The organism is Streptomyces sp. NPDC004658 (genome assembly GCF_040609555.1).
Classification (GTDB): Bacteria; Actinomycetota; Actinomycetes; order Streptomycetales; family Streptomycetaceae; genus Streptomyces.
Genome location: NZ_JBEXKG010000002.1, coordinates 115,343 through 204,251, shown reverse-complemented (window position 1 = coordinate 204,251; position 88,909 = coordinate 115,343). Strand labels below are relative to the sequence as shown.

The window sequence follows — 88,909 nt, the reverse complement described above, 5'->3', positions numbered from 1 at the left end:
CGCTTCCGGCAGACCGGTCAGGTCGGACTCCTGCCAGGGCAGCGGCACCTCGCGGAGCGCGCGGTCTGCTCCGCAGACACGACGCGCCGCCGCTACGGCGGCGGAACAGGAATTGCTCCGCAATTCCAAATTCCGGCTCCGCCGGAATTAACGGGCCAACTCCGTTGCCCCGGGCCCGAATTCGCTCCGCGATTCGGGCCAGAACGGGATTCGCTCCGCGAATCCCTCGGGCTGGCTGCACAGAGAGCAGGGAGGCTCTCTGGCCCATTCTTGCCATTCCTGATGAGACGTCAGTAATGGAACTCTCCGGCCTGTTATAGCTCCCCTGACTCCGGGCTCGCCGTTCTGAATAGGGTCTCACTTTGCGGATCGTGAAGGCTGTAGTTCAAGGGCTAAGGAAGCAAAAATCTAGGGAACTTCCGAGAGATCGTCTTCCTCCGCTGTGAGCGCGAGGCGTCTCGGGGTGAGAGAGGCCGGCTCGCCGCATCCGGCCAGACCAGCCCAGTTCAGACTCCAGGACCGTGGAGAGGGAGCGCCGCCCAGGCGAACCCTGCTGGCCCGTGGGTGCTGGGGCTCCCCGATCAATGCCAGGTGGTCTGACTTTTGTCCTGTCGAACGGTGCGTCAAATTCGACTTGATTCCTTTGACGCTGCCTCAATAGCCTTGTCTTTATGCCACAATAACGTACATGTCGAAGAAGGACGTGTGGGTTCGGATCGGTGGCAAGACCTTCACTGCCGACACTATCAAGCAGATAGATGAGAGTGAACCCCGCTACCTCCAAGTCAAGGTGACTGGCGAGCGGGAGCCTTTGAAAATTCGTGGTCGTGTTTCATGGCGGACTGAGGGATTGACCGACGAGGAGCGGCGGCGTTACTCCGATTCCATGCTGCCTGCGGTTGTCGCGCAGGGGCTCCTCGACGCCATCGCGTCCTGTGCGGCGGACGGCGGGCACTGGCTGCTCAGCTTCGAGGACAACCCCGCTCAGACGGAGGCGAGTTGGGTACGTTGCGAGTTGGGTAAAGATGGGCTGCCGTCACAGCGGCGTGCGTACGAGGGAACTTCGGTCACTGCGAGCACGACGGAGCCGGCCTCTGCGTCCAGGGGCACGGGCGGATCGGATGCGATGCCGGCGGGCGAGCGTGCGCTGCTTGCTCTCGGGTACCGGCGGGACAGTCATCGTCGGGAGCGTCTGGATGAGCGGGAGCGGCAGCGGATGCTTGCCCGGGTCCCTGCGCACTGGCGCGTGCCCGGTAGGCCGTCCGCGGAGCCTGGTGCGGCGGCCGGTGGCGGCGAGGGGGACGTCGCGGTGAGCGATGAGCAGCGTTGTGGGGCCAAGCATGGAGGCCTCGGGCGGATCTGTGTTCTTCGGGAGGGCCATGTGGGACTGCATCGTGGTCACAGTCCTGCTGGCGTTTTCGCGTGTTGGGAGGGTGACGCTGACATCTAAAGACGGTTGAGTACTGACGGGGTGCTCACGTGCAGTTGGGCGTGGGCTGGTCAGTGCGGTGAGGCCAGCTTGCTGAAGACCCAGCGGAGGACTTCTTGGTCGACGCGGGTGCGGCCGGTGCGCTTCAGGGCGGTGCGGGTGAGGGCGGTCAGGCGGGCCCAGTTGCGGAAACTGCCGTGCGCGGCGCGGCTGTCGGCGTAGGTGATGTCGTCGGGGTCGGCGTCGGCCCAGATGGGGTGGTAGAGCGGGATCGTCTGGAGGACCTCGTCTCGGGTGAGGCGGGTGAAGCGCTGCCAGATGAAGATCCGGGAGGAGAGCATCGGTTCTTTGGTCAGCGCCTGGTGGCAGCCTTCGCCGCCGACGAAGATGACGGCGAGCTGGGTGTAGGGGTCGTCCCAGAGGTATCGGACGTATTCCAGCTGGTCGCTTTGGAGCCACTGGGCTTCGTCCAGGACGAGTGTGCGTGGGTGTGTGGCGAGTGCGTTTTTGAGGAGGTGGTCGAACTGGCTGGCGTAGCGCGGGGGTTGGCCTGGTAGTTCGAGCGCGGTGTGGAGTTCGTGGCGCACGGCGCGGGTGGTGGCGCGGGCGTGGAAGGTGATACGGCGGATGTCCTCGTCGGGTTCGAGTTGGCGCAGACAGCTGGTGACGGCCATGGTCTTGCCGAAGCCGGCGCCGCCGTGGACGCACATCATGGCGCGGGCGTCGATGGTGTCGGTGAGGTTCTCGCGGGCGGTGAGCAGCGCCTGGGTGGTCACCAGGCGGGCATCGGGCAGGGCGACGTACTGGTCGGTGGATGGTGGGGGCAGGTGGCCGCCGGTCATGGGGAGTCCTCGCTGGGGGTGGGGGGTGCGGCGGGGCGGGTGCGGGCTTTGAGGGCTGCGGGGATGGCCCAGTCGGCTGGTGGCGGGGCGGGCGGGATGAGGTCGGGTAGCGCGAGGGCGGCCAGGTCGGTGTGCTGCTCCTGGTCGAGTTCCCGGGCGGCTTCGGTGGCGGTCGTGGCGTCCAGACGGTGCGCGTGGCCAGGTGTGGTGGCGGGGGCGAAGCGGGTGTGACGCAGTTGCTCGGCGGCTTTCGCCTCGTCGCGCAGGCGCCGGGCGCGCCGGGCACGGGTGCGGCGCAGCGCGGCGAGCTGCTCGTCGCTGGCCTGGTCGGCGAGGTGAGCGGTGCCGAGGTGGCGGCCGTGGGGTGTGCAGAGTTCGATCTCGTGGGTGTGGTGGGGCATGAAACGCACGGTGACTTTGAGGCCGGCTTGTCCGGTCATCCAGTCGGCGATGTAGTCGCGGCCCTGGAAACGGACGCCGTGGCTGGTGACGGTGCGGGTGCGGGCGTCGTCCTAAAGAGTGAAGGTCCACACGTCGGCGGCGGGGACGTCGTTGAGCGGGGTCGGATCGGCCTGCCACGCTTCGAGCGGGGTTGCGCCGTGCAGTTCGGCAGGTTGGTGCTCGGTGTTCCACCACTGCGCCCAGGCCAGCACATGTTCGGTGAACGCCTCGAACGACATCGGTGGGGCCGTCTCGGGGCGGCGGTCGGGGCGGCGGAGCGGCTTCTTGGGGGTGTAGCCGGGCAGGGCCGTGAACAGCATGCGGGAGACACAGTGGTTGAGGTTCTCGATGCTGCCCTTGAGGTGGGGGCTGTAGGGCGGCAGGACGGTGATGTCCGCGTCCAGCGCGGTCAGGGCGGCGGTGACGGTGCGGGAGAGGAAGTCGCGGCCGCGGTCGAAGCGGACGTGCTCAGGCAGGCCGCCGACGGGGCCGTAGGGGTCGGTGCGCAGGACGGCGGAACGCAGCGCGGCCAGGACCGAGGCGCGGGTGGGTGTGCCGGGGGTGACAGCGAGGCCGGTGATGGCCTTGGTCGCGCAGTCGATGAACCACGTGACGTACGGGGGTACGAGATCGCCGTCGGCTTCGACGCGGAGCGGGGCCTGGACGTGGTCGGCCTCCCAGACGTGGTTGCGCCAGGCCCGGGGGCGTTTGGCGAACACGTCCAGGGCGCGGGCAGCCTCGGGACCGTGGCGGTAGCCGGCCCGCTCCCCCGCCGTCACATCCCGGCGCAGAGCCCTGAGGAACGTCGGCAGCGACGGCACGGGGTCCAGCAGCGGCACGGCCGCGGGCGGAGCGCCGCCCGGAAGGCAGGCGGCGGGTTGCGACAGGCCGGGGTCGATGCTCGTGGAGGTGCCGGTCTGCGTGCCGGTGTCCTTGGGCGGCTCGGTGTCGGCGGCGGCACGGGCGCGGGCGACGAGTTCACGGTGGACCGCGGAGGCGTTGCCGTGCCAGTACGCCAGCAGCACCCGGATCTCGGCAGTGATCTCGAACCGGACGGTGCGGCGCGCTCCCGGACGGGCGGCCGTCTCGGGTATGGCGGTCGCTTCCGCCAGCCACCGCCATACCGTGCGCTCCGAGACGTTCAGGCACTGGGCGGTGGTCCGGACGTGGGCGCGGGTGAGCCGGCGCTCGGCGCGCAGCGCGAGCAGACGGCGTACGGCCGGGGCTCGCAGGGCGGTGAGTGAGGCGGGGTCCAGGTCGGGGTCGGACGGGGGTGGTGACGGTGCTGGGGCGGGGTTGTGGTCGGGGGTGGTCGCGGTCATGGGTGTCCTTCGGCCCCCGTGAGGTGAGATCGGTCAGGGGGTGGGGCCGAGGCGGGAGCAGGCGCGGCTCAGCAGGGCGCGGTCCACCGGGGTTTCAGGGTGACGGAGCAGGGTCGCGTAGGCGTGGGAGGTGATCTTCGCCCAGGTGCGGAAGTTCCCCTTCGCGTGTGTGGTGTTGGCGTGCAGCAGGTCGGCGTCCGTCACGGCGTCCCACAGCGGGTGGAACAAGCGCAGCGCGGTGGGGACCTGGCTGGTGTCCAGGCGGGGCACCTGCTGCCAGGTCAGCACCCGGGAGGCCAGCGCCGGGGCCCGCGTGAGGGTGCGCTCGGCGCCCGCGCCGCACAGCACGAGCGAGGTCTGCGTGGTAGGCGCGTCGACGAGCAGGCGCAGGTAATCCAGTTCCGGGGCGGCGATGCGCTGCACGTCATCGATGACCAGCACACCAGGGGCCTGGAAAGCCTCCAGCAGCGCGCGGTCGGCCGCGTCCGTGCGGTTCGTCAGCGCGGTGGCGGGCAGACCGAACGCGGTCAGCAGCGCTGCTCTCAGTTGCGGCAGCGCCGGTTTCACCGCCACCAGCGCACGGTGCACCGGCGTGCGGCGCGGCAGCAGGCGCAACGCCTGCTGCACTGCGACCGTCTTGCCGTGCCCGGGGTCCCCGTACACGCACACGATCCCGCGGGCCGTGATGGTGTGCGCGAGCGCCTCGGTCACCTGGCCGAGCTGCCGGGTGGAGACGACGTGCGCACCGGGTACGTACAAACGCACACCGCTGTCGGTGAACGGCGTGGCGTGGGCTGTTTCAGCGTTTTCCGCGCCGTCCCTCGCTGCGGGATCGGTGGTCGCCTGGCCGGCCTCGTCGACCGTGCCCGGTAGGGCCAGCTCGGCCAGCGCACGGTCATAAGCGGCCGGATCGCCCCGGGCGTATCCAGGACGAGGAAGGTCAAGGACACGGCCCGCACGCCGTTCCCGGTTCACTGCGTGGTGCAGCGTCGTCAACGACGGCAGGCGGTCCCGGCCCACCATGGGAAGCACGTCAGCGGCGTGCTCGGCCATCCAGCGGTGTAAGGCCTTCACGTTCCCGCCCAGCTCCCCCAGCCGGGCCCACAACGCATCCGTCAACGTGAACGCCTCACGCCGCCGGGTGGGTTCGAACGATCCCGACTCCTTCGCCACGGCCAGCCAACGCCACACCGTGCGCAGACAGACCCCCGCCGACTGCGCGGCGATCCGCACATGCACCGTCTGCAGCGTCCCGGCCTCATCCAGCACGAGAAGACGCCGCACCACCACCTGCCGGGCCAGCACACGATCTTGTGCCCCGGAGCCGCCAGCCGATCTCTCGGCTCCCACCGCAAGCATCGGCAGCAGAGACGGCGAAGCCGGCGAAGAAGCTGTCATACCGGCCAGCCCACACCCCGGGCCTGACCAGAACACAGGAAACCTCATCCCCATGACAGCCGGCAACCGGGTGTGCTAGCCCGAACCCTCACACCACAGCAGCCGATTGGTCATCCCATGACAGCCATGATCCAGCACGCCTCGCCGAGCAAGGTGCTGGTAGGCAGGCCATCCACCACATCAAAACCCGCTGCCAACCAACCCACCGCCACAACACCGACCATTCACAGGCGGCGGGATGTCGTCGGGATGGGCTGCGGCGATGTGCCGGGCGACGGCGAGTTGCTCGTAGAAGCAGCCCTCGTCCCTGCGGATTGCCTCGGCGAGGCTGGCCAGCAGCGCTGCGCACTCGCCGCACGCGAACATGAACGGCGGCGGTAACGGCAGGATGGCGTCTTCCGGGAGCTCCATCTCTCTCTCCTTCGAGGAGGCCCGCCCCGCCTACTCTTCCGGAGACAGGCGGGACGGGGGCATGTGGGTGCGGCCCTGACCCGAAACGGCCGCCATGGGAGTGCGTCAGTGCAGGGTCCTCGCCAGCACCAGGGCGAGGACGGGGCCGGTGACGGCCGCCACGTAAAGGAACAGGCCGACGGCCGCCTTCACGACGCGGGCGCGACGGCTGGCACGGTCAGCGCCTCGTAGTGGTCGCACAGCGCCAGAAGTGAGCGGGCCAGTTTCCGCGCGTAGGGCAGCTGATCGTGCGGGCCGGGGCCGGGCCGGGCGCTGAGCTTGCGCCGAGCCTCGCCGATACATGGACGCGCGCAGTACCGGGGGATGTCGTCCTCGGGAAGCCGTGCGGCCAGCTGCTCGACCGTCAAGATGGCCAGCTCGATGTGACCGCGCAGAGTGGCGGTCAGCGTGGCCAGCTCCTCGCCGGTGGGCGGCTCCGCAGTTTCGTGGGGCAGCAGCAGGGCGATGGTCTGGCGCATCGTCGCGATGTCCACCGGTGCCCCGTCGCGGCTGGTCTTCGCCATGGCGTTCACGGGCGCACCGCCTGTCCCGACCGATGTTGAAGGCACGCGCACGGCGGGTATGCGGTGCTCATCACCGGCAGGGGCTGGTCCCCGGGCGTTACGGTGACCGTGCCACGCTCTTGGATGATCCTGCCGTAGCGGTCCACTGAGTAGACGCGCATCGTCATCCCGCTGCCCCGTGCGCTCGGCTGGGGTCGGGCGGTACCGTTCATCATGTCGACGCTCCCTCGCTGGTTTGAGCGTTGGCCACTCCCGGGGTCGTTCGCGCGGCCGCCGGGTCTTTCATGGCGTTTGCCGGGCGAGGGTGCGTCTGCGTCATCTCGCGTCGGCAGCCGCACGAGCGGATCTGCCAGACACGGGTGGCCCCAAGGACGACCGCTTCGCCCGCCAGGCGCAGGGGACGGTTCACGGCTCCGCAGTCGAAGCACGCCTCGCCGTGATGACGGACGATGCTCACCCGGCGGTCAACGACCGTGGGAGTGAGCGAGCGTACTTCCTGCATGCCCCGTGCCGATCTGTGTGCCTGCGCGTGCACACATGGTGAGGGTGAGGGGGCGTCAGAAGTACCCCAGTCAGGGGTACCTGGCGGGGAGCGCTCAGGTTGCAGAGCACCACTCGGCGAACGCGGTCAGCGTCTCGGAGTCGGCTCGCCTCAGACGCCGCAATTTCGATGCGTCCTCTCGTACCCACGGGTGGCCTCGGGTGTGCTGTGGCGCGATCTTCCTGGCAACCTTGAGAGACTCGAACGCCCCATCGGGCATGCCGGCCCACAGCTGCGCCCGCGCCAGCTCGATGTAGAAGCCGGACCGGCGTTCCGCGGGCAGGTCGGTGGGGGGCTTCCATTCGTGTGAGACGTCCAGGGCGTCGCCGACGTGGTCACCGCCGAGGCTGACCGCCACGGACACCCGGTGAACGCGGACCGAGTCAGGGCCGAAGGCGGTGCCGTGGTAGACGTCCTCCTGGACGGCCTCGGCGAGTTGCTTGGCCTCGCCGATGTGCTCGGTGGCCGCGGCCGCGTCCTTGGCTCGTCCGGCGATGACCGCGGCCCTCATATGCAGCGATCCTCGGGCCGCGCGTTCGGCGGCGGTCAGCGGCGCCGGGGCCGCGTCGATGGCCTGTTGCAGGGCTCGCAGGCCTGCGGCGTGTGCGCGTGCGGCGAAGAACGTCTCCGTACGGACGTAGGCGACGGACGCGGACAGCAGCGGGTCGCCGGCCTCCGCCGCGGCCCAGCGCATGAGTTCGACCAGGCGGGCCGACAAGTCGTGAGCCCCGAGCTTGTAGGCGGCCGCGTCAGCGGAGCGATAGGCGCTGACCAGGAGCCGGGCCAGCTCAGCGCGGTCAGCGCCCCTCGCCCCCTCGTGGGCACGGGCCAGCTCGGCGAGCAGATCCGGAAGGTCGCGGACGATGCGCGTGTACTGGGCGCTCAGGCGCCAGCGTTCCGCCGCATCCACAGCGGACCGAAGGTCAGCCATCGGGCGCACCGGGCCGTCCTCGGGGCAGTCATACGCTGCAATGGCCGCCGACAGCGCCGGAAGACCTTCCCGCGCCTGCGAGTGCGCTGGACCGCGGTCGGCGCGCAGGTGGGACGGATCGACGCCGAGCGCATCGGCGATCGCCTGGAGGGTGTCGTCAGTGACACCCCGCTCGCCGCGCTCGATCTTGCGGATCGTACCCAGTGCGACGCAGGCCGCAGTGGCCAGCTCAGCCTGAGTCATCTTGGGACGGACAACGCTCCGGTAGTAGGCGATCCGCCGGCCTACTCCCCCATCGGGTTGTGCGGGCATACTGTCTCCGTTCGGGCATCCACTCCGAACGCTACCCGTGCAGGACACAGCGCGCCCCCAAAGCGGCCCCGCCAACTCGACGGGCCGCTTGACCGTTGTCAGCGGACGATGCCGATCAGCTCCATCAGCCCACTGATCCGCCAGTCGGCCGCGGCAACCGTCTCGGGCGCGTCAGCCCACAGATTCCCCCAGGGGCCGCGCCGCAGATGCGCCGTGCGCAGCCCGGCCGACTTCGCCGGGTACACGTCGTTGGCGGGATGGTCGCCCACGTAGAGGACGCGGCCGGCCGGCGCCTCCGCGACCTCAACGACCCGCTGAAAGAATTCCGGCTGGGGCTTGGCCACGCCCCACTCCCCCGATGTGACGATAAAGTCCGCGGGCAGATCAAGACCCCGCAGAAGCTGGCCTGCGCGAGCGGTCTGATTCCCCGCGACGACGACCCGGACACCTGCCCGACGCAGAGCACTGAACGCCGGGCGGACGTCGTCGTACAGGTCATCCTCGTCCAGATGCTCGCCGCAGCCAGCCGCCTCCCGGGCACGGTACTCAGCCGCGACGTCGATGCCCGGGCGTACGAGCCTCAGCGCCTCGGCGTTGTCCCGGCCCTGGGCAACGACGGCACCGACCAGGGCAGACAGGGTATGTCGGGGTACTCCCAGCCAGTCGGCCCAGGCACCCCAGTAGCGGTCGTCACGGGTGATCGTCTCGCCGACGTCGAACACGATGGTCTCAATCACCCGGGAAGCCTACGAGTCCCACCACGCGCGATATATGGCCCACGTCATGTACGCGCTCTCCCCGCCGACGAGCCCGCCGCTACGCTGGCCAACCTGACGTTCTGTCGGACGCGGTCGAACCCATGGTCGCCCGTCCTCTCGCATCACACCACGAGGTTCCCTAGCTTCCCTTGAACTCCCTCTTCGAAGTGACTCTCACAGACGACCAACGCGCGCTCCTCAACACCATCGCCGGGCCGTGGCTTCAGACGGGCGACTGGCCGCTGTGGGCCAACGTCCAGCACCGGTTCGATCGTCGCGGCCAGGACGCCGACGCGATCTTCCACACGCTGCCGCGTGGGCAGCGAAGTTCTCTATGCCTCCGGCTACGGCTTCACCCTCCCCATGCAGGCCCCCATCGACGCGCGCAGCCGCCCACGGCTGACCGTCGCTGCGTGTCTGGTGCTGCCCGAGGTGCGCATGATCCTTGCGGGTCCGTTCATACGCACGATCCGCTACATGATCGACCTGTACCTGAGCAGGCCGATCGTCGACGACGAGGCACCCAACGTCATCCTGCGGTCCACGCAACTGACGCAGGATGTGCCGGGGTTGAGCCCGTGGTTCGTGAAGGTGCTGCCGGACCTGCTGTCCAACGAGCCGGCTATCAGCACCGGCGGCGCGCACATCGGCGGCGGGGCCTGGGAGCGAGAGGTAACTCGGCCCATCATCAAGTTCGCCGGCGTGGCGACCGTGGAGGACTTCGTTGCGAAGACCACCGACATGGTGATGGTGGTCAACAACGAGTTCGTGCAGACCCCTGTCGAGGACCCCGAGCCGACCGTCGTCGAGCCGGAGCGGGCTCCATACGTCGACCCGGTCCTGCTCGACGACATCACTGCGGCCGCGCAGGGCACCAAGTGGCGGGTGCACAAGCTGGTCGCCCTATGCGAGGAGCTGAACGACAACTACGTGTGGGGCAGGCCGTACTCGAGCGCTGCCCTGGTGCGCGCCATCCTCGACCACATCCCGCCCGTGTTCGGGAAGCTGCGGGGCTTCCAGCAGGTCGCGGCCGAGTACGCGTTCCGCGTGGCGCAGACGGACAAGGCGCACGCCCAGCGCCTGGCGGCGTTCAAGGAGGTGGCGCACGACGTGATGCACCGCCCGATCAGCGCGACCGTCCCGACCCTCAGCATGGGAGACCTGCCGGAACCCGTTCGCCTGAACGCGATGTTCCAGGAGCTGCTGGCCATCCTCCACGAGGAGTCCACGGCGGGTCCGTGACCTCGCGTACCGTGCGCGGCGCTGCCGCCCTCGCCAAAGGGTCCGCGGCCTGGGGGCCGCGGTGGCGGTGCCGCACAACGCGGTTGGAGTCGGACGATCACAGCGGTACCTCCAAACGGCGGAACTTACCCGCCTCACCCCCTGGTGGGGCTCGGCGCCAGAAGGACAGCGTCCGGGGCGCCGGCAACTTCCGTCCCGGCTCCGCCGCCGGGGTGACGGCGGCGAGGCGCGGCGGCCCCGGCCGACGCGCAACCGGGCTGAGCGCGCCCCGATCCCCGGCCGTAGCCGCGCCGCCCATCCCGCCCATCCCTTCCTCCTTCATTCCAGCCAAGGGACATGGGCAGAGCAGCCGCAACGGGGATGTCAGCGCTCCGACCACGGCAAAACCGCGTGGTGGCCTGCCGGCGAGCTCACTCGTGTTCCCTCTGCCAGCGGTGTGTGCAGGCCCGGGCGCATATGCGCCTGGGGAGACAGCGCAGTGCACCGACAGCGTCCTCGCCTATCGGGGGGTCTTGTGGGCTGATCCCTCCGTGGACCCTGGCCTGCATCGTTTCTACTTGAGCGCTTTCAGTTTTCGGCTGTCGCCTTGAGGTTGTGGAGCCAGGCGTCGAGGGACGCGTCGAGTGCCGCCTGCAGGTTTGCGGTGTCGGACTCGACGGGAGCGCCGGACCAGGACTCCTCGGTGTGGACGTGTACTCCGTCGCGTTCCTGGCGGAAGGTCCATACGTGTACGGCGGTGATGCCCTGGGCGGGGCCGCCCCAGACGATGCGGTGCCCGGGACGGGCCTGCTTCACGGTTGAGGTGATGTTCTGCAGGCCGTTGACCGACCACACGAACACGGAGCCCTTCCGCAGTGGACCGGGGGTCTGCTTGGCGGCCTCTGTGACGTCGGGCTGCCAGGTGGGCCAGGCGTCCACGTCGGTCTGGATGTTCCAGACGCGTATCAGCGGTGCCTGGATCACGATGTCGTCGCGGGTGATCACGGGGGCGTCCGGGTCGATGCCCGGCGGCTGATGGGGAGCCGCGGCCTGTCCTGACAGAGCGATCAGGAGGGCGGTGGGCACGGCTGCAGCCTTTGTGAGCAGGGTGGCGAGCATGGCGTTCTCCGTCTGTGCGCGGTGGTGGGTCCGGGGCGTTAGGTGCGGGGGCGGCGTGATTACGGGACGAGGACGACCTTGCCGCTGACCGTGCCGGACTCGGCCAGGCGCAGGGCTTCGGCGACGCGGTCGAGGCGCAGTTGGGCGGCGATGGCCGGGGTGATGTCACCTCGGTGCAGGGCGGTGAAGACTTCAGTGAGGTCGTTGCGCAGCCGGGCCCGGAAGCGGCTCCGGCTGAGGGCGCGGCCGGCCCAGACGTTGAAGAAGTACGCGTGGCGGCCGTTGGGAAGGGCGTTCCACAGCCATACCCGGCCGAGCAGCTTGAGCACGGGCCACTGCTTGGAGCCCTCGTCGTCGCGGGTTGAGGCGCTGCCGTAGGAGACGAGCGTGCCTCCGGGCGCGAGGAGTTGCCAGGAGTCGATGATGCTGCGGCCTCCGACGTGATCGAAGACGGCGTCCACTCCGCCCGGGGCGAGTTCGCGGACGCGGGCGGGAATGTTCTCGGTGCGGTAGTCGATCGGGGTCACTCCTCGCTCCCGCAGGGCGGCGTGGTGGCGTGCGGAGGCGGTGCCGATCACCTTCGCGCCCGCCGCCTGGGCGAGTTGGACCAGGACCGAGCCGACTCCGCCGTTGGCGCCGTGCACCAGGACCGTCTGCCCGGCGCGCACCCGGGCCTTGCGGTGCAGCATCTGCCAGGCCGTGATGCCGTTGATCACGACGGTCTCCGCCTGCGCCGCGCCGATCCCGTCGGGGACCGGTACCACGTCGGCGGCGTCGACGACCACGTGGCTGGCCCATCCGCCGACCTTGAGCAGCGCGGCCACCCGGGTGCCGACGAGGCCGGGAGCGACGCCGTCCCCGGTCTCCATGACGGTGCCGACCAGGTCGTAGCCGGGAACGAACGGGAAGGGCGGCTGGTCGTAGTAGCGGCCGCGGCGCATCTGCTGCTCGGCGAACGAGACCCCGGTCGCCTCCATACGGACGACGACCTGACCCGGACCGGCGGCCGGAACGGCCCCCTGCCGCACCACGAGCCCCTCCGGCTCCACCTTGCCCGGCAGCACGACCTCGACCATCTCTGCAGCGTTCATCACGGTCTCCGTCTCTTTGCTTGTTACTAGCTAGCGCGTTCGTTAGAAGTTATAACGGCACCAGTGGGTGATGGTCAAGTGCTTTCGTAATAGGGTCTAACCAAGAGCGTGTGCCGAGCAGCTCACCCGGCTCCCGTGCGGCCGGTGATCCACGAGGGAAAGGGACGACCACATGACAGTCGGCGGCAAGGAGACCCCGCGCGAGCGCTACCGCGCACAGGTCAGGGCCGAGATCAAGGAGCGCGCCTGGGAACAGATCGCCGCCGCCGGGGCACCGGGGCTGTCCCTGAACGCCATCGCCAAGCAGATGGGCATGAGCGGCCCGGCGCTCTACCGGTACTTCGCCGGCCGGGACGAACTGATCACCGAGCTGATCCGGGACGCCTACCGCAGCCTCGCGGACACCATCCGCACCGCCGCCGCGTCAAGCGCCGATCTGGCCGGCCTCGGGCACGCGCTGCGGACCTGGGCACTGGAGGACCCCCAGCGCTACTTCCTCATCTACGGCACACCGGTCCCCGGCTACCACGCACCCGACGACGTCACCGTGACCGCCTCCGAGATCATGCGAACCCTCCTCGACACCGCCCAGCCCGGCGGCAACGCCGTGGTCACCGTGGACGACGGCCACCCCGACGCCCGCCTGGAGGCCCACCTCGCCCAGCACCGGCAATGGGCGGCCGACCACCCCGCGCAGCCGGCCGCCCTGCGCCGCGCCCTGCGCTTCTGGACCCGTCTGCACGGCATCCTCTCCCTGGAACTGGCAGGCCACTTCACCGGCATGGGCCTCGACCCGGCCGAGCTGTACGACAACGAACTGCGCCACCTGAGCGAGTAGGCGCTCCCTCTAGGCGCTCCCTCTAGATGCAAGGTGTTTGTTCGGTCGCCAGTGGCCGAGCTGTCGACGGTCGCCGATGCCCAGGGGTTAGCGGGCAGCAGAACCTGCGGACGGTGCGGACGTCGGTCGGGCCCATGGGTGTACCGGACCGTGAGGGGAGGGTTGAGCCCCCAGACCCTGGTGCAGGGGCTCAGGAGCGCACATTCCCTTCTTCCCTCAGGTCACGAGCGCTCGCCCAGACGCCCGGACCCTCACACATTATTCCCGTACGAGAGCGCCATCGGATGCGCGGTGCGGGCGGACGAACAACGAGGCATAGTATCCGCGCCTGACATGCGGCCTCACTGTCGGTCGGCGTGAGCCCCAACATCTGTGATTGTTCGCGCGTCACGGCCCCGGTCCGGACGCGGCGCACCGAAGGATGCCGGCACGCCTCGAAGGTCGCCCCTCAGCACATCGCTCGTACCAACCGAGCACATTTCGCGTACCGACCGCGTACGGAAGGCGCACCCGGACACGGGGCGTCCCGCGAGGCGGCCTTCCGGGCGTGGGCGGGGCAAGCCTGCTGGCGGCCGAGCACGGCACGACCATCCGGGCCCTGGTCGAGGACCTCGCGCAGGGCACCCCGACCCGGGCCGAGTAGGCCGAGCGTGCCGAACTGGCCCGCGCCGAGCTCGCCTCCGCCCTGGGCAGCGCGCCGAGCCCGGAGACCGCACGTCCCGAACCTGGACCGCCTCGTCTGTGAGCTGACCGCCTGCTTTGTTCGGCGGCCGTGCCGTACGACGCCTTACTGCCTACCTGGTTTCGAGTTCTCCAGGTTGGGGTGGCCGAGGGCTCGGTGGCCGGGAGAACATCACCGAGGCGCGGGCGACTTCCGTCCCGGCTCCGCTGCCGGGCTGACGGCGGCGTGGCGCGGCGGCCCCGGCTGACGCGCAACCGGCTGAGCGCACCCCGATCCCCGGCCGCGGCCGCGCCGCCCATCCCGCCCGTCCCTTCCTCCTTCACTCCAGCCAAGGGACATGGGCAGAGCAGCCGCAACGGGGATCGGGGTGCGCTCCGACCACGGCAAAACCGCGTGGTGACCTGTACGGACACGGGGACGGTCCTGCGGGCCGCGTAACACCTAGCGCAACCCTTGGCGCAACATCCAGCGCAACAAATAGGCGCAACCCTTGCCGCAACCTCGTGCTCCTGGTCGACCGGGGCGATCGGTCACGCGGCCCGGACGGCTCCGTGGGCGCGAGCGAGGTGGCGCAGCTCGGACCGTGCCGCCGGCACCGAGGGGACGGTCTCCCAGTAGGGGTGCCACCACAGCCGTACGGACAGGAGTAGCAGGCGGCGGCGCAGGGCGGTGGTGTCGCGGGGGCCGGGTGCGGCGAGTACTTGGTAGGTGGCGTTCCAGGCGGCTTGTGTCTGCACCAGGTCGTCGGGGAAGTCGGTCACATCCATACCGGCATTAGATCGCTTGTTCGAATTGTGTGTCACATCGGACACGTCCGACATGGACGGTGCCGCCGAAGTCGTCGTCCTCGAACCCGGACAGCAACGCCGACCAAGGTGCAATGACAATTTCTGACCCAGCCGCCCCGCCCCCGAACCACTCCGTGGCCGCCTTCACGGCTGCGAGCAGCCCTCACCCTCCTCGGAGCGGGGCTGCTCGCAGCCATGATGGCGGCGCAGACGACGTCGCATGGGCGGGGCAACGCACGGTGAGTGGTGCCAGAGACCCCAAGTCGGGTCTGCGCCGGTGGACCGTCCGGCTCAGCCCGTCAGCGACAGAACCAGTGCGGCGCTGGGAGCGCAGCGGAGCCGGCCCTCGCGTACGGCGGCGACGGCTTCGGGCAGAGAGACGCGGAGGATCCCGAGGTCCGCCTCGGACGGCTCCGCAGCGGTAGGACCGGGTGTCGGCTGGTCGACGCGCCACAGGTGGACTCGGCAGTCGGTGAGGCCCGGCAGGGGGTGGAGGAAGCCGTGCCCGATCCAGCTGCCGCCGTGGTATCCCGTCTCCTCGGCCAGCTCACGCCGCGCCGCGGTCAACGCGCCGTCGTCGTCTGGGTCGACGGACCCGCCGGGCAGCTGCCACAGGGTACCGGCGAGGTAGTGGTACTGCTCGACCAGGAGGAGCTGCCCGTCGACGAGAGCCGCCACCCGCACCTGGTCGGGTGCCTGGACCCAGTCGTAGCTGCCGCGCCGTCCGTCGGGACCGGTGATCTCGTCACGGTGTACCTGAAAACGGGGCGTGCGGTACGGCGTCGTGCCGCCGTACCGGGTCCACGGTCCTCGCTGCTCCACAAGAAGCACCGTACCGGCCCGAGCAGCGGGCCCGGTAAGGAACGGGCCCCCGTTTGTCAGCTGCCCACGGGTCCACGGGGCAGCGTCCCGGTACGGGGGCGGTGACCCAGGGGTGCGTCGATCATCGCTTCAGCGTCCCGGACGCCGGCGAGTCGCGCGAACGCCAGCAGGTAGTCGCGGGCGTTGTCCTGGAGCAGCCGCAGTTCGGCGCGGCAGTCCGCGGCGAGGGGCCACTCCCTCTCGGGGCGCCCCGGTGACGCCTCTTCGAAGGCCCGCAAGCGCGGGTGCCACCGGGACAGAAACGGACGCAATTCGAGGTTGAGGAAGTTCACGGCCAGGCACTCCACGGTCATCCCGACGCTCACGTGAGTGGAGGGACGACTGACCTTCAGTGTTTCCCGGGTGGTCGCGAAGAGACCGTACAGGGACGTCAGGGCCTCCCGCAGCAGGCCGTCCTCGTCGTCGAGTCGCTGCACCGACACGCGCGTCACCGCCTCGACGAACAACTGCCAGGCGACCTGTCGGGAGTCGTTGTTCACCACGAAGGTGAGTTCACTGAGCTGCGGCACGGTCACCTTTACCTCCGCGAGGCGGGCGGAGCGCCGGTAGGCGTCGAGGCCGACGGCGACCAGGGCGCCTGCCAGAGCGCCGGTGATCGCGAAGAGGAGAACGCCACTGGTGTGACCGACGGCGTGGACGCCGAGCCCGACCACCGCCCCCGCGACCACGGACACGCCGATGCGTGCCATACGTCCGGCTTGCCTGCCGAGTCGACTCATGTGCGTCCCCCCGCGTTCCTGCGCTCCCGTCCCACCGGCCACGGCCCGGACCTGACCCTGTGTCGGACTGACCCGTGACGGACCTTACCCACAGCCGGGCGGGGCCAACTGCCCTTGTCCGTGGGTTCGTCTGCGGCGAGGGAACCGACGGCGGTCACTGCTGTCGCCGCGTACGGCCAGCTCCGCCTGGGGTGCGCGCCCTTGCACCGGTCGCCTCCGCGCACAGCCGCGTGGCGACGGCTGGCAGGTGGGCGGGCTTCGTCCAAGTCCCCCCTGGCAGCATGTCCGCTCGGTAGAGTCGCAGGTGTTCAATCCGGATGGTCGGTCCTATTCGGACACGGGGGAATGCCATGCCTTCCAGCACATCCTTGGGTTTACGTCGACGCTGCTTGCGGCGCCCGCTCCGCTCAACTGTGATTCGGACCGCGCTGCTGGTCTCGGTGCTAGCGGGGATGTTCTCCGGCGGATGCACCAAAACGAGCGGGCCGCCCCGGGCGACGCACCCCTCGGCCCCGTCTTCGGCCCGGGCGACAACTCCGGCCTCCTCTTCGGCCCGGGTGACGCCGTCGGCCTCGTTTCCGCCCGCCCCTCCGGCTGCCGCACGGTGTGACGGTGCGGTGCTCGATCACCGGGACATCCGTCATCCCGAGTTGGGGGCGGTCCGCGTATTCCTGGTCAGGCGGTCCGTCTCCCACGACCCCACGGGGTGCGTCGCGGCCGTCACTGGGAGCGGGCGCGCACTGGCCTCCATCGACGTGGACATCTACGAGAACGACCTGCACTTCGCTGACCCCGCGACCGATGCCACTGGGAACACCTTCATTACCTACAACCCTGGCCGCTATGACGGGGTGCTGGTGCTCGTGCCCGACACGGACGGGTTCGAGGACATTGGCTGGAGCGACACGGAGGAGCACTACTCGGGCGGCCGGTTCGCCTACTACCACGCACGGCTCGCCGGCCCCGGCGAGGACGGTCGCTACACGATCATCCGGTCCGCGAACTGGTGCGTGCCCAGCTGCGCCCAGGGGACCACCACGCAGGTGACGCTGAGCTGGAACGGCCGCGAGTACCTGTCGGTCGGATAGTGCTGAGGGGTTTGTCGGTGTGGGTGGTCGGGCTCGGTACAGCGTTCGCGCGGCTGCGGTCCTGCCTGGCCCGCCGTGGGCGGGTCAGAGCCGAGATCGGTTACGGCGTCTTCCTCTCCTACAGTGGTGACCGCGACCGGCAGTGGCTGCCGCGCCTGCAACGCGTGATCGAGAAGCAGTCCCGCCCCTGGTATAAGCCGCCGCGCATTAGGGTCTTCCTCGACTACAGCGGTGTGTCGATCGGGCCGCAGCTGTGGGGCAAGATCGAGGCCGGTCTTTCCCGCTCGGACTGGCTCGTGGTCCTTGCGTCACCGGAGGCCAGAGCCTCGGTGTGGGTGGACCGGGAAATCGAGTGGTGGCTGGAGCATAGGTCGGTCGATACCATCCTGCTCGTCGTCACCGCGGGGCAGTTGGTGTGGGACGAACGGCGGGGTGACTGGGACCCGGGGCTGTCGACTGCGCTGCCCGCCCGCTTGGCGGGACGATTCGAGCAGCAACCGGTCTGGAAGTCCGTGGGTCGCCGCCAGCTCGGCAATGACGCCGGTTCCCTGCCCGACATCGACGGTGTCGCGTTCGGCATCGCGTCAGTTGTTCGCGGCCTGTCCGAGGATGAGCTCAGGTCGGAAGGTCTCCGCGACACCAGACGCAACCTGCGGACGGCCAGGATCGTCGCGGCTGTGCTGGGCTTGCTGCTCCTGGTCGCGAGCACGGTGTCGGTGATCGCGGTTGTCGAACGTGCCGAGGCCAGGCGCCAGCGTGACCATGCCGTCGCGCAACAACTGATCACCCAGAGTTCACTACTCGCTACCCGGGACCCGTTCGCCGCCCGGCTGAAGGCGTTGGCGGCGTGGCGTATCGACCCCTCCCCGGAAACCCGTCTCGCGGTCCTTGAGGCCACCGTCAACCCGGACTCCGGCCTCCTCCCCCACGCCTGGCCGGTGGGCTCGCTGGCGTTCAGTCCCGACGGCAGAATGGTTGCCTCCGGCGGGGGCGACGGCGTGGTGCGGTTCTGGGACACGGCGACGCAGCAGAGGGCGGGGAATGCGCTCGTCGGGCACCACCAGGGCGTCACGTCCATGGCGTTCGGGCCGGCTGGCAGGACACTGGCCAGTTCGAGCTCCGACGGCACCGTGCGGCTCTGGGACGTCGCCAGCCGCAGGCAGATCGGCGCCCCGTTCAACGCCCATGCCGGGATGGTCAACGCGGTGGCCTACAGCCCAGACGGCAAAACCCTCGTTACCGCCGACGACAGCGTGCGGGTGTGGAACGTGGCAACCCACCGCCAGATCGGCGGGCCGCTCGGCGGTCACGCCTCCCGTGCTGCCACGGTCGCCTTCAGCCCCGACGGCAGGACCTTCGCCACGGCCGGCAGCGGCGTGCAGCTCTGGGACACCGGTACCCGCACACCGATCGGCAGAACCCTTGGGGGAGACGACGCTTACGTCACGTCGGTCGCCTTCAGCCCCGACGGCAGGACCCTCGCCTCCGCCGGCACCCACGGCGGCGTGCGCCTCTGGGACACCCGCACCCGCAGCCCGATCAGGAAGCCGCTGGGCTCCCTCGCCACGTGGACCGAGTCGGTGGCCTTCAGCCCCGACGGCACAGTACTCGCCGCCGGGTACCAAGACGGCAGCGTACGGCTCTGGGACGTCGTACGGCACACCCAGACGGGGGCGCCGTTCACCAGCCACACCGGTGGCGTCCGGACTGTTGCCTTCAGCCCGGACGGGGCCGTCCTGGCCAGTTCGAGTGACGACACCACCGTCCGTCTCCGGAACGTCCGCACGCAGCGGCAGATCGGCGCACCGCTCGGAATCGGGGCCCAGCAGGCGACAGCACTCAGCCGGAACGGCCGAACCCTGGCCGTCGTGGGCCTCCATTCCGTGCGCTTCTGGAACGTCGCCACGCGTCTTCCAACCGGCGCTCCCCTGCTCCACGGTGAAGAGGGGTTGGGCTACGCCCTGTCGTTCAGTCCCGACAACGCCGTGCTCGCCATCGCCTCCCACGGCCTGCGGCTGTGGAACGTGGCGGCCCGCCTCCCGGTCGGCAAGCCACTGCTCGCCACGCACGACATCACGAACGACGTCACCGCGGTCGCGTTCAGCCCGGACGGCAGGACCCTCGCCAGTGCCCGCCCTAGCGCCGTGCAGCTGTGGGACCTGGCGACACATCGTCAAACTGGCAAAGCACTCGACGTCAGCGCCACGAGCGTCGCGTTCAGCCCCGACGGCCGCACCCTGGCTACCAACACGGAGAACGACACCGTGGCGCTCTGGGACGTCGCCACGCACCACCGTGTCGGCGAGAGCCCGGCCCGTCACACCGCGCAGATCACCGCCGTAGCGTTCAGCCCCGACGGCCGGACGTTCGCGACCGCGAGCCGCGACAACACTGCCCGACTGTGGGACGCGGCCACACGCGAGCAGATCGGGGATGCTCTGACCGGCCACCGCAGCGGCGTCACGTCCGTGGCCTTCAGCCCCGACGGGACAACCCTGGCCACCGGCAGCATGGACCACACGGTCAGGCTCTGGGACGTTGCCACCGGGCGCGAGATCGGCGAGCCCCTCGACGGACACAGCGCCGATGTCACCGGTGTGGCCTTCGGTTCCGGTGGCAGGACGGTGGTCAGCTGGGGCATGGACGGTACGGCACGGGTATGGAACGTCGAGGCGACGGTGGACCCTGTGCGGTCATTGTGCAGATGGGCCAGGGGCGCCTTCACCGCCGACCGGTGGCGTGACTACGTACCGCCGGGCCCCGCCCCGCGCGAACTCTGCCCTGCGCCCTGACTGGGCGTGCGCGGGGAAGGTCCGATGCCCCCTACTGCCTCGGCCCACCACCGCCGTAGGCGCACCATGCGATCAACAACGGCACCGCTCCCACATCCTGTTTCGGGCAGCGGTGCCGTTGTCTGTGGGCGGGTGCGCCCTCGATTCAGTTGTTCACCGTTGTGCGGGTTCCTGGATGTGCTGAGGTACGGCAGACCTGGCTGGGGCGTTCTGGTCGGGGTCGGGAGGAAGGTCTTGGTCTGCGCTGCGCGCGGGGAGGGTGTCGGACGCTGCGCGAACCCGACTCCGACATCCCCCTGCCCGGACCGGACTTCGCCGACCGGATCACCGAGCTGCTCGAAGCAGCCGCGCCGGGATCGAGTGCTCAGCTCATGCGGGTCAGCTGGTCGTCAGGCCGGTGTCGTCCACCACGAAGCTGGTCCGCAAAGAGGAGTCCGCCATGCCGTTGAACTTCACGGTGACCGTCTGGCCCGCCAGCGCGGACAGGTCGAAATGAGGCGCACCAAGATCATTACTGGGGTACGCAAGGCGTGCCAGGGACGGCCTGTCACGCGCCGTACCAGATCCCGGAGACGGCCCGGCACTGTTCGTCCCTGACGACGTCCTGGCCGTCGCGAGCAAGGGCGACCTCGCGGGTGTCGCAGGTGCCGTACTGAGTGACCCAGTGCGGGAACTTCGAGCGCGAGTACCCGCTCATCGGGTGCGGAGCTGCGACGGTGAGGTCGTCCAGTTCCTCGTGGACGACCTCGGCCGGCGGCGGCTCGGGCAGGTCCCGCCGCACCGCGGACGCGGTGGCCGGATGGTGAGCGGCCGTCGGCGGCGCGGCGGTGGCAGGGGACGCCGCCACCGGCGTGGCCAGGGACAGGGACAGCACGGCGGTGGCGGTCAGACACCACCATGAGCGAGAAGTGATCACAAGCCGAACGCCTGCCAGCATCACCTGCCGACCGTGCGGGACCGCCGACGGAGCCAGCCGCAGCCACGGCCCGGCTGCTGGTCGACCTCCGGCTCCGGCGGCGCGGCGGCCTGAAGGCGGGCGGCTTCGGTGGCGGCTTCCTCGCGGCGATGTCATTGGGCGTGGCAGGTGCCGCTCACGGACCCGTCGCCGGCCTTCCAGGCCGTCCTCTGCGCGGTGGTCTCCTCCGAGCGCTGATCAGCGAACTTCTGCCCGCACCACTTGCACACCGGCCGCCGTGCCTCGGGGGCCGGAGCGCAGTGTGCCCGGCCGGGCGACATGCGCGGTCAACGGCACTTTGCAACCGGCCGCCGACAGGTCAGGCCAGGGCGGCCTTGAGCACGCCGATGGCCGTCTTCGGGTTGGCGAGGGCGTGATAGATGCCGGGGATCTCGTGGTCGAGGCCGAGCAGCCCGTAGACGGCGTGCATGGCGCCGCGGACGGAGTACTCGACGGTGAAGACGACGTCCTCCGGGATCTCCGTGAACTGGCCGAGGAAGGCGAAGTTCGCGGCGCCGCGCGGGATGACCAGCGGACGGTCGTGGACCGTGCGTGGGGCGAACTGGCTGGTGATGTACGGCATCATCACCGGAATCACAATAGTCGTCGCCGCGACCTGCTCCTCGATGTCCCACAGGCCGAGGTGGTTGAGCAGTTCGGTGAGGATCTCCCGGCCGGTGGCCTCGGCCATCGTCTTGCAGATGAAGTCGCCCTCGTTGTCAACGAAGAGGCCGTAGCCCCACAGGGTGTAGACGTCCTCGGGCTGTCCCTCGAAGTGCGGCGCGTGCGGTACGACGATGGACATCAGCCAGTTGGAGTCCTTGAAGGTCATCAGCGCGCCGGTGCCGGGGAGATTGCCGGACAGTTCCTCGATGCGGTGCAGGAGCAGGGGGCTTCGCATGGTGAGGGTGAAGGACTCCCACTTGGCCTCGTCCACGTTGCCGTAGAAGGCGGCCGGGCGGCCGAAGTCGTCAGCCTTGGCGGCGATGGTCTCCCACAGCTGCCAGCCGCCGTCACGCCTGTGGCGGATCAGCTCGGGAGCGGTGTCGTCACTGCCGCATGCGGCGTCGGCGGTCATCGAGCCGAGAGTGAGGAACGCGTAGTCGGTGTCGCCGAGGTCGTACGCATCCGGCTGTCCGGCTCGGTCGAGGTGGAGGCGTCGCACCCGTCGAGTGCCGTCCTCCTCCGTGGTGAGGTCAACGTCGGTGACCCGGACGCCGTGCTCGAAGCGCACGCCGCGCTCCTCCAGCCAGGTCTGCAGCGGGCGGATGATCGAGTCGTACTGGTTGAGCCGGGTGCGGCGCACGCCCGCCAGGGTGTGCATGCGTGGGAACTCCTGCATGAAGCGCAGGAAGTAGCGTCTGAGCTCGATGGCGCTGTGCCAGTTCTGGAAGGCGAACGTGGTGCGCCACATCGCCCAGAAGTTGGTCTCGAAGAAGTGCGGGGAGAAGAAGTCCTCGATTCGGCGGGCTCCGATCACCGCCTCCGGGAGTACGAGCAGGCGGGTCAGCTCCAGGCGGTCGCGGGTGTCGAGGCCGTAGTCGGAGGCGTCAAGGATCTCGGCGCCCTTGCCGATCAGGCGGGCCTTGGCGTCGGTGAGCCACTTGGCGCTGAACTCGCGGGTCTCCTCGCGCACCGACACAGTCTCGTCGGTGAGGGTCGGGATGGTCTCCAGGAGGTTCCACAGGCACGTGTAGGCCTCGTCCTCCAGCATGCGGCCGCCACGGGTGACGTATCCGCTGGGCCCGCCGCGGCCGTCCATGGAGCCGCCGGCGACCGGAAGTTCCTCGAGGATGTGGATGTTCGCGCCGGGGAATCCGCCGTCGCGGATCAGGAAGGCGGCCGCCGCCAGCGAGGCGATGCCGCCGCCGACGAGGTAGGCCTGGGACTGCTGCGGAGCGTCGGTCACGACGTCCCTCCGTTCTGCCGCCCGCTGTCACGGACGGCCGACTCTGGTCGAGAGCCGTGCCGCGACCCCGACTCTGAGCGGCAGCGGTGTTCGCACGGCGCAGCGCCGACGGAGTGCGGCCGGCGCCTGTAACCGTCAGTGAACTCGTGAGGAAACGGTGCAGGCAGGGGCCGGACGTCCCTCTTCACACGCCGACCGACCCGGGGGCTCGGCCGGGACCCCGCGCTTTGCAGCGGTATCTGCGGTGAAGGCCACATGCCGAGGTCGCCCTCGGCCAGGCCACCGTGGTGGGCTTGTGCTACCGCCTGGCCGACGGCAGCGCGCAGCTCGTCGACCTCTCGCGGCCTCGATGCGACGGCCCCCGCCGCGTCGTGAACGCCCGGCCGTGGTTGTTCGGCGTGATCTGTGCAGGAAGGCCCCATCGGGCTCACATCTTGATCATCCGCAGAGGGACGTCTCTCGATGGTTCACGGAGCCGATCGCCCCTCCAGCGCCCTCGCCCGCTGACCTGGCACGAGCCGCAGTCTGCCAATCGTGCCGGGGCTGGGAGGCTTTCCGGCCCAGCCAAGGACAAGCCCGCCCACACTGGCTAAGATCACCCGTCCGAAGGGGACTGCCGGACCGGACGGGCACCGCGCTCCGGAGACGTCCGGTCCGGCAGGCCCTGCGCCGCCCTTTGCACCGCGCCATGGCCGGCTCAGCACTGCGGCCATCGCCCACCACGCCGAGTCTTCCGGAGCGCGAAGGGCGCACGGCAGGCTCATCGGACGGCATCAACGCTGGTGGGAACAGCAGCTCGGCTCCCTCGAAGGAGGCTGCTCTGTGCAGGGCGGCCCGTACGTTCTCCGGGATGTCCTTCGCGTCGAAGGGGTGCCGACTGGTGTGCCGCTCGCGGATCACGGGGTGCAGGCGCGCAAGGTCGTCCTCGTCCGTCGTGGGGTGACGTGCCTCGCACAGCTGGCGGCCGGAGGCAGCAATGTCGCATTCGTCCGAGGAGCGATACGACCCCCTGAGCGGAGACAATCCTCAGACCGCGGATCAGGCGAGGGATGTTGCACGCGGCCTTCTGTGCGTTCTTGCGCCCTCTGGGGGATGAAGCGGACGCGGTGCTGCCGGTGGTGACCGAGCTGATCAGCAACGCGGTCGGCCATGCCGGTGGCGTGACCGGTTTCGGGCTCAGGGCCGGCCCGGGGACAGTGACGGTCACAGTGCACGACGCCAGCCGTCAGCCCCCACGGTTACAGCTCGCAGGTCCGAGAGAGCCGGGCGGATTCGGCTGGCTTCTGGTTCAGGGGCCTCGCGGTCGATGTCCAGGTGAGCGTCGGTCCCACCGGCAAAGTGGTTTCGGCGGTCTTGCCGTTGTCGTACTGAGCCCGGACTCGGGCTCGGCGCCCCGGCCAGGCTCTCTCCAGCGGCTGGCCGACACGCGTGGTGACCTCGCACTACTGTGCTCGTCATCGACCGAGACCCCTTGTGTCCAAGCGGTGGTGTCGGGGCGCTCGGCCGTAGACGACCGCGAGGGCGAGAAACAGCCCGACGACTGCGGAGGGCGCGGCGGCAACCGCCCACCAGTCCACGCCCCGGCCGCGCTGTGCGACCGCCCCGAGGACAGCCGCGGCCACCGCAACGGCCAGCCCGACACCGATGAGCGCAGCGACGATGTTCCGGGCACCCCCCGTGCCCAGTGGTTGCCGAAAATGGCCAAGCGCCGCCCACTCGCGTGCGGTCTCGCGCATCTCGCGGCGGCGCTGTACGGCCGCGCGTGCCCGAAGACACACGGTGAGGGTGGTACCGGCCACCGCCACCCCGGAAGGTGTCCACCACTCTTCGCAGACGAGCAGCAGTATCGCCATGACCCCGGTCGTGGCCCAGCCGCTGAGGCAGGCCGCCGCGGCTCTGCGCCGGGCTGGCGGCCGGTCGGCTCACGCGCGCAGATCGGCGATGGCCGGCAGGTACCAGACGCTTCCCGCCACTGTCACAGTGGCGGCTCCCAGGGTGAAGACGGTGTGGGGCATGGTCTACCTCGCCGATTCTTCGAGGGCGGCGATCTCCGGGTGGTGCAGGTCGAACGCCGGGGACTCGCTGCGGATCCGGGGCAGGGCGAGGAAGTTGTGCCGGGGCGGCGGGCAGGAGGTCGCCCACTCCAGCGAGCGGCCGTAGCCCCACGGGTCGTCGACGCCGACCGGCTTGCCGTACCTGGCCGTCTTCCAGACGTTGTAGAGGAAGGGCAGGACCGACAGGCCGAGCAGGAACGACCCGATCGTGGAGACGGTGTTGAGGGCGGTGAAGCCGTCGGCGGCCAGGTAGTCGGCGTAGCGGCGGGGCATGCCCTCGGCGCCCAGCCAGTGCTGGACCAGGAACGTGGTGTGGAAGCCGGCCGTGAGCGTCCAGAAGGTGATCTTCCCCAGGCGTTCGTCGAGCATCTTGCCGGTGAACTTGGGCCACCAGAAGTGGAATCCGGCGAACATCGCGTACACGACCGTACCGAAGACCGTGTAGTGGAAGTGCGCGACGACGAAGTACGAGTCGGAGAGGTGGAAGTCCATCGGCGGGGAGGCCAGGATCACACCGGTCAGACCGCCGAAGAGGAAAGTGACCAGGAAGCCGACGGTCCACAGCATCGGTGTCTCGAAGGACAGCGAGCCCTTCCACATGGTGCCGATCCAGTTGAAGAACTTCACCCCTGTCGGCACCGCGATCAGGAACGTCATGAACGAGAAGAACGGCAGCAGCACGCCACCGGTGACGTACATGTGGTGGGCCCACACCGTCACCGACAGGCCCGCGATTGAGATCGTCGCCCCGATCAGCCCCATGTAGCCGAACATGGGCTTGCGGGCGAAGACCGGGATGACCTCGGAGACTATGCCGAAGAACGGCAGGGCCAGGATGTAGACCTCCGGATGGCCGAAGAACCAGAACAGGTGCTGCCAGAGCAGGGCTCCGCCGTTGGCCGCGTCGAAGACGTGGGCACCGAACTTGCGGTCCATCTCCAGCGCGAACAGCGCCGCGGCCAGCACGGGGAACACGATCAGGACCAGCAGAGCGGTCAGCAGCACGTTCCAGGTGAAGATCGGCATCCGGAACATGGTCATGCCCGGCGCCCTCATGCAGATGATCGTGGTGATGAAGTTGACCGCGCCGAGGATCGAGCCGAAGCCGGACAGTGCCACGCCCATGATCCACAGATCGGCGCCCAGACCCGGTGAGTGGACGGCGTCCGACAGCGGGGCGTACAGGAACCAGCCGAAGTCGGCGGCGCCCCCCGGAGTGAGGAAGCCGAAGGCCGCGATCGACGAGCCGAACAGGAACAGCCAGTAGGCGAGCATGTTCAGCCGCGGGAACGCGACGTCGGGCGCGCCGATCTGCAACGGCATGATCCAGTTGGCGAACCCGGTGAATAGCGGCATCGCGAACATCAGCAGCATGATCGAGCCGTGCATGGTGAACGCCTGGTTGAACTGCTCCTGCGAGAGGATCTGCAGGCCGGGCCTGGCCAGTTCCGCGCGCATCAGCAGGGCCATCACACCGCCGACGATGAAGAAGGCGAACGCGGTGACCAGGTACATCGTCCCGATCTTCTTGTGGTCGGTGGTCGTCAGCCACTCCGTCCACGGCGGCCGTACCCGTCTGGTTGTCCCTGCGGGGACGGTGACCCCGGCACCCGGCCGCGCGGTCCCCACCTTGTGTATCTGTGCCTGGTCCACCGGACGGTGTCCTCCCCTTCTGCCATGTCGACGACGAGCCGGGAAGTGCCGTGGTGCGGGTATGGACCTGGGCCCTTCCCGGCCGCCGCCTCATGATCGTCGGAGGGGTACCGGGGCCGGACAGGGCCGAACAGCCCCGGGCCGGCTGTCGCATGGGGTCCAACGGCCCTTCTTCTGGCTGCGCGCCAGGAGCAGACGTGGATCAGGATGTCTCGGGGCGGACGAGTACGTTGCTGCCGGAACGGCCGGTGAAGTAGTCCTCGATGTTGGCCACGGTGGTCTGGGCGATCTGCCCGACGGCGTCCCGGGTGAAGTAGGCCTGGTGCGAAGTGATCAGGACGTTGCTGAAGGTCATCAGCCGTGCGAGGCGTTCATCGGCCATAACCTCCAGCGACTTGTCCAGGAAGAACACGCCTGCCTCCTCCTCGTATACGTCGAGGCCGACCCCGCTCAGCCGCCCAACGCGCAGCGTCTCCAACAGGGCGTCGGTGTCCACCAGGCCGCCGCGACTGGAGTTCACCAGGATCGCGTCGTCCTTCATCAGGCCCAGGGCCTCCGCATCGACGAGGTAATGAGTCTCGGGCAGCAGCGGCATGTGCAGGCTGACCAGGTCCGCCTCGGCGAACAACCTCTCGCGCGGCACGTACTCCATGCCGAGGGCGAGGCAGTCGGAGTTCTCGGCGACGTCCCAGCCCAGCAAGCGCATCCCGAACCCGTGAGCGATACGGGCGAACGCGGCGCCAATCTTTCCAGTGCCCACCACGCCGACCGTGCGGCCGCGAAGGTCGCGACCCATCAGCCCATCGAGCCGGAAGTCGAAATCCCGGGTGCGGTGCGCAGCACGGACAATCCGGCGGTTCACGGCCAGGGCCAGGGTCCAGGCGAACTCGGCGACCGAATAGGGGGAGTAGTACGAGACCCGGGCAACCGTGAGCGCCAGTTCCCTGGCTGCGGTCAGGTCGATGTTGTTGTGGCCGGTGGAACGCTGGGCGATCAGTCGGGTGCCGCCCCTGGCCAGCGAGCGCAGAACGTCGGCGTCCAGGGTGTCGTTAACACTGCTGAGCACGACCTCATGGCCGGCGGCGGTCGGGACGGTGTCCCGGTCCAGGAACAGTCCCAGACACCGCAGCTCATGCCGGCCGGCGAACACCCCGTCAAATGCTTCCCTCAGCAGCGGCTCCTCGTCCGCGAGGACGCCATACGCGACGATCTCCACCAGCTCTCCTTCCATCGCAGCAAGCGATCACCTCCCCACCATAGGCAGCGGGCGCCGAGGTGAAGAGAGCCGATGGACTCGGGAGACTGGCCCCATCGTCCCCCCAGGTGCCAGGCCAGAGGAGGGCCTGACGGCCGAGGGGCCGCTCCCCGGCGTAAAGTTGACAAGTTCGTCAATTCACTAGTTGCCGTGTCATTCACTTCACTGGTCGCCGTGTCACGCAGCCATCGGGAGGGAGGCCCGAATGGGCGAGTCCGCGTTCACTGAGGCGCTGCTGGAGCAGGTGCGCCAGGCTCGAGCGGATCCTGCAGAAGCTTTGCAAGGGGAGGGCGGCGCCTTCGCTGTCGCCGTAGCCCAGGACAAGCTGGACGACGCGGTGCGTGTGGCACAGCAGCACGGGGTCGCCGTCACTGCCATCGAGGCGGAAGGAGAGTGATCCAGGTGCGGGTTCCCTTGTACGAGGCGAAGGCGGAGTTCTTCCGCATGCTCGGGCACCCTGTGCGCATCCGGGTATTGAGCTGCTGCAGGACGGACCCAAGCCAGTGCGCGATCTCTTGGCGGAGATCGAGGTCGAGCCGTCGAGCCTGTCGCAGCAGCCGGCCGTGCCGCGCCGTGCGGGGATCGTGACCGCGACGCGTACCGGATCGACGGTCGTCTACGAGCTGGCGGGCGGCGACGTGGCGGAGCTCCTCGCTGCCGCGCGGCAGATCCTGGCCGTTCTCCTGGCCGGGCGGCAGGACCTGCTGGACGAACTGCGCGAGGCGGAGACAGCGCAGTGAGCAGCGGGAATGGATTCCGACTGCCGTGGCGAATGGGCGGACCCACGCAGCCATAGAGCATGTTCCGACACCGGTACGGCGTCACCTCGCCTCGGTGACGACGGGGCCGGAGGCCGTACGACGAGCCCGGGAAGCAGTGGCCCGACACCTGCCCGCGGTCGGCGTAGCGGCGAACTCGGCGTTCGCCGGCGCCGTGCTGCTGGTGGTCAGCGAGCTGGTCACGAACGTGCTGAGGCACGCCCCTCGCTCGACGGCCATCGACGCGGGGATAGCGATCGTGGCCGGACAGCGGGTGGTCAGCGTCGCGGACGCCGAGCCGGCACTGCCGGATCTCAGCGACGAAGGCATGGCGCGGGGCTGCGCATGGTGGCCGAACTCGCCGCCGACTACGACGGCGACATGGAGACCGAACCCGCAGTCGACCATGACGGCAAGGCCGTCCTCGTACGGTTCGGCCTGCCGTCGTAGCGACGTGGACATCACAGGAAGCGGGGAGACGACACCGTGACCGAACAGGCGCCGAACCAGTCTGCGGGCGCGCAGCCGAAGCGGAAGCGCAGACTCAAGGACCGGGACGGGCGGATCGAGCGCGGTGTCGCGATCCGCGCGGGCTTCTACATCTTCGGCACGCACATCATCGCCGCATGGATGATGCTCCTCTTCTACCTGGGCGACCACGCGCACAAGTGAACCAGCGACAGCACGCGCACCTGAGACAAGGGCCGACCGGCCCGGATTGCGGCCCCGCAGCCCTATGGCCCGCTTCCTTCCAGCCAGCGAGGATCAGCTGTCCCCGTGAAGACTTCTTCAACTCGGCGCGGGAGAAAGGACTGTCTGAAGTGATCGCTGTTGTGGGACACCCTGACCTCACCGCGTCCACGCTGGACGTACTGGAGGAGGAACTGCGTCGACGCCTGGCAGAGTTCGCACGAGCGGGCAAGTCGGGGCTGGTGCGTGCCGGGAAGGGTCTGCCAGTCGTCTTCGGGCGGGCCGCCCGCGCCGCGGGACTGGCGCTGGTGACCGTCCTGCCCTCCAGGAACGGCGTGCCCGAGGTGCTGGAGTCGCGTGACCGCAAGGCGGCCGGGGAACTGTTGCTGCTGTCGGAGCAGGTGCGACTACTGGAGTACGACCCGTCCGACCGCGGTTCCTGTGTGGGGGCGGACGAGAACCTGCTGCGCTCGTGCGCCCGGCTGCTGGCGGTGTGGGACGGCTCCCCGTCCAACGGCCGGGACGCAACTGCCCATCTCGTGGCCTTCGCCCGCAGCAGCGGCATCGGCGTCGAGGTTCTGTGGCCAGAGGGAGCCGACCGCGTGGCACCGGTCCAGCAGAAGTCATGACGCGAAACTCTTCGAGCCCGGAGCCGGGCGGCTGAGCGGGACGAGCATCCCCGCTACCGCCAAGCGGACCGGAGCGCGGCGCAATGACTCTGTTCCGCGTCACGGGGCCGGTCACAGCGCCAGGTCCGCGTGCCGGGGTAACGCCACCAGCCGTGCCCCGTATCGCTCCGCGTCGCACACCAGATTGAACGGCGTGGCGATCTCGACCTCGCAGCGCGTTTCAGGACCCCGCATCACGCAGCGCACCTGCACCCGAGCCACCCAACTCCCAACTGCGGAGCGGCGCAGACACTTCGCGCAGAACGCGCCGCCCACATCCCGGAGGTGATCGCCGTCCGCCGGCCGTCGCTACGAAGGCGGCTTTTCTTCCAGCTGGGCCGCCTGCAAGTCGGCAAGCAGTTCAGCTTGCCCGGCCAGCACGCCGGAGAGGATGGTACGGGCGACTTGGAGGAGTTCGGCGACGTGGGGACTGGTCAGGGAGTAGTACACGGTCGACCCCTCCTTACGCGTCTTGACCAGGTTCGCCCGGCGCAGCACCGCCAGCTGCTGGGACAGGTGTGCGGGCTCGACGCCCACCTCGGGCAGCATCTCAGCGACGGCGTGCTCGCGCTCGCTCAGCAGCTCCAGGACGCGGATCCGGACCGGGTGACCGAGCGTCTTGAAGAACTCGGCCTTCAGTTGGTACAGCGGCCTACTCATCGTGCCGTCTCCTTCTCGACACGACAGCACGGGCCCACCGGCCGGGCCTCGGCGCATCGCATCCACCCACTCGTCAAGAACATGCGACCCATCCTCGCGTGTGATACCGGCCAGGCCCAATCCGCTCCGAGGAGCAGCCGAATCCAGCAGTAAAGACGCGGACCCCTTGGGAATCGCCCCACTGTGCGGCGCAGGCATCACCAGGCTCACATCCCCTCTTGCCGTCTGAAGTGCCGCCCTGCTGCCCTCGGCCAGGACGGCAACTGCCCCTTGCCGCGGCCACCACATGTCCAAGCTGCCCCCCGGGAGCCGTCCCGCTCGGGAGGCGCCGGAAAGCGACTGCAGCAGACCGCACGCTTGATCACCCGGGATCACTCGCCTGCCCGGTCCGCCGCCGGCCAGCCCGTCGTATGCCACTCGTGGCATCCCTCCGCCTACTCCCCCAGCTCCGCGCTGTGCGCGGCGAGCGCGGTGGCCAGGTCGGCGTGCACCGGGATGTGCGGGCAGTCCCTGTCCGGGACGAGGGACCCGTCGGCGGGGATGGCCGCCGGCTCCAGGCGCCGGCCCGCCTCCGCGAGGCGGCGGGCGGCATCGGTGATCGCTAGTTGACCCTCGGCGGACCAGCTGCGCAGTTGGCTCAGGTCGACGATGACCGGACCGCTAGTGGGTGACGACCCAGCCGATAGCGCCGTTGAAGCGCCGGACAGCATCCGGGCCCAGGTGTCCGGCGACCGACAGGACTCCGATGTTCTCCTTGACGGTGTAACGCCGGTCGATGGTCATCGTCGTGGACTTCCTTGCGGCTGTGGCTGGTCGGGGATCAGGGTGTCAGAGGGGCAGAGTGATCCATACGCTCTTGCCCCCGCCGTCGGCGTCCGGTCGGACGACCGCGGTGCCGCTCAGGCCGTGAACGAGCTCCATGACGGTGCCGAGACCGCCCGTACTGCCTCCGGTCACTGATCCGTACAGCGGCGGTTGGTAGGGATGGCGGTCGTGAACGGCGAAGGCGAGGCAGTCCCTGCCCGCCGCGTAGGTGACCGTGAGCTGCGGGGAGAGGACGGCGGCGTGCCGGACGCTGTTGGTGATCAGTTCGCTGAGGATCAGAAGGGCCGGCCCCACGGTGGGGTGACGCAGTCCGATCCTCCACTCCACCAGCGCCAGCTCCGCGGTCTCGCGGGCGATCCGGACCGCGGACGGCTCGCTGGGCAGCGTGAGCACATGCCGGTACGGCAGGGTCTCCAGCTGCGTCGACATCACACCTCCGGGTGAGCGAGGCGGAAGCCGGTGATGGTTTCGGGGTGGATCCGCAGGACCGCGTCGTGCGGACCGTGGACCCAGTCAGCCAGGGTGCGCCGATAGTGGGCGACCTCGTCGCGATCCCTGATCACTTCGGCGGGACCGGCCACGGTCAGGGTCCAGCCGATACCCGTCGCTTTCGAGATCTCGTCGACGCAGTACGTCGCGGTCTCGGGCAGCGCCAGGCTCGGGGCGGGAGTCCGCACGACCAGCCGGCCGTACTCGAAGACGTGCCGGGGGGCGGATGACAGGCTCCCCTCGCAGGGGATACAGCAGGCGCCCCGGACTGCCGCCTTCCAGCAGCCACAGCGCCTCGGCGCCGGACAGATCGAGCATGCGCAGGGGGGTGGGGGACGCGCTCATCGGATGGCTTCCTCCGGCGAGGGACTGGTCGCGGGGGCGGGGACGGCGGGCAGGACTCCGGCACGCTCCAGGTGAGCGCGGGCGCCTTGGATCGCCTCAGGTGTGGTGCCGTATTCCCTGCCCTCGTGGCGCAGCAGTTCCAGCGCGCCGACGGAGTCGAGGACCTGGCGCTGGCTGGTACGTATGCCGGAGGCGAGGACGAGGATGCCGCGTCGGTTGAGTTTCTCGACCGCGTCCTTGAGGACCAGAGCGCCGGTCGCGTCCATGGTCGAGACCCGGGACATGCGCAGGATCACCACGCGGACGTCCGCCACTTCGGTCAGCTCCAGCAGGAAGCGATGGGCGGCGGCAAAGAACAGCGGTCCATCGATGCGGTAGGCGACGATGTGCTGGGTGAGCAGGGCGTGTTCCTCGGTGCTGTGGTCGCCCCGGTCGAGCGGCACCTGATCGAGGCTGGCCTGCTTGGCCACCGCGCGCAGGGCGAGCGCGCCCGCGACGGCCAGGCCGATGATCACGGCGTAGACGAGGTCCAGGGCGAGCGTCGCGACGGCGGTCAGGACGAGGATCACCGCGTCCGAGCGGGTCGCCTTGGCCATCGCCCGCAGCGAGCCGACCTCCACCATACGGATAGCCGTGGCGAGCAGGACACCGGCGAGGGCGGCGAGCGGAATCTTGGACACCAGCGGTGCCGCGGCGATGACGATGACGGCGAGGACGGCGGCGTGGGTGAGCGCGGCGAGCCGGGAGCTCGCGCCGGTGCGGACGTTGACTGCGGTGCGGGCGATCGCACCGGTCGCCGGAACGCCGCCGAACAGCGGGGCGGCGATGTTGGCCAGTCCCTGGCCGAACAGCTCTCGGTCCGGGTCGTGCTTCTGTCCCACGGTCATGCCGTCGGCGACCGAGGCCGACAGCAGCGACTCCAGCGCGGCCAGGGCCGCGACCGCGACGGCCGGGGCCAGCAAAGTGCCCAACGAGCCCATGTCCAAGAAGGACAGCGAAGGAACCGGCAGCCCCGCCGGCAGGGCGCCGATCGGTTTCGCCGCATCCAGTCCGGCAACCTGGGCCACGATCGTCGAGGCGGTCACCGCGACGATGGAGAAGGGGATCGTCGGCCGCCACCGGGCGCCGACCAGCATGACCACGGCCACGCTGACCGCGAAGGCGAGCGCGGTCCAATTCGGGTCCTTCGCGAACGCCTCGATCGCTCGCCGGGCGACGGCCACGGCCCGGTCGCCCTCGGGCTTGGGAACGCCCAAGGCGTTCGGGATCTGCTGGAGCCCGATCACGCAGGCGATGCCGAGGGTGAAGCCCTCGACCACGGGGGCGGGCACGTACTGCATGTACTTCCCGGCGCGCAGCGCGGCCAGTGCGAGGAGCATCAGGCCCGCCATCAGGCCGACGGTGAGGACGCCGTTCGGGCCGTACTTGCCGACGATGGGCACGAGTACGACTGTCATGGCGCCGGTCGGTCCCGACACCTGAAGGTTCGAACCGCCGAAGACGGCAGCGAGCGCACCGGCGACCACGGCGGTCGCCAGGCCCGCCTCCGCGCCCAATCCGGAGGAGACCCCGAAACCGAGCGCGAGCGGCAGCGCGACGATCGCCACGGTCAATCCGGCCAGCAGATCCCGGCGCGGGTCGCGGCGGACCTGGTCCAGATCGGCGCGGGCGGGCAGCAGTGCCGAGACCCGGGCCCAGACCCGGCTGATGCCCGAGGTCATCGCGCGGCGACCTCGGCTTCCCTCAGTTCGGCCAGCAGCTCGTTCCGCCCAGCCAGCATCTCGGTCAGGATCCGCCGGGCCGCCTTCATCAGGTCAGCGACATCGCCGCCGGCCAGCTCGTAGACGACCGTGGAACCCTCTCGCGTGGAGGTGACGATCCCGGAGCGGCGCAGCACAGCCAGCTGCTGGGAGAGGCTGGACGGCTCCACCTCCATCTCCGCGAGCAGGTCCCGCACCGGCTTCGGTCCGTCCTGCAGGAGCTCCAGCACCCGTATCCGCAGGGGATGACCGAGCATCCGGAAGAACTCGGCCTTGGCCTGGTACAGCGGAACGGACACGGCCCCTCGGCTTCCCTCAAGACCCCAGGGGGGCGCGGACGAAAGGTTGTGCCCACGGCTGCCTGCAGACACAACAAACACAGCATCTAACCAATTGCGAAATTTTGCAATTCGTCATTAGTGCGCAACCGGAAGCGCTGCACCGGCGGTGCAGGGGCGGTCAGACGTTCTCGATCACGCTGGATTCAGGCTGCATCGCCCCGGAGCCCTCGATCTTGCAGTCGATGTCGTGCCCGGCAGGGAGGAGGGTTCTCGACGATTCCGTCCGGTATCTGGTTCGGCATCCAGCGTCCCACGGCCCGTTCCAGGCCGGCCAGAGCACGGGCCTCCTCGGTGCCGGGTTCCGGCGGCTCCTGCCCCGTCGCGAGGTAGACGTCGCAGGCTTCGGTGGTGACGGTGAAGCCCGGCGGTACGGGCAGCCCCAGCCGCGTCATCTCGGCCAGGCCGGCTCCCTTGCCGCCGAGCAGGCCGGCCATCTCCCGGCGCGCCCTCGGCGAAGACGTACACGTACGTCGTCGGTGTGCTCATCGCGCTCTCCGGTCCCTCACTCGTGGGGCACGACGGCCAGCGGACAGCCGACGTGATGGACGGCGGCATGGGTGACGGGGCCGATGCGCGCAAGCGCCGGTCGCTCGGACAGGCGACGGCCGACGACGAGGAGGCTCGCCGCGGAGGCGGCCCGGACCAGCGCGGTGGAGGCCCTGCCCGCCACGACGGTCTCCAGGACCTCGGTATCGGGGTACTTCTCCCGCCACACCGCCAGCACCGCGTGCAGAAACCCCTGCCATTCCTCGGCCCGCTGCGGATCGTCGACCAGAGCGATGTCGCCGGGGCCGAGACTGATCGCGGAAGGCGGCTGCCAGGCGTGCACGACACGCAGCCGAGCTCGCCTCAACTGGGCTTCCGCGAAGGCGAACTCGATCACCTCGTCGCAGGCATCGGCGAGGTCGATGCCGAGCACCACATCGAGGCAGCCGGTGCGGGTGGACGGGCTGCCGTCGTCCGCCGGGAAGTGCTCGTCCTCGGCCTCCTCCCCCGCCCGTACCAGGACCACGGGACGGGCCGCCTTCGCGACAACACCTTGGGCGACGGAGCCGGCAAGAAGCCCGGTGAAGCCGCTCAGGCCGCGCGAGCCCAGCACCAGCAGGTCGGCCTGTTCGGCAGCCTTCAGCAAGGCCGCGGTCGCCGGGCCTTCGACCTGCTCGTCGGTGAGGAGCACGTCGGGTACGACACTGCGGATGCGCTCCTCCGCCTGCCGTAGGCCGCGGCGCGCCAGTTGCCGCTGCGCGGCGTTCGCGGGCTCGCCGTCGTGTCCGCGCGGGTGCCAGTCCCAGACGTGCACCAGTCGCAGCGGTCGGTCACGACGCAGCGCCTCGCGGGCGGCCCACTCTGCGGCGGCGAGGCTCTCGGCCGATCCGTCCACTCCGGCGATGACGGGCGACAGCATGGTGCGCACCTCCTGCGCTTGGTCTGCTCCTTACTGCCAGCGTCGTCCTGGGGTGACCTGTCGGGTATGGGCCGCAAGGGCTCACGCAGGTCCATTCGGCCCCTGCGCCGGTCCCGGGGTGGTCGGCACGGTAGGAGGCGTGAGAGTGGGTCACCCGTGTGCTGTGGAGGCGATCGCCGTGAGCCAAGTAGTCATTGCCTGCGTCAACAGGTCAGGCGGTAGCCGTACGGCCGTGGAGTGGGCGGCACACGAGGCGTCGCTGCGCGAGCTGCCGCTGGAGGTGCGGTACGGCTCACCGCCGGACGATCTGAGTACTGCGGCGATGCTTGTGCTCGACCTGCCCACGACGGAGGACGACACCACCGACCTGGCAACAAGCTCGGCCGCACTCACGTCTACGACCGCCTTCGCCTGCCCAGTGGTACTGCTACCCGTCGCAACTCCGGCGCGCCGCGCCAAACAGATCACCCTCGGGATCGACGCCCGTCACCCGGCGGAGCAGGCCATCGACTTCGCCTTCGGCGCCGCTCAGGTCCGGGGCGTACGGCTGCACGCCGTCCACGCTTGGGAACTCCCGTCTTGCGCCGCCGGGTTGCGCTTCGGCATTCCCGAGGAGGACCGCGCCACTTGGGAGGACCACGAAGTGCAACTGCTGGCCGACGCGCTGCGGCCTTGGCGGGTGAAGTACCCGCGGGTTCCGGTGCTCGAGGATGTCGTTCTACTCACCCCCGCCGATGCGTTGCTCCACCATGCCGAGGGCGCCGCACTCCTGGTCGTGGGCCGCGGCTCCGGCGAGGCCCCGGGCTTCGTGCAAGCCCTGCTGCGCGAAGCCCGGAGTCCGGTCGCCCTCGTGCCGTAGAGCGCAGGCAGGCCACGGCGTGTGATGACCTAAGCGGTCGTCAGTTCCTCGGCGATCCGCTGCGCCCAGGCATCGATCGCGGGGAAGTCGCGGAAGTCGCCGCCCTTACCGTTGCGGAGGATCATCCGTGCGACTCCGCCCCGCGCACCAGCCTCCAGACAGCCGCCGAAGGTGACGTGCTCCCTGACGCCGAGCCGGTCCATGGCGCGCCGCACGCCGGACACCGGCGGGACGTTCCGCTCCGAGGCCGAAGCGTCCAGCGGCCCGCTGCTGAAGAACCACAGGGGGCGTTCGGCCAGGGCACGGCGGTGGCGGCGGACGAAGCGGCGCGCGTCCCTGTGCCAACGACCGGCATACAGCGCGCCTCCGACGACCACAGCGTCGTACGTCTCGATGTCCGTCACCGATGGTGCGGGCCGTACCTCGGCCGTCAGCCCCTCCTTGCAGAGGACCTGGGTGACGGCCTCGGCGATCTGCGCGGTCGATCCGTTCGTCGTCCCGTAGGCGACCAGAACCCTGCGGGTCATGGCGGTCCCCCTCAGCGGCGGCGCAGCCAGTCGTCGGCCACACCGTGCAGAGCAGCCTCGGCAGGCTGGACGTGGCTGTCGTCCAGGCGGTAGGTCAGGTCGTCGACCACCGCGACCACGCCGTCGATCTGCTTGGTCATGGAGACGGCGATCTCGGTCTCACTTTTGCGCTCCATCTGGCCGGCGAGCGTGACCACACCCTCCACCACGGAGACGTCGGCACTCCGCGCGGGCAGCCACAACGCGCGGACAAGGACTTCCTCGACCACCTCGTCGCGGATCTCCCTGTCCGGCCGGAGGAAGACCTGGAGCAGGTCCCGGCGGGTGACGATGCCGACGAGCCGGTCCTCCTCGTCCAGGACCGGTAGCCGCTCGACGCGCCGCTGGGCCATGGTCCGCGCGGCCTCGACGACAGTGTCCTCGGCGCGCACGGTGACGGGCGGTCCGGTCATCAGCCGGCCGGCGGTGCGGGCCGCCGCCTGCGCGGCCCGCTGCCTTCCGATGCGTGTCAACGCCAGATCCCGGAGGCGGTGCTTCGGCTCATGGGGGTCGGCCGTTTCGGCCTGGCGGACCAGCAAGTCCGTCTCGGAGATGACGCCGATGACCTTCTCGTCCTCGTCCACGACCGGCAGTCCGCTGATCCTGTGGTGAGTGAGCAGCCGTGCCACTTCCTTGAAGGGGGTGCCGTACGAGGCGCGGACGACGTTCGTGGTCATCACGGAGCCGACTTTGTTGTGCTTCATCTCTGGTTCCTCCTCAGCGGAGTCGGCGCAGATAGGGGTCCTGGGGCGTGCGCGGCACCAGCCGCACCCGAGCGTCGAGCACGCAGACGTCGGCCGTGGTCGCGAGCACGGGGTTGAAGTCGGCCTCAGCGAGCTCGGGCAGGTCGGCCGCCATGCGGGACAGGCGCGACAGCAGCTGCTCCAGGCCTTCGAGGTCGGCTGGCCCGCTACCGCGGGCTCCGAACAGCAGCGGGGCGCAGCGCGGTGCGGTGATCAGGTCGTGCACGTCGTGGTCGGTGAGCGGGGCAAGTCGTGCGGCGTCGTCGCCGAGGACCTCGGTGGCGGTGCCGCCGAGGCCGAACAGCACGAGCGGGCCGAAGACCTCGTCCTGGACGACGCCTGCGAACAGTTCGGTGCCGCGCGCCGCGAGCGGCTGTACGACCACACCGGTGAGCAGCCCCGCGAACCGGGTTTCGAAGTCCCGGAACGCGGCTCGCACCTGCGCATCGCCCTGGAGGTCGAGGTGCACGGCACGCTGCTCGCTCTTGTGAACCACCCCCGGCCAGTGTGCCTTCATCACCACCCGGTCGTCCGGACCGCGCAGCCGCTGGGCCGCGAGAACGGCCTCGTCCTCGGTCTCCGCCCACGCCCACGAGATCTGCGGGATGCCGTAGCAGGTGAGCAGGTCGGCGCAGGTGCGCGGGTCGAGCCAGCCGCCGTCCGGATGCGCGGCCAGGAAGGTGTCAGTGATCTCCTGGGCACGCGTGGTGTCGATGCCGTCGAGTTCCGGGACCGTGCCTACGGGCCGGGCGAGCCAGGCCGCTCGGCGTGCGGCGTGGGCCAGCGCCCGTGCCGCCGCTTGAGGTTCGGCATAGGAGGGAACCGTGCCACCGTCGGCGGCGGGCAGCAGCTTGACTGGCAGGTCCTGTTCGAGGCGTACCGCGGCGATCGGCTTGGCCCGGTGCGCAGGGGCACCGGTGAGGGCCCGGATGAGGTCGTCGCCTGTGGCGACGGCGACCGCCGTGGGCACGAGAGCCACCAGGACCGCGTCGACGCCCGGGTGATTCATCAGCCGGTCCAGGCAGTCGGCGAGCTCGTCCTCGGTGACGGCGGCGGTGGCGTCGACGGGATTGCCGACCGCGGCGCCCCGGGGGAGCACGGCGAGCAGATCTTCGATCACCTCAGAAGGGAGCGGCGGCAAGGAGAGTCCCGCCTCTGTGCAGCCGTCCGCGGCGAGGACTCCGACACCGCCCGCGTTGGTGACGATCGCGACCCGGCTGCCCGTGGGCAGCGGCTGGGAGTGCAACAGGGCTGCGGTTTCCAGCAGTTCGCCGACCGAGCGGGTCGCGGTGATGCCGGCCTGGGTGAACAGCGCCTGCCGGGTCATGGTGCGGGTGGCGGCCGCCGCGGTGTGCGAGGCCGCGGCACGGCGGCCCGCCTCGGTACGGCCTGCGTCCACGGTCAGGACAGGCATGCGGCGGGTGACGCGGCGGGCGGTGCGGGAGAAGGCCCGCGGGCTACCGAAGGACTCCAGGTGCAGCAGGGCGAGTTCGGTGCGGCCGTCGCTCTCCCACCACTGGAGCATGTCGTTGCCGCTGACGTCGTACTTGTCGCCGAGGGAGGCGAAGGAGGAGACGCCGATGCCGAGCCGGGACAGCCCGTCGAGCAGAGCGATGCCGACGCCGCCGGACTGCACGGCGACGCCCGCAGTGCCGGGGAGCGGGTGGTCGGCGGCGAACGTGGCGTCCAGACGCAGGTCGGGGTCGGTGTGGGAGATACCGAGGCAGTTGGGGCCGACCAGGCGCATGCCGTGGGTGCGGCACGCGGCCAGCAGCGCCTGCGCCTGGTCGGCGTCGAGGCCGGCGGTGACGACGAGCACCGCCCGGACACCGGCCTTGCCGCACTCCTCGGCGGTGGCCGGGACCGCCGCGGCGGGGACGGCCACGACTGCAAGGTCGGGTGTCTTGGGTAGTGCGCTCACGGACGGGTACGACGGCACGCCGAGGATGTGGTTCACGCTCGGGTTCACGGCGAACAGGCGACGGGTGTAGCCGCCCGCCTTCAGGTGGTGCAGGACCGCCCGGCCGACCGAGCCGGGTTTGCGTCCGGCGCCGACGACCGCGACCACGTTCGGGCGCAGCAGCGGCTCGAGGCTGGCCACGTCGGCCGACCGGCCCCGGGCCTCCACGGCCGACAAGTAGGCGTCGTCCGCGTCCAGCCGTATGGTGCAGCGCACCTCGGGACCCTCGAACCGGCGGGCGGTGCGCAGGCCGAGGTCGGCGAAGAGCTGGAGGATCTCGCGGTTCTCGCTGAGCGCGTCGGCGGTGAAGGTGGTGATGCCGTCGGCGCGGGCGGCGGAGACCAGGTGCTCGACGAGCAAGGTGCCCACTCCGCGGTGGTGCAATCCGTCGCAGACGGCGATGGCGATCTCTGCCTCGTCCTTCTTCTCCCCCGCCGTGTCGTACTCGGCGAGTCCGATCACCTGACCATGCGTCTCGGCCAGCAGGGCCCGGGAGCCGGGGTGCGCGGGGGTGCAGGCCCGGTCGGCAGCCAGGGCGGCGGACCGCGGGCTCAGCGAGAAGAACCGGAGACGAAGATTCTCCGGGGACATCTCCTCGTAGAGCCCTTGCACCTGGTCGTGGTCGGCCGGCGTTACGGGGCGGATGCACACGGTGGCGCCATCAGCAAGCAGGGCGTGAACCGGGGGGCGGTTGAGTACGGCGTCCGACATCAGGTATCTCCTCCAAGCCTCTCGACGATTCGAGCATCAGGCGGATCACGAGGCGATCCCATGGGCTGTGCGGAGGTCCTTGAGGGCCGGTCGGCCCTTATTCCCAGGTGCGTGTCCGTACATCGCCCCTCTGGCAGTGACCGGACGGCCGCCGCCACGGAACGGTCACCGCGGTCGTCGTGTGCGCACAAGTTCGGGCACTGAGGGCCACTACACGACTTGTTATGGCAGAACCACGTGGTTTGCGTTGGGATGACCTGTCTCAACGTAAGCCTGGGGGCGAGGACGAGAATGAGCGGCTTGACCGGAACAGCACCACCTGATCCCGCCCGCACGGTGGAACCTGGCACGTGCCGGTGCGGCGCCGCGGTCCCCGTGGGCGTTCCCGGCGCCGCCGAGGAGAGGTTCAGGGGGCTGTTGGAGGCGGCACCGGACGCCATGGTCATCGTCGACGACACCGGCACCATCCGCCTCGTCAACGCCCAGACCGAAGCCCTCTTCGGCTACCAGCGCGAAGAACTCCTCGGCCACCCCGTCGAACTCCTCGTCCCCGGCCGCTTTCGCACCCACCACACCGCACACCGCGACGGCTACGCCCACAACCAGCAGATCCGCCCCATGGGCGCCGGACTCGACCTCTACGGACTACGCAAAGACGGCACCGAGTTCCCCGTCGAAATCAGCCTCAGCCCCCTGGAAACCACTGACGGCCTCCTCGTCTCCGCCGCCGTACGAGACGTCAGCGAACGCAAAGCCGCCGAAGAGAGGTTCAGGGGGCTGTTGGAGGCGGCGCCGGACGCCATGGTCATCGTCGACGACACCGGCACCATCCGCCTCGTCAACGCCCAGACCGAAGCCCTCTTCGGCTACCAGCGCGAAGAACTCCTCGGCCACCCCGTCGAACTCCTCGTCCCCGGCCGCTTTCGCACCCACCACACCGCACACCGCGACGGCTACGCCCACAACCAGCAGATCCGCCCCATGGGCGCCGGACTCGACCTCTACGGACTACGCAAAGACGGCACCGAGTTCCCCGTCGAAATCAGCCTCAGCCCCCTGGAAACCACTGACGGCCTCCTCGTCTCCGCCGCCGTACGAGACGTCAGCGAACGCAAAGCCGCCGAAGAGCGCATCACCGAGCTGGCCGCGCTGGTTGAGTCCTCGCAGGACGCCATCCTCGCGAACACCCTCGATGGCCGCATCACGTACTGGAACGCTGCGGCCCAGCGGCTGTACGGGTTCACGGCGCACGAGGTCCTGGGCCGGCACATGTCCGTGCTGGCACCGTCGGCGAGGGAGCACGAGATCACCGCGCTCCTGGAGCGGCTGCGCCGAGGGGAGAAGGTCGAGCACTTCGAGACACTGCGGCTCACCCGCTCCGGAGCGTTGCTGGACGTGGATGTCACCCTGTGGCCGACGCGGGCGGCGGACGGCGCGGTCGTCGGCGCGTGTGCGATCGTGCGGGACATCAGCGACCGCAAGCGCGCCGAGGCAGAGCTGACGGAGCTGTACGAGCAGCAGCGGCACATCGCCCTGACCCTGCAGCGCAGTCTGATGGGTACGCCGCCGGCCATCCCCGGTCTCGCGACCGCCAGCCGGTACCGGCCTGCGACCCAGGGAGCTGGTGTCGGCGGTGACTGGTTCGACCTGATACCGCTGGGCGCCGGGCGGGTAGGTGTGCTGATCGGTGATGTGATGGGCCGGGGTCTTGAGGCCGCGGCGGTCATGGGTCAGCTCCGGTCGGCTGCACATGCGTTGGCCAAGACCGGGCTGCAGCCGCGGCAACTGATGCAGGCGATGGACACCGTCGTCGCCGATCTCGATGTCCCCGACCAGCTGGTCACCTGCTGTTACCTGGTCATCGCCGCCGACGCCGGCGAGGTGACCGTGTGTTCCGCCGGCCACCTGCCGGCTCTCGTCGCCGTCCCTGGTGCACCCACCCGGACGCTTCCGGCACCCGTGAACGCCCCTCTCGGTGTCGGTGGCGTGATCTACGAGCAGTGCTGCAGCACCATCGAGCCCGGGGCCATTCTCGTGCTCTACACCGACGGCCTGATAGAAACCCCCGGCACCGACATCGAGGACAAGCTCGGCCAGCTGGTCGCCACCCTGGACGGGCTCCCGACCGCGATGCCCGACCTCGAGGGTGCCGCCGACCATGTCCTGTCGACGCTGCTCCCCGACGCGGACGGCCACGACGACGTCACGTTGCTGCTGACGCAGCTGCCCGCGGCTCCGCTGGCCACGGCCACCACGGAGCTGCCTTCCGCGCCGGAGTCCGTGCCGGCGGGCCGCGAATTCCTCTCCAAGGCACTGAGCACGTGGGACTGCGCGGGCACGACGGACGACGCGCTGCTGCTGCTCTCCGAGCTCCTCACCAATGCCGTGCAGCACGCCCAGGGCCCCATCGGGGTGCACGTGTGCCGCACGGAAACCGATCTCACCGTGGAGATCAGCGACCGCAACCCCCACCTGCCCCATCCGCGCCTCGCGGCGGAGGACGAGGAGTCCGGGCGTGGCCTGCTGCTCGTTCGTGCCCTCGCCGACGACTGGGGCGTGCGGCCCATGGACCAGGGGAAAACGACCTGGTTCAGTCTCAGGCTGTGAGAAGACTCCAGGAGCCGACGCCTTGGGGCTCCCCCTGCCTTCAGCTGTCGGAGACCAACTCCGTCAGGTCCAGCAGCCGATTCGTATAGCCCCACTCGTTGTCGTACCAGCCGAAGACCTTGACCAGGGTGCCGTTGGCCTGGGTGAGCGCGGCGTCGAAGACGCAGGAGGCCGGGTCGCCGATGACGTCGCGGGAGACGATGGGCGCCGTAGAGACACGCAGGATGCCGTTCAGCGGGCCCTCGGCCGCCGCGGCGAAGGCGGCGTTGATCTCGTCCACCGTGGCCTCGCGGTTCAGTACCACAGTGAGGTCGGTGAGCGAGCCGTCCTCCACGGGCACCCGGACGGCGATCCCGTCCAGTGCGCCGGCCAGCTCCGGCAGTACAAGGCCCACCGCGCGGGCGGCGCCCGTGCTGGTCGGGATGATGCTCAGCGCCGCCGAACGGGCGCGGCGCAGATCCTTGTGCGGGCCGTCGAGCAGGGACTGGTCGTTGGTGTAGCCATGGACGGTGGTCAGCAGGCCGCGGTCGATGCCGAAGTTCTCGTCGAGCACCTTGACCATCGGGGCGAGGCAGTTGGTGGTGCAGGAGGCGGCCGAGATGATCCGGTCGCGGTGCCGGTCGTACGTGTTGTCGTTGACGCCCATCACGATGGTGGCGTCGACGCCCTTGCCGGGCGCCGACAGGAGCACTGTGTGGGCGCCGGCCTTCAGGTGCAGGGCAGCGGAGTCGCGGTCGCGGAAGCGGCCGGTGGACTCGATGACGATGTCGGCTCCGTAGTCGGACCAGCGCAGAGCGGCCGGGTCGCGCTCGGCGGTGACGGCGATACGCCGGCCGTCGACGACGAGGGAGCTGTCGTCGTGCACGACCTCGCGTCCGATGTGCCCGAACGTCGAGTCGTACTCCAGGAGGTGGGCGAGGGTGGCGGGCGGGGCGATGTCGTTGATCGCGACCACGTGGACGTCCTGGGTGCCCGCCTCCGCGCGGTCGAGGGCCGCGCGGAGATAGGTGCGGCCGATGCGGCCGAAGCCGTTGATGCCGACGCGTACGGTCATGGTGAGGAGCTCCTTTACAGTTGGGGCCTACCGTGGTGGGGAGTGGCTCAGTGAGTCATCGATAGTGGAGGCGGCATGGCCGGTAAGAAGGCGGCGAAGCTGCCGCGCGAGGTGTACGAGAAGGAACTGCTGCGCCTGCAGACCGAGTTGGTGAAGCTGCAGGAGTGGGTGCGGGCGGAGGGTTCCCGGCTGGTCGTGATCTTCGAGGGGCGGGATGCGGCGGGCAAGGGGGGCACCATCAAGCGGGTCGCCGAGCATCTGAACCCGCGGGTGGCGCGGATCGCGGCGCTGCCCAAGCCGACCGAGCGCGAGCGCACGCAGTGGTACTTCCAGCGGTATGTGGAGCATCTGCCGGCCGCGGGGGAGATCGTGCTGTTCGACCGGTCCTGGTACAACCGGGCCGGGGTCGAGCACGTGATGGGCTTCTGTACAAAGGAGGAGTACCAGCTGTTCCTGCGGCAGTGCCCGATCTTCGAGCGGATGCTGGTGGAGGACGGGATCCTGCTGCGCAAGTACTGGTTCTCGGTGAGCGACACCGAGCAGCAGGAGCGGTTCCGGCGCCGCCTTGAGGACCCGCTGCGCCGCTGGAAGCTGTCGCCGATGGACCTGGAGTCGATCACCCGCTGGGAGGCCTACTCGCGGGCCAAGGACGAGATGCTGATCCACACGGACATCTCCGAGGCGCCCTGGTACGTCGTGGAGAGCGACGACAAGCGCCGTGCCCGGCTGAACATGATCGCCCACCTGCTCGGCTCGGTTCCCTATCACGACGTGCCGCCACCGGTTCTGGAGCTTCCGCATCGGCCGCCGTCTACCGGCTACGAGCGGCCGCCGCGCGATCTGCAGACGTACGTCCCGGACCACGCGGCGAGCCTGTAAGCCGGTCATCCCCACTCACGCCCGCTGCGGTACCACGGCGACGGGGCAGGCGGCGTGGTGCAGTACCGCGTGCGCGACACGGCTGAGCTGGAGGCCGTAGTGGCCCTCGCGGCGCCGGGCCCCGACCACGAGCGGGTCGGCGTCAGCAGAGGCGCCGAGCAGGACCTGGCGGGCGTGGCCCTCGACGGTACGCCGATGCACCTCCACATCAGCCGGGACGTCCCGCAGGGCGCCTTCCAGCACCTCAGCGGCCTTCTGCTCGTGCAGTCGGGCCGGTTCGCCGGCCAGCAGGGGGTGGTCGGTCGTCTCGTGCGCGGGGCAGCGCCAGGCACGTACCGCTTCCAGCGGAACGCCTCGGCGTCGGGCCTCCTCGACGGCGAAGCGCACCGTAGCCGCATCCGTCGGCTCCTCGCCGACGCCCACGACGATGCGGCCGTGCCTGCCAGATGCGGCCCGGTTGTCGTGGCCTCCGCGCAGCACGATCACGGGGCAGTGCGCGTGGCCGGCCACCGCCACGCTGACCGAGCCGAGCAGCGCCTCTGCCAGGCTGCTTCGGCCGCGTGAGCCCAGGACCACGGCAGCGGCGGTGCGGCTCTCGCGGACCAGCGCGTACTCCGGTTCCTCGGGCAGCACGTCGACAGTGACCTTCACGTCGGGTTGCCGGGTGCGGACCCGGCGTGCGGCGGTCTCGACGATGTCCTCGGCCATCACCTGGTCCGAAGGCTTGCCGAGATCGTCCGCGAGCGAGGTGCCTTCGTACCGTTCCCACAGCGATGCGTACACCAGCCGCAGCGGCAGATCGCGCAGGGCGGCCTCGTCGGCCGCCCAGTCGGCGGCGCGCAGGCTCGGCTCGGAACCGTCGACGCCGACGACCAGCGGCATTTCCATCGTGCTCACCTTTCCGCACCCAGGTCGAAGACGATCCTGGCCTTGATGTCGCCGCGCAGCACGGCGTCGATGGACTCGTTCACGGCGGCGAGAGGACGGGTCTCGTAGATGACCTTGGTCCGGCCGGCGGCGTGGAGCTGGAAGACCTCGGTGAGGTCCTGCCGGGTGCCCACGATGGATCCGATGACGGACGTACCGTTGAGGACGGTGTCGAAGATCGGCACCTGGATCGTGCCGTGCGCGGGCAGGGCCACCATGACGAGCTTTCCGCCGCGCCGCAGGCCGGAGCCCGCGGCCTCGAACGCGGCCGGGTTCACCGCGAGGGCGATCGCGGCGTGGGCTCCGCCGTGCTTCTTGAGCTCCTTGCCGACGTCCTGCTTGCGGGCGTCGATGACGAGGTCGGCGCCGAGCTCGCGGGCGAGTTCGAGCTTGTCGTCGGTGACGTCGATGGCCGCGACGGTGGCGCCGGCGATTTTGGCGTACTGCAGCGCGAGGTGGCCGAGGCCGCCGACGCCGGAGACCGCGACGAGCTGGCTGGGCCGGACGTCGGCGACCTTGAGGGCCTTGTACGTGGTGACGCCGGCGCAGGTCAGGGGGGCCGCGTCGAACGGTGTGACGCCCTCCGGGACGGGCTGGGCGAAGTCGGCCCAGGCCAGCATCTTCTCGGCATGGCCGCCGTCGCATCCGTAACCGGTGTTGATCTGCTGCTCGCACAGCGTCTCCCAGCCTGAAAGGCAGTGCTCGCACCGTCCGCACGCCTTGCCCAGCCAGGGCACCGCGACCCGCTGACCCACGGACAGGTGGGTGACGCCCTCGCCGAGTTTCTCGACTAGGCCCACACCCTCGTGGCCGGGTACGAAGGGCGGGGTCGGCTTGACCGGCCAGTCGCCGTGCGCGGCGTGGATGTCGGTGTGGCACAGCCCCGAGGCCTCCACGCGGATGCGGACCTGGCCGGGGCCGGGTTCGGGGTCGGGGCGTTCCTCGATGACCAGGGGCTCGCCGAAGGCCCGTACGACCGCTGCCTTCATGATCTGTTCTCTCCTCTGGAGGGGTGCGTCAGTCGTGGGCGACGACGGCGACGGGGGCGGTGGAGTGGTGCAGGACGGCGTGGGTGACGGTGCCGATGTGGGCGCCGACGGAGGAGCTGCGGATACGGCGGCCGACGACGACCAGGGAGGCTTCGTGGGAGGCGTCGATCAGGAGGAGCGAGGGACTGCCGTAGCCCGACTGCTCCACGACGTCGACGTCCGGGTACTTCTGCCTCCAGGGGCGCAGCACCTCGCTCAGGACCACGGCGTCGCCCTTGGCCATCTCCCGCTCGATCACGGGCTCCAGGGCCATGCCGTAGGCGTAGTAGGGCGGCGGGTTCCAGGCGTGCACGACCCGCAGGGAGGTACCGCGCCGGGCGGCCGCGTCGAAGGCGAACCCGATCAGCGCCTCGTCGGCGCCGGAGATGTCGAGCCCGAGGACGACGGGACGGAACGCCGTGGCCGCGGAGGGAATGCCTGCCGGGTCCATCTCGTGCTCATCCGCGGCCTGCTCGCCGGCGCGGACCAGGACGACGGGCTTCTTCGTGTGCGCCACGACCGCGAGGCCGGCCGAGCCGACCAGGAAGCCGCCGATCCCGCCCAGTCCGCGTGAGCCGAGGACGAGCATGTCGGCGTCCTCGGCCGCGTTGACCAGGGCTTCGGCGGGACGTCCGGTGAGCTGCTCGGTGGTCACCTCGACGCCGGGGTGGCGCAGTCGCAGGCCGTCGGCGGACTCGCGGGGGATTCTCTCGGTCCAGTACTGGTGCGTCTCGGCGCCGAGGAGCGGGGCCTGGGCCATGGGCTCCGGGACGGGCTCCCATACCTGGACGAGTTTCACCGGCAGTCCGCGCAGTTCCGCCTCGCGGGCCGCCCATTCCGCGGCGGCGCGGCTCTCGGGTGAGCCGTCGAGGCCGACGGTGATGGTGCGGGACATGTTCTCCACCTCCTGAACCGGGGGCCCGAGGGGACCCGGTTCCAGCGTCGTGTTCGGGGGTTCTTCAGGGCAGGGGCCGCTGGTCCTTCGGCGCGGACAATGGGCCCCGGGCACGGGGTGGCGGGACGGGCCCGGAGCGGGGCCCGTCCCGCCGCGTGCGGGGTCAGTGCAGCCAGGTGTGGTCACGGACGATCGGCAGCCGCGCCCATTGCCGACCCAGGCCCCAGGTGGCGCCCGCGCCCGCTGCCGCCACGGCGATCAGCGCGAGAGCGTAGATCACGTGGTAGTCGGTGAACGGGTTCGTCGACATGCTCGGCGCGCCGTTCGACAGGTGCCTGGCCGGCGGCCACTCGGCGATCCACATCAGCGCCATCATCGCCGTGCCCGCCACCGCGGCCGGCCACAGCGCCACACCGGCCGTGACGGCCAGGCCGAGGCCGAGCAGGCCCAGCATGAACAGCCAGTCCGCCCACGTGTCGCCGGCCCAGGAGTGGAACGTCGACTCCATCGGCCCGGCGGCGACGGAACCGAGGAAACCCTTCGTCGGCGACCCGCCGTCGATCCACCCCTTGCCGGAGGCGGTCGCGTAGCCCAGGCCGAAGGCCTTGTCCAGGAACGCCCACAGGAAGACGAAGCCGGTCAGGATGCGCAGGGATGCGAGGGCGTAGGCCTGCGCGGTGTGCGTGCCGAGACGTGCCGACACTGCGGACTGGGAGCCGGAGCCGGTCCGGTGCCAGCGGAAGGCGGCCGACAGGTGGAAGCCCGGGCTCCGGTGAGGGTGCTCGTGCACGGCCATGATGGTGATCCCTTCGGGGATGTACGAATCGTCGTCTCTTTGACGTGTCTCACTCTCGTCCGATGCCTGGTGACGCGCCGGATGCCGAAGGTCTCCATCCGTTGGGCTGAACGTCCCTGCCCACGGGGCCCGTTGGCCTGGGGGTGGTGAACCGGGCAGGTGGAGGACCGGGCGGGTATCGCGGATGATCGCGCGGCCATGGATGCTGGGCCCAGGCAGAGAGGGGCGGCACATGGCTCAGGGTGCGGGCAGACTGTTGTCTTGGTGGCGTCGGCTGGTACCCGGCCTCGACGCCCTGTTCGGTTACCGGCGCTCGTGGCTAAGGGGCGACCTGCTGGCCGGCGTGACGGTTGCGGCGTACCTCGTACCGCAGGTGATGGCCTATGCGGGCGTGGCCGGGCTGCCACCAGTCGCCGGACTGTGGGCGATCCTGCCCGCCCTCGCGATGTACACGCTGTTCGGGTCCACCCGGCTGCTGTCGGTCGGGCCGGAATCCACCACCGCCCTGATGACCGCCACGGTGGTGGGTCCCCTCGCCGCCGGGGACCCCGAACGCTACACGTCGCTGGCCGCGGCCCTCGCTGCCACCGTCGGCCTGCTGTGCCTGGTCGCAAGGGTGGTGCGGCTGGGCTTCCTGGCGGACCTGCTCTCCCGTCCGGTCCTGACGGGTTATCTGGCGGGAGTGGCACTGATCATGATGGTGGACCAGGTGCCCCGGCTCACCGGCGTACGGACGACCGGTTCGGAGTTCTTCCCGCAACTGTGGTTCTTCGTTGTGCACTTGGGGAACACCGATCCGCCAACGCTCGCCTTCTCCGCGATCGCACTCGTGTTCCTGTTCACGGTGAAGCGGTACGTGCCGGCGGTGCCGGGACCGCTGTTCACGGTGATCCTCGGCACGGCAGCCGTCACCCTCTTCGGCCTCGACCACCGGCACGGCGTCAAGGTGATCGGCCAGGTCCCGTCGGGGCTGCCGTCCCTCGCACTGCCGGACATGGGCGAGCTGCCGCGTTTGGTGCTGCCCGCGCTGGGAGTGCTCCTGGTGGCGTATACCGACTTCATCCTCACCGCGCGTGCCTTCACACGCCACGAAGAGGAGGGCCCCAGGCTCGACGCCAACCAGGAGTTCCTGGCACTGGGGGCGGCCAACCTCGGTGCCGGCGTCCTGCACGGCTTCCCGGTCAGCAGCAGCGCCAGCCGCACCGCCCTCGCCTCCTCAACCGGCGCGCGCAGCCAGGTCTGTTCCCTCGTCTCCGGCGCTGTGGTGCTGGCAGTCCTGCTCTTTCTCAGCCCGCTGCTGACCCGCATGCCCTCCGCCGCGCTCGGCGCGCTCGTCATCTACGCGGCCGTCCGCATGATCGACCTGGCAGGCTTCCGACGCCTGGCCTCCTTCCGCCGCCGCGAACTCCTGCTTGCGCTCGGCTGCCTGGTCGGCGTACTGGTCCTGGACATCCTCTACGGGGTGATCGTGGCGGTCGGCCTGTCGGTGGCCGAGCTGCTGACCCGGGTCGCGCGCCCGCACGACGCGGTCGAGGGGCTGGTGCCGGGAGTGGCGGGCATGCATGATGTGGACGACTATCCGCAGGCGCGCACGATCCCCGGTCTCCTGGTCTACCGCTACGACTCGCCTCTGTTCTTCGCCAACGCGGAGGACTTTCGGCGCCGGGCCATGGCCGCCGTCGACGAACAGGCCGGTTCGGTGCGCTGGTTCGTCCTGAACACCGAGGCCAACGTCGAGGTCGATATCACGGCCCTCGACGCGGTCGACGAGCTGCGCCGGGAGCTCACGGGCAGCGGCATCGTGTTCGCTCTGGCCCGGGTGAAGCAGGAACTGCTGAACGACCTCAAGGCGTACGGCCTGGCGGACGCCGTCGGAAGGGACCTCATCTTTCCGACGCTGCCGACCGCGGTGGCGGCGTACCGTACCTGGTGCGGCGAGCAGTAGGCATCCTGCTCCTTCAGGGCGCCGCCCTCCACCGGTCGTCAGCCGGCAGTGAGGTCCTGCCGGATCAGCGTGCCCGACCTGCCGTGGACGATCTCGTAGGCCGCATCCAGGGCACCGATCGCCGCCAGCCCACCAGTGCGCTCTACAAACCGTGCCGCGGCCTCCGTCTTTGGTCCCATCGAGCCGTCGGGGAACCCGCCGCCACGCAGGTCGCCGGGGGTGGCGTCGAGGACCGGCCGCTGATCCGGAGTGCCGTAGCCGTCGTAGACGCAGGGGACATCGGTGAGGATGAGAAGGAAGTCCGCCTTCAGGTCCTCGGCGAGCAGGGCCGCGGTGAGGTCCTTGTCCACGACGGCCTCCACGCCGCTGAGCGCGCCCGTGTCGGAGTCGGCGATGACCGGAACGCCCCCGCCGCCGGCGCACACGACCAGCGCGCCATCCGTGAGCAGCTCGTGGATGGTGTCCGTCTCCAGGATCCGTTCGGGCGACGGGGAGGGGACAACACGGCGCCAGCCGGTGGTGTCACGGGCGATGTGCCAGCCCAGCTTGCGTGCCAGCGCCTTGGCCATCGACGCGGAGTACACCTGGCCGACGAACTTCGTGGGCCGGTCGAAGGCGGGATCGTCGGCCCGCACGAAGGTGTGGGTGATGAGGGCGGCGATACGGCGACCGGGGAGCGCATTGTGGAGCGTGCGCGCCAGCAGAGAGCCGATCATGCCCTCGGTCTGGGCACCCAGCAGATCCAGCGGGTAGGGGGCGCTGAGGGCAGGGTCGGCCTCGCTCTCCATGGCGAGCAGGCCGATCTGCGGGCCGTTGCCGTGGGTGATGACCAGCTCGTGTTCCTGTGCCAGGGCGGCCAGGGCGGTGGCGACCCGGTCGATGTTGGCCTGCTGGACGGCGGCGTCAGGGCGTTCTCCGCGGTGCAGCAGGGCGTTGCCGCCGAGGGCGACGACGATGCGCATGGTTCAGTCCTCCAGGGCGGCGACGAGTAGGGCCTTGATGGTGTGCAGCCGGTTCTCCGCCTGATCGAAGACGATCGAGGCGGGCGAGGAGAAGACCTCGTCCGTGACCTCGAGTCCGTCCAGGCCATAGGCCTCGAACAGCTCCTGGCCGAGCCGGGTGCGGTGGTCGTGGAGGGACGGCAGGCAGTGCATGAACTTCACGTCCGGGTTTCCCGAGAGGGCGAGCGTCTTGTCGTTGACCTGGTAGGGCAGCAGCAGCTCGATCCGCTCCCGCCAGGTGTCGGCCGGTTCGCCCATGGAGACCCAGACGTCCGTGTGCAGGAAGTCGGCACCGCGTACGGCGGTTTCGACGTCCTCGGTGAGGGTGATCCGAGCCCCGCTGCGGCCCGCCACTTCACGGCATGTGGCGACCAGCGCGGATTCCGGCCACAGCGCCTTGGGCGCGGCGATGCGCACGTCCATGCCGAGCAGCGCGCCCATCGAGAGCAGGGAGTTGCCCATGTTGTTGCGGGCATCACCGAGGTAGCAGTAACTGACGTCCGTGAGCGGTTTGGTGCTGTGCTCGCGCATGGTGAGCATGTCGCACAGGCTCTGGGTGGGGTGGGCGGTGTCGGTCAGGCCGTTGTAGACGGGGACTCCGGCGTGGGCGGCGAGTTCGGTGACGATCGACTGGGCGGAGCCCCGGTACTCGATACCGTCGAACATGCGGCCCAGCACACGCGCGGTGTCGGCGATGGACTCCTTGTGGCCGACGTGGGTGTCGCCGGGGCCGAGGTAAGTGGTGCGGGCGCCCTGGTCGGCGGCGGCGACCTCGAAGGCGCAGCGGGTGCGGGTGGATGTCTTTTCGAAGATCAGGGCGATGTGCTTGCCGGTCAGCTGTGGCTGTTCGGTGCCGGCGCGCTTGGCCGCCTTGAGGTCGTGGGCGAGGTCGAGGAGGTGGTGGATCTCGCGGGCGGTGAAGTCGAGTTCGCTCAGGTAGGAGCGGCCTCGCAGGTCGACGGTCATGATGGGCGGTCCTTACGGTGGGTCAGGCGACCGGGTCGCGTTCGATGGGGCAGCTCATGCAGCGGGGGCCGCCCCGGCCGCGGCCGAGTTCGGCACCGGCGATCGTGACGATCTCGATGCCCTGCTTGCGCAGGTAGGTGTTGGTGGTGACGTTGCGCTCGTAGCCGACGACCACACCGGGCGCGAGGGCGAGGAAGTTGCTGCCGTCGTCCCACTGCTCGCGTTCGGCGTTGCGGATGTCCTGGGGAGCCGACAGCATCCGGACCTTGTCCAGGTTGAGGGCCTCGGCGAGCGCGGTCGCGAGATCGGAGTTCGCGGTGACGTCGAACCCGGTCTCACGGCTGTCACTGGGCCGCAGCGTCCACGAGCGCAGGGAGTCGGCGAGGCCGGGGTAGATGACGAACGCGTCACGGTCGACCATGGTCAGCACGGTGTCCAGGTGCATGTACGCACGGGCCGCAGGGAGTTGGACGGCGATCAGCTTGCTCGCCGTACGGGCCGCGAAGAGCCGGGCGGCCAGGTTCTCCACGGCCTGGGCCGTGGTGCGCTCCCCCATGCCGACCATGACGGCCCCGTTACCGAGGACGTGGACGTCCCCGCCTTCGAGGGTGCCGACGGGTCCGTCGAGCAGCGGCGCGGGCGCAATACCGGCGAACATCGGGTGGAACCGGTAGATGGCCTGTGCGTGCAGGCTCTCGCGGCGCCGGGCGGGCTTGGCCATCGGGTTGACCGACACCTGGTCGTACAGCCAGCAGGAGTTGTCGCGCGGGAAGAGGTGGTTGGGCAGCGGGGCGAGCGCGAAGTCGTCGGCGCCGAGCGCGTTCCACACCAGGCTGTGCGGGCTGTCGAGCGGCAGGTCGCTCTTGAGGAGGCCGCCGATCAGGTATCCGGCGAGGGTCTCCCCGTCCAGTTCGACGCACAGTTCGCGCACGGGGTCGATGAGGGCCGCGCCAACGGTGCCAGGAGTGACGACCTGCTCCAGGAGCCAGTCGCGGGCCTCAGGGACATCCAGAGTCTGTGTCAGCAGGTCGGCGAAGTAGTGCACGCGGGCGCCGTGGTCGCGCAGGACCTGGGCGAAGGCGTCGTGCTCCTCACGGGCTCGCTTGGCCCACAGGATGTCGTCGAAGAGCAGGGCGTCGACGTTGCGCGGGGTGAGGCGGGAGAGTTCGAGGCCGGGGCGGTGCAGGATCACCTGTCGCAGCGGGCCGACCTCGGAGTCGACGTGGTAAGTGTTCATCGCCGGGGGTTCCTCTGTGCTGGGAGCGGTCAGTTGTGGTGGCGGAGGTCATTCCGCTTGCGGGGTCCGCCGATGCGGCTGGTACGGAGCCCTCGGGAGAGCCGCGGGGCCGGTGGGGGCGTCTCGGGTGCCCGTTCCTGCTGGGCCGGGATCGCCGCGGTCTTCGGCGCCGCGTCTTCGCCGAAGGTGTCCTGGCCCCGCTTCAGCCAGACGTAGACGGGGACGCCGAGCAGCAGGACGAACAGGCCGTAGTAGACGGTCTGGTAGCCGCTTCCCTGGATCGACCAGTACGAGAAGGCGAGGGCGAGCCCGGCGACGGTGACGTCACGGGCGAATCTGCGGGGGCTGAGACTCTCCCGGCCTCGCACCAGCAGCCAGTACAGCTGGGCGGCGGCGGAGAACAGGTAGGGGATCACGGCGGTCAACACGCTGAGCAGAACGATCTTGGTAAAGACGTCGGTGAAGCGCGTGTAGCTGAACACGGTGATCAGCGAGGCCAGCACCGTCGAGGCGACGATGCCGAATGCCGGGACGCCGCTCTCGCCGCGCAGCCGGGCGAAGGCCTGTGGGAAGAGCCCGTCGCGGGCGGCCGCGTACGGCATCTCCGCGCACAGCATGGTCCAGCCGTTCAGGGCGCCGATGCCCGAGATGATCGCGGCGACGGCGACGATGTCGCCGGCCCAGCTGCCGCCGAAGATGCTGTACGCCGCGTCGGTGAACGGCGCGGTGGATCCGTCCAGCTTGCCGTGGGCGACGGTGCCGAAGACGGCGAGGGTGCCCAGGATGTAGATGACGGCGCAGATGAGCGTGCCGTAGACGGTGGCGCGGGGAACGTTGCGCTCCGGGTCCCGGACCCGGCCGGCGACGACGGAGGCCGCCTCCAGACCGAGGTAGCTGAACAGGGCGATGGCGCCCGCGGCCGAGATCGCGCCCAGCGCCGACTGGCCACTGGCGTTGAACGGGCCGAAGTTGTGGGCGTCGACGAACAGCAGCCCGACGGTGGCCATGAAGATCAGCGGGACGAACTTCAGCACGGTCGTGATCACCTGGAACGCGCCCATGTTCCGCACGCCCGTGAGATTGATCACCGCGGGGATCCACAGCCCGGCCAGCGCGAGAAGCACCGAGACCCACGTGTGGTGCCCGGTGTTCACGAATACCTCGACGTAACCGACCCAGGCCACGACGATGGCCGCGTTGCCGGCCCAGGCCGTGATCCAGTACGACCACGTGTTGAGGAACCCGGCGAACTCCCCGAAGGCCTCGCGAGCGTAGACATACGGACCGCCGCTGGCCGGAACACGCTTCGAGAGCCCGCCGAAGGTCATCGCCAGCGCTAGCGCGCCGAGGGTGACGGCGAGGAACGCGACGAGGGAAATGGGCCCGTACGAGGCGAGGGCGGAGGGCAGCGCGAAGACTCCGGTGCCGATGATGCTGCCGATCACGAGCGCGGAGGCGGCGGGAAGACCGAGCGCCGTCGTGGGCGCCGTCCCCTTTCCGTCTCCTGTGGTTCTGGGCATGGCTGAGGCTCCTTACAGACCGGTGTGGGTGAGTCGATATCCGCAACTGATCTTCTGCGCCTCAGCAGGGTGCTGTTAGCGGCCACACGGCCCACGCGGGACCCCGATGGTCCCGCTGTCACAGGCCTGGAGAGCCCAACTCGTCCGCCTCCCGGTGCTCCTGGTCACAGGACATGGGCCGTTCGGTCCACGGCATGGCCCGCCCGGCCCCATCGCCGGCACCGTGCCGAGCTCGACAATCGAGGCAAGAGCTACGGCCGGGCACGCGACACGGTGTCGCCCGGCCGACGGTGCCATGTCCTTACGGCTCGTTCGAGATGGGGCGGTTCTCCCAAAGACCCCAGGAGCCGCGAGGGCTTGCGGGCGAGTCGCGTGTTGGGGAGGCACGATCCTCGCGCCACGGCCGCCGCCCTCCCTGACATGGGGGCGGCGGCCGTCTTCGCTGCCATCTGCCTCGGGGCCGGATGGCCCCGCCCCGGCCCCAATGGCCCTTCGCCCGATAGGAGTCGGCGCCGCACGCTGGAGGTAATCAGTCCCCGTACACCCTGGCCGGGAGACCGGCCATGAACACTCCGAGCATGCTGCGCGCGCTGCCCACCGAGCACCGGCAACGGCTCATGCGTCTGGCCCGGGAGGTGGCCTTCGCGCAGGGGACGCGCATCTTCAACGAAGGCGCACGCGCGGACCGGTTCTGGATCATCCGCACCGGCTCCATCGACCTCGACACACACGTCCCCGGCCAGCGCCGCGCCATCATCGAGACCCTCGGTCACAACGAACTCGTCGGACTGTCCCGTCCAACTCATGCAGGACTGGAAGGTCAGCGCCGTGCCCGTCCTCGAGGGTGAGGGCCGTGTCGTCGGCGTCGTCTCCGAGTCCGATCTGCTGCCGAAGGAGGAGTTCCGCGACAGCGACCCCGACCGGGCGACCCAGCTGCGCCGTCTCGACGACCTGGCCAAGGCCGGGGGCCTCACCGCCGAGGACCTCATGACCTCTCCTGCCCTCACCGTCCGCGCGAACGCGACACTCGCCCAGACCGCGCGGACCATGGCCCACGCCAAGGTCAAGCGCCTGCCCGTCGTCGATGACGCGGGCATGCTGCAGGGCATCGTCAGCCGCGCGGACCTGCTCACGGTGTTCCTGCGGGACGATGAGGAGATCGCCGAGGAGGTCCGGCGGGAGGTCGTGGCGCATCTCTTCCCTGCGCTGGTGCCGGCCGTGCAGGTGGAGGTGCGAGGCGGCGTCGTGAAGCTCATCGGCCACGCCCGGGATACCTCCCTGGTCCCGGTGGCCGCGCGCCTGGTCCGGGGCGTCGAGGGCGTGGTCGACGTGGAGTTCAAGCTGACGCACTCCGAAAGCGCGGCGGAGTCAACCGCCGCTCCCGTGGACGGCGGCGAAAACCTGTCCCCTGCCCGAGCAGCAACTTCGCGGATACTCACCGGGATGTACTCACTGCGGGTGCCCACCGGGTGAGCGTGGTGCCGCCGCCCGATGGGCTGGTCCACTCACACCACGCCAGTGGCATCCACTGGCCGTACTTTCAAGCCGGATCGCTTGAACAGGCCGCCATACCGTCTGGGAGCGGCCCGGCGATTCGTTCGTTCTCGTACCCCATCGCCCCCGGTTTCAGTGTCATTCCTGCCGCTGGCGGTCCTGGACCTGAGTGGCGATGTCAAGGAGCGATTGGCCTCCGGCCACCGTGCGCACGGCTGACACCGGATCCGAGCCCTGGATCTGCTTCAGGACGTACCCGGACGCGCCCGCCATGATCGAATCCAGCAGTGCCTCCTCGTCGTCGAAGGAGGTCAGCATGAGGCAGGCCAGCTCGGGCATGCGGGAGCGCAGTTCCCGGCACACGGTCACGCCGTCTCCGTCGGGCAGCCGGACGTCAAGCACGGCCACCTGGGGGCGCAGCGCGGGGACCCGCACCAGTGCCTGCTCCACCGTGCCGGCCTCGCCGATCACCACACGCGGCCGTCCGACATGTCCATCTTCACCCAGCTGCCACCCCCCGCATCGACGGCCGCCTGAGCCTCGGCAGGAGTGCGGTACGGCACTGCAGAGCCGTAAGGGCTCACCCATACGTAGCGTACGAGCGGTTCGCCGGGAATGACGCCCTGTCCTTGCGCAGGAACCGTGACCTGTCCGTCCCGGCCGCCACCACCGCAATTGCATCCCATCGAAAATCTCCGCTCTTCCTCGTCGTCAAAGCCCGCTGTCGGGCCATCATCAACCTGTACCGACTCCGGTCCTGGTCCGCTCACCGTTGTGTTCGCCGGCCGACCACCCTTCGAGGCACTGTCCCGGCGCCGCCGTTGAGGTCGGCCTGCCTCGCGGGCGCCCGCGGGTACTTGCTTCTATGAGTACGGCGGTTCCCGCCACGAGAATCTCAGGGCACGGCATAGCGCTCAGCCCTTCGTGTGTTCCGATGCATCGACGGTGCGGGCGGCGAAGCGCACCCCCTCCGGTAAGTGGTGAACGATGTGTCGGACCGGCGGCGGGCTGTCCAGCCAGGAGACGAGAATGCCGACGAGCCAGGAGAGCGTGAGCACGCCGGCGTTCAGGCGGAACAGCAGGGTGTCGCCGTAAAAGGCCGCCACCGGGACGATTCCGCCAGCAACCCACATACTGGCGCACCAGGTGCAGCCGACGAGCCGGGACAGAAAGGCCCAGAGTCCGCTGTAACGGCTTTCGGGCTTGGCGTTGTGGTGCACCATGCCGTGGATTTTCTGCCGGAAGGGCTCTGAGATGTCGTCGTCGACGACGAGTCGTGTCAGGCGTAGGCAGGCGCCGAGCGCTAGGGCGCAGGTGATCAGATTCGTGGTCATGACATGAGCCTATGGCGGCAATTCGAGAGAATCCCCCGATTGGGTCGGACTATCACCCGATTGGGCGCGACCGATCCGCGATCAACTCCGATCACCTGGCGGTTCGGTAGCGCAAACGTCAAGTCGCTCGTCCGACACCGACACACCGACCCTTGAGGGGGCGTGCGTGCGGGAGGCGGTGCCGCCGGGCGAGCGCGCCGCTGATGAAGCGGCCCGACTGCGGTGGTGAAGGGAGGGCCGTATTCCGCTGGCCTGGACAGCCGTCGGCGTGGAGGGAACCTGTACAGGAGGCTGGACAGCGTCTATGAACGTCGGTACGCGCGTGGCGGAAGTGCGAAAACGCGATGACTTGCAGTTGATGCAACATCCTGCGGCTCGCCAGAATCGTCGTTTCCGCTGATCACTCCCCCAACTCCCCTGCCATGTCGGCGTCACAGCGAAGCCGCGACCAGGACGGTAGCGATAGACGCAACATTGATGCGTTTGATACAACAGCCGCCATGGTCGCTGAGGCACCCGGTTCGGCGCGTCTCCTCCTCGCTCCGAACGTCGTACACCTGGCCCCGGAAGCAGCGGTGTTCACGGCGATGAAGGTGGGCTGGGCCCGGCAGCAGCACGCCCGGTTCCTGAAGGCTTCGACGATCGAACCGCGGCTGCGTCTGATCAACCGATTCGAGGTGTTCACGGGGCTGTACCCGTGGCTATGGTCTCCAGCGGACGGCGAAGCGTTCATCACGCATCTGCGGAGGGGCGCCAATCCGAGCCGTATGTCGACGGCGCGGGCGTACGAGGTGGCGATCACCTTGTTCGTGGAGTACCTGCTGGACCGCCGGTACGGATGGGTGGACACCTGCCTGGAGCGGTTCGGGCAGGCGCCTCAGGTCGTCTTTCACGAGGCCGACTCGGTGGTGCACACGCTGGAGTACGAGGGCGATCCGCGGCGTCGGCCGTTGACCTACGACGAGGTCCAGGCCCTGTGCGACGCGGCCGATGCCCGGCCGGCCCAGATCCGCGGACACGGGCGGAAGGGGACGCTGACCGCGCTGCGTGACGCCGCGGTGCTGAAGACGATCTACGCCTACGGAACTCGGCGCACCGAGTCCTCCATGGTCGACCTGGTGGACTTACGACGGCATCGGAAGAGTACGGGAAGTCGTCCAAGGGGGCGCCGCCGAAGCGGCGGACCGTGCTGCTGGTGCCGGAAACGGACTGGGGGGTCGACGTCTTGGGCGAGTGGGTACATGAGGTGCGTCCCCGGCTGGCGCCGGGCCGGCATCCGGCGTTGTGGGTGACCGAGCGGGCCGGGCGGATGTCGCCGCACTCGATCAACGAAGCCTTCACCACCGCTCGGGACGCGGCCGGCCTGGATGCAGCCCTCGGTCTGAACTGTCTGCGCCACAGCTACATCACGCACCTGACGGAGTTCGGCTACCCCTCGCGGTTCGTGCAGGAGCAGGTCGGCCACTCCCACGGCTCGACGACAGCCATCTCCATGGGGAGATGTTCCACACCTCGGACCTCGTGCCGCTTCTCGCGGAGCGCGGGGTGAGCCTGTCGCGTGAGCAGGTCTACCGGCTGGTGACGCAGCCCCCGCAGCGGATGAGCATGGACACCCTGGTCGCCCTGTGCGACATCTTCGGCTGTACCCCGAACGACCTCATCAAGCCGACGGTCGTCAACGCGCAGGTGCAGAAGACCGCGGGCGGCGAGGAGGCACCGCTGCCGCTGACGGAGCGCCGGACCACGATCCGGCGCCCGGGGACGACGTCGTGAGGAAGTACCTCACCCCGGACCAGGTACGGCTGCGCGAGGATCTGGCCGGGGCCCGTGACCGGATCGTCGTCCTGCTGAACCTGGCCGTCGGGGAGTCCCTCGGCATGGAGCAGGCGCAGGAGTTCGTCGAGAGGGCGCGGGCATGGAGCGGTGCGAACGCCTTCCGTCTGCTGCGCTACCTGACGTCCAGACCTGACGCGCTGAGTGCTCCGACGCCCGACTGCCCGCCCTGTGGGGTGCGGTTGATCGCCCTGCTGATCGAGACCGGTCACGGTGCGAAGGTAGGGCTGGTGCCCTGCGCCGACTGCGGGCGGACAGACCCGTTGCCGGCGTACGGCGGTCCCGAAGGGCGGCTGCGCCACGGCTGCTCCAGCCAGCGCCTGGCGGTGCCGTGCGCGCGGTGCGGCAAGCTCGCGAAGGCAACCGCGCGGCGTCCCGACGGACGGATCTGCCAAGTGTGCAAGGAGAAGGAGCCGGGCTCGCGCAAGGAGTGCGGCAGCTGCCGCCGGATGATGATTCCCGCCCGGCACCTCGCCGACGGCACCTACCTGTGCCACACCTGCGCCCCCAAGAAGCTCCGGACGTGCTGCCGCTGTGGCCGCCGGCGGCGGGCGAACGCGCTGACCGCCGACGGGCCCGTCTGCGAAACCTGCTACGCGAGCCCTGCGCGCCGGTGCGGCATCTGCGAGCAGGTGGCGCCCGTCAGGGTGCGGGCAAAGGGCGAGGCTCCCGACATCTGCTACCGCTGCTACATACGGCCGGAGAAGCTCTGCACCGCCTGCGGGCGGATCCGCCGCGGCCACCACATCGACCACGGCAACGGACCGTTCCACTGCGATGGGTGCGTCCCACGTGAGGCCCGCAAGCGGCAGCTGCACCCGTGCGCACTGTGCGGCCGGAAGCGGAAGGTGGGCCGTGTCGCCGGGTTCGGCCTGGCCGTCACGGGCCACCTCGTCTGCCAACAAGTGTTCGATCCCGATTTCGCCCCGAATGTGGGCCGCCTGTCGGACATCACCTCCTGAACCCGGACGGCGGCGGGCCGGGCCTGCTGTGGAAACGTGGCTGGCCACCCTCACCGACGCAGATCGCCCACCCATCAGAGGTTCCACCACCGCAAGGGTGCGGAAGCCGGCAAAACCAAGGTCCGAGCACCGGCATGTCTTCCACCTGGAGCTGATCGAGCCCACGTCCGCTAAGGGTAGTTCTCCGCGGCGGCGAACCGCTGACGGCGGGTCGCGTGCACGACGCCGAAGTCCAGCGCGAGTCGGCCGGCCAACCGAAGGTGGTCCGAGCTGGACCCGGAGTCGACGGACACCAGCAAGCCGATGCGCCCGGCGGCGCCCTGAGCAACCTGCAGCATCCGGGTGAGCGGACCGTCCTTGGCCCACCGGCCGGAAACAGGTCTGCAGATTGGCCCGCGGCCCGTACCGTTCAGGCAGGTCCCGCCAGAGCACCCAGGCCCGAAACTTCCCCACGACCTCCTCGAGGGCCGGTCTGGCCGTCCAGCCCTCGACGACTCCGGCAGCGATGGCTGGACAAGTCCCCCCTACGACTCATCGGGAGGACTCCTCCCTTCCGATACGAAGCGGCGAGGATTCTCAAGGATGTCGCCTCCGCGACCTGCGACGGCCTTCTGGTTACCCTCGGAAGTGGAACCACCGCGAAGTGTGCTGTCGAGCGCCGACAACCTGACAGCCATAGGGCACCTTCGAAAGGGCAGTACCATGACCACTACTCCACCGGATGTTTTAAGGCTCAAGCTGGAGCGGGCATTCGACACCATGGACGCCAACGAGGACGGCTACGTGGAATGGTCGGACTACCAAAAGCTCATCGATCGCTTCATCAGCGTCTTCCAGATCGGCCAGACCGACCCTCGGGCCGCCAGAATCCACGCCTTCTACCAAATGTACTGGCAGGAACTTCTCCGGCACGCGCATCCGGGTAGGCAGAAGCTCTCCAAAGACGAGTACGTCGAGGCCATCCGCCTTACGAGCATGGACACCAGTCGGTTGAACGTCGTTGAGGGTTCCGGCCACGCGACCTTCGACTGCATGGACGCCGACGGCGACAACATGGTCGGCAAAGAAGCGTTCGGGACCTTTCTGAGGAAGGTCTGGAAGGTCGCCCAGCCCGACGCGATCGAGGTCTTCGATCGACTCGATCTCGACGGCGACGGCCGAATCTCACGGCACGAGTTCCTCCGGGCGGCCAACGAGTATTTCTACTCGTACGATCCGAAAGCCCCGGGCAGCCTCCTCTTCGGGCACCTCTGATCGCCTGCAGCCGAAGCGAACAACGGCGTGATGACGAGGTCAGTAGGCGGTTGGCGGAGGCACGGCGGCCTGACAGGGCCGTACGCGGCATCAGCCGAGCAAGTGCTCCTGGTGACCGTCTACTACCAAACGACCCTCACGATGCGGCAGCTCACGTCAGCGTTACAAGTCTCGTCTGCGAGCGCGTGCCGGGTGGCACGAAGGCTCGGTCAGTCACCTGCTCGAACGCTCGGGCCGGCGGCACACCCCCGGGGGGTTCAAGAGGCACGTGCTCCCAGCTCCCCAAGACGAGCCGGCGCAGCCTCGCCCTGGCGCCCAGAGGCGGCATGGCACCCGAAAACATAGGCCGCGATCATTTTCGCGTCCGCCCCTGCCGCATCCAGAGCCAGGTGCGCGCCCCCCTGCGGATGGGCGGAAGCCGGCGGCACAAGCAGTGGAAATGCTCCCCCTGCGGATCTGACGCAGTGGTGGAGACAGGTCACGCCCCCTGTGGAGCCGGGGAACGAGGTCGGCCTCCTTCCAGTCGGCATTGGGGTAGACCAGGAGGGTCGTCTTCTACGGCGAGCACGCCTCACCGTCATCAACGTCCCCGGCACCCCGCACTTGTTGCGGAGCCCAGTGGGCCTTGGCTCGCGTGCGCGGTATCCCACTGAGTGTCATTCCTTTGAGCAGGCATGGTATCGGTGGTTCCGGACCGGGAGAGTGGCTGCCCGTCGGTGAGGGAGACGGTGGCCCAGGTAGTCCGGGCTCCGTCATCGGCGACATGTGTGCCAAGCGCCCGGGTTGAGCCGGCGATGATTCCGAGCCCGCGACCGAATCCCGAGGCGTTGTGCCAGTGCGGCTTTCCCGCGGAGGCGATTCCCTGGTCTCGCACCTGGACGCGCAGACGAGTCCGGTCTCGCCGCAGGTGGGTGGTGATCACGGTGCTGTCCGTATGGACGATGGCATTCGTGGCGAGTTCTGTAGTGACCAGCAGGATCGTATGGCGGATATTCTCGTCCGTTAAGTGCTGCTGGTCCAGCCATAAGCGAGTCAGATGCCGGCAGATCGGAACGGCCCGGTCCACCGCTGGAAACCGGACGGTGATGGCGCGCGATCGGCACCAGGCCGAGGCCGCCGATCGGAGCACCGGTGTGTCGGGCCATCGTTCGATGTCGTCGGGGGAAAGGGTGATCCGCACGCACGCGGGTTCGGGCACCATGTCTTGTCTCTCCTGATGCTGTCGGGGTACAGGCAACAGCGAGAGGTGCCGGCACCCCTGGGTCATGGGTCGGCGCCCGACACGGTGGGGGCGGCCGTCGCGCCGGGCGAGAAGTCCGTGCATCGGGGCATCGACGGCGGAGTGCCATGCACTTCCGGCGTCGACGCGAGGTGAATGAGTCCGGTGATGGCAGGGAACCCGCGTATCGGTTCTCGGGGGTTCCGCTCACCGGCTGGGCAGCCGGGGATGACGGTGTTCATGACTGCCTCGCTCCGCAAGACGGGAGCCGTTGGGGTAACGCGTCAGCCGGCGCCGGCCGACGCCGGCTGACGGATCCAACACCTCTCTCGGGGTGCCCATCGCGGCAGCCCGACATTCAGCGGTCGGCAGTAGCCAGCACGCGAAAGCCCGGGCGACCACTTCCCCGGAGAGGACGGGCAGCCCACCGTTGGATGTCACTGTTATCGGCCCTGGTGGCATATGGCTGCAACACTTGCCTTAGGAATGGCACTCGAACGGCGTAATGAAAAGTTATAAAAATGCCGGATGCGCATGCCGGGACACAGGAGGATCAGCTGTCCTGATGGTGACGTCGTGAATGATGCGTGAACTGCGATGTCCGGCCGTCCCGGAACCTAGACAAGCGCTTGAAATGCTTGCCATATTCCCACACATTATTACCGAGCGGACCGCTGCGGTTCCCTGGAAGCCACGCGGTGGACCGCGTCGGACGGCTCGCCTCCTCCACGCCAACGACGAAGGGCTCTGCGCCCGCGGCCGGCTCACTCCCCTTGCGGCTGGTCACGTGGACGTTCCGCCAAGGAGCACTCGTCCACGCCCTGCCGACGTGTGGCACCTGGCGGTCATGTGATCTTCGGACGATTCCGACGTGCTGCTGCCCCGCACTCGGCCTCGAAAGAGGGTAGCCGTTGACTTCGGCACAGGTCACCGACCGGTATGCCGGGGATTAGGTCTGATGTCGTACTCCGATCGGGTGACGGAGGCGGCGGCCCTCTTGAGATGCCACTCACCCGTGGCGCATTACTGGAGCACGAACCGGCGGGTCGCCCATCCCTTTCCGGGGACGTGGCTGTTTCCCGTTCCGGTCGTCACTCCCAGCGTGATCAGTGCGCGGCGATCAGGTCGACTTCTCGTTCCTCGGCAGCCACCCCCCGAACATCAAGTGGGGACCGCTCCCACCGGCGTCGTGAGCAGACAGCGCAACAGCCATCTCTCCAAGGGAGTGCATAATGTTCCGTTCCCGTCTTGCCGCTGCCACCGCAATCACCGCCATCGCGGCCGGCGCGGTGGTGGGCATCGCCCCTCTGGCCATGGCGGCCCCCGCAAAAGCCGTCTCAGCCTGTGTCGCCGACCTGCAGGCCGCGCAGACATCCAACAACGCCGCCATCGCGGCCGACCAGGCCAACAACCCCGCCGCCGCTCGCACTCACAACGTGGCCACCGCCACCTACCTGGTGGCGGCGATCGGTGACTGCCAGGGCCAGCCGCAGGTGGTGGGGTCCAACGTCCTCACGGCCACCGCGACCAACGCGACCGCCCTGGTTTACAACCTGCTCGGGGCGTCCAGCGCGGCCCTGAACTCCGAGCAGGCCACAGCATCGGCGATCAACCAGGCACTGGCCAACGCGTCCTGACCGGTACCCGGGCGGACGGCCGCTGAGACAACGTCCTCCGGCTCCCGCCCTCCTCCCGGCGCAAGCCGGGGCCGACCGCTCGCCGGGCACCCCCTCCCCCAGTCCGGCGGGCGGCACGCGGGCCGGGCACCAGCCATCGACGGCTGGTGCCCGGCTCCGTCGGCAGCACGCAGACCTCCCTCCTTCCGTACGTGCGCCGCAGTGTCCGGTGTCCGGACCGACGGCACCGGTGAGTTCTTTCCCGTCCGTCGGGCGCCCTGCCTCCTTACCGCATCCGCAGCGCGCTCCGATCACATCTGGCAGGTCATCATGCTGGTCCGCGCTTTCATCAATTCTCTGTCTCGGTCCCTCCTCATGGCGTCCCGGTGTTTCCTGCCCTCTCCCTTTCACCGGCCGGCGACCATCGGGAAAAAGGGATCGCCGCACGCCGACGAAGCAGTTGACCCTACGGTCCGCAGAGCATGCGAGCGGTGAGGAAAAGGCGACCGGTGAGCCGCGCCGTCGCCACGAGACGTCGGAGCCGAAAGTGCCAGATTCTGTCCGCGTGTTGCTCTCCGGAGGTCCGGACTGGGTCGCGGTTCCCACCGTATGGGAAGTTGCGTCCCTGCGAGACGAACCCAAAGTGAAAATCCTGTGCGGCAACGCCTATGAACATTTCGAGTTCTCGGGCTCGTACTCTCTGCATGAAGGGGAGCAGTTGCCTGTCTACCAATGGTGTCGTCGCACCTATGTGGCCGAATAACCCACCACCTGACCCTGAGGGGAATTCCATGATCGACTCACTGTCACAGGTAGGTTTCTCATGAGCCGGCGCACCGGCGTACGCGCGCGGGACGCCGTCGTCACTGGTATCGGACTGTGCCTTCCCGGTCCGGAGAGCCCGGTATTCACCGCGGACGATCTCTGGCAGGTCGCCTCCACCGGAACGTCCTGCCTCGTCAAGAAGGGCGTCTACTACGGCAGCGTGAACCTCTCCACACGAGCTTTCGAAGAACAGGTACCGGGTATCCCGGAGTTCTTCTCACGCCACTACACGGACGCTCATCGCTTCGGACTGGTGTCACTCGCGCAGGCGTGCCGGGACGCCGGCCTTGATGTGCAGCAGGACCTACAGGAGGCCGCCATCCTGGTGGGCCGCGGTGGCGTGGACGCCAACATCGACAGCTACCTCGCCGTGTTACGGGCCGACCCCGCTACGTATCCCGTCGCGGAGGCCCTGGAGATGTTCGTCGCGGCAGAGCAGGCCGTCACACCGTCGGACGTCGCCCTGGTCCAAGGGGCGCTCACCCGATCCAGGGGTGCCAACTTCACGGTCTCGTGCGGTTGTGCCTCATCAGCCCTGCAGATCGGGAACGCCCTGGGTTTGATCGCCTCGGGAGAGGCTGACATCGCGGTGGTGACGGGGGTCGATGTCTTCAGCATCACGATGATCCGCAACATCCAACGCCTGCTGAGCGGGGCGCAGCAAGCGTACGACGTCATGCGCTCCGAGGACATGCCCAGCCTTCTGCCGTCGTTCGACGCCCTCATGCGTCCGTACGACAAACGCGCCGACTGCATCAACCACGGTGAAGGTTCTGCGACCGTCGTCATCGAGAGCCGGGAACACGCCTTCGCACGAGATGCGCGCCTTTACGGCCAGATCCTGTCGCAGGCCACCACGCGCGACGGGCTCGCCAACCCGCTGGCCTCCGACGAGACCGGGAAAGCACTGGTGTCCGCGGTACGAAGGTGCCTCGGTGAGACCTGGGAGATCGGTCAGGTGCCGTACATCCACGGGGGCAGCGACGGCAATGTGGTCGTCACCGCTTTCGAAGCGAATGCCGTCAGGGAGCTGTACGGCTCCGCGTCACGCGACCTTCTCATGTCCTCGCAGGAGGGCTGCTTCGGTCACAACGGCGCTCCGGCCGGCTGCCTGGGGGTGGCACTGACCCTGCTGATGATGCGGAACAGCCAGGTGTGTCCGACTGCCAACTGCGAGCAGCCGGCCGACCATCTGACCTTCGACCCGGTCCCCGGGACGCTGCCTCGCCCGCTCGACTTCGACTACGCGCTGACCTTCAACTACCAGGTCGGGGGCGTGAAGAGCGCGATCCTGCTGGGCGGGCCGGACGTCTGATCCCGAGCTGCACCTGCCGCCACCGCCGTACCTTGCTCCAAGACCGCGGGCGGCCCGCGCGGCGCGGCTGCTCCGCGTTTGCCTCAGTTCCCCAGCGCACGCAGGCCGACGCCCCCCACTCGCGTCTCGCGCCTGCGGGAACCGAACCCGTCGTCGCACGGCCCGGCCCGCGGCCTGTCCGTCGCTTCCGGCGCAGGCCCCTCACCTCTCCTCTCCCCCCCCACATCAAGGAGGCTTTCGTGGCCAACGACACACACGGCCCTCGGCCGGGGAACACGTCCATCGCCGTCATCGGCATGGGCTGCCGTCTCCCCGGAGACGTCGACTCTCCAGCCGCCTTGTGGCGTCTGCTGACGGAGGGGCGCGACGCAGTCGGCGCTCTCCCACCCGGCCGTGACGCCGGCCCCGGGCACAGGTCTTCCGCCACCGCACATCCGGTCCCCCAACAGGGCGGCTATCTGTCGGACGTCTCTCGGTTCGACGCGGACTTCTTCGGGGTCGCCGGCCGTGAGGCCGACGTTCTCGACCCCCAGCACCGGCTTCTCCTGGAGGTCGCCTGGGAGGCCCTGGAACACGCCGGGCTGCCCCCCGACCGGCTGGCCGGCTCTCCGACCGGTGTCTTCACAGGGCTGAGTTACAACGATTACATGGACCAACTGGCCGGCCGTCCCGAGGAACTCGAGGGCTCTATCCTGACAAACGGTCACTGCGTCGCCGCCGGACGCATCTCCTACCTCCTCGGCCTGCACGGTCCCAGCATCGCTCTCGACACCGCATGCTCGTCCTCCCTGGTCGCCTTCCACCTGGCCTGCGAGGCGCTGCACCGCCAGGAGTGCGACCTGGCTCTCGCAGGCGGCGTCACCCTCATGCTCGCGCCGCGCATCACCCAGTCCTTCGCCCGGATGGGCATGCTCTCACCGACCGGGCACTGTCACACCTTCGACGCCGCGGCGGACGGGTTCGTCCGCGGTGAGGGCTGTGGCGTCGTCGTTCTGAAGCGCCTGTCCGAGGCCCGCCGGGACGGCGATCGCATTCTCGCCGTCGTCCGCGGATCCGCGGTGAACCAGGATGGTCGCTCCGACGGCCTCGCCGCCCCGTCCGCCGCCGCCCAGCAGTCCCTCTACCGCGCCGCGCTCAAGCGCGCCGGTGTCGACCCGGCCCGGATCTCGCTGATCGAAGCCCACGGCACGGGCACCACCGTGGGTGACCCGGTGGAGTTCGCGAGTCTGGCCGCTGTGTACGGCAATGGTCTCTCGCCCTGCGCGCTCGGCTCGATCAAGACCAACCTTGGCCACCTGGAACCGGCCGCCGGAATCACCGGGCTGATCAAAACCGTCCTGTGCCTGCAGTACGGAGTCATCCCGAGGAACCTGCACTTCACTCGGTGGAACCCCGCCATCTCCGCAGACAGCACTCGCCTGTTCGTCCCGTTGGAGAACACCACATGGCCCGGTAAGGAGCCGGTCAGACTGGCCGCGGTGTCCTCGTTCGGGTTCTCCGGAACCAACGCCCACGTCATCCTTCAGGAGCCTCCGCGGCCCTCCCGCCGGGCCACCACCGTGCCTGCTCCCCGCACCCCCCGGACAGCGCCGCCCGAGGTCATCCTCGTGGCCGCCGGGTCCCAGCGGGCTCTCCCGGAGGCCGCCCGCAAACTGGCGGACTGGCTGGACACATACGGCAGGAACGTCCCGCTCCGGGATGTCGCGCACACCCTGGCGCTGCGCCGCAGCCCCGGGAGGGGACGTCTCGCGGTCGTCGCCCGGTCCCGTGGCGAGACCACCGAGGCGCTCCGGCTGTTCGTCAGCGGACTGCCGACTCCCGCACTGGTCTCCGGGCCGGCCGACGTCACCGCCCCCCGGCGTCCCGTCTGGGTGTTCTCGGGGCAGGGCTCGCAATGGCCGGGCATGGGCCGCGAACTCCTCGAGCGGGACGAGGCTTTCCGCAAAGCCCTCACCGAAGTCGATGCGCTCGTCCGCAAGGAGGCGGGCTTCTCCGTCCTGGACCTGGTCCGGGCCGGCGAGCCCGTCACCGGATGCCCGAAGGTCCAGCCGGTCCTCTTCGCCCTCCAGATCGCTCTCGCCGCGGCCTGGCAGGCACACGGGGTCCGACCGGCCGCCGTGATCGGCCATTCCATGGGAGAGGCTGCCGCCGCGGTCGTGGCCGGGGCCCTCACACTCGCCGACGGAGTCCGTGTCATCTGCCGCCGCTCGGCGCTGCTGGAGCGGATCGCCGGTATGGGCGCGATGGCCAGTGTCGGCCTGGACCAGGCCGCGGTGGAAGCGGCCCTCGCCGACGCCAGGGCCGACGCGGTGTCCGTGGCAGTCCTGGCCGCGCCCGACACCACCGTTGTCTCCGGTGACGCCGACGAAGTCGCCCGTCTGATCAGCCGGTGGGAGGAGCGCGGCATCCCCGCCGTACCCATCGCGGTGGACGTCGCCTCGCACAGCCCGCACGTCGACCCGTTGCTGGCCGACCTGTACCAGGCGCTGTCCGGTCTCACTCCCCGCCCGCCCCGCGTCCCGTTCTACTCGACGGTGAGCGAGGACCCGGGTCAGAGTCCGCTGCTCGACGCCGCCTACTGGTGCGACAACCTCCGCCGGCCGGTTCGTTTCCACCCCGCTGTGGTCGCCGCGGCCCTGGACCGGCACCAGATCTACATCGAGATCTCACCCCACCCCGTGGTCACCCAGTCCCTCACCGACTGTCTGGCCCAGCAGGTCCCCGAGGCCGTCGTCCTTCCCACCCTGCGCCGGGGACAGGAGGAATCGGCCACCTTCCGGACGCAACTCGCCACCCTGCACTGCCACGGCGGCACCGTCGACTGGACACCGCTGTACGGCGACGGCAGGCTGGCCGACGTGCCGACCATCACCTTTGATCGCACGCGCCACTGGGCCGTCGGCCAGACGCCTCCCGCCGACGACGGAGCGCTGCCCGGCCGGCACAGCGAGGTCCCCGGCGACCCGGTCCGTCACAGCTGGCACGCCACTGCTGCGGCGCAGCATCTGCCCTGGCTCGAGGACCACCGCGTCCACGGTGCCTCCGTCCTTCCGGGAGCCGGCTTCTGCGCGGTGTTCCACACCGCAGCTCTCACCGCCCTGTCGGCCGGCGCCGCTGACGTCGACCTCGTCGACATCACCTTCCACGACCTGCTGCCTCTGAAACGAGACACCGAACTGAGCACCACCCTCACTCTCACCGGCGCCGAACAGGCCGCCTGCGAGATGCACTCCCGCACTCCGGACGGACCGTGGCAACTGCACGCCTCGGCCATCGCCCGCCGCGCGCTCCCGTCCCGCGACGCCCGTACCGCCTCAATCCCAGGCCTGCACCGCAAGCACCCCGTGCCCCTGCATCCTGAGGCCCTCTACGCCGGGCTGCGAGCCTGCGGCCTCGAACACGGCCCTGCCTTCACCGGCATCACCTCACTGCGGACCACCAAGCAAAGGGACAGCTTCTGGGCTCGCATCCGGCTGCCGGAAGCGGCGCACACGCCCGCCCCGGGTCTGAGCGCGCACCCCGTCCTGCTGGACCTGTGTCTGCAATTGCTGGTCGCGGGAGCCGGCCAGGACAGCACACCCGCACCGATCCTACCGATCGGAATCGGCGCCATGCGTCTCCTCGGCGACCCCGCGCAGGCCGTTCACGCACACGCGCTGGTCACGGAGAACAACGACACGACACTCGCCGGGAACGTCCGGGCGCTGGACGCGCACGGCCGCCCGGTCATCGCCCTGGACGACGTACGCTTCCGGCGCGGCGCACCTGCCGAGGAGAGCTCCGTCGACCAGTGGTTCATGGAACTCGGCTGGCACCGTGTCCCCCGTCCCCGTAACGCCCCTGTTCCGCCCGGGAACTGGCTCGTTCTCGGTGAAGGCGACGGCCGGGCCGACGGCCTGGCGGCGATCCTGCGGTCCGCCGGGGCCCAAGTCCAGGTGCAGGACATCCCGTCGGCCACTGGGGATCTCGCCTCTCTGGGAGAGGTGTTCGGTCAGTACCTGGCTGCGGGAAGTAGCCCCTGGCGCGCTGTCGTCATGCTGTGCGGCTCGTCCTCTGCCGGTGACGCGGACCCCACTCAGGGTGCGCAGCAACGCGCACGCCGGCTACTGGCACTGGCCCAGGCCGCCGACGAGGGCAGCGGAACCTGGCGTCTGTACGTGGCCACCAAGATGGCCTACGCCGTCGCCGCGGACGAAACCGGTCACCTCGCCCAGAGCAGCGTGCGCGGTGTCGCACGGGTCCTTGCCGTGGAGCGGCCGGCGATGCGCCCCACGCTCGTCGACACCGAACCGGACGAGGACGGCCTGCGGGCACTGGCCGCCGAACTCCTGGCCGACGCTCCCGAGGACGAGGTCGCACTGCGCGGTGGCACCCGGTTCGTGGCGCGCATCGAGCCTGCGCCCGTCACGCCTGCCGAGACAGCGGCCCGCACCACCCGGACCGTTCGGTTCGGACACGACGGGTTCCGTCTGCGCGTCGGCCGGTTCGGCGACCTCGACAGCGTCGAACCGGCCGTGACCGAACGTCGTCGGCCCGGGCGCGGCGAGGTCGAGGTACGGGTCCAGGCGGCCGGAGTCAACTTCCGTGATGTACTCACCTCGCTGGGCATGCTCGGCTCCGAGCCGGCCGCTGCCTATCGCATCGGGTTCGAGTGCGCGGGCGTGATCAGTGCGGTGGGATCCGACGTGGACCACCTCCGCCAGGGGGACGCCGTACTGGCCGTTCAGCTGGAGGGCGGCGCCTTTGGCTCCTTCGTCACCGTCCCCGCCACCGCGGTCGCCCCCGTGCCCCGGGACTTCACGCCCGTCACGGCGGCCGGACTGCCCACGGCGTACCTCACCGCCTGGTACGCCCTTCACCACGTCGCACGGCTGGCTCCCGGTGAACGCGTGCTGATCCATTCCGCCACCGGAGGCACTGGCCGAGCCGCGATCGCCGTCGCCCGCCTGCTGGGCGCGGAGGTCCTGGCGACGGCCGGAACGGAGGTGAAGCGGCATCAGCTGCGCGGCATGGGGATCCGCTGGGTCATGGACTCGCGCACCCTGGACTTCGCCGAGGAGACCCGCCGGGCCACACAGGGGCAGGGTGTGGACGTCGTCCTCAACTCTCTGACGGGGCCGGCCGTCCGCGCGGGGCTGGAAAGCCTGCGCCCCTTCGGACGCTTCGTCGAACTGGGCGTCCGCGACATCCTGGCTGACGCGTCCCTCAAGCTGGGCCCGTTGCGGCACAACATCACCTTCAGCACGGTGGATCTCATCGAACTGCAACAACGCCGACCGGATTTGCTGGCGACGGTGTTGCGTGAAGTGATGGACCACATCGGCGCAGGACGCCTCAAACCGCTGCTCTGCACCGAGTACCCGTTGGAGTGCGCGGCCGATGCCTTCCGTCTGATGGCCCGGGCAGCGCACACCGGCAAGATCGTGCTGACCGTGCCCGACGGGGGTGAGACCCCGGCCGTGGTGCCTGAGGGCCCGCCCGTCGTACGTGCCGACGGCGCTTACGTCATCACCGGGGGGCTGGGCGGCCTGGGCCTTGCCACCGCCTGCTGGCTGGCCGAGCAGGGAGCACGCCGCATCGTCCTCAACGGCCGCCGGCCCCCGTCGCTGGATGCCGCTCGTGCGATCAACGACCTGGCTGCCGACACCACGGTCGTGCTGGGCGACATCTCCCGGCCTGGCACCGCTGAACGGGCGGTCGAGGCCGCCACGAAGGGCGGTGTACCACTGCGCGGTGTGCTGCACTGTGCCATGGTCCTCGACGACGCCGCGTTGGCGACCATCCGCGATCACCAACTCAGGCGGGTCTGGGCTCCCAAGGTCACCGGTGCCTGGAACCTCCACAACGCCACGGCCGGGCACTCGCTGGACTGGTTCGTCCTCTACTCCTCGATGAGCTCCCTGCTGGGCAACGCCGGACAGGGAGTGTACGCCGCAGCCAATGCCTGGCTCGACGCCTTCGCCACCTGGCGCGCCCGGAACGGTCTGCCCACGCTGGCCGTCGACTGGGGCCCGTGGGGGGAAACGGGTCAGGCGACCGACTTCGCCGAGCGCGGTTACGAGACGATTCCCACCCGCAAGGGTCTGGAAGCACTGCACCGCCTCCTCAGCCATCGAAGGGTTCAGACGGCAGTGATCCCCGGGCCGCCTCAGACGTGGGTCCCTCGGGCAGCCGCCGACTCCAGCCTGTTCGCCCTCCTCGCGTCGGACGGCGTCCCTGCGGAGCAGAACCGCTCGGGAACCGGTGGTTCGGACATCCGCGCCCGTATCGAGGCCCTGCCTCCAGGTATCGCCCGCCAGACGGCCCTGGAGAGTTATCTGGCCGACCACATCCGGGCGATCCTGCGTACCGGGAGCACGACACTCGACCCGCAGACCCCGTTGAAGTCCCTCGGGTTCGACTCACTTCTGGCCACCGAACTGCGCATCCGCCTCGACTCCGACCTCTCCGTCCGCCTCGCGAGCAACTTCGTCTGGCAGCACCCGACCATCGCCTCGCTCGCCACCGCCCTGGCCGTGCACATGGGCCTGGCTGCGCAGGAGGATCCGTCACCTTCCGACACCTAGTACTGCAACGGTGCTTGCCGTGACTGATGGCCAGGTCAGGGACTGTGCCCGCGTCGTTTGTAGTGGCTGGTGCGGGCCTGGTGTTGTCGCCTTCGGCGCCAGGTCGACCAGTGCAGGATGTGCTCGACGGGTGCGGGCCGGCGGTCGGTGAGGCGGGTGGCAGCCGTCGTATCTCGGCGAGGCTGAGGTGGATGAGCTGGGAGGATCCGTTTCTGCTTTCCCGGCATCCAGCTCGCGGGCTCGTAGGACGGTCAGGCAGGCGTGGCGGCCATGGCCAGGGTCATGTGGCGGTGCCAGCCGGGGTAGCGGCGGACCTGGCAGTCGTCCAGGCCGCATTCCTGTTTGGCGCTCTGGGAGCATTCCTCGATGGCCCATCGGCTGCCCGCGATGCGAATGAGGTCATCCAGCGTGGTCTCGGCGGGGCAGTAGGCGGTGTAGGAGGAGATCTCCTGAGGGCGGGCGACGCTGCGGCGGGCGATGACCCAGTGGCGGCGGTCGGACCGGTGCCAGGGCCGCACCTCGAACCGTGCCCAGTCGTAGATCCGCAGGCCGTGAGCACCCGCACCGCATGAGCGACGCTTCCACTTCTGTCGGGCAAGGCCGTTGAACAGATCGTGGACGGGGTGGTCGATCGCCCAGCGGGTGACCACGGTGTCGTGCCGGGTGGTGGCACATGACGTGAAAAACGTCGGCCCGTTCCAGCTCCGAGCGCCAGCCCTTGGAAAAGCCGTAGGCGGCATCCGCGGTCACCCAGCGAAACGGGATCTTGTCCGCGATGACGCGGCGGACCATCGCCTTGGCCATGGCCACCTTGGTCTCGAAACCGACCTCGTCAGTGATGCCGGCCCGACGGCGCCGCTCAGGGTCGTCGGTCCAGGACGTGGGCAGATACAGACGCCGGTCGATCAGCGTCCGCCCACGGTCGGTGGCATAGGCGAGGAAGACGCCGACCTGACAGTTCTCCATGGTCGTCCGGCTCGTCGGCCGGGGCCCCTTTTGACGGGCCCCGGCCGCATGCTGATGAGCCCGCACGATCGTGGAGTCGACCGCGAGGACCCACTCAAGGTCTCCTTGGGCGTCGGCCAGCAGGGTGGTGAAGACCTTCTCCCAGGTGCCGTCGGCCGCCCACTTCCGCAACCGGTTGTGGGCGCCCTTCCACGAACTGGGCGTCAGTCAGCGACACACATCAACCAACCATCCGAAGATCTGAAGGAAACGGCCCGGGCGCCGCACGAGCCGGGTTGGAGACCCGGACTGCGTCCCGCTCCCGTCGGGCAGCGGGACACAGGCGTGCGGGAGCCGTCGGCCGTCACGCCACACCTCATGTCAGACGGCGGCATTCGTTCGGTCTGTACGCGGTGTTCCACACTCCTGCGCCAGCTTCACGATCGTGCGCTCACCATTACGCGGCGAGGGAGCGCGGCGGGACGACCACGAAGCCCCGGCTGACTCGCGGCCACCGGCGCCACCGGTCTGTCCACTTCTCCGCCTGGCAGACAGGTGATCCTCAGCTCTCAGCGAGGCGATGGCGGCCTGCGGAGCTGATCCCGGGTTCGGCGACCCAAGTGACCTCCAGCTGTCCGTACCGCTCGGCGCACCTCAGCACGGCTGTCTGGGCATGCACCACGTGCCCGATTCCGTCAGGCTTCCCCGCCGTGTGAGTCGTCGTGCCCTTGCGTTCACGACGTCGGCATAGTCGGCCAGCGATGAAGCCCGCCCGGGCCAGTGCCCGGACGGGCTTCATCGCTCGCTCGTACGAGGCGCCGTGCTCAGATACCAGGAGACGCCACGTAGGTGAAGGCGCCGGCCTCGGTGTCCGATCCGGCAGGGTTGGTGACGACCACGTCGACCGCCCCTGCCGTGCCGGGCGGGGTGACGGCCGACAGGGTGGTCGCGTTGATCACGGAGAACGGTGCCGGCGTGCCGCCGAAGGTGACCGAGTCCGTGGTGTCGAGGTTGGTGCCGGTGATGGTCACGGCCGTCCCGCCGGAGGTGGGTCCGGAGGTCGGGGTGATGGTGGTGGTCGTCGGGGCGTCGACGTAGGTGTAGGTCAGGCCGTTGTTGCTGCCGCCCGCGGTGGTGACGGTCACCGAAACAGGGCCCGCCACCGCGCCGGCGGGAACAGTGACGCTGAGGGAACTGTCGGAGTTCACGGTCGGGGTGGCAGTCACACCTCCGAAGGAGACACTGGTGGCCGTGGACAGGCCAGTGCCGTTGATGGTGATCGTGTTGCCGCCGGCCAGCGGCCCGGACGTCGCGCCAAGCGACGACTTGAACGGCGCTCCCACGTAGAAGAACGGAACCGGATTGCTGGTCCCGCCCGGTGTCGTGACGGTGACGCCCACGGTGCCTGTACCCGACGGGGACACCGCCGTGACCTGCGTCGCGGACACCTGCGTCACGTTGGTGGCCGGCTTGCTGCCGAACATCACCTTGGTCGTGTTGGAGAGATTCGTTCCCGTGATGGTGACCAGGGTTCCGCCCCCGGTCGAACCCTGATTGGGAGAGATCGGCATGACAACTCCTCGTTCTCCGATGAGATGCGGGAGACCGGCAGAGGCACGGCTCGTTCTGTCGGCGACCCCCGGAAGCGGGGTCGATGGCGTCCTGGAACGCCGCGATGGAGACGCGTTCACCACTGAACTGAGTCCGGGGGAGCATCGGCACGTACGAGGGTCCCGCACGCGGCTCCGAATGCCGCAACATCTCCTCGGGAGCGAGGAGGACACGGCCGGGGCAGCCTGATCCCACCTTCCTCGGCTCGGGATGGGCAGCCCGCCGGTTCACCACTCAGTCACCCATGCGGCCCTACGAGGGGCAAGCGTTTATCACATCGGATCACCCGAATGGAGCAATCCACCCTCAGGGCGTCGACACGGCGGACCCCATCAGCACCGCCAACACGACCGATTCGGGCGGCACTTGAAAGACAGGCGTCTGCTGGTCGGCGACAGCCCGTCGCCTCCTTCTCGTCAGCCGAGAAGAAGCGCCCCGACATCGACCTTTTGAACTCGGCCGGCAACTCGGCACGCCCATTAGCCCATTCGGGTGTCCCCGATACGGGCAGTCTTGTCGACGGCGCGAGGGTGTGGGTCACTGGTGGAGTCAAACCGGCGGGCCGCCCTTGCCCGCTAGAACAGCGCCTCATGCGGTCACGACACGGCCGGTGCTTCTGCTCCCGGGTGTTGCCCACTGCAGGCGACTGCTGCGGGAATGGCCGCTGTCGTCCGCCCACATCGGTGCGCAGGCAGACCGGTGGACGGTGGCCGTCGCCGTGACTCAGTCGGGCCGACCCCCGCTCCCAGCCGCCAGGCTCACGCACTCCCCGCGTGTGGTGGGCGGCATGGCGGCCAAGAGCGGCCGGCCCGCACATGCCGGGCACGACGCGGGCCGCTTCCGCGTCGGCCTTCTCGCATCCGCCGGCACGTCGCTCCAGGAGGCCCCATGCCGCCCGTGGTCAGTTCCATCAACCCAGCGCAGGGCCCTGTGTCCGGCGGTACCACCGTCATCATCACGGGCACCGGGCTGACGGGCGCCACCGCCGTACGATTCGGCTCCGTCAACGCTGCGTCCTACACCGTCACCTCTTCCACTCAGATCAGCGCGGCCACTCCCTCCGGGAGCGTGGGCCCGGTGCCGGTGACCGTGATCTCTCCGAGCGGTACCAGCAACACGACGGTCACCTTCACCTACACGGCTTCTCCTCCAGCGGTCACCGGCCTCTCGCCGTCCAGCGGCCCTACGAGCGGAGGCACTGTCGTCACTGTCACGGGCACCAACCTCTCCGGCGCCACCCAGGTCCGCTTCGGTTCCGTCAACGCGTCGTCCTTCATCGTCGTCTCGGCGACCCGGATCACCGCGGTGTCACCACCGGGGTCCCCCGGATCCGTACCGGTGACCGTGACGACGCCGGCGGGAACCAGCGCCGCCGCACCGGAGTCGTACTTCTTCTACTCCCCGGTCCCGACCCTCACGGCGATCTCTCCCAGTGCCGGTCCGGCATCTGGGAACTCCACGGTCACGTTGACGGGGTCGAACCTGCTGAACGCCACGGACGTGCGGTTCGGCACGCAGGCGGCGAGCTTCACCGTCGTCTCGTCCACCGAGATCACCGCCACGCCCCCGTCGGGCTCCGGGCAGGTCGCGGTGACCGTGACCACACCGGGCGGAGCCAGCAACTCCCTCACCTACGCCTACGTAGGCTCGCCCACACTCACTGGTGTCTCCCCGTCGAGCGGGCCCGCGGCGAGCATCACGGTCGTCACGCTGACGGGCACCGGACTGGCCACCACGACCGACGTCAAGGTGGACGGCGTCTCGGTGGCGTTCACCGTGCTGTCGGACACCCAGCTGACGGCGGCCGTTCCGGCGGGAGCTGTCGGAGATGCCGCCATTCGGGTCACGACGGTCGGAGGCACCTCCGGTGCCGTGTTGTTCCACCGCCTCGCGGCTCCTGAGATCTGAGTGCCTCACCCGCCACCCGGCACTCACACGATCGTTCCATGCGGTTGGGCCGGGTGGCGCACCGGGCGAGCGGCATCCCTTGGAAGCGTCGACGGAAACCTAGTGTGGGGGCCTGAGGGGGGAGATCCACCGAACCCACAGGAGTTGTTCGTGAAACGCAGACGTGCGCGTGGCGGATGGGCCGTCACCTCAGGGGCGCTGACAGTCGTACTGGCCACGGCCACTTCAGCCGCTGCCGCCCCGTCCGCCACCAGCGTCACCGCTTCGCCGGCGTCTGCCACTGTCGGCAGTCCCGTCCAACTGGCCGCCAGTGTCAGTTGCGCCTCGGATCCCAGCGGCGGTCTGGGCATGTCCTTCTTCGACGGCGGTGACCTGCTGAGCACAGTGCCGGTGGGAGCCAACGGCCAGGCGACCTACACCGCATCGTTCACCACGGCCGGCACACACACCATCACCGCCGCCTACAACGGCAACGGCGACTGCGACGCCTCCAACAGCACCACCACGGTGCAGGTCTCGTCGTCCCCGTCCCCTCCCTCGCCGGGACTGCCCGGTCTTTGCCTGCTCACCTGTGGCAGCCTGATCGGCTTTGTGACAGGAGACATCAACAACAACATCTCCATCGACCACTGAAGCCGCGGCGGCGGACGGCTGCCGTTGGGTACGTCGAGCCGGACGCCGGGGGTCGGTCCTCCCATGTACTCGTGGCCACCCCACCCTCGGCGCCGGATTTCCGCCCGTATCCGCCCGGCGGTGCACCGGCACCGCCGGCGGAGTGATAACGCGCAGGCCACCGCCCACCTCTGTGCGGGCCGCCATGTACACGCGACTGAGTCACGCGAGTGGTCCGTCCCGCGGTCACGGGCAATACCACTCGGGCTGTGGCCCTCACGAGGACATCGTCATCACCACGAAGCCGGCCGGTCCGGGCGGCCGGGCCCGGAGAGCGGTTGAAGGAAACCGCTCATCGCGAAGTGCCGGCCGGACCGGCGGCTTGGTGTGTCATCCCGCCTCCGCGTGTGCCACTCACGCTCGACACCCGAGCGAAGGCCTGTGGAGTATCCGTGCTTCCGAAAGCGCGTGGTGAGGAGATCGAGCGCGGAAGGCAGCAGACGCCGACCTCGCGCGTCCCGCCCCTGTCAGGAGGCGGCCTGTGAGGAGGCTCCGAGTTCGTTGGTACCGATGGTGTCGGCCAGGGTCTTGGAGGCCTCGCTGATGACACAGGTGCCGATCAATCGGCCGATCATGACGAAGGGACCAGTCTCGGCCATGGAGGCCGTGACGAGCAGGCCCGCGCCGAGGAGGGCGAACATGCCCGGCGCGTAGCACAGCGGGGGCCTCGCGTTCCTCCAGGAACGCGATCTCGACGGCATGGCCCTCGTCGTAGACGATGGACTTCCGGAAGAGTGGTCGGCAGAGCAGGTTGAGACGGCAGCCACGAGCGCGGACAGCGGGGCCAGGTGAACCAGGAAGCCATCGAAGGCGGGGCCGGCCCGACTGGCGACTGGTGTTGGGTGGGTCGCCGTGCCGCCGATGTCGGCGCAAGCACCACGGAGATGAGGATCGTCGCGGCGGGCAGAGCCAGCCGTTCGCAGACCAGCAGCACGACCGGCGCGTTCAGCAGGCCTGTGGTGACGTTGTCGGGCGGCGCCGAGCCACCGCGGTGATGACGACGAGCATGGCCATCACCCGGAACGGACGGGCTCTCGCCTCTCCCCCCCCGGACCCGGTCTCAGTTCGTCGCCGAGCGGTTGCACGACCGTCCCCCTCGGCACGGCTCCCGAGTGGCCCGGGGCCGTGCCGAGGGGGAGACTCCGTCAGCGTGGCCGTCGGAGCCTGTGGGTGTGGTGGGTCACACGGGAGGCAGGCAGGGGGTCAGAGTGCTCGTGGCCTGCACCGGTGTGCCGTTGATCGTGGCCGAGGCGGTGTAGGTGCCGCTGAGGATCTGAAGGAGCGACAGGCCTGCGTTGAGGGTGGCCGTGCCGGAGGCGTCGGTGACGGCGGTGCCGACCACCTGCCCGCCCACGGAGAAGGTCACCGGTACCCCGGCCGTGGCGGGCGTCACCGTCGCGCGCAGGGTGGCGGTGAACAGGTTCGGCAGCGGGAACGGTACGTTCACTCGCCAGCAGGCCGGCAACGCCTGCAGAGGCCCGTTGCCGGACTGCTGGACCGTGACGGTGATCGGCAGGGAGACGACGCCGCTGCACGAGCAGGAGGTGCCGGCCGCGGTGACGGTGGCGGTCACCGTGACGGTGCCCGCGGTACCGAACGTGAGCAGACCGGTGGCGATGCCCAGGGCGTTGGTGGTGACGGTCACCGGTGAGGTGCCACCGTTGAAGGTGACCGTGGCGCCTGCGACCGGACTGCCGCCACAGGTAACGACAGCGGTGACCTGGACGGGCTGGCCGACGGTCACCGGAGCGACGACCGGCAGCACCACCACGGAACAGGTCGCCTGAACGGGCACCGTGACGGTGATGGGTGCGAACGTGCAGGCGGCACAGGTACCGGCAGCGGGTGCGAAGCTGACACCGACGGTCTGTCCCGGCAGAACGCTCACGCCCAACGGTACCGTGGCCACCACGCCGTTGGTGACCGTGGCCGTCACCGTCGCCCCGCCGGGCAGGGTGTAAGTGATCGTGCCGTTCAGGCCGGTCAGCCCGGCCGGGCAGGTGAGGGTGGTGGCCGCCGTCGTGACGCCCCCGACGGTGGTCAGCGTCGTGGTCAGCGTCCCGGCCGGAGCAGCGGTGACCGTGACGGTGCCGGTGTCGGCACCCACGACCGCGCTGCCGGCGTCGGTGTACACCACCGACACCAACTGAGCGCCTGAACCGGCAGCGGTGAAGGTGACAGGTCCGGCCGCTCCCGCCGTCACGGCCACGGTCTGCGGGGGTGCACCGTCGTAGGAGAAGGTCGCGTTCACCGCTCCGGCCGGAGCACCGGTGGCGGAGACGGTGAAACTGGAACACGCGGAAACGGTGGCAGGTGTGATGGTAAGTGCCATGGAAATGAACCCCTTTGTGCGAGGAAGTGAAGGCTGGGGCCACCTGATCCATGAGGCCGCGAGGTCGAGAAACGACGCACTCGCGGCACACCCGCAGGGGTGCCCCCTACGACGCAGCCACCGCTCGCGGTAAGGCTGGTCGAACCCCGGCGGAGGATGGGCGCCCCACTTGCTGGTACAGCCGATTACAAGCACTGCCGAACGGGAGCAGGCCATACCTCCACCGCCACCTTCACCCGAATGGCCCAGCGGTCCGTCCGGCGGGATGACACACCCCGGGCCGCCCTCTACACCCCACCCACCGCATCGCGATCGGCGTCCGGTTACACCGATCGGGTGACCTCCGCCCTGCTCTGTTGAGCGCGTCGGCCTGCAGGTGGATTACTGGATCCGGCACCGCGGGCTGCCCGTTCCCGCCGACTCGATCCACGAAGGATCCGCCGAGTCACGTTCTGCCCGCACTGTGACCGCACGCCGCACGCCGTACCGACCGCCATCCCTGGCAGTTGGCGCCGCATGCGTCGCACCAACCGGCGCTGACCACTCGCGCCAAGCTCTGCCAGACGCTCCGCGCCCCGGCTCCCCCGAGAACCACGGGCGGCACCAGCAGCGTGCGTTGCGGATCTACCGATCCGACTTTCTCACCACTTCTCCCCGAAGGAACTACCGACTGTGACTTCGAACGCTCTTGCCCTTCCGTACCATCTCGCCGGCGCGTGGCCCGTCCCTCCTGCCGGCCCGTCCGTCCTGCTCGCCGTGATCCCGACCACCGGACCCACGACCGGTGGCAACACGGTCCGGCTGACGGGACAGAACCTGCGCGGCGCCGTAAGTGTCTCCTTCGGCGGCACGCCGGCCACCATCGTCCAATGGGGCATCGCCAGCTACTCGGACGACGCGAGCGTCGTCCCGGGTACGGAGCATCTGGCCTGGCAGGGTGGACACGACGGCCATGGCGGCGGCCATTCCGGCGACGACCGTCCGGGAGGAGACCACCCACGCCTCGACACCCTGCTGGTGATGGCGCCTCCGCATGCCCCCGGCACCGTACAGGTCACCGTCACCACCCCGGTCGGCACCAGCAATCCCCTTCCCTACACCTACCTGGCACCTCCGCCGGCCCCGAGCGCGATCAGCCCCACCAGCGGCCCCACCACCGGTGGAACTCCCTTCACCATCACCGGCACCGACCTGGCAGGTGTCACCGGGGTGCTCTTCAACGGCGTTCCCGCCACCGGCGTGACCGCCACGGCCACCAGCGTCACCGGCACCACCCCGGCCGGTGCGGCCGGAAACGCCGCCGTCACCCTGATCAGCCCCTCGGGCACCACCATCGTTCCGGGCGGCTTCACCTACGTCACACCACCCCTCCCACCCACCGCGGTGGTCATCGTCCCGGCGGTGGGACCGGTCACTGGCGGAACCCCGTTCATCATCATCGGCACCCATCTGACCGGGGCCACGAGCGTCACCTTCGGCGGCACCCCGTCCACCGTCCTGTTCATCGATCCGGCTGGCACCCTTCTGCTCGGGCTGACCCCGGCAGGTCCGGCGGCTGGTGGGACCGTACCCGTCACGGTGACCGGCCCGGGCGGCAGCACGACCGTCCCGGGCGGGTTCACCTACTTCGTGGTCCCGCCGACCCCGGCGCCCACGGGAATCGTGCCGACGACCGGCCCTGCGGCCGGCGGCACCTCCTTCACCGTCACGGGTACCAACCTGGGTGGCACCGTCGCCGTCCTGTTCAACGGCGTCCCCGCGACAGGTGTGACGGCGGGTGCCACCACCGTCACCGGAACCACCCCGGCCGGTGCGGCCGGACCCGCGACGGTGACGATGGTGACCGCCTTCGGCATCGTCGCCGTCCCCGGCACCTTCCTGTACGTCTGAACGACAGCCGGGGGAAGGAGGCGCCGATCGTCGGCTGAGCGGTCATCAGCTTCCAGGGTGCCGGCCGGCCGACAGCCGCTCCTGCCCGTCCCGCGGTCGATCCCGACGATGCCGTTGGCTTCGCTGGTGCTCAGCCTTCGTACCAGTGCGAGAAATCGCCGCTCCACCTCGGGGGACACCCTCTTCGGGCCTCCCCAGCGGAGCTGGTCTTGCGGGGGTCGGGTCAGATGACGCTCAAGGGTGAACTCGACGCGACCTCTTGCGACCTCGGTGGCCAGGCTCTCCAGCAGCAGTGCCCCGGCGACACTGTCGATCTGCTCGGCCGCCGGAGCCGACTCGCGCAGGAGTGCCAACCGGACGGCAAGTACCCTTCTGCGGGTCAGCGCGGGATACACGAGCACCCAGGAGACCGTGGCCGTCAGAAGGGCGAAGCCGACGAGCGCCTCCAGCGGCGACACCAGTCGGTGTGGTGTGCAACTCGGTGTCACTCACCGCACATCCTTCGGGCTGCAAAACCATGTGCGAGCGAGTGGGACTGGTCCTTACCCTCCGGTCATGGAACTTCGCGAAGAGCTTCCGAGCGACAGAGAGTGTGTGCGGAACATCCACCTGCGGGCGTTCGGTGACCACGGCCCTGTCGTGGCCGACCTGGTCGATACCCTGCGGGGCACGATCACGTCCGCGGACGGTCTCTCATTGGTCGCTGAGCTCGACGAGCAGATCGTCGGGCACGTCATGTTCACCCGCAGTCTTCTCGATGCCCCTCGGCGACTGGTTGAGGTGCATGTGCTCAGCCCGTTGGCCGTCATGCCCGAGAATCACAAGCGCGGTATCGGCTCGGCTTTGGTCCGACACGGGCTGAAGACACTCGCTGAGCGGGCCGTCCCTCTGGTCTTCCTGGAGGGCGATCCGGGCTACTACTCGCGTTTCGGCTTCGCGCCCGGTGGCGACCAGGGCTTCCGAAAGCCATCTCTGCGCATTCCAGATGGCGCCTTCCAGGCCCTCAGGCTCCCGGAGTATGAGCCATGGATGACAGGGACGCTGGTCTACGCAGAGCCGTTCTGGCGGCACGATGCAGTCGGCCTCCGCGACCCCGGTGCATAGTGCCGCGAGACCCTCTACCCCTGTCGTGACGTAACGCGCCGTGCGGAGGCTGGTCCGGACGACGCGATGTCGCCAGGGCTGTCCGGGGCCGTGGATGTTCACGAGAAATGGTTCTGGCTCGCTTTCCGTGACGCGCACACGCAGAGTGACGCCTGGTGCTCCGATCAGGCTTCGGGAAGTTGCCTGAAAATGATCAGGGCCGATCTTGGTGTGGTCGACAGTGCGGCGTCGTGGAAGAGACGTCGCCCCGCCCGGAGGGCCTGCTGTTATCGTCCGTCGCGGACGTGTCGGGGCTGTCGCTGGACGTGAGCTACGAGGCGATACGCATCGACGTCTGCAGTACGGCGGACGGGGCGGCATGCCCGGACTGTGGGAGCCAGTCGACCCGGGTGCACAGCTCTTACCTGTGGTTTCCAGCGGACGTGCCGAGTGGCGGACGTTTGGTGGTCCTCCGACTGCGAGATCGGCGGTTCTTCTGTCCGGAGCCTTCGTGTGCTCGGCAGACGTTCACTGAGCAGATGCCGGGACTGACCTGGCGTCACAGCCGGCGGACGGAGCGGTTGCGGTCGACTCTCGCCGCTGTGGGTCTCGCCCTCGCCGGCCGGGCCGGCGCCCGGATGGCACGGGCCTTCGGGGTGCCCATCAGCCGCGGCTGGTGTTGCGGCTGCTCGATGCATTGCCCGAACCGGATGTCCCAGCCCCGCGGGTAATCGGTGTTGATGAGTACGCCACACGCAAAGGACGGGTCTACGGCACGGTGCTTGTCGACGTCGGGTCCCGCCGGCCGGTGGATCTGCTGCCTGACCGGGAGGCGGCCAGCCCGGCCGCATGGCCGGCGAAGCGCCCCGGCGTCGAGATCGTTCGCCGGAACCGCGCGCCGTTCTTCGCGGAAGGCGCCACAGCCGGGGCACCGCAGGCGACGCAGGTCGCCGATAGCTGGCATGTGTGGCACACCCTCGGCCAGGCCGCTGAGCGGGCTGTCGCACGCCACCGTCAGTGCCTTCGCGTCCTTGTCCCCGATAGCGAGGGGAAGGCCGACGAACCGGCGCCGCCCGAGGAGAGGGCGGACTCTCCATGGCGGAGCGAGCGGTTCACCAACCGCGTCCGAGCCCGGCACGCACGCGGTCGGCGGGAATCGGGACGGGGGTCTCAGGCACACGGGGAGTATGCGGGAACAGGCACCGTCCCGGTATTTCCGGTGTACGGCAGTGTTCCAGGACGTGAGGTGCCGCGGCATGACCACCCGCCCTCAGGGGTGCCCGTGGTCGTGGGCGTAAGCGGCCAGGACCCGCTGCCGCGGGCCTCCGGTGTGAAGGAAGCGCTCGTCGAGCACGGTTGCGAGGTCGTCGAGAGCGGTGACGAGCACGGCTGCGGCACGCCGCGCGTCCACGTTCTCTGCTCGTCCTGCTCGCTCGGCTAGGTCAGCGGCGTAGCCGAGGGTGAGGGCCAGCGAGATGTCACCGGGGCCGTCGTGGAAGTAGTACGACTCGGAGTACTGGAGGAAGTCCACGCAGGTACGTGCGACGTCGGCAGCGAGTTGACCGAGGACGGCGGCACTCACCTCAGAGTCCGGTTGACCTTCCGCCGGCTCGGCGCGGCGCAGCTGGGAGATGCGCAGTGCCAGTGCCCGTCGCCGGGCCAGGGCCGGGTAGATGCCGAGGATCCAGGAGACGGTGGCGGTCAGCAACGTGAAGCCGACCAGCGCCTCCAGCGGTGCGACGATGCGCAGCCAGTCGGCGGAGGGTGCGATGTCACCGAGGCCGAGCGTGGCGACGGTCACCAGCGAGAGGTACAGGGCGTCCACCGGCCCCGAGTGCTCGGACGGCTTCAACGTGCCGGAAAAGGAGAACGCTTCCGGCATGTGGGGCCAGTACACCAGGGCCCAGCCCACGGCCACGGCGCAGGACCAGGTGGCCACCACGGTCACCATGCCGACCGGTCCGGCCAGCCCGGCGGTCCTGCTGCTCCTGCGGCCCCGGGTGGACAGCCGCCACAGCAGCGACATGACGGCCCTGCTCAGGCCGCCGTGCCGGGTGGGGTGCCACAGGGTGTGGAACACGTCCCGCAGGATGATCAGCACCACCGCCGCACCGACCAGTGTGACCAGCCATTCCATGGAACCTCCCGGGCTCGTCCGCCTTGGATCCAGGATGGAGCCGGCACCGCCCGGACACGATCAAGCGCAGCTCTGGGACCCCCTGCCCCGCCCGATCGGGCCGCGTGGAAAGTGCCCCTCAGGGACGACGGACAGCTCCGCGACACCTCCCTCGTCTCGGTCGCCGTGCGTCTGGCCCGTGCTGTGGAAGGCGTGGTGGACGTCGAGACGCAACTGACGGGCGTGTCCGCCGCAGCGGCTGAACCGGAGAGGGGGAAGTGACAGGTCAGCGGGAGGCGGGGATGCCGGTCGAGACCAAGTGGATCACAGGCCGCCGCACCAGACCGGGGGGTCGGTGAGAGAACGGGCCGACGGGGTGACCGCCGTGTGAATCGGGCCCTGCCGTCACCGGCGTCACCTCGCGCGTATCCGACCACCGCCTCTCGGCCGACGAGGTCGGGCGCGCGGGTGCACGGGCGCGGCGTCGGGGCCGGGGCCTCGCATCCGAGGTTTCCCGCTTGCTCGAGTCGCCGTCGAGCGACCGGCTACGGCGCCGCGGACCCGGCTGTGTCCGTGGATGAGCCACGGAGAGTGGCGAGACGGCGACGGTATTCGTCTTCGTCGATCTCACCGCGCGCGTAGCGCTCGGCGAGGATCTGCTCAGGGCCGCCTCCCGCAGGTGCCTTCTGCCAGGAGCCGTGGCCCCCGTCGGCGGACGTGGGACGGGACGAGAACCTGAAGAACAGGACACCGACCGCGATGATCAGCGCCCAGAACAACAGCGTGCCGAGCGACATCGCGATCCAGCCCCACGCGTTCATGCCATGGCCGTACCAAAAAATCATCTCCTGCCTCGCCTTCGCACGCCGTCCCGGGACAAGGCCCGAGGCGGCAGGTCTTCCGGCATCCATCGTCTCTCCCCACCGGGCACGCATACGAGGGCCGACCGGCCCTCCTGCAAGGGCCATCGAGCCCCGGCCGGCACGGGCGGTGACCGCCTCTCACGGCCGGCGGCCGCCTGGCCGGACCCGTTCCCCCGCCGCTGCCACGCCCGCGTCGAGGGTCGTGCGGCTACCCGGAGGCCGTACCGGGCGGGCCCGCGAGGCGCCTGACAGCTGCTGTTGATCGCCCGCGACGACAGGCCGGCCGCTCCCGGCAGCGTCCGGGCAATCCACGGGTGCCGTCGAACGCGCTTGGCTCGTCGGGCATCCTGGGGGAATATGCCGGGAGACGGTGAGGAGAGCTGTGGTGGCAGAACGCGCGCAGGGACCGCGTGAGGGGGAGCCCTCGGGAATGTCCCCGCAGTTGCGGCTGGACGTGCTCCTGGACGACCTGCAGCAGCAGGTGGCGCAGGTCCGGGGGGCCCGGGACCGGGTCCACACGTTGCTGGACGCTGTGCTGGCGGTGGGCTCCGACCTGGACCTGGAGGTGGTCCTCCGCAGCATCGTGGAGTCAGCGGTCACCCTGGTCGACGCCCAGTACGGGGCGCTCGGCGTCGTCGGCGAGGAAGGCACGATCAAGCAGTTCCTCACCGTCGGAATGGACGAGGAGACCATTGCCCGGATCGGGCACTACCCGCGTGGCGAGGGCATTCTCGGCCTGCTGATCCGGCATCCGGAGCCGCTGCGCATGCGAAACCTGGCCGACCACTCGGCGTCCGTCGGTTTCCCGGACGGGCACCCCCCGATGACCAGCTTCCTCGGCGCGCCGGTCCGGGTGCGCGACCAGGTCTTCGGCAACCTCTACCTGACCAACAAGAAGAGCGGCACCGAGTTCGACACCGACGACGAGGCGGTGCTGCGCACCCTGGCCGCCGCGGCGGGCGTGGCGATCGACAATGCCCGGCTGTACGACGATGCCCATCGCCGTCAGCGGTGGCTGGCGGCCAGCAACGAGCTGACTCGCAGCCTGCTGTCCGGTGCGGAGCCCGCGGCCGTGCTGGAGTCCTTCACCGCCACCGTGCGAGAGATGGCCGACGCGGACCTGGTGACCCTGGCGGTGCCGGTCGGAAGCCGCGGTGAGTTGGTCATCGAGGCCGCCTGTGGTGCGCACGCCGAGGACGTGCGCGGCTTGGTGCTGTCTGCCACGACGCTCGCCGCCAAGGTCTACACGTCCGGGGAAACGATCACCAGTGACGCGCTGAGCGCCGATCCGCGGTCCGAGGGCGGCAGCGCCTCGGTGGTCGAACTGGGGCCCGCGTTCTTCGTCCCCCTCGGCACCCAAGAGCACGTCCGGGGAGTCCTGCAGGTCGCGAACGTACCCGGCGGCCCGCTCTTCACCGACGCGGTGATCGACATGATGACCG

74 protein-coding genes and 8 pseudogenes (1 of these 82 only partly in view) are annotated in these 88,909 nt (G+C 69.5%); 31 read left to right on the top strand and 51 right to left on the bottom strand.

The window, feature by feature from the left end; all coding sequences use genetic code 11:
• The first annotated feature begins 688 nt into the window (after positions 1 to 688).
• A complete protein-coding gene (locus ABZV94_RS02215; RefSeq protein WP_356336244.1) occupies positions 689 to 1,450 on the top strand; it encodes a hypothetical protein in 762 nt (253 codons plus the stop codon).
• A 50-nt stretch (positions 1,451 to 1,500) separates the two neighbouring features.
• Here the strand turns inward: ABZV94_RS02215 and ABZV94_RS02210 are convergent, their stop codons facing one another.
• The 8 genes and pseudogenes from ABZV94_RS02210 to ABZV94_RS02175 all read right to left on the bottom strand — a co-directional run bounded on the left by ABZV94_RS02210 (position 1,501) and on the right by ABZV94_RS02175 (position 8,927).
• On the bottom strand, positions 1,501 to 2,271 hold the full coding sequence (locus tag ABZV94_RS02210) for an ATP-binding protein (RefSeq protein WP_356336242.1): 771 nt from the start codon (positions 2,269 to 2,271) through the stop codon (positions 1,501 to 1,503).
• Positions 2,268 to 2,765 (bottom strand): annotated as a pseudogene (locus tag ABZV94_RS02205) (Mu transposase C-terminal domain-containing protein); the annotation flags it as partial. The pseudogene ABZV94_RS02205 and the gene ABZV94_RS02210, both read right to left, overlap by 4 nt.
• Positions 2,766 to 2,783: 18 nt before the next feature.
• Positions 2,784 to 4,034 carry a DDE-type integrase/transposase/recombinase gene (locus ABZV94_RS02200; RefSeq protein WP_356336240.1) on the bottom strand — a complete coding sequence of 417 codons (1,251 nt, stop codon included), beginning with the start codon at positions 4,032 to 4,034 and terminating at the stop codon, positions 2,784 to 2,786.
• 33 nt (positions 4,035 to 4,067) lie between these two features.
• Complete coding sequence (locus ABZV94_RS02195; protein WP_356336238.1) at positions 4,068 to 5,318, bottom strand: ATP-binding protein; 1,251 nt, start codon at positions 5,316 to 5,318, stop codon at positions 4,068 to 4,070.
• 294 nt (positions 5,319 to 5,612) lie between these two features.
• A complete protein-coding gene (locus ABZV94_RS02190) occupies positions 5,613 to 5,843 on the bottom strand; it encodes a hypothetical protein (RefSeq protein WP_356336236.1) in 231 nt (76 codons plus the stop codon).
• A gap of 188 nt (positions 5,844 to 6,031) precedes the next feature.
• Positions 6,032 to 6,406 carry a DUF6415 family natural product biosynthesis protein gene (locus ABZV94_RS02185; RefSeq protein WP_356336234.1) on the bottom strand — a complete coding sequence of 125 codons (375 nt, stop codon included), beginning with the start codon at positions 6,404 to 6,406 and terminating at the stop codon, positions 6,032 to 6,034.
• 596 nt (positions 6,407 to 7,002) lie between these two features.
• Positions 7,003 to 8,190 carry a helix-turn-helix transcriptional regulator gene (locus ABZV94_RS02180; RefSeq protein ID WP_356336232.1) on the bottom strand — a complete coding sequence of 396 codons (1,188 nt, stop codon included), beginning with the start codon at positions 8,188 to 8,190 and terminating at the stop codon, positions 7,003 to 7,005.
• A gap of 98 nt (positions 8,191 to 8,288) precedes the next feature.
• Complete coding sequence (locus ABZV94_RS02175) at positions 8,289 to 8,927, bottom strand: HAD family hydrolase (RefSeq protein ID WP_356336230.1); 639 nt, start codon at positions 8,925 to 8,927, stop codon at positions 8,289 to 8,291.
• 336 nt (positions 8,928 to 9,263) lie between these two features.
• Here ABZV94_RS02175 and ABZV94_RS02170 point away from each other — a divergent pair, with 336 nt between their 5' ends.
• Entirely contained in the window at positions 9,264 to 10,190 is a 927-nt protein-coding gene (locus tag ABZV94_RS02170) for a hypothetical protein (protein WP_356336228.1), read from the top strand.
• Between the two features lie 567 nt (positions 10,191 to 10,757).
• Here the strand turns inward: ABZV94_RS02170 and ABZV94_RS02165 are convergent.
• Together ABZV94_RS02165 and ABZV94_RS02160 are read right to left on the bottom strand one after the other, a co-directional pair.
• Complete coding sequence (locus ABZV94_RS02165; protein WP_356336226.1) at positions 10,758 to 11,288, bottom strand: SRPBCC family protein; 531 nt, start codon at positions 11,286 to 11,288, stop codon at positions 10,758 to 10,760.
• A gap of 59 nt (positions 11,289 to 11,347) precedes the next feature.
• Positions 11,348 to 12,379 carry a medium chain dehydrogenase/reductase family protein gene (locus tag ABZV94_RS02160; protein WP_356336224.1) on the bottom strand — a complete coding sequence of 344 codons (1,032 nt, stop codon included), beginning with the start codon at positions 12,377 to 12,379 and terminating at the stop codon, positions 11,348 to 11,350.
• A 172-nt stretch (positions 12,380 to 12,551) separates the two neighbouring features.
• Here ABZV94_RS02160 and ABZV94_RS02155 point away from each other — a divergent pair, with 172 nt between their 5' ends.
• Positions 12,552 to 13,217, top strand: coding sequence for a TetR/AcrR family transcriptional regulator (locus ABZV94_RS02155; protein ID WP_356336222.1), 666 nt, complete (start codon positions 12,552 to 12,554; stop codon positions 13,215 to 13,217).
• A 1,212-nt stretch (positions 13,218 to 14,429) separates the two neighbouring features.
• On the opposite strand, the gene ABZV94_RS02150 is transcribed toward ABZV94_RS02155, so the two are convergent.
• The 3 genes from ABZV94_RS02150 to ABZV94_RS02140 form a co-directional block, all read right to left on the bottom strand.
• Positions 14,430 to 14,666, bottom strand: coding sequence for a hypothetical protein (locus tag ABZV94_RS02150; protein WP_356336220.1), 237 nt, complete (start codon positions 14,664 to 14,666; stop codon positions 14,430 to 14,432).
• 312 nt (positions 14,667 to 14,978) lie between these two features.
• Complete coding sequence (locus tag ABZV94_RS02145) at positions 14,979 to 15,509, bottom strand: NUDIX hydrolase (protein ID WP_356336218.1); 531 nt, start codon at positions 15,507 to 15,509, stop codon at positions 14,979 to 14,981.
• A gap of 56 nt (positions 15,510 to 15,565) precedes the next feature.
• Entirely contained in the window at positions 15,566 to 16,258 is a 693-nt protein-coding gene (locus ABZV94_RS02140; RefSeq protein ID WP_356336216.1) for a hypothetical protein, read from the bottom strand.
• A 496-nt stretch (positions 16,259 to 16,754) separates the two neighbouring features.
• On the opposite strand from ABZV94_RS02140, the gene ABZV94_RS02135 reads away from it, so the two are divergent.
• Genes ABZV94_RS02135 through ABZV94_RS02125 form a run of 3 tightly spaced genes read left to right on the top strand, consistent with a single transcriptional unit; the run spans position 16,755 to position 20,168 of the window.
• The gene (locus ABZV94_RS02135) at positions 16,755 to 16,898 is read left to right on the top strand and encodes a hypothetical protein (RefSeq protein ID WP_356336214.1); all 144 of its coding nucleotides are present in this window, start codon (positions 16,755 to 16,757) and stop codon (positions 16,896 to 16,898) included.
• Between the two features lie 7 nt (positions 16,899 to 16,905).
• On the top strand, positions 16,906 to 17,376 hold the full coding sequence (locus ABZV94_RS02130) for a hypothetical protein (protein ID WP_356336212.1): 471 nt from the start codon (positions 16,906 to 16,908) through the stop codon (positions 17,374 to 17,376).
• Positions 17,377 to 17,393: 17 nt separating this feature from the next.
• Positions 17,394 to 20,168 (top strand): TIR domain-containing protein, encoded by a 2,775-nt coding sequence (locus ABZV94_RS02125; protein WP_356336210.1) that lies wholly within the window; start codon positions 17,394 to 17,396, stop codon positions 20,166 to 20,168.
• A gap of 547 nt (positions 20,169 to 20,715) precedes the next feature.
• On the opposite strand, the gene ABZV94_RS02120 is transcribed toward ABZV94_RS02125, so the two are convergent.
• The 6 genes and pseudogenes from ABZV94_RS02120 to ABZV94_RS02095 form a co-directional block, all read right to left on the bottom strand.
• A complete protein-coding gene (locus tag ABZV94_RS02120; RefSeq protein ID WP_356336209.1) occupies positions 20,716 to 21,084 on the bottom strand; it encodes a hypothetical protein in 369 nt (122 codons plus the stop codon).
• A 358-nt stretch (positions 21,085 to 21,442) separates the two neighbouring features.
• A complete protein-coding gene (locus tag ABZV94_RS02115; protein ID WP_356336208.1) occupies positions 21,443 to 23,032 on the bottom strand; it encodes an oleate hydratase in 1,590 nt (529 codons plus the stop codon).
• A 783-nt stretch (positions 23,033 to 23,815) separates the two neighbouring features.
• A pseudogene (locus ABZV94_RS02110) lies at positions 23,816 to 24,010 on the bottom strand (nitroreductase); the annotation flags it as partial.
• A 476-nt stretch (positions 24,011 to 24,486) separates the two neighbouring features.
• Positions 24,487 to 24,885: a hypothetical protein gene (locus tag ABZV94_RS02105; RefSeq protein WP_356336206.1), complete on the bottom strand. Its 399-nt coding sequence runs from the start codon at positions 24,883 to 24,885 to the stop codon at positions 24,487 to 24,489.
• Positions 24,886 to 25,050: 165 nt separating this feature from the next.
• Entirely contained in the window at positions 25,051 to 26,715 is a 1,665-nt protein-coding gene (gene ctaD, locus ABZV94_RS02100) for a cytochrome c oxidase subunit I (protein ID WP_356336256.1), read from the bottom strand.
• 226 nt (positions 26,716 to 26,941) lie between these two features.
• Positions 26,942 to 27,955 carry a 2-hydroxyacid dehydrogenase gene (locus ABZV94_RS02095; protein WP_356336204.1) on the bottom strand — a complete coding sequence of 338 codons (1,014 nt, stop codon included), beginning with the start codon at positions 27,953 to 27,955 and terminating at the stop codon, positions 26,942 to 26,944.
• A gap of 244 nt (positions 27,956 to 28,199) precedes the next feature.
• Here ABZV94_RS02095 and ABZV94_RS02090 point away from each other — a divergent pair, with 244 nt between their 5' ends.
• The 4 genes and pseudogenes from ABZV94_RS02090 (at position 28,200) to ABZV94_RS02075 (ending at position 30,071) form a co-directional block, all read left to right on the top strand.
• Positions 28,200 to 28,391: a hypothetical protein gene (locus ABZV94_RS02090; RefSeq protein ID WP_356336202.1), complete on the top strand. Its 192-nt coding sequence runs from the start codon at positions 28,200 to 28,202 to the stop codon at positions 28,389 to 28,391.
• A gap of 5 nt (positions 28,392 to 28,396) precedes the next feature.
• A pseudogene (locus ABZV94_RS02085) lies at positions 28,397 to 28,734 on the top strand (metalloregulator ArsR/SmtB family transcription factor).
• A 504-nt stretch (positions 28,735 to 29,238) separates the two neighbouring features.
• Positions 29,239 to 29,424 carry a DUF6126 family protein gene (locus ABZV94_RS02080; RefSeq protein WP_356336200.1) on the top strand — a complete coding sequence of 62 codons (186 nt, stop codon included), beginning with the start codon at positions 29,239 to 29,241 and terminating at the stop codon, positions 29,422 to 29,424.
• A 149-nt stretch (positions 29,425 to 29,573) separates the two neighbouring features.
• The gene (locus ABZV94_RS02075; RefSeq protein WP_356336198.1) at positions 29,574 to 30,071 is read left to right on the top strand and encodes a hypothetical protein; all 498 of its coding nucleotides are present in this window, start codon (positions 29,574 to 29,576) and stop codon (positions 30,069 to 30,071) included.
• A 111-nt stretch (positions 30,072 to 30,182) separates the two neighbouring features.
• Here the strand turns inward: ABZV94_RS02075 and ABZV94_RS02070 are convergent, their stop codons facing one another.
• From ABZV94_RS02070 to ABZV94_RS02030, 9 genes are all read right to left on the bottom strand, one after another.
• Positions 30,183 to 30,305 carry a hypothetical protein gene (locus tag ABZV94_RS02070; RefSeq protein WP_356336196.1) on the bottom strand — a complete coding sequence of 41 codons (123 nt, stop codon included), beginning with the start codon at positions 30,303 to 30,305 and terminating at the stop codon, positions 30,183 to 30,185.
• A gap of 114 nt (positions 30,306 to 30,419) precedes the next feature.
• Positions 30,420 to 30,770, bottom strand: a complete 351-nt coding sequence (locus tag ABZV94_RS02065; protein WP_356336194.1) for a metalloregulator ArsR/SmtB family transcription factor — start codon at positions 30,768 to 30,770, stop codon at positions 30,420 to 30,422.
• Positions 30,771 to 31,430: 660 nt separating this feature from the next.
• A complete protein-coding gene (locus ABZV94_RS02060) occupies positions 31,431 to 31,553 on the bottom strand; it encodes a hypothetical protein (protein WP_356336192.1) in 123 nt (40 codons plus the stop codon).
• A gap of 45 nt (positions 31,554 to 31,598) precedes the next feature.
• Positions 31,599 to 32,024, bottom strand: a complete 426-nt coding sequence (locus tag ABZV94_RS02055; protein WP_356336190.1) for an ATP-binding protein — start codon at positions 32,022 to 32,024, stop codon at positions 31,599 to 31,601.
• Entirely contained in the window at positions 32,024 to 32,272 is a 249-nt protein-coding gene (locus ABZV94_RS02050; protein ID WP_356336188.1) for a hypothetical protein, read from the bottom strand. Before ABZV94_RS02050 ends, ABZV94_RS02055 begins: the two co-directional genes overlap by 1 nt.
• A 153-nt stretch (positions 32,273 to 32,425) precedes the next feature.
• A complete protein-coding gene (locus ABZV94_RS02045; RefSeq protein ID WP_356336186.1) occupies positions 32,426 to 34,150 on the bottom strand; it encodes a SulP family inorganic anion transporter in 1,725 nt (574 codons plus the stop codon).
• Positions 34,147 to 34,488, bottom strand: a complete 342-nt coding sequence (locus ABZV94_RS02040; protein ID WP_356336184.1) for a metalloregulator ArsR/SmtB family transcription factor — start codon at positions 34,486 to 34,488, stop codon at positions 34,147 to 34,149. The genes ABZV94_RS02045 and ABZV94_RS02040 overlap by 4 nt, the downstream gene beginning before the upstream one ends.
• A gap of 185 nt (positions 34,489 to 34,673) precedes the next feature.
• Positions 34,674 to 34,964, bottom strand: coding sequence for a PEP/pyruvate-binding domain-containing protein (locus ABZV94_RS02035; protein ID WP_356336182.1), 291 nt, complete (start codon positions 34,962 to 34,964; stop codon positions 34,674 to 34,676).
• A gap of 68 nt (positions 34,965 to 35,032) precedes the next feature.
• Entirely contained in the window at positions 35,033 to 35,935 is a 903-nt protein-coding gene (locus tag ABZV94_RS02030; protein WP_356336180.1) for a universal stress protein, read from the bottom strand.
• A 163-nt stretch (positions 35,936 to 36,098) separates the two neighbouring features.
• On the opposite strand from ABZV94_RS02030, the gene ABZV94_RS02025 reads away from it, so the two are divergent.
• The gene (locus ABZV94_RS02025) at positions 36,099 to 36,794 is read left to right on the top strand and encodes a universal stress protein (RefSeq protein ID WP_356336178.1); all 696 of its coding nucleotides are present in this window, start codon (positions 36,099 to 36,101) and stop codon (positions 36,792 to 36,794) included.
• A gap of 29 nt (positions 36,795 to 36,823) precedes the next feature.
• Here the strand turns inward: ABZV94_RS02025 and ABZV94_RS02020 are convergent, their stop codons facing one another.
• Genes ABZV94_RS02020 through ABZV94_RS02010 form a run of 3 tightly spaced genes read right to left on the bottom strand, consistent with a single transcriptional unit; the run spans position 36,824 to position 40,774 of the window.
• Positions 36,824 to 37,321, bottom strand: a complete 498-nt coding sequence (locus tag ABZV94_RS02020) for a flavodoxin domain-containing protein (protein WP_356336176.1) — start codon at positions 37,319 to 37,321, stop codon at positions 36,824 to 36,826.
• 11 nt (positions 37,322 to 37,332) lie between these two features.
• Positions 37,333 to 38,064, bottom strand: coding sequence for a CBS domain-containing protein (locus ABZV94_RS02015; RefSeq protein ID WP_356336174.1), 732 nt, complete (start codon positions 38,062 to 38,064; stop codon positions 37,333 to 37,335).
• Positions 38,065 to 38,077: 13 nt separating this feature from the next.
• Positions 38,078 to 40,774, bottom strand: coding sequence for a GNAT family N-acetyltransferase (locus ABZV94_RS02010; protein ID WP_356336172.1), 2,697 nt, complete (start codon positions 40,772 to 40,774; stop codon positions 38,078 to 38,080).
• Between the two features lie 375 nt (positions 40,775 to 41,149).
• Between ABZV94_RS02010 and ABZV94_RS02005 the strand changes: the two genes are divergently transcribed.
• The gene (locus ABZV94_RS02005; RefSeq protein WP_356336170.1) at positions 41,150 to 43,381 is read left to right on the top strand and encodes a PAS domain S-box protein; all 2,232 of its coding nucleotides are present in this window, start codon (positions 41,150 to 41,152) and stop codon (positions 43,379 to 43,381) included.
• Between the two features lie 40 nt (positions 43,382 to 43,421).
• Here ABZV94_RS02005 and gap read toward each other — a convergent pair whose 3' ends face one another.
• Positions 43,422 to 44,435: a type I glyceraldehyde-3-phosphate dehydrogenase gene (gene gap, locus ABZV94_RS02000; RefSeq protein WP_356336168.1), complete on the bottom strand. Its 1,014-nt coding sequence runs from the start codon at positions 44,433 to 44,435 to the stop codon at positions 43,422 to 43,424.
• Positions 44,436 to 44,510: 75 nt separating this feature from the next.
• Between gap and ppk2 the strand changes: the two genes are divergently transcribed.
• A complete protein-coding gene (ppk2, locus tag ABZV94_RS01995) occupies positions 44,511 to 45,314 on the top strand; it encodes a polyphosphate kinase 2 (protein ID WP_356336166.1) in 804 nt (267 codons plus the stop codon).
• A gap of 15 nt (positions 45,315 to 45,329) precedes the next feature.
• Here ppk2 and ABZV94_RS01990 read toward each other — a convergent pair whose 3' ends face one another.
• The 4 genes from ABZV94_RS01990 to ABZV94_RS01975 form a co-directional block, all read right to left on the bottom strand.
• Positions 45,330 to 46,202: a universal stress protein gene (locus ABZV94_RS01990; RefSeq protein WP_356336164.1), complete on the bottom strand. Its 873-nt coding sequence runs from the start codon at positions 46,200 to 46,202 to the stop codon at positions 45,330 to 45,332.
• Between the two features lie 5 nt (positions 46,203 to 46,207).
• On the bottom strand, positions 46,208 to 47,230 hold the full coding sequence (gene adhP / locus ABZV94_RS01985) for an alcohol dehydrogenase AdhP (RefSeq protein ID WP_356336162.1): 1,023 nt from the start codon (positions 47,228 to 47,230) through the stop codon (positions 46,208 to 46,210).
• A 28-nt stretch (positions 47,231 to 47,258) separates the two neighbouring features.
• Positions 47,259 to 48,164, bottom strand: a complete 906-nt coding sequence (locus tag ABZV94_RS01980; protein ID WP_356336160.1) for a universal stress protein — start codon at positions 48,162 to 48,164, stop codon at positions 47,259 to 47,261.
• A gap of 163 nt (positions 48,165 to 48,327) precedes the next feature.
• Positions 48,328 to 48,960 (bottom strand): hypothetical protein, encoded by a 633-nt coding sequence (locus tag ABZV94_RS01975; RefSeq protein WP_356336158.1) that lies wholly within the window; start codon positions 48,958 to 48,960, stop codon positions 48,328 to 48,330.
• Between the two features lie 232 nt (positions 48,961 to 49,192).
• Here ABZV94_RS01975 and sulP point away from each other — a divergent pair, with 232 nt between their 5' ends.
• Positions 49,193 to 50,905 carry a sulfate permease gene (sulP, locus tag ABZV94_RS01970; RefSeq protein ID WP_356336156.1) on the top strand — a complete coding sequence of 571 codons (1,713 nt, stop codon included), beginning with the start codon at positions 49,193 to 49,195 and terminating at the stop codon, positions 50,903 to 50,905.
• Between the two features lie 38 nt (positions 50,906 to 50,943).
• On the opposite strand, the gene ABZV94_RS01965 is transcribed toward sulP, so the two are convergent.
• The 4 genes from ABZV94_RS01965 to ABZV94_RS01950 are packed head-to-tail and all read right to left on the bottom strand — an operon-like array spanning position 50,944 to position 55,554.
• A complete protein-coding gene (locus ABZV94_RS01965) occupies positions 50,944 to 51,867 on the bottom strand; it encodes a carbamate kinase (RefSeq protein ID WP_356336155.1) in 924 nt (307 codons plus the stop codon).
• Between the two features lie 3 nt (positions 51,868 to 51,870).
• On the bottom strand, positions 51,871 to 52,872 hold the full coding sequence (argF, locus tag ABZV94_RS01960) for an ornithine carbamoyltransferase (protein ID WP_356336154.1): 1,002 nt from the start codon (positions 52,870 to 52,872) through the stop codon (positions 51,871 to 51,873).
• Between the two features lie 22 nt (positions 52,873 to 52,894).
• Positions 52,895 to 54,109 carry an arginine deiminase gene (locus tag ABZV94_RS01955; protein WP_356336153.1) on the bottom strand — a complete coding sequence of 405 codons (1,215 nt, stop codon included), beginning with the start codon at positions 54,107 to 54,109 and terminating at the stop codon, positions 52,895 to 52,897.
• A 29-nt stretch (positions 54,110 to 54,138) separates the two neighbouring features.
• Positions 54,139 to 55,554 (bottom strand): amino acid permease, encoded by a 1,416-nt coding sequence (locus ABZV94_RS01950; RefSeq protein ID WP_356336254.1) that lies wholly within the window; start codon positions 55,552 to 55,554, stop codon positions 54,139 to 54,141.
• Positions 55,555 to 56,192: 638 nt separating this feature from the next.
• Here ABZV94_RS01950 and ABZV94_RS01945 point away from each other — a divergent pair.
• A pseudogene (locus ABZV94_RS01945) lies at positions 56,193 to 56,423 on the top strand (cyclic nucleotide-binding domain-containing protein); the annotation flags it as partial.
• Between the two features lie 10 nt (positions 56,424 to 56,433).
• Positions 56,434 to 57,102 (top strand): CBS domain-containing protein, encoded by a 669-nt coding sequence (locus ABZV94_RS01940; RefSeq protein ID WP_356336151.1) that lies wholly within the window; start codon positions 56,434 to 56,436, stop codon positions 57,100 to 57,102.
• A gap of 198 nt (positions 57,103 to 57,300) precedes the next feature.
• On the opposite strand, the pseudogene ABZV94_RS01935 reads toward ABZV94_RS01940, so the two are convergent.
• Both ABZV94_RS01935 and ABZV94_RS01930 read right to left on the bottom strand, forming a co-directional pair.
• Positions 57,301 to 57,594, bottom strand: a pseudogene (locus ABZV94_RS01935) (response regulator transcription factor); the annotation flags it as partial.
• Positions 57,595 to 58,037: 443 nt separating this feature from the next.
• Positions 58,038 to 58,457, bottom strand: coding sequence for a DUF1360 domain-containing protein (locus ABZV94_RS01930; RefSeq protein ID WP_356336149.1), 420 nt, complete (start codon positions 58,455 to 58,457; stop codon positions 58,038 to 58,040).
• Positions 58,458 to 59,592: 1,135 nt separating this feature from the next.
• Here ABZV94_RS01930 and ABZV94_RS01925 point away from each other — a divergent pair.
• From ABZV94_RS01925 to ABZV94_RS01915, 3 genes and pseudogenes are all read left to right on the top strand, one after another.
• A pseudogene (locus tag ABZV94_RS01925) lies at positions 59,593 to 60,006 on the top strand (tyrosine-type recombinase/integrase); the annotation flags it as partial.
• Complete coding sequence (locus ABZV94_RS01920; protein WP_356336148.1) at positions 59,958 to 60,230, top strand: helix-turn-helix transcriptional regulator; 273 nt, start codon at positions 59,958 to 59,960, stop codon at positions 60,228 to 60,230. The pseudogene ABZV94_RS01925 and the gene ABZV94_RS01920, both read left to right, overlap by 49 nt.
• Positions 60,227 to 61,252 carry a hypothetical protein gene (locus tag ABZV94_RS01915; RefSeq protein ID WP_356336146.1) on the top strand — a complete coding sequence of 342 codons (1,026 nt, stop codon included), beginning with the start codon at positions 60,227 to 60,229 and terminating at the stop codon, positions 61,250 to 61,252. Before ABZV94_RS01920 ends, ABZV94_RS01915 begins: the two co-directional genes overlap by 4 nt.
• 170 nt (positions 61,253 to 61,422) lie before the next feature.
• Here ABZV94_RS01915 and ABZV94_RS01910 read toward each other — a convergent pair whose 3' ends face one another.
• Positions 61,423 to 61,590, bottom strand: coding sequence for a hypothetical protein (locus ABZV94_RS01910; RefSeq protein WP_356336144.1), 168 nt, complete (start codon positions 61,588 to 61,590; stop codon positions 61,423 to 61,425).
• A gap of 364 nt (positions 61,591 to 61,954) precedes the next feature.
• Between ABZV94_RS01910 and ABZV94_RS01905 the strand changes: the two genes are divergently transcribed.
• Positions 61,955 to 62,506: an EF-hand domain-containing protein gene (locus ABZV94_RS01905; protein WP_356336142.1), complete on the top strand. Its 552-nt coding sequence runs from the start codon at positions 61,955 to 61,957 to the stop codon at positions 62,504 to 62,506.
• Positions 62,507 to 63,086: 580 nt separating this feature from the next.
• Here the strand turns inward: ABZV94_RS01905 and ABZV94_RS01900 are convergent.
• Complete coding sequence (locus ABZV94_RS01900; protein ID WP_356336140.1) at positions 63,087 to 63,707, bottom strand: ATP-binding protein; 621 nt, start codon at positions 63,705 to 63,707, stop codon at positions 63,087 to 63,089.
• Positions 63,708 to 64,957: 1,250 nt separating this feature from the next.
• On the opposite strand from ABZV94_RS01900, the gene ABZV94_RS01895 reads away from it, so the two are divergent.
• The 4 genes from ABZV94_RS01895 (at position 64,958) to ABZV94_RS01880 (ending at position 74,047) form a co-directional block, all read left to right on the top strand.
• Positions 64,958 to 65,362, top strand: coding sequence for a hypothetical protein (locus ABZV94_RS01895; RefSeq protein ID WP_356336138.1), 405 nt, complete (start codon positions 64,958 to 64,960; stop codon positions 65,360 to 65,362).
• Positions 65,363 to 65,570: 208 nt separating this feature from the next.
• On the top strand, positions 65,571 to 66,104 hold the full coding sequence (locus ABZV94_RS01890) for a DUF5988 family protein (protein WP_356336136.1): 534 nt from the start codon (positions 65,571 to 65,573) through the stop codon (positions 66,102 to 66,104).
• A 60-nt stretch (positions 66,105 to 66,164) separates the two neighbouring features.
• The gene (locus tag ABZV94_RS01885) at positions 66,165 to 67,481 is read left to right on the top strand and encodes a beta-ketoacyl synthase N-terminal-like domain-containing protein (protein ID WP_356336134.1); all 1,317 of its coding nucleotides are present in this window, start codon (positions 66,165 to 66,167) and stop codon (positions 67,479 to 67,481) included.
• Between the two features lie 239 nt (positions 67,482 to 67,720).
• On the top strand, positions 67,721 to 74,047 hold the full coding sequence (locus tag ABZV94_RS01880) for a type I polyketide synthase (RefSeq protein WP_356336133.1): 6,327 nt from the start codon (positions 67,721 to 67,723) through the stop codon (positions 74,045 to 74,047).
• A gap of 251 nt (positions 74,048 to 74,298) precedes the next feature.
• On the opposite strand, the gene ABZV94_RS01875 is transcribed toward ABZV94_RS01880, so the two are convergent.
• The 3 genes and pseudogenes from ABZV94_RS01875 to ABZV94_RS01865 all read right to left on the bottom strand — a co-directional run bounded on the left by ABZV94_RS01875 (position 74,299) and on the right by ABZV94_RS01865 (position 76,563).
• Entirely contained in the window at positions 74,299 to 74,697 is a 399-nt protein-coding gene (locus tag ABZV94_RS01875) for a hypothetical protein (protein WP_356336131.1), read from the bottom strand.
• 19 nt (positions 74,698 to 74,716) lie between these two features.
• Positions 74,717 to 75,196: pseudogene (locus ABZV94_RS01870) on the bottom strand (transposase); the annotation flags it as partial.
• A gap of 620 nt (positions 75,197 to 75,816) precedes the next feature.
• A complete protein-coding gene (locus ABZV94_RS01865; protein ID WP_356336129.1) occupies positions 75,817 to 76,563 on the bottom strand; it encodes an IPT/TIG domain-containing protein in 747 nt (248 codons plus the stop codon).
• A gap of 928 nt (positions 76,564 to 77,491) precedes the next feature.
• Here ABZV94_RS01865 and ABZV94_RS01860 point away from each other — a divergent pair.
• Complete coding sequence (locus ABZV94_RS01860) at positions 77,492 to 78,511, top strand: IPT/TIG domain-containing protein (RefSeq protein ID WP_356336127.1); 1,020 nt, start codon at positions 77,492 to 77,494, stop codon at positions 78,509 to 78,511.
• Positions 78,512 to 79,144 carry an Ig-like domain-containing protein gene (locus ABZV94_RS01855; protein WP_356336126.1) on the top strand — a complete coding sequence of 211 codons (633 nt, stop codon included), beginning with the start codon at positions 78,512 to 78,514 and terminating at the stop codon, positions 79,142 to 79,144.
• Between the two features lie 506 nt (positions 79,145 to 79,650).
• On the opposite strand, the gene ABZV94_RS01850 is transcribed toward ABZV94_RS01855, so the two are convergent.
• The gene (locus ABZV94_RS01850) at positions 79,651 to 79,884 is read right to left on the bottom strand and encodes a hypothetical protein (RefSeq protein WP_356336124.1); all 234 of its coding nucleotides are present in this window, start codon (positions 79,882 to 79,884) and stop codon (positions 79,651 to 79,653) included.
• Between the two features lie 479 nt (positions 79,885 to 80,363).
• Positions 80,364 to 81,515 carry a hypothetical protein gene (locus ABZV94_RS01845; protein WP_356336122.1) on the bottom strand — a complete coding sequence of 384 codons (1,152 nt, stop codon included), beginning with the start codon at positions 81,513 to 81,515 and terminating at the stop codon, positions 80,364 to 80,366.
• Positions 81,516 to 82,187: 672 nt separating this feature from the next.
• Between ABZV94_RS01845 and ABZV94_RS01840 the strand changes: the two genes are divergently transcribed.
• The 4 genes and pseudogenes from ABZV94_RS01840 to ABZV94_RS01825 all read left to right on the top strand — a co-directional run.
• Entirely contained in the window at positions 82,188 to 83,405 is a 1,218-nt protein-coding gene (locus ABZV94_RS01840) for an IPT/TIG domain-containing protein (RefSeq protein ID WP_356336120.1), read from the top strand.
• 555 nt (positions 83,406 to 83,960) lie between these two features.
• Positions 83,961 to 84,509 carry an N-acetyltransferase gene (locus ABZV94_RS01835; protein WP_356336118.1) on the top strand — a complete coding sequence of 183 codons (549 nt, stop codon included), beginning with the start codon at positions 83,961 to 83,963 and terminating at the stop codon, positions 84,507 to 84,509.
• A 155-nt stretch (positions 84,510 to 84,664) separates the two neighbouring features.
• Positions 84,665 to 85,219 (top strand): transposase family protein, encoded by a 555-nt coding sequence (locus ABZV94_RS01830; RefSeq protein ID WP_356336116.1) that lies wholly within the window; start codon positions 84,665 to 84,667, stop codon positions 85,217 to 85,219.
• Positions 85,165 to 85,446: pseudogene (locus ABZV94_RS01825) on the top strand (transposase); the annotation flags it as partial. The gene ABZV94_RS01830 and the pseudogene ABZV94_RS01825, both read left to right, overlap by 55 nt.
• A 312-nt stretch (positions 85,447 to 85,758) precedes the next feature.
• Here ABZV94_RS01825 and ABZV94_RS01820 read toward each other — a convergent pair.
• Positions 85,759 to 86,625 (bottom strand): potassium channel family protein, encoded by an 867-nt coding sequence (locus tag ABZV94_RS01820; protein ID WP_356336114.1) that lies wholly within the window; start codon positions 86,623 to 86,625, stop codon positions 85,759 to 85,761.
• 524 nt (positions 86,626 to 87,149) lie between these two features.
• Positions 87,150 to 87,425: an SHOCT domain-containing protein gene (locus ABZV94_RS01815; RefSeq protein ID WP_356336113.1), complete on the bottom strand. Its 276-nt coding sequence runs from the start codon at positions 87,423 to 87,425 to the stop codon at positions 87,150 to 87,152.
• Between the two features lie 472 nt (positions 87,426 to 87,897).
• Here ABZV94_RS01815 and ABZV94_RS01810 point away from each other — a divergent pair, with 472 nt between their 5' ends.
• Positions 87,898 to 88,909, top strand: partial view of a GAF domain-containing sensor histidine kinase gene (locus ABZV94_RS01810; RefSeq protein ID WP_356336111.1) — the 5' portion only. Its footprint extends 683 nt past the window's final position; the window shows 1,012 of its 1,695 coding nt (coding positions 1-1,012); it begins with the start codon at positions 87,898 to 87,900; its stop codon lies beyond the right edge, outside the window.

Bases quoted from the DNA above. Each gene is read 5' to 3' on its own strand.
- ABZV94_RS01965 (WP_356336155.1), bottom strand. From the start codon at position 51,867: ATGCGCATCGTCGTCGCCCTCGGCGGCAACGCCCTGCTGCACCGCGGA.
- ABZV94_RS02010 (WP_356336172.1), bottom strand. From the start codon at position 40,774: ATGTCGGACGCCGTACTCAACCGCCCCCCGGTTCACGCCCTGCTTGCT.
- ABZV94_RS02165 (WP_356336226.1), bottom strand. From the start codon at position 11,288: ATGCTCGCCACCCTGCTCACAAAGGCTGCAGCCGTGCCCACCGCCCTC.
- ABZV94_RS02135 (WP_356336214.1), top strand. From the start codon at position 16,755: ATGCACCAAAACGAGCGGGCCGCCCCGGGCGACGCACCCCTCGGCCCC.
- ABZV94_RS02200 (WP_356336240.1), bottom strand. From the start codon at position 4,034: ATGACCGCGACCACCCCCGACCACAACCCCGCCCCAGCACCGTCACCA.
- ABZV94_RS01860 (WP_356336127.1), top strand. From the start codon at position 77,492: ATGCCGCCCGTGGTCAGTTCCATCAACCCAGCGCAGGGCCCTGTGTCC.
- ABZV94_RS02140 (WP_356336216.1), bottom strand. From the start codon at position 16,258: ATGGCACGCATCGGCGTGTCCGTGGTCGCGGGGGCGGTGGTCGGGCTC.
- sulP (WP_356336156.1), top strand. From the start codon at position 49,193: ATGGCTCAGGGTGCGGGCAGACTGTTGTCTTGGTGGCGTCGGCTGGTA.
- ABZV94_RS02070 (WP_356336196.1), bottom strand. From the start codon at position 30,305: ATGCGGGGTCCTGAAACGCGCTGCGAGGTCGAGATCGCCACGCCGTTC.
- ABZV94_RS01850 (WP_356336124.1), bottom strand. From the start codon at position 79,884: ATGCCGTCGAGATCGCGTTCCTGGAGGAACGCGAGGCCCCCGCTGTGC.
- ppk2 (WP_356336166.1), top strand. From the start codon at position 44,511: ATGGCCGGTAAGAAGGCGGCGAAGCTGCCGCGCGAGGTGTACGAGAAG.
- ABZV94_RS02015 (WP_356336174.1), bottom strand. From the start codon at position 38,064: ATGAAGCACAACAAAGTCGGCTCCGTGATGACCACGAACGTCGTCCGC.
- adhP (WP_356336162.1), bottom strand. From the start codon at position 47,230: ATGAAGGCAGCGGTCGTACGGGCCTTCGGCGAGCCCCTGGTCATCGAG.
- ABZV94_RS01920 (WP_356336148.1), top strand. From the start codon at position 59,958: ATGTTCCACACCTCGGACCTCGTGCCGCTTCTCGCGGAGCGCGGGGTG.
- ABZV94_RS01975 (WP_356336158.1), bottom strand. From the start codon at position 48,960: ATGGCCGTGCACGAGCACCCTCACCGGAGCCCGGGCTTCCACCTGTCG.
- ABZV94_RS02105 (WP_356336206.1), bottom strand. From the start codon at position 24,885: ATGGCGATACTGCTGCTCGTCTGCGAAGAGTGGTGGACACCTTCCGGG.
- ABZV94_RS01955 (WP_356336153.1), bottom strand. From the start codon at position 54,109: ATGAACACTTACCACGTCGACTCCGAGGTCGGCCCGCTGCGACAGGTG.
- ABZV94_RS01865 (WP_356336129.1), bottom strand. From the start codon at position 76,563: ATGCCGATCTCTCCCAATCAGGGTTCGACCGGGGGCGGAACCCTGGTC.
- ABZV94_RS01990 (WP_356336164.1), bottom strand. From the start codon at position 46,202: ATGGAAATGCCGCTGGTCGTCGGCGTCGACGGTTCCGAGCCGAGCCTG.
- ABZV94_RS02150 (WP_356336220.1), bottom strand. From the start codon at position 14,666: ATGGATGTGACCGACTTCCCCGACGACCTGGTGCAGACACAAGCCGCC.
- ABZV94_RS02045 (WP_356336186.1), bottom strand. From the start codon at position 34,150: ATGACCTCGGGCATCAGCCGGGTCTGGGCCCGGGTCTCGGCACTGCTG.
- ABZV94_RS02055 (WP_356336190.1), bottom strand. From the start codon at position 32,024: ATGTCGACGCAGCTGGAGACCCTGCCGTACCGGCATGTGCTCACGCTG.
- gap (WP_356336168.1), bottom strand. From the start codon at position 44,435: ATGACCGTACGCGTCGGCATCAACGGCTTCGGCCGCATCGGCCGCACC.
- ABZV94_RS01885 (WP_356336134.1), top strand. From the start codon at position 66,165: ATGAGCCGGCGCACCGGCGTACGCGCGCGGGACGCCGTCGTCACTGGT.
- ABZV94_RS01820 (WP_356336114.1), bottom strand. From the start codon at position 86,625: ATGGAATGGCTGGTCACACTGGTCGGTGCGGCGGTGGTGCTGATCATC.
- ABZV94_RS01845 (WP_356336122.1), bottom strand. From the start codon at position 81,515: ATGGCACTTACCATCACACCTGCCACCGTTTCCGCGTGTTCCAGTTTC.
- ABZV94_RS01815 (WP_356336113.1), bottom strand. From the start codon at position 87,425: ATGAACGCGTGGGGCTGGATCGCGATGTCGCTCGGCACGCTGTTGTTC.
- ABZV94_RS02155 (WP_356336222.1), top strand. From the start codon at position 12,552: ATGACAGTCGGCGGCAAGGAGACCCCGCGCGAGCGCTACCGCGCACAG.
- ABZV94_RS02020 (WP_356336176.1), bottom strand. From the start codon at position 37,321: ATGACCCGCAGGGTTCTGGTCGCCTACGGGACGACGAACGGATCGACC.
- ABZV94_RS01895 (WP_356336138.1), top strand. From the start codon at position 64,958: ATGTTCCGTTCCCGTCTTGCCGCTGCCACCGCAATCACCGCCATCGCG.
- argF (WP_356336154.1), bottom strand. From the start codon at position 52,872: ATGACCGTCGACCTGCGAGGCCGCTCCTACCTGAGCGAACTCGACTTC.
- ABZV94_RS02185 (WP_356336234.1), bottom strand. From the start codon at position 6,406: ATGGCGAAGACCAGCCGCGACGGGGCACCGGTGGACATCGCGACGATG.
- ABZV94_RS02215 (WP_356336244.1), top strand. From the start codon at position 689: ATGTCGAAGAAGGACGTGTGGGTTCGGATCGGTGGCAAGACCTTCACT.
- ABZV94_RS02030 (WP_356336180.1), bottom strand. From the start codon at position 35,935: ATGCTGTCGCCCGTCATCGCCGGAGTGGACGGATCGGCCGAGAGCCTC.
- ABZV94_RS01940 (WP_356336151.1), top strand. From the start codon at position 56,434: ATGCAGGACTGGAAGGTCAGCGCCGTGCCCGTCCTCGAGGGTGAGGGC.
- ABZV94_RS02090 (WP_356336202.1), top strand. From the start codon at position 28,200: ATGGGCGAGTCCGCGTTCACTGAGGCGCTGCTGGAGCAGGTGCGCCAG.
- ABZV94_RS02180 (WP_356336232.1), bottom strand. From the start codon at position 8,190: ATGCCCGCACAACCCGATGGGGGAGTAGGCCGGCGGATCGCCTACTAC.
- ABZV94_RS02160 (WP_356336224.1), bottom strand. From the start codon at position 12,379: ATGAACGCTGCAGAGATGGTCGAGGTCGTGCTGCCGGGCAAGGTGGAG.
- ABZV94_RS02210 (WP_356336242.1), bottom strand. From the start codon at position 2,271: ATGACCGGCGGCCACCTGCCCCCACCATCCACCGACCAGTACGTCGCC.
- ABZV94_RS02035 (WP_356336182.1), bottom strand. From the start codon at position 34,964: ATGGCCGGCCTGCTCGGCGGCAAGGGAGCCGGCCTGGCCGAGATGACG.
- ABZV94_RS01905 (WP_356336142.1), top strand. From the start codon at position 61,955: ATGACCACTACTCCACCGGATGTTTTAAGGCTCAAGCTGGAGCGGGCA.
- ABZV94_RS01980 (WP_356336160.1), bottom strand. From the start codon at position 48,164: ATGTCCCGCACCATCACCGTCGGCCTCGACGGCTCACCCGAGAGCCGC.
- ABZV94_RS01835 (WP_356336118.1), top strand. From the start codon at position 83,961: ATGGAACTTCGCGAAGAGCTTCCGAGCGACAGAGAGTGTGTGCGGAAC.
- ABZV94_RS02190 (WP_356336236.1), bottom strand. From the start codon at position 5,843: ATGGAGCTCCCGGAAGACGCCATCCTGCCGTTACCGCCGCCGTTCATG.
- ABZV94_RS01900 (WP_356336140.1), bottom strand. From the start codon at position 63,707: ATGGTGCCCGAACCCGCGTGCGTGCGGATCACCCTTTCCCCCGACGAC.
- ABZV94_RS02060 (WP_356336192.1), bottom strand. From the start codon at position 31,553: ATGACCATCGACCGGCGTTACACCGTCAAGGAGAACATCGGAGTCCTG.
- ABZV94_RS02065 (WP_356336194.1), bottom strand. From the start codon at position 30,770: ATGAGTAGGCCGCTGTACCAACTGAAGGCCGAGTTCTTCAAGACGCTC.
- ABZV94_RS01910 (WP_356336144.1), bottom strand. From the start codon at position 61,590: ATGCTGCAGGTTGCTCAGGGCGCCGCCGGGCGCATCGGCTTGCTGGTG.
- ABZV94_RS01930 (WP_356336149.1), bottom strand. From the start codon at position 58,457: ATGACCACGAATCTGATCACCTGCGCCCTAGCGCTCGGCGCCTGCCTA.